This is a genomic window from Paraburkholderia panacisoli (assembly GCF_008369935.1).
Lineage (GTDB): Bacteria > Pseudomonadota > Gammaproteobacteria > Burkholderiales > Burkholderiaceae > Paraburkholderia > Paraburkholderia panacisoli.
This window is the reverse complement of the sequence record NZ_VTUZ01000008.1, coordinates 1-115,343: the sequence shown is the minus strand read 5'-3', so window position 1 is coordinate 115,343 and position 115,343 is coordinate 1. Positions and strand designations below refer to the sequence as shown.

Annotated in this window: 97 protein-coding genes, 1 tRNA gene, 1 rRNA gene and 1 riboswitch; of the genes, 44 read left to right on the top strand and 55 right to left on the bottom strand. The window is 64.1% G+C overall.

Features of this window, described 5'->3' with window-relative positions; translation table 11 throughout:
• Positions 1-95: 95 nt before the first annotated feature.
• Both FVF58_RS14230 and FVF58_RS14225 read right to left on the bottom strand, forming a co-directional pair.
• A complete protein-coding gene (locus FVF58_RS14230; protein ID WP_149670550.1) occupies positions 96-875 on the bottom strand; it encodes an AraC family transcriptional regulator in 780 nt (259 codons plus the stop codon).
• Positions 876-920: 45 nt separating this feature from the next.
• Positions 921-1,262: an FKBP-type peptidyl-prolyl cis-trans isomerase gene (locus tag FVF58_RS14225; RefSeq protein WP_006047612.1), complete on the bottom strand. Its 342-nt coding sequence runs from the start codon at positions 1,260-1,262 to the stop codon at positions 921-923.
• A 186-nt stretch (positions 1,263-1,448) separates the two neighbouring features.
• On the opposite strand from FVF58_RS14225, the gene FVF58_RS14220 reads away from it, so the two are divergent.
• The gene (locus FVF58_RS14220; RefSeq protein ID WP_149670549.1) at positions 1,449-2,255 is read left to right on the top strand and encodes a sensor histidine kinase; all 807 of its coding nucleotides are present in this window, start codon (positions 1,449-1,451) and stop codon (positions 2,253-2,255) included.
• 96 nt (positions 2,256-2,351) lie between these two features.
• Positions 2,352-3,695 carry a hemolysin family protein gene (locus FVF58_RS14215; protein ID WP_149670548.1) on the top strand — a complete coding sequence of 448 codons (1,344 nt, stop codon included), beginning with the start codon at positions 2,352-2,354 and terminating at the stop codon, positions 3,693-3,695.
• 47 nt (positions 3,696-3,742) lie between these two features.
• Here FVF58_RS14215 and treY read toward each other — a convergent pair whose 3' ends face one another.
• From treY to FVF58_RS14175, 8 genes are all read right to left on the bottom strand, one after another.
• Positions 3,743-6,604: a malto-oligosyltrehalose synthase gene (gene treY / locus FVF58_RS14210; RefSeq protein WP_149670547.1), complete on the bottom strand. Its 2,862-nt coding sequence runs from the start codon at positions 6,602-6,604 to the stop codon at positions 3,743-3,745.
• On the bottom strand, positions 6,601-8,814 hold the full coding sequence (malQ, locus tag FVF58_RS14205; RefSeq protein ID WP_149670546.1) for a 4-alpha-glucanotransferase: 2,214 nt from the start codon (positions 8,812-8,814) through the stop codon (positions 6,601-6,603). Before malQ ends, treY begins: the two co-directional genes overlap by 4 nt.
• Positions 8,811-10,733: a malto-oligosyltrehalose trehalohydrolase gene (gene treZ / locus FVF58_RS14200; protein WP_149670545.1), complete on the bottom strand. Its 1,923-nt coding sequence runs from the start codon at positions 10,731-10,733 to the stop codon at positions 8,811-8,813. The genes malQ and treZ overlap by 4 nt, the downstream gene beginning before the upstream one ends.
• A gap of 182 nt (positions 10,734-10,915) precedes the next feature.
• On the bottom strand, positions 10,916-13,135 hold the full coding sequence (gene glgX, locus FVF58_RS14195) for a glycogen debranching protein GlgX (RefSeq protein WP_149670544.1): 2,220 nt from the start codon (positions 13,133-13,135) through the stop codon (positions 10,916-10,918).
• 109 nt (positions 13,136-13,244) lie between these two features.
• Entirely contained in the window at positions 13,245-15,455 is a 2,211-nt protein-coding gene (gene glgB / locus FVF58_RS14190; RefSeq protein ID WP_149670543.1) for a 1,4-alpha-glucan branching protein GlgB, read from the bottom strand.
• Entirely contained in the window at positions 15,448-18,918 is a 3,471-nt protein-coding gene (treS, locus tag FVF58_RS14185) for a maltose alpha-D-glucosyltransferase (RefSeq protein ID WP_149670542.1), read from the bottom strand. Before treS ends, glgB begins: the two co-directional genes overlap by 8 nt.
• On the bottom strand, positions 18,915-22,373 hold the full coding sequence (locus FVF58_RS14180) for a maltotransferase domain-containing protein (RefSeq protein ID WP_149670541.1): 3,459 nt from the start codon (positions 22,371-22,373) through the stop codon (positions 18,915-18,917). The genes treS and FVF58_RS14180 overlap by 4 nt, the downstream gene beginning before the upstream one ends.
• A gap of 441 nt (positions 22,374-22,814) precedes the next feature.
• On the bottom strand, positions 22,815-23,477 hold the full coding sequence (locus FVF58_RS14175) for a DUF1345 domain-containing protein (RefSeq protein WP_149670540.1): 663 nt from the start codon (positions 23,475-23,477) through the stop codon (positions 22,815-22,817).
• A 367-nt stretch (positions 23,478-23,844) separates the two neighbouring features.
• Here FVF58_RS14175 and FVF58_RS14170 point away from each other — a divergent pair, with 367 nt between their 5' ends.
• From FVF58_RS14170 to FVF58_RS14155, 4 genes are all read left to right on the top strand, one after another.
• Positions 23,845-24,471: a sugar dehydrogenase complex small subunit gene (locus FVF58_RS14170; protein ID WP_149670539.1), complete on the top strand. Its 627-nt coding sequence runs from the start codon at positions 23,845-23,847 to the stop codon at positions 24,469-24,471.
• 117 nt (positions 24,472-24,588) lie between these two features.
• A complete protein-coding gene (locus tag FVF58_RS14165; RefSeq protein WP_149670538.1) occupies positions 24,589-26,190 on the top strand; it encodes a GMC family oxidoreductase in 1,602 nt (533 codons plus the stop codon).
• A gap of 20 nt (positions 26,191-26,210) precedes the next feature.
• Positions 26,211-27,632 (top strand): cytochrome c, encoded by a 1,422-nt coding sequence (locus FVF58_RS14160; protein ID WP_149670537.1) that lies wholly within the window; start codon positions 26,211-26,213, stop codon positions 27,630-27,632.
• 162 nt (positions 27,633-27,794) lie between these two features.
• The gene (locus tag FVF58_RS14155) at positions 27,795-28,532 is read left to right on the top strand and encodes a metallophosphoesterase (RefSeq protein ID WP_149670536.1); all 738 of its coding nucleotides are present in this window, start codon (positions 27,795-27,797) and stop codon (positions 28,530-28,532) included.
• Between the two features lie 46 nt (positions 28,533-28,578).
• Here FVF58_RS14155 and FVF58_RS14150 read toward each other — a convergent pair whose 3' ends face one another.
• The gene (locus tag FVF58_RS14150) at positions 28,579-29,280 is read right to left on the bottom strand and encodes an RES family NAD+ phosphorylase (protein WP_149670535.1); all 702 of its coding nucleotides are present in this window, start codon (positions 29,278-29,280) and stop codon (positions 28,579-28,581) included.
• Entirely contained in the window at positions 29,277-29,714 is a 438-nt protein-coding gene (locus FVF58_RS14145; RefSeq protein WP_149670534.1) for an MbcA/ParS/Xre antitoxin family protein, read from the bottom strand. The genes FVF58_RS14150 and FVF58_RS14145 overlap by 4 nt, the downstream gene beginning before the upstream one ends.
• Before the next feature lie 112 nt (positions 29,715-29,826).
• Here FVF58_RS14145 and FVF58_RS14140 point away from each other — a divergent pair, with 112 nt between their 5' ends.
• Complete coding sequence (locus FVF58_RS14140; protein ID WP_149670533.1) at positions 29,827-30,420, top strand: hypothetical protein; 594 nt, start codon at positions 29,827-29,829, stop codon at positions 30,418-30,420.
• Positions 30,421-30,507: 87 nt separating this feature from the next.
• On the opposite strand, the gene FVF58_RS14135 is transcribed toward FVF58_RS14140, so the two are convergent.
• Positions 30,508-31,359 (bottom strand): LysR family transcriptional regulator, encoded by an 852-nt coding sequence (locus tag FVF58_RS14135; RefSeq protein WP_149670532.1) that lies wholly within the window; start codon positions 31,357-31,359, stop codon positions 30,508-30,510.
• A 101-nt stretch (positions 31,360-31,460) separates the two neighbouring features.
• On the opposite strand from FVF58_RS14135, the gene FVF58_RS14130 reads away from it, so the two are divergent.
• The gene (locus tag FVF58_RS14130) at positions 31,461-31,844 is read left to right on the top strand and encodes a tautomerase family protein (protein WP_149670531.1); all 384 of its coding nucleotides are present in this window, start codon (positions 31,461-31,463) and stop codon (positions 31,842-31,844) included.
• A gap of 99 nt (positions 31,845-31,943) precedes the next feature.
• Here the strand turns inward: FVF58_RS14130 and FVF58_RS14125 are convergent, their stop codons facing one another.
• Positions 31,944-32,738 carry an SDR family NAD(P)-dependent oxidoreductase gene (locus FVF58_RS14125; protein WP_149670530.1) on the bottom strand — a complete coding sequence of 265 codons (795 nt, stop codon included), beginning with the start codon at positions 32,736-32,738 and terminating at the stop codon, positions 31,944-31,946.
• A 220-nt stretch (positions 32,739-32,958) separates the two neighbouring features.
• On the opposite strand from FVF58_RS14125, the gene FVF58_RS14120 reads away from it, so the two are divergent.
• On the top strand, positions 32,959-33,795 hold the full coding sequence (locus tag FVF58_RS14120) for a TOBE domain-containing protein (protein WP_149670529.1): 837 nt from the start codon (positions 32,959-32,961) through the stop codon (positions 33,793-33,795).
• 60 nt (positions 33,796-33,855) lie between these two features.
• On the opposite strand, the gene FVF58_RS14115 is transcribed toward FVF58_RS14120, so the two are convergent.
• The 4 genes from FVF58_RS14115 to FVF58_RS14100 all read right to left on the bottom strand — a co-directional run bounded on the left by FVF58_RS14115 (position 33,856) and on the right by FVF58_RS14100 (position 36,875).
• Complete coding sequence (locus tag FVF58_RS14115) at positions 33,856-34,557, bottom strand: ATP-binding cassette domain-containing protein (RefSeq protein WP_149670528.1); 702 nt, start codon at positions 34,555-34,557, stop codon at positions 33,856-33,858.
• Between the two features lies 1 nt (position 34,558).
• Positions 34,559-35,233: a molybdate ABC transporter permease subunit gene (gene modB, locus FVF58_RS14110; protein ID WP_149670527.1), complete on the bottom strand. Its 675-nt coding sequence runs from the start codon at positions 35,231-35,233 to the stop codon at positions 34,559-34,561.
• Between the two features lie 33 nt (positions 35,234-35,266).
• Positions 35,267-36,040 carry a molybdate ABC transporter substrate-binding protein gene (gene modA / locus FVF58_RS14105; protein WP_149670526.1) on the bottom strand — a complete coding sequence of 258 codons (774 nt, stop codon included), beginning with the start codon at positions 36,038-36,040 and terminating at the stop codon, positions 35,267-35,269.
• Between the two features lie 130 nt (positions 36,041-36,170).
• Positions 36,171-36,875: a phosphatase PAP2 family protein gene (locus tag FVF58_RS14100; protein WP_149670525.1), complete on the bottom strand. Its 705-nt coding sequence runs from the start codon at positions 36,873-36,875 to the stop codon at positions 36,171-36,173.
• Between the two features lie 378 nt (positions 36,876-37,253).
• Between FVF58_RS14100 and FVF58_RS14095 the strand changes: the two genes are divergently transcribed.
• A complete protein-coding gene (locus FVF58_RS14095) occupies positions 37,254-38,438 on the top strand; it encodes an extracellular catalytic domain type 1 short-chain-length polyhydroxyalkanoate depolymerase (protein ID WP_149670524.1) in 1,185 nt (394 codons plus the stop codon).
• Positions 38,439-38,556: 118 nt separating this feature from the next.
• Entirely contained in the window at positions 38,557-38,733 is a 177-nt protein-coding gene (locus FVF58_RS14090; RefSeq protein ID WP_149670523.1) for a DUF3563 family protein, read from the top strand.
• A gap of 90 nt (positions 38,734-38,823) precedes the next feature.
• Here the strand turns inward: FVF58_RS14090 and FVF58_RS54165 are convergent, their stop codons facing one another.
• From FVF58_RS54165 to FVF58_RS14055, 8 genes are all read right to left on the bottom strand, one after another.
• Positions 38,824-39,024 (bottom strand): tryptophan-rich sensory protein, encoded by a 201-nt coding sequence (locus FVF58_RS54165; protein WP_281291202.1) that lies wholly within the window; start codon positions 39,022-39,024, stop codon positions 38,824-38,826.
• Positions 39,025-39,100: 76 nt separating this feature from the next.
• A complete protein-coding gene (locus tag FVF58_RS54160; RefSeq protein ID WP_281291201.1) occupies positions 39,101-39,247 on the bottom strand; it encodes a tryptophan-rich sensory protein in 147 nt (48 codons plus the stop codon).
• Positions 39,248-39,335: 88 nt separating this feature from the next.
• A complete protein-coding gene (locus FVF58_RS14080) occupies positions 39,336-40,835 on the bottom strand; it encodes a cryptochrome/photolyase family protein (RefSeq protein ID WP_149670522.1) in 1,500 nt (499 codons plus the stop codon).
• 208 nt (positions 40,836-41,043) lie between these two features.
• Positions 41,044-41,463 carry an organic hydroperoxide resistance protein gene (locus FVF58_RS14075; RefSeq protein WP_149670521.1) on the bottom strand — a complete coding sequence of 140 codons (420 nt, stop codon included), beginning with the start codon at positions 41,461-41,463 and terminating at the stop codon, positions 41,044-41,046.
• Positions 41,464-41,658: 195 nt separating this feature from the next.
• Entirely contained in the window at positions 41,659-42,111 is a 453-nt protein-coding gene (locus FVF58_RS14070; RefSeq protein WP_149670520.1) for a MarR family winged helix-turn-helix transcriptional regulator, read from the bottom strand.
• 168 nt (positions 42,112-42,279) lie between these two features.
• Positions 42,280-43,089: a BPSS1780 family membrane protein gene (locus FVF58_RS14065; RefSeq protein ID WP_149670519.1), complete on the bottom strand. Its 810-nt coding sequence runs from the start codon at positions 43,087-43,089 to the stop codon at positions 42,280-42,282.
• On the bottom strand, positions 43,080-44,075 hold the full coding sequence (locus FVF58_RS14060) for a homoserine kinase (RefSeq protein WP_149670518.1): 996 nt from the start codon (positions 44,073-44,075) through the stop codon (positions 43,080-43,082). The genes FVF58_RS14065 and FVF58_RS14060 overlap by 10 nt, the downstream gene beginning before the upstream one ends.
• Positions 44,076-44,258: 183 nt before the next feature.
• Positions 44,259-44,654: a hypothetical protein gene (locus FVF58_RS14055; protein WP_149670517.1), complete on the bottom strand. Its 396-nt coding sequence runs from the start codon at positions 44,652-44,654 to the stop codon at positions 44,259-44,261.
• Between the two features lie 194 nt (positions 44,655-44,848).
• Here FVF58_RS14055 and FVF58_RS14050 point away from each other — a divergent pair, with 194 nt between their 5' ends.
• Complete coding sequence (locus FVF58_RS14050; RefSeq protein WP_425468947.1) at positions 44,849-46,378, top strand: AMP nucleosidase; 1,530 nt, start codon at positions 44,849-44,851, stop codon at positions 46,376-46,378.
• Positions 46,379-46,509: 131 nt separating this feature from the next.
• On the opposite strand, the gene FVF58_RS14045 is transcribed toward FVF58_RS14050, so the two are convergent.
• The 3 genes from FVF58_RS14045 to FVF58_RS14035 form a co-directional block, all read right to left on the bottom strand.
• Positions 46,510-47,040 (bottom strand): chromate transporter, encoded by a 531-nt coding sequence (locus tag FVF58_RS14045; RefSeq protein WP_149670515.1) that lies wholly within the window; start codon positions 47,038-47,040, stop codon positions 46,510-46,512.
• Positions 47,037-47,606 (bottom strand): chromate transporter, encoded by a 570-nt coding sequence (locus FVF58_RS14040; protein ID WP_149670514.1) that lies wholly within the window; start codon positions 47,604-47,606, stop codon positions 47,037-47,039. Before FVF58_RS14040 ends, FVF58_RS14045 begins: the two co-directional genes overlap by 4 nt.
• Before the next feature lie 228 nt (positions 47,607-47,834).
• Entirely contained in the window at positions 47,835-48,578 is a 744-nt protein-coding gene (locus tag FVF58_RS14035; protein ID WP_073428625.1) for an LOG family protein, read from the bottom strand.
• A 1-nt stretch (position 48,579) separates the two neighbouring features.
• Between FVF58_RS14035 and polA the strand changes: the two genes are divergently transcribed.
• From polA to FVF58_RS14020, 3 genes are all read left to right on the top strand, one after another.
• Positions 48,580-51,321, top strand: a complete 2,742-nt coding sequence (polA, locus tag FVF58_RS14030; RefSeq protein WP_149670513.1) for a DNA polymerase I — start codon at positions 48,580-48,582, stop codon at positions 51,319-51,321.
• A 157-nt stretch (positions 51,322-51,478) separates the two neighbouring features.
• Positions 51,479-52,834 (top strand): NAD(P)/FAD-dependent oxidoreductase, encoded by a 1,356-nt coding sequence (locus FVF58_RS14025; protein WP_149670512.1) that lies wholly within the window; start codon positions 51,479-51,481, stop codon positions 52,832-52,834.
• 82 nt (positions 52,835-52,916) lie between these two features.
• Positions 52,917-53,789 carry a dienelactone hydrolase family protein gene (locus FVF58_RS14020; RefSeq protein WP_149670511.1) on the top strand — a complete coding sequence of 291 codons (873 nt, stop codon included), beginning with the start codon at positions 52,917-52,919 and terminating at the stop codon, positions 53,787-53,789.
• Positions 53,790-53,904: 115 nt separating this feature from the next.
• On the opposite strand, the gene FVF58_RS14015 is transcribed toward FVF58_RS14020, so the two are convergent.
• Positions 53,905-54,774 (bottom strand): sulfurtransferase, encoded by an 870-nt coding sequence (locus tag FVF58_RS14015; RefSeq protein WP_149670510.1) that lies wholly within the window; start codon positions 54,772-54,774, stop codon positions 53,905-53,907.
• 177 nt (positions 54,775-54,951) lie between these two features.
• Complete coding sequence (locus FVF58_RS14010) at positions 54,952-56,058, bottom strand: aromatic ring-hydroxylating oxygenase subunit alpha (protein WP_149670509.1); 1,107 nt, start codon at positions 56,056-56,058, stop codon at positions 54,952-54,954.
• A 286-nt stretch (positions 56,059-56,344) separates the two neighbouring features.
• On the opposite strand from FVF58_RS14010, the gene FVF58_RS14005 reads away from it, so the two are divergent.
• From FVF58_RS14005 to folE2, 4 genes are all read left to right on the top strand, one after another.
• On the top strand, positions 56,345-56,653 hold the full coding sequence (locus tag FVF58_RS14005) for an exodeoxyribonuclease VII small subunit (protein WP_149670508.1): 309 nt from the start codon (positions 56,345-56,347) through the stop codon (positions 56,651-56,653).
• Positions 56,650-57,531, top strand: coding sequence for a polyprenyl synthetase family protein (locus FVF58_RS14000; RefSeq protein WP_149670507.1), 882 nt, complete (start codon positions 56,650-56,652; stop codon positions 57,529-57,531). Before FVF58_RS14005 ends, FVF58_RS14000 begins: the two co-directional genes overlap by 4 nt.
• Before the next feature lie 87 nt (positions 57,532-57,618).
• Positions 57,619-59,526 carry a 1-deoxy-D-xylulose-5-phosphate synthase gene (gene dxs / locus FVF58_RS13995; RefSeq protein ID WP_149670506.1) on the top strand — a complete coding sequence of 636 codons (1,908 nt, stop codon included), beginning with the start codon at positions 57,619-57,621 and terminating at the stop codon, positions 59,524-59,526.
• A gap of 287 nt (positions 59,527-59,813) precedes the next feature.
• A complete protein-coding gene (folE2, locus tag FVF58_RS13990; RefSeq protein ID WP_149670505.1) occupies positions 59,814-60,620 on the top strand; it encodes a GTP cyclohydrolase FolE2 in 807 nt (268 codons plus the stop codon).
• A gap of 94 nt (positions 60,621-60,714) precedes the next feature.
• On the opposite strand, the gene tsaD is transcribed toward folE2, so the two are convergent.
• Positions 60,715-61,743, bottom strand: a complete 1,029-nt coding sequence (gene tsaD / locus FVF58_RS13985) for a tRNA (adenosine(37)-N6)-threonylcarbamoyltransferase complex transferase subunit TsaD (protein ID WP_149670504.1) — start codon at positions 61,741-61,743, stop codon at positions 60,715-60,717.
• Between the two features lie 123 nt (positions 61,744-61,866).
• Between tsaD and FVF58_RS13980 the strand changes: the two genes are divergently transcribed.
• From FVF58_RS13980 to FVF58_RS13945, 8 genes are all read left to right on the top strand, one after another.
• Positions 61,867-63,084, top strand: a complete 1,218-nt coding sequence (locus tag FVF58_RS13980; RefSeq protein ID WP_149670503.1) for a BaiN/RdsA family NAD(P)/FAD-dependent oxidoreductase — start codon at positions 61,867-61,869, stop codon at positions 63,082-63,084.
• 68 nt (positions 63,085-63,152) lie between these two features.
• The gene (rpsU, locus tag FVF58_RS13975; protein ID WP_149670502.1) at positions 63,153-63,365 is read left to right on the top strand and encodes a 30S ribosomal protein S21; all 213 of its coding nucleotides are present in this window, start codon (positions 63,153-63,155) and stop codon (positions 63,363-63,365) included.
• A gap of 224 nt (positions 63,366-63,589) precedes the next feature.
• Positions 63,590-64,036, top strand: coding sequence for a GatB/YqeY domain-containing protein (locus FVF58_RS13970; protein ID WP_149670501.1), 447 nt, complete (start codon positions 63,590-63,592; stop codon positions 64,034-64,036).
• A 79-nt stretch (positions 64,037-64,115) separates the two neighbouring features.
• A complete protein-coding gene (gene dnaG, locus FVF58_RS13965) occupies positions 64,116-65,981 on the top strand; it encodes a DNA primase (RefSeq protein WP_149670500.1) in 1,866 nt (621 codons plus the stop codon).
• Positions 65,982-66,072: 91 nt separating this feature from the next.
• A complete protein-coding gene (gene rpoD / locus FVF58_RS13960) occupies positions 66,073-68,460 on the top strand; it encodes an RNA polymerase sigma factor RpoD (RefSeq protein ID WP_149670499.1) in 2,388 nt (795 codons plus the stop codon).
• 153 nt (positions 68,461-68,613) lie between these two features.
• A tRNA-Ile gene (locus FVF58_RS13955) sits at positions 68,614-68,701 on the top strand.
• Positions 68,702-69,133: 432 nt separating this feature from the next.
• The gene (locus tag FVF58_RS13950) at positions 69,134-69,340 is read left to right on the top strand and encodes a hypothetical protein (RefSeq protein ID WP_149670498.1); all 207 of its coding nucleotides are present in this window, start codon (positions 69,134-69,136) and stop codon (positions 69,338-69,340) included.
• A 985-nt stretch (positions 69,341-70,325) separates the two neighbouring features.
• On the top strand, positions 70,326-71,468 hold the full coding sequence (locus FVF58_RS13945) for a porin (RefSeq protein WP_149670497.1): 1,143 nt from the start codon (positions 70,326-70,328) through the stop codon (positions 71,466-71,468).
• Between the two features lie 123 nt (positions 71,469-71,591).
• Here the strand turns inward: FVF58_RS13945 and FVF58_RS13940 are convergent, their stop codons facing one another.
• A complete protein-coding gene (locus FVF58_RS13940; RefSeq protein WP_188130822.1) occupies positions 71,592-72,674 on the bottom strand; it encodes a porin in 1,083 nt (360 codons plus the stop codon).
• A 332-nt stretch (positions 72,675-73,006) separates the two neighbouring features.
• Between FVF58_RS13940 and FVF58_RS13935 the strand changes: the two genes are divergently transcribed.
• Positions 73,007-73,360: a transposase gene (locus FVF58_RS13935; RefSeq protein WP_149670495.1), complete on the top strand. Its 354-nt coding sequence runs from the start codon at positions 73,007-73,009 to the stop codon at positions 73,358-73,360.
• 87 nt (positions 73,361-73,447) lie between these two features.
• Here FVF58_RS13935 and FVF58_RS13930 read toward each other — a convergent pair whose 3' ends face one another.
• Positions 73,448-74,194 carry a Crp/Fnr family transcriptional regulator gene (locus tag FVF58_RS13930; protein ID WP_149670494.1) on the bottom strand — a complete coding sequence of 249 codons (747 nt, stop codon included), beginning with the start codon at positions 74,192-74,194 and terminating at the stop codon, positions 73,448-73,450.
• Positions 74,195-74,357: 163 nt separating this feature from the next.
• Between FVF58_RS13930 and FVF58_RS13925 the strand changes: the two genes are divergently transcribed.
• The gene (locus FVF58_RS13925; protein WP_149670493.1) at positions 74,358-75,995 is read left to right on the top strand and encodes an acyl-CoA synthetase; all 1,638 of its coding nucleotides are present in this window, start codon (positions 74,358-74,360) and stop codon (positions 75,993-75,995) included.
• Positions 75,996-76,042: 47 nt separating this feature from the next.
• Here the strand turns inward: FVF58_RS13925 and FVF58_RS13920 are convergent, their stop codons facing one another.
• From FVF58_RS13920 to FVF58_RS13910, 3 genes are all read right to left on the bottom strand, one after another.
• The gene (locus tag FVF58_RS13920; protein WP_149670492.1) at positions 76,043-76,267 is read right to left on the bottom strand and encodes a hypothetical protein; all 225 of its coding nucleotides are present in this window, start codon (positions 76,265-76,267) and stop codon (positions 76,043-76,045) included.
• A 290-nt stretch (positions 76,268-76,557) separates the two neighbouring features.
• Positions 76,558-76,761, bottom strand: a complete 204-nt coding sequence (locus FVF58_RS13915; protein WP_090545255.1) for a cold-shock protein — start codon at positions 76,759-76,761, stop codon at positions 76,558-76,560.
• Positions 76,762-77,093: 332 nt separating this feature from the next.
• A complete protein-coding gene (locus FVF58_RS13910; RefSeq protein ID WP_149670491.1) occupies positions 77,094-77,729 on the bottom strand; it encodes a LysE family translocator in 636 nt (211 codons plus the stop codon).
• Positions 77,730-78,163: 434 nt separating this feature from the next.
• Between FVF58_RS13910 and FVF58_RS13905 the strand changes: the two genes are divergently transcribed.
• On the top strand, positions 78,164-78,427 hold the full coding sequence (locus FVF58_RS13905) for an H-NS family nucleoid-associated regulatory protein (RefSeq protein WP_149670490.1): 264 nt from the start codon (positions 78,164-78,166) through the stop codon (positions 78,425-78,427).
• Positions 78,428-78,629: 202 nt separating this feature from the next.
• On the opposite strand, the gene pcaG is transcribed toward FVF58_RS13905, so the two are convergent.
• Together pcaG and pcaH are read right to left on the bottom strand one after the other, a co-directional pair.
• Positions 78,630-79,217, bottom strand: a complete 588-nt coding sequence (gene pcaG / locus FVF58_RS13900) for a protocatechuate 3,4-dioxygenase subunit alpha (protein ID WP_149670489.1) — start codon at positions 79,215-79,217, stop codon at positions 78,630-78,632.
• A gap of 3 nt (positions 79,218-79,220) precedes the next feature.
• A complete protein-coding gene (pcaH, locus tag FVF58_RS13895) occupies positions 79,221-79,925 on the bottom strand; it encodes a protocatechuate 3,4-dioxygenase subunit beta (protein WP_149670488.1) in 705 nt (234 codons plus the stop codon).
• Between the two features lie 107 nt (positions 79,926-80,032).
• On the opposite strand from pcaH, the gene pcaQ reads away from it, so the two are divergent.
• Entirely contained in the window at positions 80,033-81,019 is a 987-nt protein-coding gene (pcaQ, locus tag FVF58_RS13890; protein ID WP_149670487.1) for a pca operon transcription factor PcaQ, read from the top strand.
• Positions 81,020-81,311: 292 nt separating this feature from the next.
• The gene (locus tag FVF58_RS13885) at positions 81,312-82,442 is read left to right on the top strand and encodes a 4-hydroxyphenylpyruvate dioxygenase family protein (RefSeq protein WP_149670486.1); all 1,131 of its coding nucleotides are present in this window, start codon (positions 81,312-81,314) and stop codon (positions 82,440-82,442) included.
• A 31-nt stretch (positions 82,443-82,473) separates the two neighbouring features.
• Here FVF58_RS13885 and FVF58_RS13880 read toward each other — a convergent pair whose 3' ends face one another.
• Positions 82,474-83,406: a LysR substrate-binding domain-containing protein gene (locus FVF58_RS13880; RefSeq protein WP_149670485.1), complete on the bottom strand. Its 933-nt coding sequence runs from the start codon at positions 83,404-83,406 to the stop codon at positions 82,474-82,476.
• 165 nt (positions 83,407-83,571) lie between these two features.
• Between FVF58_RS13880 and FVF58_RS13875 the strand changes: the two genes are divergently transcribed.
• Both FVF58_RS13875 and FVF58_RS13870 read left to right on the top strand, forming a co-directional pair.
• A complete protein-coding gene (locus FVF58_RS13875; protein ID WP_149670484.1) occupies positions 83,572-84,609 on the top strand; it encodes a DUF1338 domain-containing protein in 1,038 nt (345 codons plus the stop codon).
• Between the two features lie 55 nt (positions 84,610-84,664).
• On the top strand, positions 84,665-87,676 hold the full coding sequence (locus tag FVF58_RS13870) for an FAD-binding and (Fe-S)-binding domain-containing protein (RefSeq protein ID WP_149670483.1): 3,012 nt from the start codon (positions 84,665-84,667) through the stop codon (positions 87,674-87,676).
• A 53-nt stretch (positions 87,677-87,729) separates the two neighbouring features.
• On the opposite strand, the gene FVF58_RS13865 is transcribed toward FVF58_RS13870, so the two are convergent.
• From FVF58_RS13865 to FVF58_RS13840, 7 genes are all read right to left on the bottom strand, one after another.
• Positions 87,730-88,362 (bottom strand): helix-turn-helix domain-containing protein, encoded by a 633-nt coding sequence (locus FVF58_RS13865; protein WP_149670482.1) that lies wholly within the window; start codon positions 88,360-88,362, stop codon positions 87,730-87,732.
• A gap of 187 nt (positions 88,363-88,549) precedes the next feature.
• Complete coding sequence (locus FVF58_RS13860; protein ID WP_149670481.1) at positions 88,550-88,945, bottom strand: RidA family protein; 396 nt, start codon at positions 88,943-88,945, stop codon at positions 88,550-88,552.
• Between the two features lie 64 nt (positions 88,946-89,009).
• Positions 89,010-89,834: an isocitrate lyase/PEP mutase family protein gene (locus FVF58_RS13855; RefSeq protein WP_149670480.1), complete on the bottom strand. Its 825-nt coding sequence runs from the start codon at positions 89,832-89,834 to the stop codon at positions 89,010-89,012.
• A 43-nt stretch (positions 89,835-89,877) separates the two neighbouring features.
• A complete protein-coding gene (locus tag FVF58_RS51415) occupies positions 89,878-90,015 on the bottom strand; it encodes a carboxymuconolactone decarboxylase family protein (RefSeq protein ID WP_188130815.1) in 138 nt (45 codons plus the stop codon).
• 473 nt (positions 90,016-90,488) lie between these two features.
• Positions 90,489-90,794: a DUF4148 domain-containing protein gene (locus FVF58_RS13850; protein ID WP_149670479.1), complete on the bottom strand. Its 306-nt coding sequence runs from the start codon at positions 90,792-90,794 to the stop codon at positions 90,489-90,491.
• Positions 90,795-90,954: 160 nt separating this feature from the next.
• Positions 90,955-92,040, bottom strand: a complete 1,086-nt coding sequence (locus FVF58_RS13845) for an aldose epimerase family protein (RefSeq protein ID WP_149670478.1) — start codon at positions 92,038-92,040, stop codon at positions 90,955-90,957.
• A 33-nt stretch (positions 92,041-92,073) separates the two neighbouring features.
• Positions 92,074-93,291, bottom strand: coding sequence for a XylR family transcriptional regulator (locus FVF58_RS13840; protein ID WP_149670477.1), 1,218 nt, complete (start codon positions 93,289-93,291; stop codon positions 92,074-92,076).
• 272 nt (positions 93,292-93,563) lie between these two features.
• Here FVF58_RS13840 and xylA point away from each other — a divergent pair, with 272 nt between their 5' ends.
• The 6 genes from xylA (at position 93,564) to FVF58_RS13810 (ending at position 102,178) form a co-directional block, all read left to right on the top strand.
• On the top strand, positions 93,564-94,886 hold the full coding sequence (gene xylA / locus FVF58_RS13835; protein WP_149670476.1) for a xylose isomerase: 1,323 nt from the start codon (positions 93,564-93,566) through the stop codon (positions 94,884-94,886).
• 326 nt (positions 94,887-95,212) lie between these two features.
• Positions 95,213-96,241 carry a D-xylose ABC transporter substrate-binding protein gene (gene xylF, locus FVF58_RS13830; protein ID WP_149670475.1) on the top strand — a complete coding sequence of 343 codons (1,029 nt, stop codon included), beginning with the start codon at positions 95,213-95,215 and terminating at the stop codon, positions 96,239-96,241.
• 79 nt (positions 96,242-96,320) lie between these two features.
• Positions 96,321-97,880: a D-xylose ABC transporter ATP-binding protein gene (gene xylG / locus FVF58_RS13825; RefSeq protein ID WP_149670474.1), complete on the top strand. Its 1,560-nt coding sequence runs from the start codon at positions 96,321-96,323 to the stop codon at positions 97,878-97,880.
• Positions 97,877-99,076, top strand: coding sequence for a sugar ABC transporter permease (locus FVF58_RS13820; RefSeq protein WP_149670473.1), 1,200 nt, complete (start codon positions 97,877-97,879; stop codon positions 99,074-99,076). Before xylG ends, FVF58_RS13820 begins: the two co-directional genes overlap by 4 nt.
• A 298-nt stretch (positions 99,077-99,374) precedes the next feature.
• Complete coding sequence (locus tag FVF58_RS13815) at positions 99,375-101,645, top strand: xanthine dehydrogenase family protein molybdopterin-binding subunit (protein ID WP_149670472.1); 2,271 nt, start codon at positions 99,375-99,377, stop codon at positions 101,643-101,645.
• A 65-nt stretch (positions 101,646-101,710) separates the two neighbouring features.
• Positions 101,711-102,178, top strand: coding sequence for a (2Fe-2S)-binding protein (locus FVF58_RS13810; RefSeq protein ID WP_149670471.1), 468 nt, complete (start codon positions 101,711-101,713; stop codon positions 102,176-102,178).
• A 230-nt stretch (positions 102,179-102,408) separates the two neighbouring features.
• On the opposite strand, the gene FVF58_RS13805 is transcribed toward FVF58_RS13810, so the two are convergent.
• The 7 genes from FVF58_RS13805 to FVF58_RS13775 all read right to left on the bottom strand — a co-directional run bounded on the left by FVF58_RS13805 (position 102,409) and on the right by FVF58_RS13775 (position 111,329).
• The gene (locus tag FVF58_RS13805; protein ID WP_149670470.1) at positions 102,409-103,971 is read right to left on the bottom strand and encodes an efflux transporter outer membrane subunit; all 1,563 of its coding nucleotides are present in this window, start codon (positions 103,969-103,971) and stop codon (positions 102,409-102,411) included.
• Positions 103,968-105,005 (bottom strand): efflux RND transporter periplasmic adaptor subunit, encoded by a 1,038-nt coding sequence (locus tag FVF58_RS13800; RefSeq protein ID WP_149670469.1) that lies wholly within the window; start codon positions 105,003-105,005, stop codon positions 103,968-103,970. The genes FVF58_RS13805 and FVF58_RS13800 overlap by 4 nt, the downstream gene beginning before the upstream one ends.
• On the bottom strand, positions 105,002-105,211 hold the full coding sequence (locus FVF58_RS13795) for a DUF1656 domain-containing protein (RefSeq protein ID WP_149670468.1): 210 nt from the start codon (positions 105,209-105,211) through the stop codon (positions 105,002-105,004). Before FVF58_RS13795 ends, FVF58_RS13800 begins: the two co-directional genes overlap by 4 nt.
• Positions 105,212-105,256: 45 nt before the next feature.
• Entirely contained in the window at positions 105,257-107,362 is a 2,106-nt protein-coding gene (locus tag FVF58_RS13790) for an FUSC family protein (RefSeq protein ID WP_149670467.1), read from the bottom strand.
• A gap of 6 nt (positions 107,363-107,368) precedes the next feature.
• The gene (locus FVF58_RS13785; protein ID WP_149670466.1) at positions 107,369-107,941 is read right to left on the bottom strand and encodes a MarR family winged helix-turn-helix transcriptional regulator; all 573 of its coding nucleotides are present in this window, start codon (positions 107,939-107,941) and stop codon (positions 107,369-107,371) included.
• A gap of 207 nt (positions 107,942-108,148) precedes the next feature.
• Positions 108,149-109,807: an ATP-binding protein gene (locus FVF58_RS13780; protein WP_149670465.1), complete on the bottom strand. Its 1,659-nt coding sequence runs from the start codon at positions 109,805-109,807 to the stop codon at positions 108,149-108,151.
• Positions 109,808-109,811: 4 nt separating this feature from the next.
• Positions 109,812-111,329 carry an ATPase domain-containing protein gene (locus FVF58_RS13775; RefSeq protein ID WP_149670464.1) on the bottom strand — a complete coding sequence of 506 codons (1,518 nt, stop codon included), beginning with the start codon at positions 111,327-111,329 and terminating at the stop codon, positions 109,812-109,814.
• 288 nt (positions 111,330-111,617) lie between these two features.
• Between FVF58_RS13775 and FVF58_RS13770 the strand changes: the two genes are divergently transcribed.
• The gene (locus FVF58_RS13770) at positions 111,618-112,061 is read left to right on the top strand and encodes a hypothetical protein (RefSeq protein ID WP_149670463.1); all 444 of its coding nucleotides are present in this window, start codon (positions 111,618-111,620) and stop codon (positions 112,059-112,061) included.
• Positions 112,062-112,090: 29 nt separating this feature from the next.
• Here FVF58_RS13770 and FVF58_RS13765 read toward each other — a convergent pair whose 3' ends face one another.
• Positions 112,091-112,705, bottom strand: coding sequence for a histidine phosphatase family protein (locus FVF58_RS13765; RefSeq protein ID WP_149670462.1), 615 nt, complete (start codon positions 112,703-112,705; stop codon positions 112,091-112,093).
• A gap of 108 nt (positions 112,706-112,813) precedes the next feature.
• Positions 112,814-112,900, top strand: a riboswitch (adenosylcobalamin (AdoCbl) riboswitch).
• Positions 112,901-112,952: 52 nt separating this feature from the next.
• Between FVF58_RS13765 and FVF58_RS13760 the strand changes: the two genes are divergently transcribed.
• The 3 genes from FVF58_RS13760 to FVF58_RS13750 form a co-directional block, all read left to right on the top strand.
• Positions 112,953-113,174 (top strand): CbtB domain-containing protein, encoded by a 222-nt coding sequence (locus FVF58_RS13760; RefSeq protein ID WP_149670461.1) that lies wholly within the window; start codon positions 112,953-112,955, stop codon positions 113,172-113,174.
• An 11-nt stretch (positions 113,175-113,185) separates the two neighbouring features.
• On the top strand, positions 113,186-113,926 hold the full coding sequence (locus FVF58_RS13755; RefSeq protein ID WP_149670460.1) for a CbtA family protein: 741 nt from the start codon (positions 113,186-113,188) through the stop codon (positions 113,924-113,926).
• A gap of 1,112 nt (positions 113,927-115,038) precedes the next feature.
• A 16S ribosomal RNA gene (locus FVF58_RS13750) occupies positions 115,039-115,343 on the top strand; the annotation flags it as partial.

Below are 115,343 nucleotides of genomic sequence, written 5' to 3'. Positions count from 1 at the left end.
GTGACTGATGCTGCAAGGGCACCGGCTTGGGCGGCACTCCCGGCAGCGAAAAGCGGGCCGCCGCGTCAGGCGGTTCGCGCAATGAACTGAGCGGGTCAGTGGCGCAGCGCGCGCCACTGACCGGGCGCAAGCCCGAAGCGTCGCGTGAACGCGTGCGTGTACGCGCTCTGATCGCCGAAGCCGATTTCCAGCGCGATATCGGTCAATGAAAGACGTGGGTCCGCGAGCAACGTGATCGACGTATCGAGCCGCAGCCGCTGCAAATAGCGATGCGGCGTTTCGCCGAACGCGTCGATAAAAAGCTGGTGAAAGCGCCGCATGCCGAAACCGCAATGTGCGGCGAGATCGGCGATACGCAACGGCTCCGACAAATGCGCGCGCAGCCAGCGGTCGATGCGCGCGAAATCCAGACCGCCGACGCCGGCCAGCGCGCCGGCCGTCGTGCCGGTGTCGGCCACGAGCGCGGCGCCCAGCCGCGCGGCGGCGTCCCAATGGAAACGCCGGCTGTCCAGATCGTCGCCTAGCGCGCCACCCGTGGCGTGCGCCGCGATCCGGTGCACGAGCTGCGTGAGCGACGCATCGACGGTCACGGCGCGCGCGCGGTCGAACAAACGTTCCGGCACGGCCAGCGAAGCGGCCGGCAAATCCAGCACCAACTGCCGGTTCTCGCCGACCCCGGCGTAATCGTGCCGCGCACCGGCGGGAATGAGCCACGCGGAGCCGGCGTCGATCTGTTGCGCGACACCGTCGACCGCCATCACCATCGCGCCGTCGAGCCCGAGCACGACCTGGTGGAAGTCGTGCACGTCCGACGCTTCGATCGCGCCGTAGCGGCGCAACGAAACGCTAGGTGCGGTGACGGCGGCGTGGCTCATGGCTGTGACCGATCGACGATGCGCAATAACAAAGCGGCGAACCGCTTAAACGTCGAGCAATTCGACTTCGAACACGAGCGTCGCATTCGGCGGAATCACGCCGCCCGCGCCGCGCACGCCGTAGCCGAGTTGCGGCGGAATGGTCAGCTTGCGCGTGCCGCCGACCTTCATGCCCTGCACGCCTTCGTCCCAGCCCTTGATGACCATACCGCCGCCCAGCACGAACGCGAACGGGTCGTTGCGGTCCTTGCTCGAATCGAACTTCTGGCCGTCGGTCAGCCAGCCGGTGTAATGCACGCTGACGGTTTTGCCTGCCACCGCTTCGGCGCCGGTGCCTTCGACGATGTCCTCGTACTTCAGGCCGGATTCGGTAGTCACAGTCGACATAAGTCGCTCCTCAATGAAATCGTAAAAACCGACATTGTAGGCGTGTTGACGCCGCATCGCCGAGGAATGCCGCGTGGCACGCGGATTGCGTCCGCGTTGGCTGTCCGGCCACGCTGGCCGCGCCGGACAGCTTGCCTATAATGGGGCTTCTTTCAACTATCCAGCGCTGCGTGAGAGGGCTCGATCGTGACAACGTCTTCAAGCGGGACTGGTGGTGCACAGCCGGTTCCTTCCGGCTTCGCCGTTTCCGAACGCACTGCGCATCTGCGTGCTGAAACCGCGCTGTTCATGCGCGATCATGTGCTGTCGCTGGTGTCGCACGATCTGCGTGGTCCGCTGAACGCCATTCATAGCTGGGCGTACGTGCTCGAGCGCAAGCTCGATGCGAACGACCCGAACGCGCAGCGCGCCGTCACCGGCATTCGCAGCGGCGTCGATCAGCAGGTCAAGCTGCTGGAAACGATCGTCGATGCGACGCGCGCCGAAACCAGGTCGCTGGCGCTCGCGTATGCGCCGTTTCCGCTGCATCCGCTACTCGACGAAACCACCGAGGAAGTCCGCTCCGGTCTCGCCCGCTCGCGCAGCGTGAACATCGCGGTCGACTCGCAACTGGCCACCGAGCAGCTCAACGGCGACCGCGAGCGTCTCGCCGCCGCGCTGTGGGTGATGCTCGCGTTCGCCGTCGAAGCGAGCGCCGAAGGCGCGGCGGTCACCTTGGCGGCGCGCGCCGACTCGGGCACGTGGCACGCCGCCGTCACGTACCAGTCGAACGAAACCGCATTGAACGACCCGGCCTTGCCTCATGTGCTGGAGCCATTTGCCCGCAAGCAGGCCGGCGAGCCGCGTGAAGCGAAGCGGATCGCGTGGGTGTTCGCGCTGTGCAAGCGCGTCGCGGAAGCGCACGGCGGCAGCTTCGAACAAAGCGACGCCAGCGGCGACGACGCCGCCACGCTCGCGTTGCGTGTGCCGTTGAGCGCGACGGCGCCGAAGTGAGCGCTTCAGCTTCATCCCAGCGACTTCAGCCTGATTCACTTTTCATCGAGCTTTCAACCTCTATACTGACAACTTTTGTCGCCGGAGCCCCTCGCTTTGATTCAGCTCGTCGCCCTTATCGGTGCGTTGCTTCTCGTTGCCCTCAATGGTTTTTTCGTCGCCGCCGAATTCGGTCTGGTCAAACTGCGGCAGACCCGCGTGCAAAGCCTCGCCGCGCGGCACGGCCTGCGCGGACGTTTGCTCGCCAAGGTGCACGGCCGGCTCGACGCGTATCTGTCCGCCTGTCAGCTCGGTATCACACTCGCGTCGCTCGGGCTTGGCTGGATCGGCGAGCCCGCGTTCGCGCAACTGCTCGCGCCGCTCCTCAACCTGATCGGCGTGCAATCGGAGCAGCTGATCCACGCCATTTCGCTGTTCTTCGCGTTCTCGTGCATTTCGTTCCTGCATATCGTGGTGGGCGAACTCGCGCCGAAATCGCTGGCGATCCGCGAGGCGGAAAAAGTCTCGCTGTGGGCCGCCATGCCGCTGTACGCCTTTTATTGGGCGATGTATCCGGCGATCTGGGTGCTCAATTCGAGCGCCAACGCAGTGCTGAAACTCACGGGACTCGACGCCGACCACGGCCACGACTCGCATTACTCGACCGACGAACTCAAGCTGATCCTGCGCGGCCGCCGCACCAATCTCGCGAGCGAGCTGGGCGCGCCTGACGGCGCCTACAGCCAGGACGAGTGGAACACGATCGCGCACTCGCTCGACTTCTCACGCATGACCGTGTCGGACCTGATGCGTCCGGCCTATGAAATGATCGGCTTGCGGCGCGACCTGCCGTTGCGCGAAAACATGCAGATGGTCGCGCAGCACCGCTTCAGCCGCTATCCGCTGTTCGAGGACGCGTCAGGCGAGCGCGTGGCCGGCATGATCCATTTGAAGGACCTGCTGCTGGCGCGCCAGGCGGGCAGCACGCTCGACGACTTGTCGCGCTATGCGCGCCCCGTGCAGTACGTGAAGCCGGAAATGCCGGCGCTCGAACTGTTTCGCCGCTTCCGCAAAGGTGCGCCGCATTTCGCGCTGGTCGGCCACAAGAACTCGAAGCCGATCGGCTTCCTCACGCTCGACAATCTGCTCGGCGCGCTGGTCGGCCAGATTCACGACGAATTCCGTCAAGGCGACGCCGACTGGACGCGCATGGACGACGGCACGCTGATGGGCAAGGGCAGCTTGCCGGTGGTTTCGCTGGAGCGCGCGTTGGGGATCGATATCGACGAGGGCAAAGCGGAATCGGTTGGCGGCCTCGTGATCCAGGCGCTGAACGATCTGCCCAGCGAAGGGCAGCGTGTGGAATTCGACCGCTTCGACGTGGTGGTCAAGAAGATGAAGGGGCCGCGCATCGTGCTCGTGCGCGTGTACCCGAAGATTTTCGACGACGAAGGCGGCTGAGCCGCAGGCCCAACCGCCTGCGGCCAGGTCAAGCAAACGGCGCGCCATCAACTGCGCGGCACGCCATCCTCGACCAGCACCGCGATCGGCATGGCCGCCAACGCATCGCGCAGATACAGCAGGCCGTTTTCATCGACCTTCGGCGCCGCCGGACTCAGCCAGTCGAACAATGCTCGTGCGGACAGATCGGACGGCATTTCCAGCGCCGTGTCCGCCCACTTCTCTGGATCGACCCGCGGCATGTCGCCGCCGTCGTCGAGCAGCCCGGCCGCGAGCCGGCTTGCCACCACCACGGCCCATGCATTGCCATGCCGCCGCGCAAACGCAATCACATTCGACGCGTGCGCACCCCGCACCGTGAGCGGCAGATACGTGCTCTGACTCAGCAATTCCGGCAAATGCGCGCGCAGCGCCAGCACACGCTGTACCACCGCGAGTTTTACGCGTCCGTCGCGCCAGTGAGGCAGGAATTCCGACGGCGGCGCTTCCGCAAGACACGCTGCGCGTTTGCCGAAATCGACGGGCCGGCGATTGTCCGGATCGACCAGGCTGAAGTCCCACAACTCGGTGCCTTGATAAAGATCGGGAATCCCAGGCGATGCCAGCCGCAACACGGTCTGCTGCAAGCTGTTCAGTGCGCCGGCGCGGCTGATCCGCGCGACGAACGCGGACAGCTCCTTGAGAAAGCCGTCGCGCCGCTGTGGCGAGAGGATGTCGAGCAGGAAGTCGCGGCAACCGGTTTCGTAGGCTTCGTCCGGGGCGAGCCAGTTGGTTTGCAGCTTCGCTTCGCGCAGTGCCTTCAATTGCCATTGCGCGACGCGTTCGGCCAGTTCCTTGACGCCTGCTTCGTCGTCGGGCTGCAAATGGGGGGGGCAGCAGCCCACCAGCGTCTGATACAGCATCGCTTCGGCGGCGGGGCCGGGCGCCCATGCGTCGCTCTTGTCCCGGCCGACGCTGCTGATCGGCTTGCCGTCGAGCGCACGGCGATGCGGTGCGTTCAACGTGGACCACGCGCGCAGCGTCGCGCCCCATTCGTCGGCGATCTCACTGAGCACCGCGAGCCGCGCGCGCACGTCCTCGCCGCGTTTGTGATCGTGCGTGGCCGTGGCGAGCAGCGTGTGCGGAAAGCGTTGCGAGCGCTCCAGATTGCCCGCGTGAAAGCGCTCGACCGACAACGCGAATTCGCCAGGGTCCGAGCCGACTTCGTTGCGCGACAGCAGGCGGCCATAGCGATAGCACGCCGTATCCTCGATCGCCTTCGCGGCGACCGGCGCGGTGAGTTGCGAGAACAGCGTCTGCGCGGCGCGGCGCGCGGAGCCTGCGTGAGTGGGCGGTATGCCATTCTGAGCTTGCGACTGCTGCGGCGCGCTCGGCCGCGCCGCGGGCGCCTCTTCGGCGCTGCCGCCGAGCCACGCATTCACGCGATCGAGCACCCCGTGGTCCGCGCGCGACAGCGCCGCTCTCGCGCCGGCCAGCGCCTGCTCGAAATAGACGTTGTCGGCGGCGCTGCGCAAACCGTTCTGCGGATAGATCCGATACACCGGGAAATGCACGACCAGTTCGGTCAGCACGCGGTGCAGCGTCGTGAACGTGAAGTCGCGCGTGGTCAGCGAATCGCGCGCGATGCGATGCAAGGCACGCGCCGCGCGGTCCAGTTCCGCCGCGAGGTTCTCCGCGAGAATCTTGCGGCGCGCAGCCAGCGCTTCGTCGGCGAAAGACGGGCTGCGGCCGGTGAGTTCGGTCCACGTTCGCGCGAGCGGTTCGGCGCCGGCCGGATCATGCAGCAGCGCGCCCACGTCGTTCATGAAATCGTAGCCGGTCGTGCCGTCCACCGGCCAGTCGTCGCGTAGCGGTTCGCCGCGCCCGAGAATCTTTTCGACCACCACGTACGGCGCGCTATCGCGTAGTTCCGTGAGCCGCTGCCGCAACCGCTGGCAATATTCGCGCGGCTCGGCGAGACCGTCGATATGGTCGATCCGCAAACCGTCCACCACGCCTTCCTGATACAGACGGAAGACCAGCGCATGCACGCTCTCGAACACTTCGGGCCGCTCCACGCGTACGCCGGCCAGCGTCGAGATGTCGAAGAAGCGCCGCCAGTTCACTTCATCCGACGCGGTGCGCCACCACGCGAGGCGAAAGTGCTGCCGCTCGATCAGCCGATGCAGCCGGTCGCGCGTGACCGGATCGTCGGGCGCATACGCCTGCAACACGAATTCGAGCGCCGAAGCGCCGTTTTGCGCGACGAATTCGCGCAACGCGTCGCGTGCTTCGGCGGCGCGCGGCTGGTCGGTGGGCTGAGTCGTCAGTCCCTGGAAACGCTCGGCGAGCGCGCTGAGATCGGCGCGCTCGGCGCTTTGCAGGATCGCCGCGTAATCGATCGGGCACACGGGAAAAACGTGCGGACCGTAGCCGATATAAAAACGCCCGCTGTCGGCCGCGAAATGCAGCGCGATGCGGCCCGCCGCGAGTTCTTCGCCGTAGGACACGCCGAGCGTCGGCAGCAGCACCTTGCCGCGCAGGGCAGGATCGGGCGAATGCCAGTCGACGTCGAAATGGCGCGCGTACGCGCTATGGCGGCCCCATTCGAGAATGTCGAGCCACCACGCATTGCTCGATCCGCCGACGCCCATATGGTTCGGCACCATGTCGACGATCAGCGCCATGCCGTGCGCGCGCAGCTTGTCGACGAGACGCTTGAGGGCCGCCTCGCCGCCGCATTCGGCGCTGACCTGCGTGTAGTCGACGGTGTCGTAGCCGTGCAGCGAGCCCGGCTCGGCGGTCGTGACCGGCGACGCGTACAGGTGGCTGATGCCGAGCGCGGCGAAATAGTCGACGTGCTTCGCGGCGTCGTCGAACGTGAAGCCTCGATGAAACTGGAGGCGCAGCGTGGAGCGCGGGACGGTCATGGCGTATCAGGCTCCGAAGAAGCGTTGGAAGGAGCGGCAGGGGCAACGGAAGCGGCCGCCGCGCGGCGCGCGCGATCGACCGCCAGCAGACGGTCACTGAAGTTCTCGTCGTCAAACAATTCCTCGATCGGCAAGCTCAGGCGGCGGCGCCAGTTTGGATGCTCGTCGATCGAACCGGGCAGATTCGGCTGCTCGTCGAGCGCCAGCAGATCTTCGAGCGGAAACGTGACGAGCGGTCCGGGCGTGGCCGCGACAAAGGCGAGCGCTTCGTCGACGGGCGCGCTTTCGGGCGGCGGCGCGGCCACCTCCGGCGCGGCCACGCCGGCTTGCTGGAACGCGCGCCACAACGCGGCGCGATCGCTCGCGCGCTGCTCCTGCGCGGCTTCCTCGGGGTCGCGGCCGTCGGCGCGCGCGCTCGTCTGGCCGATCCGGTTGCGCCACGCAATGTCGCTGCCGCGCCACCAGCCGGCTACGGTCGGCAGATCGTGCGTGGTGGTGGTGCCGACAGCATTGCGATCCCACTGCTGCGGCGGCTTGAAACCGTCGCCATCATGCGCGCCTTCGAACCACAGCACGCGAATCCCGGCGATGCCGTGCTCATCGAGGCGCTCGCGAAAACCGGGCGGCACGGTGCCGAGATCCTCGCCGATCACGATCGCGCGATGCCGCCACGATTCGAGCGCGATCAGCCGCAGCAGGTCTTCGAGCGGATAGCGCAGATACGCGCCGTTGCGCGCGCTTTCGCCTTCGGGCACGAGCCACAGGCGGCGCAAGCCGAGAATGTGATCGATGCGGATGCCGCCCGCATGCGCGAACGCGGCGCGCAGCATGTCGATAAACGCGGAGAAGCCCTGCGTGCGCATCGCGCGCGGCGAGAAGGTGGTGAGGCCCCATGCCTGCCCGGCCTGGTTGAACAGGTCCGGCGGCGCGCCGACCGACACGTGTTGCAGCATGTCGTCGCGATACGACCACGCATGACTGCCGGCGCTGTCGCAACCCACCGCGAGATCGGCGATCAGGCCGACGGCCATGCCGGCTTCCTGTGCCGCGTGCTGCGCGTGCGACAGACCCTTCGCGGCGAGCCATTGCAGAAACAGATGGAAGGTGACCTCGTGACGATGGGCGTTGGCGAAGGCCTCCACTTCCGGGCTGCGCGGATCGCGCAACGCGTCGGGCCAGTCGCGCCAATGTCCTTTGCCGCCTTGCGCGAGTTGCGCGGCTTGCAGCGCTTCGAAGCGCGCGTGATCTTCGAGCGCGCGGCCGGCGCGCTCGCAGAAACCGTGGAATTCGAGCGCGCGCGGCGTGTCCTGGCCCCGTTCGTGCGCGCTGAACTGCTCGTAGAGCGCGCGCAGGACCTTCAGCTTCAGCTTGACCGCGTTCGGCCAATCGATCAGCGGTAAGGCTTCCAATGCCGACCACGCGCCGGTGGCCTGCGCGGCTTCGAGTGCGGCGCGTGCCGCGTCCGTGCCGAACACCGCGGCGGGATCGATATGCGTGACATTCAGCCACAAACGCGACGACGGCGAATACGGGCTGAAGCGATTCGGCTCCGCGCTGAACATTGCGTGCGTCGGACTGACGGCGAGCGCATGCGCGCCGCGCCGCGCGCTTTCGACAGCGATTCGCGCGAGCGCCGAGTAGTCGCCGATGCCGCCGTCGCCGCTGCGCCGCAAGCCGTACAGTTGCGCGGCGATGCCCCACAGCGGCGGCCTCGGCGCGGGGTTGTCGTCGTCGCGATGCAGCGTGCGCCAAGCGTCGTCGACGGTGTAGCAGCGCGCCGGCGCGACGGCCAGCGTCACGCGCTGATCGTTGATGACGAGCGCGTGATAGCCGGCCTCGTCGATCGGCGCGAGCAACGCCTCTTCGCCCTTGGGCGCCGTAAAGCGGCCATCGATGATTGAGCCGCTTTCGAGTTCGATCCGGTAGTGGCTGCCGGACTTGACCGCCGCGACGGACAGCGCGATGCCGCGCCCGATCTCGGCGGTCATCAGCGGTGGCATTTTGCGGCCCGACAGTTCGGCCTCCAGAACAGCGGTGCTGTGGCGGATCTGCGTGGCGTTGCCGCACGGCAGACCCATTTGTTCGAGCAGCATCGCGAGCGTGTTCTCCGGCACGTGCTGGGTCGTGTGGTGCGCGTCCTGCCACTCCACTTCGAAGCCGGCGCGGCGGGCGAGCGTGGCGATCGTGTCGCCGGGGCGTCGGGTAGTCACGCGTGGCGCTCCTGTTGGCCCGCGATGCGGGCGTTGTGGCTGATCGCGTAGTCGCTGACGTCGCCGGTCAGCCACGCGACGAACGCGTTCGGCGGCAGCGTTCCGGCGTCGATCTGCTCGCGCACGCGCGGCGGCGTTTCGAAAATCACCTTGCCGGCGGGGACGTTGTCGAACGCGACGCTTTGCTTCGACAGGTTCAGCGCGATCGACAGCGTTTCGCCGTCGCAAAGCTTCCAGCGGGCGACCAGCGCGTTTGCATCGCCGCCGCCGGCCGCGCCCAGCACGCTCGCGCCGAGCGCCTTGCTATGTTGCAGACGCGGCGTGACCAGCTTGGCGCGCACGGCGAGCGCTGACTTGTAGAAATGCATCCAGTCGAGCCGGTCTTGCGCGTCGGCGTTGTGTTGCGCCGACGCCTGATCCGGTGCCGGCGGCGACGAAGCGGCGAACGTCTTCACGTCGTTCGGATCGGGAATCTGCGCACGGCGCTTCTCATCGCTGAACGACGAAAAGCGCGCGAATTCGCGACGCCGTCCTTCGCGTACGGCGTCGGCGAGTTCGCCGGTGTAGTCGGTGAAGAACAGGAACGGCTGCGTCGAGCCGTATTCCTCGTCCATGAACAGCAACGGGATTTGCGGCGACAGCAGGAGCAGGCCCGTGGCGGCGCGTAACGCGTCGTCCGAGGTCAGCTTGCGAAGCCGCTCGCCGAACGCGCGGTTGCCGATCTGATCGTGGTTCTGCAAAAACATCACGAACGAAGTGGGCGGCAGATGCCCGCTCGATTCGCCGCGCGGCTTGCCGTCGTGAATCGGCGACGGATCGCCCTGATACGTGAAACCCTCCGACAGCACGCGCGCGAGACGGCGGATCGGCTGGTCCTCGTACGCGTGGTAGTAGCCTTCCGTTTCGCCGGTCAGCAGCACGTGCAGCGTGTTGTGCGCGTCGTCGTTCCATTGCGCGTCGAAATGCGTTTCCAGCAGGCTCGCGGTGTTGTGCTCGTTTTCCAGCACCAGATGCACATGCCGGCCGTGCTGCACTTTCGCGCGGATGTGGTCGGACAGCTCGCGCAGCCACGCGTGATCGTCGATCGCATGCACCGCATCGAAACGCAGCCCGTCGATGCGATATTCGTTGATCCAATAGATGGCGTTGTCCGTGAAGAAGTCGCTCACTTCACTGCGGCTGAAGTCGATGGCCGGACCCCACGGCGTATGCGTGCCTTCGCGGAAAAACGAGCGGGCATACGCGTGCAGATAATTGCCGTCCGGGCCGAAGTGGTTGTAGACCACGTCGAGAAACACCATCAGGCCGAGACCGTGCGCGGCGTCGATCAGCGCCTTCAGTTCGTCGGGGCGGCCATAAGCGGAGTCGGGCGCATAGGGCAGCACGCCGTCATAGCCCCAGTTGTGCTGGCCGGGAAAATCGTTCAGCGGCATCAATTCGATTGCAGTGACGCCGAGCGCGGCGAGCGCCGCCAAGCGCTTCTGCACGCCCGCGTAGCCGCCCATCGCACCCACGTGCAGTTCGTACAGCACCGTCTCTTCCCACGGCCGGCCATGCCAGTTCGTGTGTTCCCAACGGTACGCGCGCGGGTCGATGACTTCGCTCGGCCCGTGCACGTCCTGGGGCTGAAAGCGCGACGCCGGATCGGGCACCAACTGCTCGCCGTCGAGCCGGAAGCGGTACAGCGTGCCCGCGCCGCCATCCACGGTTGCTTCGAACCAGCCGTTGCCGGCGGGCGTCATGTCGTGCATGCCTTGCGCCGGCCCGTTTTCGATCGCGACTTGCACCGTCTTGCACGAAGGCGCCCAGAAACGGAACCGCGTGCGCGGTTTCGTGCCCGCGGCGCCGAGCAGTTGCGCGCTGAACGGCAGGCAATGCGCGTGATGATGCGCGTGAGGGTCAATCGGACTTTCGGACATGATTCTTCACCATTCGAATGTGCTGTCGAGCCGCGGTCTGCGTTCTGCGTGCGAAGCGCGTTTGGCGCAAGCGCACGCGTGAGAACCCGGCCGCCGTGCATGTGTGTTCGTGCTGCAATCCGACTGCCAGGCTGCCATCGCGCCGTTGCCTCGCGGCGACTTCGCGCTTACGTCACTTACGCCTACGTGCTGGGCGACAAGTCGCTGCCCGGCGATTGCGCTCCCGGATCGGGCGGCAGCGCCGTCAGCAGCCGCGGCCCGTGCTGCGCGCCGGCCTTCCAGCCCGCCTGCCAGTCCGCTTCGCCCACCGGCTGCGCGGCCAGCATCACGAGACCGTGCGCGGCCACCTCGACCTCGGGCACCGCCAGGCGATGCGGCGCGCTGTCCGGTTCAGCAGTGTCTAACAGCACATGCCATTCCAGGTGCGGGGCGGGCGGTGTAAAGCGCAGTGTTTCCTCGTTTGCGTTGAGCATCATCAACAATACTTCTGTTTCGCCATTCAAGCCTGGTCCCGCGCGACGCAAGGTGAACGCGCGGCCTTCGGGGTCCTGCCAGGCTTCGATGGTGAGCGGGTCGCCGTGCTCGTCGAACCAGCCGACATCGAACAGGCCCGGCAGCACTTCACGGTCGCCGAATAGAAAACGCGTTTCGCGCAGCAGCGGGTGATGTTTGCGCAGCGCGATCACGCGCGCGACGAAGGCGATCATCTGCTGGCCGTCCGTAGAGGTTGCACGCTCCCAATCGAGCCAGGATATTTCGTTGTCCTGGCAATACGCATTGTTGTTGCCGTTCTGGGTGCGCAGCATTTCGTCGCCGGCCAGCACCATCGGCGTGCCGAGCGCGATCAGCAGCGTCGTGATCAGCGAACGGGCCACACGTTTGCGCGTGTCGAGAATCGCGGGATCGTCAGTCGGACCTTCTGCGCCCCAGTTGCGGCTGCAGTTCTCGTTGTGACCGTCGTTGTTGTCCTCGCGATTCGCTTCGTTGTGCTTCTGCTCGTAAGCCGTGACATCGGCCAACGTAAAGCCGTCGTGTGACGTGATGAAGTTGATCGACGCCCACGGCTTCCTGAAGCGCCGGTTGAACAGATCGGCCGAGCCGGTCAGGCGCGCGGCGAGGTCGGGCCGCAAGCCGGCGTCGCCGCGCCAGAAACGGCGCACCGTGTCGCGGAAACGGTCGTTCCATTCGGCGAAGCCCGGCGGATGGTTGCCCAGCTGATAGCCGCCGGGGCCGATGTCCCATGGTTCGGAGATCAGCTTGCGTTGCGACAGGATCGGGTCCTGGCGCAATGCGTCGAAGAAACCCGAGCCCGGATCGAAGCCGTGCTGCTCGCGGCCGAGCGTCACGCCGAGATCGAAGCGGAAGCCGTCGATATTGAACGCCGTCGACCAGTAGCGCAGCGAATCCATCACCATCTGCAGCACGCGCGGATGCGGCAGGTTCAGCGTATCGCCGCAGCCGGTGTCGTTGATGTGGTGGCGCTCGTCGCCGGGGACCAGGCGGTAGTAGCTCGCATTGTCGAGACCGCGCCACGAGACGGTCGGGCCCATCTCGTTGCCTTCGCAGGTGTGGTTGTAGACCACGTCGAGAAAGACCTCGATGCCGGCCGCGTGCAACTGGCGCACGGCGATGCGCATTTCGTCGAGCCGGTGCGTGCTCAGATACGACGGCTCGGGCGCGAAGAACGCGGCGCTGTTGTAGCCCCAGTAGTTGCGCAGACCGCGCTCCACCAGGAAGCGGTCGTTGAGAAACGCATGGACCGGCAGCAACTCGACCGCGGTCACGCCGAGCTTCAGCAAATGCTCGATGAACTCCGGCGACGCCAGCGCGGCAAACGTGCCGCGTTCGTGCTGGCGCAAATCGGCGCGCAGCATCGACGCCCCGCGCACGTGCGTTTCGAAGATGATGGTCTCGCCCCACGGCACGTTCGGGCGCTTGTCGTGCGACCAGTCGAACGCTTCGTCGATCACCACGCACTTCGGCATGGCCGGCGCTGAATCACGGCGGTCGATGGAAAGATCGGCGCGATTCGAATGCACCCGATAGCCGAACAGCGCATCCGACCAGCGAAACTGCCCGACCAGTTTGCGCGCGTACGGATCGAGCAACAGCTTGTGCGGATTGAAGCGATGCCCCTGATGCGGCTGATACGGCCCATGCGCGCGAAAGCCGTAAGCGGTGCCCGGATGCGCGTTCGGCAAGTAGCCATGCCAGACCTCGTCGGTGCATTCGGGCAGCGTGAAGCGGCGCAATTCCTTGCGCCCGGTGGGATCGAACAGGCAAAGCTCGATTTTTTGCGCATTCGCCGAGAACACCGCAAAGTTGACGCCGAGGCCGTCCCAGCTGGCGCCGAGCGGATACGGCGAACCGGGCAGAAGCCGGTCGGGCATTGCATGCGACATGATTCCCCTTCCCAGTTCTGATTTATTGAATGCCAGCTTGGGTCTTCATGCAACGAGCGCGCGGCGCCAATACCCCGCTGCGCCGCGCGCTCGCGTTACAGCATGTCAATCATTCCGCACGCAACACGATGGTCGCGAGCGGCGGCAATACCAGTGAAGCGGAATGCGGCCAGCCGTGGCTAGGGGTCGCGTCGGTATGAATCAGGCCGCCGTTGCCCATGTTCGAGCCGCCGTACACGCCGGCGTCCGTGTTCAGCACTTCCTCCCAGCGGCCGCTCGCCGGCATGCCGATCCGATAACCGACGCGCGGTACCGGCGTCATGTTGCAGACCACGACGAGCTCACGGCCAGCGCCGTCGGTGCGCCGATACGCGAACACGCTGTTGGCGCTGTCGTCGCCGATCAGCCATCCGAAGCCGCCCGGCTCGCTGTCGAGCAGATACAGCGCAGGCTCCTTGCAATACAGATGGTTCAGGTCGCGCACCAGTAACTGCACGCCGTGATGATGCGGATCGTCGAGCAGATGCCAATGCGGCGAAGTGTCGTGATCGAATTCCGCCATCTGCCCGAATTCACCGCCCATGAACATCAGCTTCTTGCCCGGATGCGTCCACATGAAGCCGAAGTACGCGCGCAGATTGGCGAACTTCTGCCACCGGTCGCCGGGCATCTTGCCGAGCAGCGAGCCTTTGCCGTGCACCACTTCGTCGTGCGACAGCGGCAGCACGAAGCGCTCCGAGTACGCATACACCATGCCGAACGTCATGTTGTGGTGATGGTACTGGCGATAAACTGGGTCTTCCTCCATGTAGTGCAGCGTGTCGTGCATCCAGCCCATGTTCCATTTGAACTGGAAGCCGAGACCGCCGTCTTCGACGCGTGCGGTCACGCCCGGCCACGCGGTCGATTCCTCGGCGATCGTGATTGCACCAGGCACGCCCGGCACGTAACCGACTTCGTGATTGAGGCGCTTCAGAAACGCAATCGATTCGAGGTTCTCGCGGCCGCCGTAAATGTTCGGCACCCACTGATCGGCGGCGCGCGAATAGTCGCGATACAGCATCGACGCGACCGCATCGACGCGCAAGGCGTCGACGTGATAGCGCTTTAGCCACGCGAGGCCCGATGCGACCAGGAACGCACTCACCTCATTGCGGCCGAGGTTGTAGATCATCGTGTTCCAGTCCTGGTGATAGCCTTCGCGCGGGTCGGCGTGCTCGTAGAGCGGCGTGCCGTCGAAGTCGACGAGACCATGCGCGTCGTTCGGAAAGTGCGCGGGCACCCAGTCCAGTATCACGCCGAGCCCGGCTTCGTGCGCGCGATCGACGAAGCGCGCGAACTGTTCCGGCTTGCCGAAGCGCGCGGACGGCGCGAACTGCCCGAGCGGCTGATAACCCCACGAGCCGCCGAACGGATGTTCCGCGATCGGCATGAACTCGACGTGCGTGAAACCCATGCTCTTCACGTACGGCAGCAGGCGTTCGGCGAGTTCTTCCCAGTCGAGGCCGCGCTGACCTTCTTCGGCGATGCGCAGCCACGATTCGGCATGCACTTCGTAGATCGAGATCGGCGCGCGCGCGGTCTGCCTGGCGGCGCGCGACTGAATCCAGTCGTGATCGGTCCACGGAAACTGCTCGATCTCGTCGACATGCGCGACCACCGACGCGGTGCCCGGCGGCTTTTCCGTTTGCATCGCGCAAGGATCGGCCTTCAGCGGCAGCGGATGGCCGTCGCGCGACAGTAGTTCGTATTTGTACCGCGTGCCCGGCCCCACGCGCGGCACGAACAGCTCCCACACGCCGGCCTGATGACGCAGCCGCATCAGATGACGGCGGCCGTCCCACGCGTTGAAGTCGCCGACCACCGACACGCGTCGCGCATTCGGCGCCCACACCGCGAAGCGCACGCCGGGCACGCCATCCATTTCCACCGGATGCGCGCCGAGACATTCGAGCACCGCGTACGGATCGCCATGCGCGAGGCGGCCGAGTGGTTCGTCGCCGAGCACCGGGCCGAACGAATAGGTGTCCTCGATTTCCTGCACCACGCCATGCCAATCGATCCGCAAGCGATACGGCGCCCCCGACGTGACGCGGCCGGCGAACAGCCCAGGGCGCAACTGTTCGAGTTCACCGACCGTGGCGCCGTCGGCGCGTGCAATCACGGTGACGTGCGCGGCGTTCGGCAACAGCGCGCGCACCACCGGACCCGCGTCCGTCCAGTGCAGCCCAAGCTGCGAGAAGGGATCGGGGTGGCGCGCTTCGACGAGCGCGTCGATATCGACCGGTTGGAGGCCAGCGGCCGGATCATGCTCACTCATAGTCGCCCTCGGCCGGATTAGGCGGGGTGGCGGCGCCTGGCGCCTGGGTTGACGAATCGGCAGCATGCGCCGGGGTGCCGGTGTCGCCCAGCAAGCGGCTCGTGAGCGCGGCGAGGCCGCGCACCGGCAAGCTGAGCCATGTCGGACGGTTGGCCGCTTCGTAGCGGATCTCGTAAGCGGCCTTTTCGATCAGGAACAGATCGAGCAGCGCCTGCTCCGCCTCGGGCGCCACCAGCGGCGCCGGTGCGTCAGCGACCGCTGCGCGGTATTGAGCGAGGAAAGCTTCGGTGGCATGCGCGCGGAACCGGTCGAACAACGCACGCTTGCGATCGGCGGTCTGCTGCGGCGCGCTTTCCATCGTGGATTGCGCGGCCGCGCTCGCATACGACAACGAACGCATCAACCCGGCCACATCACGCAGCGGGCTCGATTTCCGCCGACGCTCTTCGAGCGAACGCGCCGGCTCGCCTTCGAAGTCGATCAGATACGCGTCGCCTTGCGCGACCAGCACCTGGCCCAGGTGGAAGTCGCCGTGGATACGGATGCGCAACGCGCCTGCATCGGCGGAGACCAATTTCTCGACCGTGGCGACGAGCGCCGCGCGCCGGTCGATCAGGCTTTGCGCCAACGCTTTGGTGTCCGGATCGCTCATCTGTTCGATGCGCGGCGCGAGCAGATCGAGCGCGGCGGCGAGCATCGACTGCGTGCCGTCGACCCACGCTTTCACCTGGGCGGCGTCGGCGGGTTCCGGCGCGAACGCCGGGTCCTCGGTCGGCGACGCGAGCGCCAGGTGCAGTTCGCCCAGCCGCCTGCCGATGATGCCGGCCAGCTCGCCGTAGCCTTCCATCAAAATCGCTTCGTTGTCGCGGTCCGGCGTCGTTGACGTTTCCGGATCGACGGCAATCGCGAGCTCGTCCACCGAGCGGCGCAGATAGTCGAGCGACCAGTTCCACGCGTCGCCCTGGTTGTCGACAAAGCCTTGCAGGATCGCAAGCGTATGCGGCACGCCTTCGGGATCGACGCGCACCACTTCGCCATACAACGGCGCGGTGTTCGCGTAGCCGAGCTGGGTCAGGTAGCGGCTGATTTCCGCTTCCGGATGAATGCCGCTGACGAGCCGGCGCACCAGCTTCAGCACAGCGGCATCGGCGATGATCAGCGAACTGTTGCTCTGCTCGGCCGCGAGCCAGCGAATCTCCGGCCGATCGCCGAGGTTGTCCAGTTCGGCGAAACGCTCGGTGGGCAGGAACTTGATTTCGCTCTTCTGCACGGTCGGCACCACCGCGCGTTCGCGCAGCTTGCGCAATACGTTATGCGCGAAGATCGGCAGCGCGAACGCGTCCGTCAGATGACCGACGTTGCGGCCGCGCCGCACACGCGCCAACGCGAGTTGCATGAAGAGCGGCGTGGTGGTTTCGCCACCCCACGTGATCGCGATCGGCACCACGTAGCGTTCGGTGTGGTTGCCCACGTCCGCTTCGATCTCCGTGAACGCGAAGCCGCCGTTCGGGATCGTGGTCAACGCGGCGAGGCGCACCGCATGCATCTTCTGGTCCTTCGACGCAAACCAGCGGCGCCGGCTCAACCAGGAAGGCAGCACTTCCGATTCGAGCAGACGCACGTTCTCCGGCGTCGGGCCCACTTGCCCTTCGCGGATCACGATCGTGACGAATTCCGGCAACGGCTCCGAATGCGCCTGCGCCCAGGTGGGACGCTGACCGCCCTCGCACAGCATGAACCACAGGAAGCCGTAGGGCGGGAACGTCAGCAGATAGGTCAGTTGACCGATCGCGGGGAACACGGAGTCGGCGGTCATTTCGATCGGCACCGCGCCGTTGAACTCGGACAGATCGAGTTCGACCGCTTGCGGCGCGCGCGACAGATTCGCCACGCAGAGGATCGGCGGCTGGTCCGGCATTTCCCGCAGATACGCGAGAATCTTGCGGTTCTCCGGTTTCAGGAAGCGAATCGTGCCGCGCCCGAAGGTCTGCTTCGCGCGGCGCGTGGAGAGCATGCGCCGGGTCCAGTTCAGCAGCGAATGCGGATCGCGGCTTTGCGCTTCGACATTGACCGCGTCGAAGCCGTAGAGCGAACCCATCACCGGCGGCAGCACCAGCTGCTCGGGATCGGCGCGCGAGAAACCGCCGTTGCGGTCCGACGACCACTGCATCGGCGTGCGCACGCCGTCGCGGTCGCCGAGGTGGATGTTGTCGCCCATGCCGAGTTCGTCGCCGTAATAGATCACGGGCGTGCCGGGCATGGACAGCAGCAGCGAATTGATCAATTCGATGCGGCGGCGATCGCGCTCCATCAACGGTGCCAGCCGGCGGCGGATGCCGAGATTCAGGCGCGCGCGGCGATCGCTCGCATAGGTGTTCCACAAATAGTCGCGCTCGGAATCCGTGACCATCTCCAGCGTCAGTTCGTCGTGATTGCGCAGGAAAATCGCCCACTGGTTCGACTCGGGAAGGTCCGGCGTCTGCTTCATGATGTCGGTGATCGGAAAGCGGTCCTCGCTCGCGATCGACATGTAGATGCGCGGCATCAGCGGGAAGTGGAACGCCATGTGGCATTCGTCTTCGTCGCCGAAATACTCCTTCACGTCTTCCGGCCACTGGTTCGCTTCGGCGAGCAGCATCCGGTTCGGATACTCGGCGTCGATGGTCGCGCGGATCTTCTTCAGCACCGCGTGCGTTTCCGGCAGGTTCTCGTTGTTGGTGCCTTCACGTTCGACCAGATACGGCACGGCATCCAGACGCAACCCGTCGATACCCATGTCGAGCCAGAAGCGCATCACCTGCAGCACTTCTTTTATCACCGCCGGGTTGTCGAAGTTCAGGTCGGGCTGGTGCGAGTAGAAGCGATGCCAGTAGTACGCGCCCGCCACCGGATCATGCGTCCAGTTCGACGGCTCTGAGTCGATGAAGATGATCCGCGTTTCCGGGTACTTCTTATCGGTATCGGACCACACGTAGTAGTTGCGATGATTCGAACCTGGCTTCGCGCGGCGCGCCCGTTGAAACCACGGGTGCTGATCCGACGTGTGGTTGATGACCAGTTCGCTGATCACGCGGATGCCGCGCGCGTGCGCTTCCTGGATGAAGCGTTTCACATCCGCAATCTGGCCGTAGTCGGGATGCACGCTGCGGTAGTCGGCGATGTCGTAGCCATCGTCGCGCCGTGGCGACGGATAGAACGGCAGCAGCCAGATCGCGTTCACACCGAGTTCGGCGATGTAGTCGAGCTTCGCAATCAGGCCCGGGAAGTCGCCTACGCCATCGTTGTTCGCATCGAAGAACGACTTGATGTGCACCTGGTAGATGATCGCGTCTTTGTACCAGAGCGGATCGTCGCTCAAGGCCGCCGGCTTGCCGCGCCGCTGCGAACGTGCTTTGGCCGCGCTGCCCGAGGCTGCGCCCGTCTGCCCCGACGACGTGGTTTGGGCTGGATCGTCACGCTTCATGTCGCACCTTCCGTTGGGGTTGGGTTGCCAGCGTCCGCGTGATAGGCGCTGTCGGAATCGCTGTCGGCTTCATCCGGGCGCTCGGCGGGCAGGCCGCCGAGCGGCGCGATGCGCCAGATCGAGAAGGGCTGGCCCGACCCGAGTTGCACATGCTGCCAGCGGCCGTGCCATTCGAAGCGCGCGCCGGTCATCTGGTCGGTCACTTCCAGCGCGCCATGATCGTGCAGATGCCAGCGCTGGAACGTGTCCCACGACAGTTCGATATCCGCGCCCTGTTCGTTGAACGGATCGAGGTTGATCGCGACGACGATCACGTTGTCGCGCGCTTCGGTCGCTTTCTCGAACAGCAGGATGTGATCATTGTGCGCGCTGAGGAAGGTCAGGCCGAGATGCGTCTGCAGCGCCGGGTTCGAGCGGCGAATCCGGTTCAGCGCCGTGATCTCGCCGACGATGTTGCCAGGCCGGTTCCAGTCCCACGCGCGCAACTGGTACTTCTCGGAGTTCAGATATTCCTCGCTGTTGGGCAGCGCGGCGGCCTCGCACAGTTCGAAACCGCTGTACACGCCCCACAATCCCGCCAGCGTCGACGCGAGCGCCGCGCGAATCAGAAAGCCCGTGCGTCCCTGCGCTTGCAGATGGCGCGGGTTGATGTCTGGCGTGTTGACGAAGAAGTTCGGCCGGTAGAAATCACGCGCGCCGGTTTGCGTGAGTTCGCTCAAGTACTCGATGAAATCGCGCTTCGACTCGCGCCACGTGAAGTACGTGTACGACTGTGAGAAGCCGATCTTGCCGAGCCGGTTCATCATGCGCGGACGCGTGAAGGCTTCGGCGAGGAAGATCGTGTCGGGATAGCGCGCGCGCACGTCGGCCATCATCCATTCCCAGAACGGCAGCGGCTTGGTGTGCGGATTGTCGACGCGGAAAATGTGCACGCCCGCTTCGATCCAGAACAGGATCACGTCGCGCAGCGCGAGCCACAGGTCGGGCTTGGCGTCGTGCGCGTAGAAGTCGGGATTGACGATGTCCTGGTACTTCTTCGGCGGATTCTCCGCGTAACGCAAGGTGCCGTCCGGGCGCCACGCGAACCACGTCGGATGCTCCCTGAGCCACGGATGATCCGGCGAGCACTGGATCGCGAAGTCGAGCGCGATTTCGAGGCCGTGCGCATGCGCGGCGGCGAGCATCGCCTTGAAGTCGTCGAGCGTGCCCAGTTGCGGATGCACGGCGGTGTGGCCGCCTTCGGCCGCACCGATCGCGTACGGACTGCCCACATCGCCGGGCTGTGCGTTCAGCGTGTTGTTGCGGCCTTTGCGATTCGCGAGGCCGATCGGATGGATCGGCGGGAAATACAGCACGTCGAAACCCATGTCGCGGATGCGCGGCAGTTTCGTCGTCACGTCCGCGAAGGTGCCGTGGCGCGCTTCGTCGTCGCTCATCGAACGCGGGAAGATCTCATACCAGCTCGCGAAACGCGCGGCGGTGCGGTCCGCGTCGATCTTGTAGATCACCGGATCGCGGCTCAGGAACGGCCGGTGGCGCGCGGCGGTCATCGCCTTCGCGGTGGTCGACGCGAGGATCAGCGCGAGCCTGGTGGCGGCGTCGGACTTCGTGAAGAGCTTGACGATCTGTTCGAGCGGCTCCTTTACCGCGCCTTCCGTCGTCTCCACTTCGGCGAGCACCAGCGCGAACAGATGCGAGGCTTCCTCGAGTTCGAGTTCGAGTTCGACGGTCTGGCCCGCCTTCAGCTTCTTCTCGACGTGCTCGACGAGCGACGCGAAGTCGTCGCGCCACGCGATCACGCTGAACTCGTGACGGCCGAGCCGTTCGAGTGGAATGCGCGCTTGCCAGATGTCGAGTCCGGCGGGCTGCGCGGGACTCATCAACACTTCGTGCCAGGCGGTTTCGTCGGCGGCGCGCCAGATCACGGCGGCGGCGATCTTGTCGTGACCTTCGGCGAAAATCGCGGCGCTGATTTCGACGCGCTCGCCCACCGTGCGCTTGGCCGCGAAGCGGCCGTTGTCGACCGTGGGCATCACGCTTTCGATCGCCACGCGCGGCGCGTCGAGCGCCTCCAGCACGGTCTTGCGGCCGCTGCGCTTGCTGTTGGCCTTGTCGATGGGCGGCGCGAGGCGGATCGGCTTCTCCGTCACCGCGCGCAACAGGCGCACCGCGCCAGGCGCGAGCGTGAACGGCGTCAGTCCGGATGGCGCGGCATGGCCCGGCGCATCCAGCGGCACGAAGCGTGTGAAGTTGCCCGGCGCGCTCGCGAGAAAGCGCGCGGGATCAACGCGCACGGGCGCGCCGAGTTCGGGATTGATGGCGATCAGCACCGCTTCTTCGGCGTCGCGCAGGTCCGGCTGATCGGCGCGCAACAGGACGGCGGCGGGAGCGCCGGGCCCGCTCAACGGGCGCAATTCACCGTTGCCGTGCAGCGTCCTCGAATTGCGCGCGACCTCGTTGGCATGGGTGATCCGTTCCGTGAGATCGAATTTCTTTGCCTGGACAGCGAGCGCGAATTGCGACGCGTCGCCGCGCGTTTGCGACATGGGTTCGGCGATGCCGTATTCGAAGCCCATCGGCATCATCCAGCCGGTGCCGAGCGCAGCCGATGTGAACAGCGCGCGCCGGTAAGCCCGTTCGACGATGGCGGCGTCGTGGGCGTCGCCGAACTCGGCGGCGAGACGCGTGCCGTAGGGCGCTTCAGGAAAGGTGATCGGCGCGCCGATGCGCGCGAGCGCGGCGTGCTCCTCGACCATCCAGCTCGCGCGGAAGTCCCACCAGCGCACCGACGAGAACACGCTGTCGAAGCCCGCGCTGTCCAGCCCGGGCAGATCGTCGCGCGCGAGACCGGGGGTTGCGGCGAGCAAGCGCACGTCGGGATGCTTCGCGCGCAGCGCGCCGCCGAGTTGGCGCCAGACGGCGGCCGGCACGCGATGCGGCGAATCGAAGCGGAAGCCGCCCACGCCCGCATCGGCCAGCGCCAATAGCTGTTGCGTCCACCAGCCGGTGAGCGCGTCGCGGCTGCCGGCGTCGTTGAAGTTCGCATACGCGACGTTGTCCTCGCGATGCACATGGCGCGGATCGAGCCGCGCCTCTTCGGACTCGAACGGATGGAACCAGTCCGCATGCCCGGCGTATAGCTCGCCGTCGGCGGCCATCCGGTCGATCACCAGATCGGCCAGCAAGGTGAGACCGTTCTGGCGGGCGGCGTCCGCAAGCGTGCGGAGCGCGTCGAGCGCGGGTTGCCGCGCCTCGAACACCGGATGCAGCCGGGCGTGGTTGCCGACCACCTGTCCGTGACCCGCCTGCCCCGGCTCGAAGAGGCCGCCGATCAGCGCGTGATCGAAGCCCAGCGCGGCCGCATGAGCGAACTGCGCTGGCCACGCATCGAGCGGCCCCACCAGGAGTGAATGAAAAAAGTAAATGCGCGGCGCATACCCGTTTGGAGGTTCCATCGGTGGTTTCCAGATTCGTCCTGCTGCGGTGTGGATGCAGTTGGCATGCGATCGCAGCGCTCATTGGGCTTCCAGAGCCGGCTACCGCGCGTTGCATCAGCGAAGGCGCGTACTGGTCAATGTAGTGCAAAGATCGTCACGCCGCTGGCCAGTCGAGGGTGCTTTGACGCCAGACTTCGCCTGTTTGGGCCGGGCGAAGCTATTCGGGAGCAGCAGCAAGCGTTGTGCCAGTCGGTGGCTGGAGGGGCTCGATGGGAGCGCGGGCGGGTGCCCTGAAGGCAAGCGGGCCGGGGATCGACGAGAAGATTTCGGCATGATCACGCCGCTCTCATGTGTAAAACGGGGGGCGGGCGTCGTGCGGGTTTTACAACGGGCGCGGGCGAGGCGGCGTGATGACCGCAAAAGGCGAACTGGCGAGCGGCCCTGTGCGGGCTGGTAGCGCTATGACCCCAGCAGGCCCGCGGCGATGTTCACGCACAAGCCCAGGACGGCGACGTTGAAATAAAACGACAGGATGGACTGCGCGAGCGCGGCACGGCGAATCGAACGCGAGCGCAATACCACATCCGAGGTTTGCGAAGCCACCGCGATGGTGAACGAGAAATACAGGAAGTCCCAGTAGTTCGGCTGGAGCTTGTGATCGGGAAACAGCAGGGCGGTCTCTGCGGCGTCGGCATCGTAGTGGAGCCGCGCGTAGTGCAGCGTGAAGATGGTCGGAATCAGAAACCAGGCGCCGATCATCGTGAAACCAGTCAGCAGATAATGCCCTGCACTCGACGCCCCAGCGGTCCCTTTCGCCGATGCCAGTTCCAGCACGATCGCCGCAATGCTCGCAATGGTCGCGACACAGATCACGAAGAGCACGACGCCCGCGTTTTCATCGTCACGTAGCGCGTATTCGCGGACCCGATGTTCGTCGGCGAGGGCCATGTGCACCCAGATCATCAACAGGTAGCTCCAGACGGCGGCGTCCCAGCCGATTAGCGCGCGCGCTATCGTGCTGACATGCCAAGGCACCAGCAGCGTGACCACGCTGCCGACAACGAGGCCAAGCATCGTGCGCGGCCGATTGCGAAGAACCTGCGGATAGTATTTCGTGAGCATGGAACCGGGAGTGAGCGTGGAGTGAGCGACATGGGTGTCACGGATTCTACTTGCGCTTCGGTGAGCATTTGTCGAATCGGCGGATCACAAGCTATAGTCTTGCGCAGCGGCCTTGCGCGCCGCTTTCAGTTGAAAGGCGATTGGCAGGCGACGGGCCGCATCGCTCTATGAAGGCCATCGCAAGGCAGTGATGGGCAAGCTGTAATGCGTCTCGCATCGGCAGCAGGCGCACACCGCGCATTGCGCACGTAAGACCGCTCGAGCGGCGTCAGACCAGGTTTGGGGAAGAGCAATCGAAGCAGCGCGCGAACAGCGTCACGCCGGCGCGGCGCTGCTAGTTGAGAATGACTCACCATCTGGAGTCCCCATGACAGATGTTCCAGAGGACCGCGATGCGCACCATGCAGTGACGCATCCGGCCGGATTGTCGTCATCCGCTTCGCCTTCATCGCTGTTTTCACGTTCCGCCGCGTTGTCCGCTTCGCGCAGAGCATGGGTGCTCGGTGCATGCGCCGCCGCCGCGGCGCTAGCGTTTGCCGGCGCTGGCCGTCCGCTCTCGTGGATCGCCTCGGCCTTCGCCGACGCGCCGCCCGCAGGCGGTGGACTCGACGCCTTCCTCGCGCTCTCGCAGCGTCTCACCGGCCGCAGCGGCTTCGACACCGTACTCGGCAAACGCGTGTACGACGCCCTCGCCAAATCCGACAGCCAGTTCACGCAGAACGTGGCCGCGCTCAACACGTGGCTGCAAGGTCACGGCGGCGTGCCGTCCGATACCGTCACGCAGGCTTTGCAGGCCGAGCAGCCGGCGCTCGCGAAAGCCGTGAGCGCGATCATGCGCGCGTGGTATCTCGGCCTCGTCGGCGACATGCCGCATGTGGACGTGGTCGCGTATGAAAAAGCGTTGATGTTCGAACCCGTCAAGGACGTGCTGACCGTTCCGTCCTATTGCCGCGACGTGCCGTTCTACTGGACGCACAAGCCGTTGAGCGCCTGAACGACGTTCCTCTCGCGTGCCGTATCGTCCGAGGGAGCCGTTCGATGACGCGCCGCCACGCGATACAGCAAGCAACGATAAGCCGGCACAACCATCGTGTATGGGAAGAGGGCAGCCATGGCAAACACAAATTCGGCCGATGTCGTGGTGGTCGGCTCGGGCGTCGCGGGCGGACTGGTCGCGCATCAGCTGGCGCTGGCCGGTGCGTCGGTGATCCTGCTCGAAGCCGGGCCGCGTATCCCGCGCTGGCAGATCGTCGAGAACTTCCGGAACTCGCCGGCCAAGGCGGACTTCGCGACACCGTATCCGTCGACGCCTTATGCGCCGCATCCCGAGTACGCGCCCGCCAACAACTATCTGATCCAGAAGGGCGACTATCCGTACAACTCGCAATATGTGCGGCTCGTGGGCGGCACGACCTGGCACTGGGCCGCCGCCGCGTGGCGGCTGCTGCCGACGGACTTCCAGTTGCACAAGCTGTATGGCGTGGGGCGCGACTGGCCGTATCCGTATGAGACGCTGGAGCCGTGGTATTCGGCGGCCGAAGTGCAACTCGGCGTGTCCGGGCCGGACAGCTCCATCGATCTCGGTTCGCCGCGCTCGAAGCCTTATCCGATGAGCCAGCTGCCGCTGTCGTACATGGATCAGCGCTTCAGCGATGTGCTCAACGCACAGGGCTTCAAGGTCGTGCCGGAGCCTGTGGCGCGCAACAGCCGTCCCTACGATGCGCGGCCCACCTGCTGCGGCAACAACAATTGCATGCCGATCTGTCCGATCGCCGCTATGTACAACGGCGTCGTGCATGCGGAGAAGGCCGAGCAGGCTGGCGCGAAGCTGATCCCCGAAGCGGTGGTGTACCGCGTCGAAGCGGACAACAAAGGGCTCATCACGGCGGTCCATTACAAGGATCCGAGCGGCAATAGCACGCGCGTGAGCGGCAAGCTGTTTGTGCTCGCCGCCAACGGCATCGAAACGCCGAAGCTGATGCTGATGTCGACCTCCGATAAATTCCCGCACGGCGTCGGCAATAGCTCCGATCAGGTGGGCCGCAATCTGATGGATCATCCCGGCACGGGCGTCGCATTCCTCGCCAACGAGCCGCTGTGGCCGGGCCGCGGGCCGATGGAGATGACGTCGATCGTCAACTTCCGCGACGGCGCGTTCCGTTCCGACTACGCGGCGAAGAAGCTGCATCTGTCAAATGGCGTGCCAACCATGAGCGTGACCGCTGATCTGCTGAAAAAAGGCCTCACCGGCGCAGAGCTCGACCGGCAGATTCGCGATCGCGCATCGCGCACGCTGAACATCAACAGCTTCCACGAGCATCTGGCGGAGCCGCACAATCGCGTGGTGCCGTCGGCGGATCACAAGGACGCGCTCGGCATTCCACAACCCGAGATCTATTACTCGATCAACGACTATGTGAAGAAAAGCGCCGCCGATACGCACGAACTGTATGCGCGCATCGCGGCGCTGTTCGGCGGCACGGAGATCTCGTTCGACGACACCTTCGCGCCCAACAACCACATCATGGGCACCACGATCATGGGCGGCGACCCGGCGGATTCGGTGGTGGATGCGGACTGCCGCACACACGATCATTCGAATCTGTTCATCGCCAGCAGCGGCGTGATGCCGACGGCGGCCTCGGTGAATTGCACGCTGACGATCGCGGCCTTGTCGCTGAAACTGGCCGACAAGCTCAAGCGCGAAATCTGAGCCCCGATCGGAGAGCCACCATGAAGAAGAACACCTCTCGCGTGCCGCCGGATATCGCGCTCGTGCCGACCACGCGCCGCCGCCGCATCGGGGTAGCGGCGCTGGCGGCGGCGTTCTCGCTGGCCGCGCTGTATGTCGCCTGGCATGAGGCGAACGGCCCGGACGCTCGCCCGACCGACGAACTACCGATCACGCAAGCCCGCGCCGACGCCGCGTCACAACCGGCCGGCGCCGCGGCAATGCCAGCCGGCGCGAACCGCAGCGCTCTGGTCAAGCGCGGCGAATACCTCGCACGAGTCGGCGATTGCGCCGCCTGCCACACGGCGGACAAGTCGCGTCCGTTCGCGGGCGGGCTGCCGATCGACACGCCGTTCGGCACCATCGTGACGCCAAACATCACGCCCGATCCGGACACCGGCATCGGCCAATGGAGCGACGCCGATTTTCTGCGCGCGATGCACGAGGGCATCGGCAAAGGCGGCGAGCGGCTCTACCCGGCCTTTCCGTACGCCGAGTACACGCGCGTCACCGAGCAGGACGTGCTCGCCATTCGCGCGTACCTGAACACGCTCACGCCGATCCATTACACGCCGCCGGCCAATAGCCTGAAGTTCCCGTTCAATCAGCGCTGGCTGATGGCGCTGTGGAACCTGTTCAATTTCACCGAAGCCCGCTTCGTTCCCGATCCAAAGCAAAGCGCCGAGTGGAATCGCGGCGCGTATCTGGTAACGGGACTTGCGCATTGCGAGGAGTGCCATACGCCGCGCAATTTCATGCAGGGGTTGAAATCGAGCGCGCGTTTCTCCGGCGCGGTGCAGGCCGGCTGGCATGCGTTCAACATCACGCCGGACAAGATCAGCGGCGTGGGCGACTGGAGCAATGACGAGCTTGCCACGTATCTGGCGACCGGCGCGGCGGCGGGCCGCGCGAATGCGGCCGGCCCGATGGGCGAAGTGGTCGCCGACAGCACGCAGTACATGACCCCGTTCGATCTGCGTTCGATCGTCACGTATCTGCGCACGGTGCCGCCGGTGAGCGGCGGCGAGTCGCGCCCGCGCCATCAGTGGGGCAATCCCGCCGACGACGTCACCGCGTTGCGCGGCACCGCGATCCACGGGGTGAACGGCGCGCAGCTCTTCGTGGCCAATTGCGCGACCTGCCATAGCTGGACGGGCCAGGGCGTGGGCGCGAGTGCGCCGGGCGCGTATCCGTCGCTGATCCACAACTCGACGGTCGGCGCGAGCGACGCCAGCAATCTGGCGCTGGTAATTCTGCACGGCGTAAGCCGCACGACCGCGCATGCGGACGTGCTGATGCCTGCATTCGGCAGCCAGCTCACCGACGAACAGGTGGCCGCCATCACCAACTATGTGACCCGGCAGTTCGGTAATCCGCAGTCGACGGTGACGGCCGAGCAGGTCGGCAAGCTGCGCACGCCGTAGCCCACGCAGCAATAGTCATCGCGAAGGCGGTGTGTTTCCGGTAAAGGCACCCCCGAAACACACCCGTTTTGCGTAGTTTCGCGTCGTTTTTGCTTTGCAAGAAGCCAGGATACGATAGGCACCCCGCATACGCACCCGCGGGCGCAGCATTATCATGACAAGATGGCTTCCGTACTCGTCAACCCCGTCCAACATCATGCCGCCAATGCGATCGGCCGCGACTTTGTGGTCGGTGATCTGCACGGCTGCGTCGATGCATTGCGCTATCTGCTGCGCCTGATCGCGTTCGATCCGGCGTGCGACCGACTTTTTTCGGTCGGCGATCTGGTCGATCGCGGCGAGCATTCCGAGCAGGCGCTGACGCTGCTCGACAAGCCGTGGTTCTTCCCCGTGCTCGGCAATCACGAAGACACGCTGTGCGCGGTCGTCGACGGACGTTTGCGGCGTGAGTGGTGGATTGGGATTGGCGGCGCATGGGCCGTGAACGTGCCCAACGAACGCTTGCGGCAGTACGCGGCACGTCTGCAGACATTGCCGCTCGCGCGCGTGGTCGGTAGTGGGAAGGAGCGCTTCAACATTCTGCATGCCGAATTTTTCGGCACCGACGCCGATCTCGACGCCGGCAATTTCTCGGCGGAAACCCGTGAGCGGATGCTCTGGGGACGCGACCTGGCGGTGGGCAACTCCGATCCGGCGCGGCAACGCGGGCTTTCGCTGACCTATTGCGGCCATACGCCGATGCGCGACATCAAGCAGATCGGTTCGCAGGTCTTCATCGACACCGGCGCGTTCGGCCCCGGCGGCAAGCTGACGATCGTGCAGCCCCAGGCGTTGCTGCGCTGGTCGATTTCGGTCGACGAGGCGCGTGCCGAAGGGGCGGCGGCGCTGGCTTTACCCTGAGCGCGTCCTTCGGCGCACCCATTGCCGTGCTCGTTCATCCTGTTCATCAGCCGACCTGGCTGAGTTCGAACACGATGTCCACCTTCGTGCCATTCCAGTTGTATTCCAGATACGCCGCGTGGTGGCAGTCGCGCAGCAACGTGGTGCGGAACGCCGCCAGACACTCGCCTCCGGCATCGCGCACCGACGGATACGCGATGCCCGGCGCACCCGCCTCGCGCACCGCGCGGCCGAGCGATTGACCCGCCAGATAATCGTCCGGCGACAGCACCGCGAGATCGAGCGAAGGGTCGTCACGCAGATCGACCACGTTGCCTTGCGCGGCCACCGTGTAGAGACGCATTTGCTGGCGCATCGGCGGCTCGGCGGTCGCTGCCAGAAATTTCCCGGTGTGATAGCGCGTCTCGGCAATCGCGGTGGCGCGCGAGCGGGCGCAATAGAACACGCCGTAAGCGCCATCGGAAAAGCGGCTGCCGAGCGGATTCAGATGCGTCAGCGCGGCCATGATCGGTCCATAGCCGGGGCCGAAGCGGCGCTCTTCGCGCGGCACCAGATCGAGTTCGCCGATTTCGGTGCGCAGCCGGTCGTTGGTCATCGCTTCTAGCGCGTATAGCGCATCGAAGTCTTCGGGCGAGGCGACCCGGTCGAACAGATTGACGGCCGGAAAGCGCGTAGGAATCACACGATACGCGGGCGACCAGTCGAGCTGCGTGGTGGGCCAGCGGTCCTGCCAATGCGGTTGTGTCACGCCCATCCGCCTCGCATCGCGTCGAGATACTGGCGCACGGCCACGAGATCGCTGATGTTGCCCGCCAGCATGCGGTCCAGTGCGCGGCGGCCGCCGAACGGCGGCGCGCTGTTGGGGCGCTTGATCCAGGTATCGGCGGCGTTGGGCTGCGGCAACAGAATTTGCAACGCTTTGTAAATGCCGAGCAGCAGCGACAAGCGCTCGAGCGTGTCACGCCCGAGGCGGGCCGTTTCAGGCGTCTTCTTCCAGTTGAAGAAGGTGGAACGGCCCGGTGAGCCGAGCAGCTTGATCTGCTCGTCGGCGTTCAGGTCCCAGTCTTCCGCGATGTTGAAGAACGCGCGCAATCCCGCCGCCGACATTTCCGAAAACGTAGGTTCCGAAATCGGCCGGCGAATCGGCGCTTCGGGTGGGTTGAGGCGGGCAGCGTGAGCCATGACGGATAAGTCCCTATGTGTACTTGAAAGTGATATTAGTCTAAATGTGGATTATTGCAAGGGAATATAATCCCCGGCTCGTTATGCAGGCGAAGATCAGGAGAAGCAGGAGATGGGGATTCGAGTAATGGCAGCGGCGCTCGCCGTGTGGTGTGTGTCGGAAGCGGCGATGGCGGCGGGCTATGCGGAAGTCTGGAATCCGCCCGAGGCGAGCGGCCATGTGGCGAAGCATGCAACGAAGAAGCCGGGCGCGGGTGTCAAGGCCGGGTCGAAGGCGGCGTCGAAGCATGGGGCAAACGCTGGGCACGGGGCGCCGCGAATGGCGGCGGCGGGAGCGGGGCATGGCAGCAAATTGGCGGCTCATGGCGGCGTGAAGAAGGTCGCGGCGAAGGGCGGAGCGACGCGCGGCGCCAAGGCGCCCGCTACGGCGAACAAGCCCAAGGCGAAAGCCGCCGTGATGGCGCAGACCGGAAAGCCGCATGCGCAGCTTGTCCGGAGCAAGCCCGGGCAGGGCAAGGTCGTGCACGCTGATCTCGCCCAGTCGCGCGCCGCTCACTCGCACGTGACCAAGGTCGCGGCGAAACCTGCTACGGTGCGTAGCGCGAATGCGTCGGCCATGTCCGCAAACGTTAGCGCCGGTTCGGCCGACGCAGCCACGAATCCGGCCACTGCCAGCAGCGGTTCGCTGCCGCCGATCATCCACTGAACCTGGCTCGTGCAGCGAGTTGGCCTCAGGGCTTGCTGCGCGGCGGCGCACTAGAGGCCGCGTGGGCTGGCTTCACTTCCGACAGCTTCAGGCGCTTGCCAACCCATTCGCCACCAACCGCAAGGTCTCCATCGAGCGCGGGTCCCTCACCCGCGAATGCAACGTGACACGCGACTCCGGTAGCGCCGGCAAGCCCAGCCGCGCGCCGACATCGAGCAAGCCGCGCGGCGCGACCCTGCGCGCCAGCGGTGACACGGCCAGCCCCGCCGCGACCGCCGCGCCGACCGCCGCCACGCCACCGCCGACGAACACCTCCTGCCACGCAATCCCCGCTTCAGTCAGCGTGCGCAGCGCAATGTCGCGTACGTTGCACGGCGGACTCAGCAGCGCCAGCGCCAGCGGCTCGCCGACCCTCGGCAACCACGCCGGCGTCGCCAGCCAGCCGAGCGGTTCGCTGAACAGTACTCGCGCGTCGTCGCGCGGCGGTTCGTCGGCGCCATAGCGGATGATCACCGCGTCGAACCGGCGCTCGTCGAATTGCGCCAGCAGCGCCGCCGACGTCCCCATGTGCAATTCGACCACCAGACCCGGATCGTGCGCGTTGAGCCGGCCGAGCAGCTGCGGCAAATCAGGCCCCGCGACATGCTCGCTGAGCCCCAGCACGAGGCGCCGCCGCTCCAGCGACAGCGAACCCAGCGCGCGTTCGTGCGCGTTCAGCAACTCGCGCGCGGCGCCGAGAAACGCATTGCCGTCGACGGAAAGACGCACGACGCGCGGCGTGCGCTCCAGCAACTGCTTGCCCAGATGCGCTTCCAGCCGCTTGAGTTTCAGGCTGACGGCCGATTGCGTGGTATCGAGCGCGTCCGCGGCGCGCGTGAAACTGCGCAGGTCGGCGACCAGCACGAAGGCCCGCACCGCATCGAGATCGAGAACTTTCATTTCATTTGAATATAGATGAAATATCGGGTGATATCTGTTTATTATGAATGAGCGCGCCTATGCTGTGGTTGTCTCATCACCCGCAACCAAGGAGTTTCATCATGCCGCTCACCCGAATCGCATTGCGCGCCGGCAAGCCGGCCGAATACCTGAAGGCGTTGACCGATGGCATCCAGCGCTCGCTGGTGGACACGTTCAACGTGCCGAAGGACGACCAGTTCGTGCTGATCACCGAACACGAGGCCGGCAATCTGATCTACAACAGGCAGTATCTGGACATCGAGCGCAGCGACGATTTCGTCGTGATCCAGCTCACGGTGAGCAATACGCGCACGATCGACCAGAAGAAGGCGCTGTATCGGCGGATCGTCGACGAGCTGGCGGAGTCGCCGGGGCTGCGACGAGAGGATGTGTTCATCAATCTCGTCGAGGTGGAGAAGGAGAACTGGTCATTCGGCAACGGGATTGCGCAGTACGCGGTGTGAACGCCGCGAGGGTAGCGTGTTCTGCTAACGAAACGGCGGGGCGAGCATCGACAATGGTCGCGCCCGCCGCCCTCAGTTCCTCAGAAAAGCGCCCACCCGTCACGCAATCGTATCGACCACTCCGCCGTCCACGCGCAGCGCCGCGCCCGTGGTCGCCGAGGCCTGCGGCGAGCAGACGTACACGACCATGTTCGCCACTTCCTCAGTGGTGGCCGCCCGCTGGATGATCGAACTGCTGCGATGTTCCCGCACGAATTCAGTGGCGACCTGTTCGACGGTTTTGCCCTGCTCCTTCGCGGTGTCCTCGACCATCGCGCGCAAGCCGTCCGACAGTGTCGGTCCGGGCAGCACGGCATTCACCGTCACACCGCTGCCTGCCGCCTGCTTGGCGATGCCGCGCGCGATGCTCAACTGCGCCGTCTTCGAGAAACCGTACGCGAGCATGTCCGCCGGAATATTCAACCCCGACTCCGACGAGATGAACACGACGCGCCCCCACTTGCGCTCCATCATCCCCTTCAGGTAGTGGCGCGTGAGCCGCACGCCCGACATCACGTTAATCCGGAAGTAGCGCTCCCAGTCATCGTCCCCGGTGGAGAAAAGGTCGCCGGGTCCGAAAACGCCGAGGTTGTTCACGAGGATGTCCGCTTGCGGCACGGCTTGCGCCAGCGCGTCGCAGCCCTCGCGCGTGCCGAGGTCGCCGGCGAATCCCTGCAAGCTCGCCTGCGGCGCTGACTGGCGGATGGTTTCGATGGCGCGGTCCACCGCCTCCTGTTTGCGTCCGTTGACGATGGTCCGCGCGCCCGCTGCGGCAATGCCGGTGGCGATCGCCAGTCCGATGCCCGCCGTGGATGCGCTGACGATGGCGGTATTGCCCGATAGATCGATGTTCACTGTGCTGCTCCTTGTTGAAGTTGCGGCGAACCTGCCGCGGCCGGTCGTGCCGAAAAATGCAAAGGGCGAAGTGTTCGAAGCGTCGAGCTGAAAGTATCCCATCTATCCGTTTATCGGTTTTCGCAGCCGGCGACGCGCGGCGGGCGAGCGCGCGGTAGCTCGCGTTCGCGTCGTTATAATGATTCGCTGTCCTTTGCTGGATCTTCGAGCGCTTCTTGCCATGACATCCGACCACACCGATCCTCACAACGAATCCCTCGAACTCGGCGGCTCCGTCTGGTTTCAGGCCGGCGCGCGGACGCTCGGCGGCGCGTCGCGGATCGCGCTGCTCGCGGCGATCCGCGAGACCGGCTCGATCACCAGCGCGGCGAAAGCGGTCGGCATGAGCTACAAAGGCGCGTGGGACGCCGTCGACACGATGAACAACCTCGCCGGCGAGCCGCTCGTCGTGCGTCTGACCGGCGGCAAAGGCGGTGGCGGCACCACGCTCACGCCGCGCGCGGAGAAGTTGATCGAGACGTTTCGCGCGGTCGAGCGCGAGCATCGGCGTTTTCTCGAACGTGCGGGCGCGGCAATCGAAGGTTTCGCGACGGATTGGGATCTGATCGGCCGCATCGGCGTAAAGACCAGCGCGCGCAACCAGTTCTACGGCAAGGTGTCGACGATCACGCGCGGCACGGTCAACGACGAAGTCTCGCTGACGCTGCCCGGCGGCCACACGATCGTCGCCGTGCTCACGCATGAAAGCACCGAGACGCTGGGGCTCGTCGAAGGCGCGGCGGCATTCGCGTTGATCAAGGCGTCGTGGGTCGTGCTGCTCATCGAGGACGCAAGCGGCGCGCCGCTCAGGCTGTCGGCGCGCAACCAGTTGCGCGGCACCGTGCAGAGCGTGAAGCGCGGCGCTGTGAATGCCGAGGTATCGCTGGCGCTCGCAGGCGGCGCGGTCGTGACCGCGGTCGTCACCAATGAGAGTGTCGATGCGCTCGGTCTCGCGGAAGGCTCGAACGCTGTCGCCGCGTTCAAGGCGTCGAGCGTGATACTCGGGGTGAAGGACTGAGCGCTGGACAGACGCGGGCGGCATAAGCGGACGCCGACCAGCGCCGCGCGCCCGTCCAGGTCAGGGCGCGCTCGGCGCGTAGCCGGCGAACGGCTGATTCTCGCGCACGCAGCCATCGCTGACTTGCACGACCTGATCGCCGAACGCGGCGACATCCTCGGGATCGTGCGTGATCAACACCATCGGGATATCGAGCCGCGTTTGCAGCTCCGACAGCTCGTTGCGCATGCGCTGGCGCAATGCGCTGTCGAGTGCGGAAAAGGGTTCGTCCAGCAACAGCAGGCGGGGTTGCGCGACGAGCGCCCGCGCCAGCGCCACGCGCTGCTTCTGTCCGCCCGACAACTGCACCGGATGATTGCCCGCGACGCTCTTCAGTTCCAGCGCGTCGAGCCAGTAGTCGACTTGCGGATGCGCATGCCGCGTGCGCGGATTGAGCCAGCCTCGCTGCAAGCCAAAGCCGATGTTTTGCCGCACGTTCAGATGCGGAAACAGCGCGTAGTCCTGGAACAGGTAGGCGATCTTGCGCGCCTGCGGTTTCAGATCGACGCCGCGCACGCTGTCGAACAGCGCGTCGCCATGCAGCGTGATCGCGCCTTCGTCGGGGCGCAAGAGGCCGGCAATCGCCTGCAAGGTCAGGCTCTTGCCCGCGCCGGACGGCCCGAACAGCACGACGCGTTGCGTGGTCGCTCTGAACGAGACGTCGAGCGTGAAGCGGCGCTCGGCGCTCTCGAAGGTCTTGCGGATGTCGACGGCGAGCGGCATGTCAGCGCGAACTCAACAGCGTGTGCTGCGGCACCAGACGGCCCGCGAGCAGCAGGATCACGACGCACGTCACCGAGGTCACGAGCACGAGGAAATTCGCGGTGCTGTCGTCGCCGGCCTGCACGGCCGAATAGACCGCCACCGAGAGCGTCTGCGTACGGCCCGGCAGATTGCCCGCGATCATCAGCGTCGCGCCGAATTCGCCGAGCGCGCGCGCGAACGCCAGCAGGCCGCCGGCGAGAATGCCGCGCGTGGCGAGCGGCAGGGTCACGCGAAAGAACACCGCTGTTTCACTGACGCCGAGCGTGCGTGCGGCCCGCTCGAGTTGCGGATCGACGGATTCGAAGGCGGCGCGCGCCGATTTCAGCACCAAAGGAAACGCCACCACCGTCGACGCGATCACCGCGCCCTGCCACGTGAACACCAACTGGATATCGAAGCGGTCGAGCCACGCGCCGATCACGCCGCGCCGCCCGAGCAGCACGAGTAGGTAGTAGCCGAGCACCGTGGGCGGCAGCACGAGCGGCAGCATCAGCAGCGAATCGATTACGTCGCGCGCGCCGGAGCGCCAGCGCGACAAACCGAAGCCCGCCGCGACCCCGAACACCAGATTGAGCGCAGTGGCCCAGCCCGCCACTTTCAACGACAGAAGGAGCGGAATCCAGGCCTGTTGCATGAGCGTGCGCGATCCCGGTGACGTCAATGCGCGTTAGTGCGCGGGCTTGAAGCCGTAATTCGCGAGCACCGCCTGGCCAGCCGGCGAAAGCACGAAGTTCATGAACGCCTGGGCGTCGGCGGCGTGACGGCTGCCTTCGACCTGGGCGATCGGATACGTAATCGGCGTTTGCGTCGGCACGTTCAGCGCGACCTTGACCTTGTCCGGCATGACTGCGGCGTCGGTGCTGAACACGAAGCCGGCGTCGACCTCGCCGCGCGCCACGTAGTCGAGGCTCTGACGCACGTTCGACGCCAGCACGGCCTTCGCGCTCACCGCGTCCCACACGCCGGCGGCCTGCAGCGCGCCCTGCGTATAGCGGCCGACCGGCACCGAAGCCGGATCGCCGAACGCGACCCGTTTCACGTTCGCCGACGTCAGATCGCTCAGTCCAGCCGGTGCGAAATGGCTGTCGGCCGGTACGATCAGCACCAGCGAATTGGCGGCGAAGTCGCGGCGCGAGGCCGGCACGATTACCTTTTCGGCGGCGGCTTTGTCCATCGCCTTCTGATCCGCGGACGCGAATACATCGGCGGGCGCGCCTTTGACGATTTGCTGCATCAGCACGTCGGAGGCGCCGAAATTCAGCAGCACCTTGGTGCCCGGATGCTGCTGCTCGAAGACTTCGCTGGCCGCCTTGAACGCGTTGGTCAGGCTGGCGGCGGCGGAGACCACGAGTTCGTCGGCACGCGCATTCACGCTGAGGGCGACGGACAGCGCACTGGCGACGCACAGCGCGCTTTTAAGAAGGCGGCGGGAAAGGGTCATGAGGGCCTGGAAGGCCGGCATGGACCGGCGCGGCGGGTTAAAACGCCTATCGTAATATATGAAAGGATATAACGATACTCATGATGATTCAGCTACGCTAATGAAGCGTTCGTGAAGCAGCGCAAACGCGTCAGACTTTGGACGTTTGCGGCGGCGCGAGCGTATTGAGCGTCTGCGAGAGGGGCTCGATCGCGGCCGGGCGGACATCGCGCACCGCCTTCCATTTAGCGCGGATGAACGGCCTGTCGTGACCGGACACCTTCAGCGCGAGGTGCGTGACCCAGCGCTGGGTCGGCACGTGCACGCCGTGCATCAACACGGCAAGAACCAGCATGCTGACGGCGACGGGTAACGCCGACAGACGGCCCGGCTCGGTATTCCACGCCATGCGCACGAACAGCAATGCGGCCAGCGCACCGGTCAAGCAACCGGTGACGGCCTCGGACGGCGAGTGAGCGCTCAAAACGACGCGCGACAAACCCACGGCGATACCCGCAGCCAGCCCGAGCAAAACGCCGAGCAGACGAATCGGCGGACGCGCCGGCAGCAGCATCAGGAACAAAGCGACCGGATAGACGGCGGTAGACAGCATGGCATGGCCGCTGACGCCGGTGAAATCCAGCTCGCGCACGCCGACACCCCAGCCGAGAAACGCCAGCTTGGTCACGGTGACGATCCCGATGGCCGCGCCGAGCAGCAGCAGCCAGCCCGCCGCCATGCGCCACGAGTAGCCGAGCGCCAGCCAGAGGGCGATGGCGAACGCGAGCGGCAGCGTCATGCCGGCTCCGCCGAGACTCGTGATCGAATACCAGAGATGAAGAGGTAAATCGGGCATGGCAGGAGTAAATGCGACCCCAGGTCGCGTAGCATCAGGTTGGTGAAGAAATCAACGCGCGCACGGCGCGAAGCGTCGACTGCGTAGGCCCGCGCATCCATTGATTCAACCGCCAGTATAGACGGGTGTGGCACTGCGGTCTCGCCGCGCGCGACGCAATTTGGCCGCCGAGCCGGCCAGCAGACATTGGCTCGCGAACGGGCTTGCAGCCGTTTGACGTCACGGCAGCCTCGAGGCTCGCCCAGCGGAAATTTAGATTTGGGTGCCTTTCCAGGACGCCAGCATCGCATGCGGATTGATGTTATTGTGCATTGCACAAGAAACATCGCTGCGTATTTTATCGAACAACCCTGTCCCTTTTTGCGAGGTCATTCGCCGATGGCAAAAAGTCTATCGAAAATCTGGCTGCGCGGTCTGAAGCGCCTGCTCGCCATTCAAACCGAGCACGCCCAAAAAACCACCAAGCGCATCACGGCGCGGCCGCCGCGAGCCGCCACCATCAAGCCGTCCGCCAAGGTCCATCCGGTCAAGCCGGCGGCTGCGCTGCGCACCCCTGTGAAGCGCGAGGTGCCGCGCACCGCCGCCCGCGAGTCGCGGGTGCGCCCGCGCGCGTCGGCGTGGACCAACGGTTCGTGGACCCGCTCGTTCCATTCCGCGCCGGCAGCGCCGGGGCGGCTCGTCAATCATCTTCAATACGGTTTGTATGTCCCGTCGGGTCATGCGCTCGAGGCGATGCCGCTGGTCGTGATGCTCCACGGCTGCACGCAATCGATCGACGAATTTGCCGAAGGCACGCGGATGAACGTGCTGGCGGATCGCTACGGTTTTGCGGTGGTTTATCCGGAGCAGTCGAAACACGCGCACTCGCACCGCTGCTGGCACTGGTACGACGCGGGTGAAACCGCCGGCGGGGCCGAGGCGCTCGCGGTGGTGTCGCTGGTCGATGCGCTGGTGGCGGAGCACGGATTCGATCCCGAGCGCGTGTATGTCGCCGGAATTTCCGCCGGGGCGGGTCTGACGGGGCTTCTGGCCGTCAAATATCCGGGACATTTCGCCGCAGTCGCGCTGCATTCCGGCCCTGCTCTCGGCGAAGCCCGCTCGGGCATTACCGCGATGGACGTGATGCGACGCGGCGCTCGCCGCGAGCCGGTCGCGCTCGCCGACGAGGTGGTCGACGTGGCCAACTACCCCGGCATGCCGGCGCTCATCATCCACGGCGACGCCGATCACGTGGTCGCGCCGGTCAATGCGGACCAGTTGGCGGTGCAATTTCTCCGCCTGAATCGGATCGTCGACGCTAAGGGCGCCCGTAAATCCGGCGAAGTGCGGGAAGAACGCAAGGGCGGGGTGGTGACGCGCGATCACGTGCGCAGCGGGCGGCGCGTGGTGCGTCTGTGCCGCGTGCAGGGGCTCGCCCATGCCTGGAGCGGCGGCGACGACGCCGTGCCGTTTCACTCCGCCAAAGGTCCGGACGCCAGTGCGATGGTGTGGGAATTCTTCAAGCATCAACGCCGCACAGGCGCCAGCCGGACCGCTGAAAGCGCCGCCGCTGCGGCTTCTTGAGGCTGACGGCGAGATTGGAGCAACACTTCGAAATGAACAGTGGCGTGATACTAGGGTTTTCCCTATAATGCGGGTTATCCCTAGGCGTTAGCGCCTACATTCATTGCCGAGGTTCACCATGTACCTGCTTAGCCGCCTGTTTCTGCTTCTGACCAAGTCGCCCGACCAACTCGCGAAAGAACGCGCTGACGCCTACCTGGCCGAGGCTACCGATCTGTACGATCTCGAATTCCGCATGCGCAAGCTGGACCGTGACGTCAATGTCCGCCAACCGTCGTGGATGAGCCAGCACTAAGCTGAGCAAGCTAAGACATCGGCGCGTAGTGAAACGCCGGTGTTCGGGGCGATGCGCCCAAGCTGTCATCGAGAAGTGTTCACGCTGGCTTCAGAAAGCCGGATTCAATTGCCACAGGGCGTGTTTCAGCACTGCGGCGAACGCCACCCAAGCGACATAGGGCACCAGCAGTGCGCCTGCCCAGCGGTCCCGTCGCCAGAATGCAAACGTCAGCGCGACGATCAAAACCAGCTGGATGACGATATCGGCCGGCGCCACGCCAAGCCGATGCAGGCCGAAAAACAGCCACATCCCACGCTGCGTTGAACAGCAACTGAACGACCCACAAGACGATCGCGGCGCTCAGGCCTTTTCGTTTCCACACGCGCTACGCGGAAATCGCCATCAGCTCATAGAGCACTGCCCAAGCCGGGGAAAACACCCAGTTCGGCGGTTGAACGCGCGCTTTTGCAGGCGCCGTGTACCAGACATCTGGCAGAAAGGGGCTCGCGGCGAACGCGGCCGGCAGCGTCAAAAACAGAACACCAGCGGCGACGGCAAGCGGCGCCTTTTCATGTCTTCATTTCCTCTGACGTTTCCGATCAAATGAGGTAAGCGAGCGCTCACTTTCCGAAACGGGCCAGCGTGCGTGCGCGCGCTTCGGCGTGATCGACAATTGGCTCTGGATAGTCCTTACCCAACTCCACATCGAATTCCGCGAGCCGCTCGGCGCCGGCCAGCCACGGCGCGTGAATCCATTTGGCCGGCAGCTTCGCAAGTTCGGGCAAATAGCGTTTGATGAAGCGACCCTCGGGATCGAATTTCTCGGATTGCTTGATCGGGTTGAAGATCCGGAAATACGGCTGCGCGTCGCATCCCGTCGACGCCGCCCACTGCCAGCCACCGTTATTCGCCGAAAAGTCGAAGTCATTCAGTTGTTCGGCGAAGTAGCGCTCGCCGAGCCGCCAGTCCACGCCCAGATCCTTCACCAGAAAGCTCGCCGTCACCATCCGCAGACGGTTGTGCATATAGCCAGTGCGGTTCAGTTGCAGCATCGCGGCATCGACGAGCGGGTAGCCGGTGCGGCCATCGCACCACGCGGCGAATGCCTCGTCGGCCTCCGGGCCTCGTTCCCAGCGCAGCCGGTCGTACTCTTCCTTGAACGACGCGCCGCTCGCCAGGCGCGGATGGTGCGCGAGGATCATGAAGTAGAAATCCCGCCAGATGAGTTCCGACAGCCAGATGGCCGCACCATGTCCGTCGGGCTGCAACGACATCTCGTGGGCGAGGCGCGCGAGCGTGCGGATCGAAACCGTGCCAAAGCGCAGATGCATCGACAGATAGCTCGGGCCCCTGGCGGCGGGGAAGTCGCGCCGCTCCGCGTAGCTCTCGATGCGGGTGGTGAAGTCGTCGAGCAGACGTTGCGCGCCGCTCATGCCCGTGGGCATCTCCAACTCCGCGAGGTTGCTCGGCGCGAAGCCGAGTTGATCGAGCGTCGGCAACTGGCGGTTCAGCTTCGGCGGCGGAGCTTCCAGGTGCTTCGCGTAGGTTTCCACCGGATACGGCTTCAGATCGAAAGCTGTCACCTGCTTGAGCCACGCGTTCTTGTACGGGGTGAACACGGTGAACGGCTTGCCTTGGCCGGTCAATATTTCGTTGCGCTCGAAAATCACCTGATCTTTGAACGTCAGCCACTGGCGCCCGGCTTCGGCGAGCCGCTGATGCACTGTCTCGTCGCGCTCGATCGCGACCGGCTCGTAATCGTGATTCGCGAATACCGCTTCGACGCCGAGTTCATCGGCGAGCTTGGGCACGAGGTCGGCTGGATCGCCGTACAGCACGATCAGGCCGCCGCCGTTTGCGCGCAATGCGTCATCCAGTTCGCGCAGCGCCGCGAGAATGAATTCGATGCGGCGGTCCCGCACCTGGGTGTCCGGATGGCGGGCCTGCCAGGCGTCGACGAGCGGTTGCAGGATCGTCGTATCGAACACGAACGTGCACCAGACGCGCTCGCAATGTTTGAGCGCGTAGTAGAGCGCGGCGTGGTCCGTGCTGCGCAGGTCGCGGCGAAACCAGACCAGGCCGGTGTCGAAGGTGTCGTTCAGGCGTCGGACGCGTGTCATCGAGGGGGGCGGTGGGGTGAGGGGTTTGCCGCCGCAGGTTGCAGGATGCAAGCGATGGCGGTGCGGACCGGTGTCGCAGATTGCGTGCCGCGTCCACAAATGGACCAGCGCCCGCCCCTATTGTGCAGGGTCCGGGCGCTGGTCGCGGCGGGCGGCGGTTCTGCCGCGCCGCTGCGGCGATTCATCGGTGCTTCATCGACACTGCCGCTTACGCAACTTGCAGACGCACCGCGACGTTGTTGCGAGTCGCGTTCGAATACGGGCACACCTGATGCGCCGCGTCGACCAGTTCCTTGGCCGCGTCAGCGGGCAGGCCCGGCAGCGAGATGCGCAGGTCGATGTCGAGCGCGAAGCCGCCGTTGTCGTTCGGACCGATGCCCACGTCCGCGGTCACTTGGGTGTCGACCGGCAAAGTCTGCTTTTTCTGGCCGGCGACGAATTTCATCGCGCTCAGGAAACACGCCGAGTAGCCAGCCGCGAACAGCTGTTCCGGATTGGTGCCCGCTGCGCCGTTGCCGCCCAGTTCACGCGGTGCGGCCAGCTTGACGTCCAACGCATTGTCCGACGATACGGCGCGGCCGTCGCGGCCACCGGTGCTCGTTGCGCTTGCTTTGTAGAGGATGTTCATGGTGTTGCTCCTTGTCTGGGTTGTCCTGGATCGACTGCGGTTGTCAGGGTCTGCATGCTTGCCGCCGTTTGCTTGCCGCCGTTCTGGCGGTGCGCTATAGGAGCGGCATGTCGTTAAGATAGTACACAAATCATTTGTGTGCAAACTAATTTTTGTATCGGCACGATAGCTTGCTTTTTGCGGCAGGCCGGCCGGCTAGTGATCCATGTAGTCGTTGAGCGTGCCGCGCAGGCGGGTCAGGTCGTCGCGCAGACGCAGCAGGAATTCCGGCGTCTGCTGGGTTGCGCAGAGGATTTCCGCGGGCACTTCGCGCGCTTGGCGCTTGAGTGCCGTACCGGCCTTGGTGAGCCGGATATAGACGAGCCGCTCATCGTCGACGCCACGTACGCGCTCCAGCAGGCCTTGCGTTTCGAGGCGCTTGAGCAGCGGCGTGACCGTCGCCGAGTCGAGATTCAGGCGCGCGGCCATGTCCTTGACGGTGACGTCGTCGCCCTCCCACAGCACCAGCATCGTCAGATATTGCGGATACGTGAGGCCCAGTTTCTCGAGCAACGGCTTGTACGCTTTCGTCATGGCAAGCGAGGTCGAATAGAGGGCGAAACAGAGTTGCTCGTCGAGCGTGAAGGGCAAAGCGGGGCGCTGGGTCATGGTGCTTCTCGCATAAAAGAGCGTGCAAATGGATTGCGCACAAACCATTGTGCCGCAATTCACGGCGGCTTGACGAGCGCTAATGGGGATCGGGCGAAACGCGGACGGCGAGCGCCGTGCGTGAAAACGAGGGCGGGCGCCAGAAAGGCGCCCGCGCCTGAACAGCATTCAAGCAGCCGGCGTGGTCGGCAGATCCGGTGCCGTGGGCGTTTGTACGCCGAAGCAGCCGCGATAAGTCGCGTAGAACGAGCAGTACAGCATGGTCGTGACGATCATCGTGGCGGGCATCAGGATCGCGAACGCGAAGTCGGCCGCGCCTAGCGCCTGCATCAGCGCCGACAGGCCGATCGATACCGTTACCGCAACGGCGAACCACAGCGCGCCGAACACGACGAACGCGCCACGATTGCGCCAGCAACTGACGACGCTGAAGAACATCGCCTTCACGGGCGGTACTTCATGCCACGCGACGAGAATCGGCGAGAACCAGAAGATCATGGCCACCGGAATGTAGATCACGAGGGCCGTGATCACTGCGAGCGGAATATTGCTGTTGGCAATCGCCTCCTGATCCATCGCGCCGCCGCCGCCGAGCATCACCTTCAGCAGCATGCCGCCGTCGGCGAGCGCCGAGCCGGCCAGCACGAGCCCCATCGCGACCACATACAGCACGCCGAGCACCAGCAGCCGCCTCGCGACCACAGGGCCGTACGAGTGAAAGCCGTCCACCAGAATGGTCGGGAACACCGGCTTGCCGGCGATCGTGTTGCGGCACGCCGCCATAAAGCCGACTGCGACGCCCGGAATGAACGCCAGCGGCAGCACGCCGCCGATCACCGGAATCTGCGACACGAGCGTCATGACCAGCAGATAGGTGAAGAACAGCGTGAGGAATGCGAGCGGGTTCTTGCGGAACAGCCAGATACCCTGCCGGAACCACACGTAGCCGGTTTTCGCGGGGACTTCGATCAGTTGCATGGGGTATGGATGCCTGGATGTGCAACGCCGGACAGGCGTTCGCGCAGAATGCGCTCGAAATGGCCGGGGTCGTGCGGCTTGAGCAACTCGGCCGCGCGTGGCAAATGAAAATCATACAGGCGCGAGACCCAGAAGCGGTACGCGCCCGCTCGCAGCATATCGCCCCAATGGCGGTTCTCTTCGGGGGTGAACGGGCGCATGGTCTGATAGGCGCGCAGCATGGCCTCGGTGCGCGCATCGTCCAGCTTGCCGGTGGCGAGGTCGACACACCAGTCGTTGACCGTCACCGCGACGTCGAACAGCCACTTGTCGCAACCGGCGAAATAGAAGTCGAAGAATCCGCCGAGGCGCACCTCATGGCCGGTGTCCGGCGCGGCGTGCGCGAACATCGCGTTGTCGCGAAACAGATCGGCATGGCAGGGGCCCTCGGGCAGCGCGGCGTAATCGGCGGACGCGAAGAAGGCCTCCTGATGCGCAAGTTCGGACGACAGCAGGTCGCGCTGCGCGCCTTCCAGAAACGGCAGGATGGTCGGCACGGTTTCCTGCCACCACGGCAGGCTGCGCAGATTCGGCTGATAGCCCGTGTAGTCGCGCCCGGCGAGGTGCATGCGCGCCAGCATCTGCCCGACTTCGATGCAGTGCTCGACGCCGGGCGACAACTCCGGCGCGCCTTCCAGCTTGGTCACGATGGCCGCGGGCTTGCCGAGCAGCATGCCGAACAGCGCGCCGTCCTCGCGCGGCATCGGGTCCGGCACCGGCACGCGGTGCGCGGCCAGGTGGCGCATGAGGTTGAGGTAAAACGGCAGTTGCCCGGCAGTCAGCTTTTCGAAAATCGTCAGGACGTATTCGCCGCGCGTCGTCGTCAGAAAGAAGTTGCTGTTTTCAATGCCGGACGAGATGCCACGAAACTCGACGACATCGCCGAGATCGTAGTGACGCATCCATTCTGCTAGTTGGGGTTCGTTGACAGCGGTGAAGACAGCCATGCGGGAAACGTCGGATCAGGTTGGTCGGGCTGGCGCGATGCGGCCAGTGCGATATGTGGCAAATGCGGCGCTGAAAAACGGTGTTGAGCGCTGACGCTCAAGGCCGCGCAGCGAACGCGGCAGGGCGGGGCCGCATCGGGTGTGAAGCGCGGCGGCCACACCGGGCCGCCAACTCGACAGGCATCAATAGTGCAGATTCACCGACGGATAGCGCGTGCTTGGGTGACCGTTGTCGCGCACGGTGGGCGACGTGTCGAGCGGCGCGCTCATCTGGTAGCGCGTGCCGAGATTCGAATGCACGTTGATTTCAACCGGCTTGCCCTTGTCGCGGTATTCGGTGATTTCAGTGCCGTTGCCGCTGCGCTCGTAAAAGCTCGGCGTGCGCGGCACGTTGATTTCGACCTTCGAGCTGACCTGGGCGGCCGGACGATTGATCTTCTCCAGGTCGGGCAGACCGGCCCGTTCATTGGCGGACTGGGGCGCGTCGGCAGGCGGAGCGTCATCGACAGGCTGGGCAGCCATCGCGGCGTTGCCAAAGGCGAGGGCCAGTGCAACGGCGACGGGAAGGAGCGGCTTCATGGTGATTCTCCAATATGGTGCCCCGATTCTAGCAAATCCAGCCTGGTGATCGGGCGCGGCGGCCTTATTTTGCGCCGCTTTCACGCGAAGCGCCCGCAATCTTGCGAACAGTGTGGCGGCATGTGTTGCAGGCAACGCCAGGTGATTTGGCGAACCCGTGTTCCGTGGTAATGTCGTCTCATCAATAGGGGCGAATGACGATGAACGATACCAATCAACGCGCGGTGCAGACTCCCGCCAACAGCTTCCCAACCGAATCGTTCGACGACGCGACCGAGGCCGTCACCCGCCTCTCGGCGATCTACGAAGCGAACACCTCGTTTCTGCGCGATGCGTTTGCGCGCTATCGCCGCAACGAAAAGTTCGAGCGCCGCGTGCGCGCCTGCTATCCGTTCGTGCGCGTGTGCACCGAAGTCAACACGCATGTCGACTCACGCCGCTCCTACGGTTTCGTCGCGGGTCCGGGGGTGTTCGAGACGACCGTGACGCGGCCCGATCTGTTCGGCGACTACTATCGCGAGCAATTGCGTCTGCTGGCGAAGAACCATCATGTGCAAATCGAGGTCGGCGTGTCGGACCAGCCGATCCCGATTCATTTCGCGTTCGCCGAGGGCATTCATCTCGAAGGCGATCTGGACCGCGAGCGCCTGTTCCTGATGCGCGATGTGTTCGACACACCGGACCTCGCACTGCTCGACGACCGCATTGTCAACGGCACGTATGAGCCGGCGGCGGGCGAGCCGCATCCGCTCGCGCTGTTCACGGCGGCGCGGGTCGATTTCTCGCTGCATCGGCTGAAGCACTACACGGCTACTTCGCCCACGCATTGCCAGAATTACGTGCTGTACACGAACTACCAGTTCTATATCGACGAGTTCGTCAAACTCGGCCGCACGATGATGGCTCATACCGACGACGCCGAACTGCGCGCCTATCGCAGCGAGTACACGTCGTTCGTCGAGCCCGGCGACGTGGTCACGTACAACGAGAATCTCGGCGAACAGTCGCAGGAAGGCACGGCGCCGCCGCGTCTGCCGCAGATGCCCGCCTATCACCTGAAGCGCGCGGACGGCAGCGGCATCACGATGATCAACATCGGCGTCGGGCCGTCGAATGCGAAGACCATCACCGATCACATCGCCGTGCTGCGTCCGCATGCGTGGATCATGCTCGGCCACTGCGCGGGTCTGCGCAATACGCAGCGCCTGGGCGACTACGTGCTCGCGCACGGCTATGTGCGCGAGGACCACGTGCTCGATGCTGACCTGCCGCTGTGGGTGCCGATTCCGGCGCTCGCCGAAGTGCAGGTGGCGCTGGAGCGCGCGGTCGCGCAGGTCACGCGGCTGGACGGTGTCGAGTTGAAGCGCGTGATGCGCACGGGTACGGTGGCGAGCGTGGACAACCGCAACTGGGAGTTGCGCGATCATCGCGAGCCGGTGCAGCGGCTGTCACAAAGCCGCGCGGTCGCACTCGACATGGAAAGCGCGACGATCGCCGCGAACGGTTTTCGCTTCCGGGTGCCTTACGGCACCTTGCTATGCGTGTCGGACAAGCCTCTGCATGGCGAACTGAAGCTGCCGGGCATGGCGGATCAGTTCTATCGCGCGCAGGTCGATCAGCATCTGCAGATCGGCGTGAAGGCGATGGAGATATTGCGCACGAACGGGTTGCATCGGTTGCATAGCCGTAAGCTGCGCAGCTTCGCTGAAGTGGCGTTTCAGTAAGCGCGGCTTGGGCGGGCTGGCAAGGGCGAACGAAAGTTCGTTCGTGCCAGCCAAGGCGTTTGCGGACGGTCTTGCTTTGTCCGCCACGTTTTTGCCGCCGCGCTTCAGCGGCGTTGCATTGGACCTTCGCGTTAGAACTGCCCGAACCCCGTGAGCCCGATCAAACTGCCGGCAGCCAGCAGCCACAACGGATGAACCCGCGTCTTCAACGCCATGACGGCGGTGAACACGGTGATGGCCCACGCAATCGCGGTGGGGTTCGACGCCTCGGCGATCAACGCCGCGCTCGCCGCGACGATGCCGGCCGTCACCGGCATCAATCTCAATTGCGCGTAGCGTCGCCACGGACGGTCCTTGAAGCGGTCCCACGCATGCAGCGCGAAGATCGTCACGAGCGATGACGGTCCGAACTTGGCCACCGACGTCACCAGCATTCCCGCCCAGCCGGCCACATGCCAGCCGATCAGCGTGACGATCATCAGGTTCGGGCCGGGCGCGGCTTGCGCGAGCGCGAATAGCGCGCTGAATTCGCTGGCGGGCATCCAGTGATGCACGTCCACCACCTGACGTTGCATCTCCGGAAGAATCGTATTGCCGCCGCCGAACGCGAGCAGCGAAAGCTGACTGAAGATCGCGGCGAGCGAAACGAGCGTGTCGTTCATCGTGCGCTCCTCGCCGCGAGGTAGATGCTGAGCGGCGTCAGCACCAGCATGGTCGGCAGAAGCGGCAGCCGCAGGATTGCAATCGCGACGAAGCCGAGCGCGGCGATGAGTGCGGCGAGCGGCCTGTTGCGCAACGGCAGCACGATCCTGACGGCCATCGAGATCAACAGACCGGCCGCCGCCGCGGCGAGACCGGCGAACAGATGGCGCACGTGCGGGTCGTTTTGCGTGTGTTCGTATAGCACGCCAAGGCCGATCACCACCAGCGACGGCCCCGCGATCAACCCAAGCAAGCCGGCCAGCGCGCCGGGCACGCCGCGAAAGCGCATGCCCATCGCGACTGAAAGATTGATTACGTTGCCTCCCGGCAGGAATTGGCACAGGCCGAGCAGGTCGGTGAATTCCTCGGCGCTCAGCCAGCGGCGCTGTTCGACCAGCGTGCGACGCGCGAGCGGCAATGCGCCGCCGAATGAGATCAGCCCAAGGCCGAGAAAGCCGCCGAAGATTTCCCGCAGCGTCGGTGTGGGCGCGAGTGAGGCGTCGGAGGATGAAAGATTGTGGTCCATGTCGCTAACTAGCTTCCAGTTCAAGCTCAGGAGGTTAGCGCCGAACCGGCGGCGAGCAAAACGGTTTTTGAGCATGACCGCAAGCGCCATGCGAAAGGGCCGGTGAAGCGGATCGCTGAAGCGAATGCGGGCAGCCCGAAGGCTGCCCGCCAGAATCAACGCACCGGGTTTAGTGCATTGCGCGTACTCGCTTCGCGCCAGCGCGCGGAGCGAGCACGCAGCATCACATCACAGGTAGAACATCCGGTCCTCATCCGACTTGGCCGGATGCGGCTCGGCTTCTTCACGGTCTTCGTAGAACTTCAGCACCGCTTCGAGCACCTGGTCCGGATCGTCGATCACCTGCATCAGGTCCATGTCGGTCGGATTGATCAGGCCCATCGGCGTGAGCGAGTTCTTGAACCATGCAAGCAGGCCTTCCCAGAACTCCGCGCCGACCAGGATGATCGGCACGTGGCGCGACTTCTTGGTCTGGATCAGCGTGAGCACTTCGGCGAGTTCGTCCAGCGTGCCGAAGCCGCCCGGCATCACGATCACCGCGTCCGAGTTCTTCACGAACGTGACCTTGCGCGTGAAGAAGTGGCGAAAGCGCAGCGAGATGTCCTGCCACTGGTTGCCCGATTGCTCGTGCGGCAGTTCGATGTTCAGGCCGACCGAAGGCGCCTTGCCCGCATGCGCGCCCTTGTTGGCCGCTTCCATGATGCCGGGGCCGCCGCCGGAGATCACCGCGAAGCCCGCGTCCGACAGCTTGCGCGCAATTTGTGTGGCGAGTTTGTAGTACGGCGAGTTAGGTTTCAGGCGCGCCGAACCATAGATGCTGACAGCCGGGCGAATCTCCGAGAGGTACTCGGTCGCCTCGATAAACTCTGCCATAATCGTGAACATCTGCCACGATGCGCGGGCCTTCTTGGCCGTTGCGCGCTCTTGATCTGCGAGTGATCGCAGACTCGGAATCACTTTTCTCTTAGTCATAATGCCTGAAGAACGAAGCCTTGAAGGTAAGACCCTGCTATTGGTCGACGGTTCGAGTTATCTGTACCGGGCCTACCATGCGATGCCTGATCTGCGCGGCCCCGGGGGCGGTCCGACGGGTGCGCTCTACGGGATGATCAACATGCTGCGGCGCATGCGCAAGGAAGTCACAGCAGAGTATAGCGCGTGCGTGTTCGACGCCAAGGGCAAAACATTTCGCGACGACTGGTATCCCGACTACAAGGCGAATCGTCCGTCGATGCCGGACGACCTGTCGCGCCAGATCGAGCCGATTCATGTGGCCGTGCGCGCGCTCGGCTGGCCGCTTCTGATGATCGAAGGCGTCGAGGCCGATGACGTGATCGGCACGCTCAGCACCGCGGCGGAACAGCGCGGCATGAACGTGATCGTGTCGACTGGGGACAAGGATCTGGCGCAGCTCGTGTCGGATCATGTCACCCTCATCAATACGATGACCAACGAAAAGCTCGACCGCGCCGGCGTGATCGCCAAGTTCGGCGTGCCGCCGGAGCGCATCATCGACTACCTGTCGCTGATCGGCGATACCGTCGACAACGTGCCGGGCGTCGAGAAATGCGGGCCGAAAACCGCGCTCAAATGGCTGACGCAATTCGACTCGCTGGATGGCATCGTCGCACATGCGGACGAGATTAAAGGTGCGGTAGGAGACAATTTGCGGCGTGCGCTCGATTTCCTGCCGATGGCGCGCAAGCTCGTCACCGTCGAGCGCAATTGCGATCTGACCGACCATATCGTGTCGATCGAGGAAAGCCTGCCGAGCCGGCCCGAATCGCGCGAGGAACTGCGCGACGTGTTTACGCGCCATGGCTTTAAGACCTGGCTGCGCGAAGTGGAAATCGCGGACGCGGTGGAAGGCCCGGAAACCGACGTGCCGCCGGCACTGGCGGTGGATCACGAGCGGCACTACGACACCGTGCAGACGTGGGAGCAGTTCGACGCATGGCTCGAAAAAATCAACGCGGCTGAACTGACCTCGTTCGATACCGAGACCACCGCGCTCGATCCGATGACGGCGCAGATCGTGGGCCTTTCGTTGTCGGTGGAAGCCGGCCGCGCCGCTTATGTGCCGCTCGCGCATCGCGGCCCGGACGCCCCCGTGCAACTGCCGCGCGACGAAGTGCTCGCGAAGCTCAAGCCGTGGCTGGAAAGCGCCGCGCACAAGAAGGTCGGGCAGCATCTGAAGTACGACGAACAGGTGCTGGCGAACTACGGCATCGAAATGCGCGGTATCGAACACGACACGCTGCTGCAATCGTACGTGCTCGAATCGCATCGCACGCACGACATGGACAGCCTCGCGCTGCGTCATCTCGGCATCAAGACGATCAAGTACGAAGAGGTCGCGGGCAAGGGCGCGCAGCAGATCGGCTTCGACGAAGTGGCGTTGGACAAAGCCGCCGAATACGCGGCGGAAGACGCCGACATCACGTTGCGTTTGCATCAGGCCTTGTATCCGCAGGTGGCTGCGGAGAAGACGCTCGACTACGTCTACCGCGGGATCGAAGTGCCGACCTCGCGTGTGTTGCGCAAGATGGAGCGTACGGGCGTGCTGATCGATGCGGAAAAGCTGCGTCAGCAAAGCAGTGAAATCGCCACGCGTTTGATCCAGCTCGAGGGCGAGGCGTACACGCTGGCCGGCGGCGAATTCAATCTGGGCTCGCCCAAGCAGATCGGCCAGATTTTCTTCGAGAAGCTGGAGCTGCCGGTGGTGAAGAAGACCCCGAGCGGCGCGCCGTCCACCGACGAAGAAGTGCTGCAGAAGCTCGCCGAAGATTATCCGCTGCCGAAGATCCTGCTCGAGCACCGAGGTTTGTCGAAGCTGAAGTCGACCTATACGGACAAGCTGCCGCGCATGGTCAACGCGCAAACGGGCCGCGTGCATACGAACTACGCGCAGGCCGTCGCGGTGACTGGGCGTCTCGCGTCGAACGATCCGAACCTGCAGAACATTCCCGTGCGCACCGGCGAGGGCCGCCGGATTCGTGAAGCGTTCATTGCGCCGCCGGGGCACAAGCTCGTTTCGGCCGACTACTCGCAGATCGAATTGCGCATCATGGCGCACATTTCCGGCGACGAATCGTTGCTGCGCGCGTTCTCGCAAGGGGAAGACATCCACCGCGCGACGGCGGCGGAAATCTTCAGCGTGACACCACTCGAAGTGTCAAACGATCAACGGCGCGTGGCCAAGGTCATCAACTTCGGGCTGATCTACGGGATGAGCGCGTTCGGTCTCGCGTCGAATCTCGGCATTACGCGCGACGCGGCCAAGATGTATATCGACCGCTACTTCGCGCGTTACCCGGGTGTCGCGCGCTATATGGACGAAACGCGGCTGAGCGCGAAGGCGAAGGGCTACGTCGAAACGGTGTTCGGGCGCCGCCTGTGGCTGCCGGAGATCAACGGCGGCAACGGGCCGCGCCGCCAGGGCGCCGAGCGCGCCGCGATCAACGCGCCGATGCAAGGCACCGCCGCCGACCTCATCAAACTGTCGATGATCGCGGTGCAGAAGTGGATCGAAGACTCGAAGATCGGCACGCGCATGATCATGCAGGTGCACGACGAACTGATTCTCGAAGTGCCGGACGCCGAATTGTCCGATGTACGCAAGCGCCTGCCCGAGTTGATGTGCGGTGTCGCCGACCTGAAGGTGCCGCTGGTCGCCGAAGTGGGCGCCGGCCTGAACTGGGAGGAAGCGCATTGACACCCTGGTGACAACGCGCGATATCGTCGTGCGCATGTCACACATGCGAATTGATGGCTTGTGACAACCCGTGCTGCTCGCGGACAATCGCTGAATCACGGCGCGCTTGCTGCGCGCCGTTGCGACGCATAATTCATCGGCAAACACGGAGAGTGCAATGCATCGATTTATCGTCGTTGGCGGGGGCGCGGGAGGATTGGAACTGGCGACACGTCTGGGTGACCGCTATGGAGCCGAGAAAAAGAAGAGCGGCGCGCGGGCGCAGATCACGCTCGTCGACCGTTATCCCACGCATATCTGGAAGCCGCTGTTGCATGAAGTGGCGGCCGGCAGCATGGACCCGTTCACGCAGGAACTCGAATACGCGGCCCAAGCGCGCTGGCATGGCTTCGAGTTTCAGCAGGGCGAGCTGACCGGGCTCGATCGCACGAACCGGCGCCTGACGCTCGGCCCCGTGCTCGACGACGACGGCGCCGAACTGCTGCCCGAACGCGAGCTCGAATACGACACGCTGGTCATCGCAATCGGCAGCACCACGGCGTTCTTCGGTGTGAAAGGCGCAGCGGAATTCTCCCTTGCACTCGACACGGTCGGCCAGGCCGAGCGGTTCCGCAAGCGCCTGATCGCGGCCTGCATGCGCGCCGAGCATCAGGTGCATGAGCCTGTCGAATCGAGACCCGGACCCGGCACGTCGACATCCAGCGAGCCGCGCATCCAGGTGGCGATTGTCGGCGGCGGCGCTACGGGCGTCGAACTGTCGGCGGAATTGCGCAACACCGCGCAGGTGCTGTCTGCCTATGGCCTGCATAAGCTCGATCCCCGGCATGACGTCGGCATCGTGTTGATCGAAGCGGGGCCGCGTATTTTGCCGGCCTTGCAGGAGCGCGTCTCGACTGCTACCGCCGAGCTGCTCACCAAGCTCGGCGTGAAGCTGATGATCGGCGAAACGGTGGCCGAGGTCGCGCCGGGCATCATCCGCACCGCGAGCGGGCATACCGTGCGCGCGGATCTGACGGTGTGGGCGGCCGGCATCAAGGCGCCGCCCATCTTGGGCCAGCTCGACGGCCTGACGGTCAACCGGCTGGGCCAGCTCAACGTGCGCCGCACGCTGCAAACCGAAATCGACGACAACATCTTCGCGCTCGGCGATTGCGCCGCGTGTCCGTGGCCGGGCAACGAGCGCAACGTGCCGCCGCGCGCGCAGGCGGCGCATCAGCAGGCGAGCTTCTTGCTGAAAGCATTGGCGGCGCGCCTCGACAACAAGCCGCTGCCGGAATTCACCTACCGCGACTTCGGCTCGCTGGTGTCGCTCGGGCACTTCAGCGCGGTCGGCAATCTGATGGGCGGGGTGATCGGCGGCAACATGCTGATCGAGGGGCTGTTCGCGCGTTTCATGTACATGTCGCTGTACCGGCTGCATATCGCGGCGCTGCACGGCTACGCCCGCATGGTGCTCGATACCTTCGCGCACTGGCTGCGCCGCTCCACGCTGCCGCGCGTCAAGCTGCACTGACGGCGCAGGCGGCGGTTGATTCTGCAACAGGATGCGCGTCAGGCGTATCCTGTTGCCTCTAACAATCAACCGAGGAGCGCGCATGCTGAAACCCGAAATCGATAGCCTGGTTCCCCACGTTCCCTTCAATCGGCGCACCTTCATCAAGGCCGCGCTCGGCTCCGGTTTTGCGGCGGCCGTGCTGCCGGTCTCGGCGCAAACCATCCATACCGATAGCGACGGCCTCGAAGCCGGTGAAATTGCCGTGCGTTCAGGCGGCACGCTGGTGCCGGCGTATCGCGCGCAGCCCAAGGGCAAGACGCATCTGCCGGTGATCATCGTGATCCATGAGGCGTTCGGTGTGCACGAGCATATCGCCGACGTATGCCGTCGTTTTGCGAAGCTCGGCTATCTGGCGATTGCGCCGGATCTGTTTGTCCGCGAAGGCGATCCGATGGTGCTCCCGACCATCCAGCAGATCAGCACGCAGATCCTCGACAAGGTGCCTGACGAGCAGGCGCTGGCCGACCTCGACGCGACCGTCGCATGGGCGGGCGAGAATGGCGGCGATCTGAACCGGCTCGGCGTGAACGGTTTCTGTTGGGGCGGCCGCATCGCCTGGCTGTATGCGGAGCACAACCCGCGACTCAAGGCGGCGGTCGCATGGTACGGGCGCGTGGGCGGAGACCATACCGCGACCACGCCGGCGAATCCGCTCGATCGGGTTGGCGATCTGCATGCGCCGGTGCTGGGGCTCTACGGCTTGCAGGATCAGGGCATCCCGCAGGCCACCCTCGAGCAGATGAAACAGGCCATCGCGCAAGGTCCGCAGGCGGGCCGTGGCTCGCAGTTCGTCGTGTACGACGATGCCGGCCACGCGTTTTTCGCGGACTACCGGCCCAGCTATAAGAAGGCCGATGCCGAAGATGGCTGGCGCCGTACGTTGGTGTGGTTCAAGCAGCATGGGGTAGTTTGAGGCTGACAAACCTCAGCCCGATCGCTTGACGTTCGCGCAATAAAAAAGGCCGTTGCCGCCCGCGGGCGGCAACGGCCTTTTTTGCTTGGTCGCTTGCGAGGACCTCAGCCTGTGCTCAAGGATTCGGGCCCGTCGCAACCGGCCGCTTTGGATCGGAACTCCATTCGCTCCATGAGCCCGCATACAACGCCGCGCCGTGCAGGCCCGCAATCTCCATGGCCAGAACGTTCACGCACGCCGTCACGCCCGAGCCGCATTGCAGCACCACATGCTCCGGCGGTGTATCGCCCAGCAGCGCATGAAAATCCTCGCGCAGCGTATGAGCCGGCTTGAAGCGTTCATCGGCGGTGAAGTTGTCCTTGAAGTAGCGGTTGAGCGCGCCCGGGATGTGGCCGCCGACGCGATCGAGCGTCTCGTTCTCGCCGCGATAGCGGTCGGCTGCGCGTGCGTCGACCACCACGCGCTCCTTCGAGCCGAGATTGCGCTCGACCGTCTGCGCGTCCACCGTGACGGAGAGCGGCGCGCCGGCCTTGAAGTCGCCGGTATTCTGGGCCGGCACGTCTTGCGTCAACGGCTGACCGGCGGCTTGCCATGCGGGCAGGCCGCCGTCGAGCAGCGCCACGGCGTCGTGTCCGAGCCAGCGCAGCAGCCACCAAACGCGAGCGGCGTACATGCCGCCTTGCGCGTCATAAGCGACCACTTGCTGGCCCTGCTTCAGGCCGCGCGACTCCAGCGTCTCGACGAGGCGCGCACGATCCGGCAGCGGATGCCGGCCGTTCGCACCGTTCTTCGGGCCGGACAGATCGCGATCGAGATGCAGGTAATGCGCGCCCGGCAAATGCCCGGCCAGATAGGCTTTTTCGCCCGCTTCCGTGTCCGTCAGATCGAAGCGGCAATCGATCACGAACACGCTGCCCGGCGCGGCGGCGAGCCGTTCGGCGAGATTGGTCGCGGAGATCAGGGTGGTGTAGTGAGTGTGGGGCATGGTGTCTCCTCGATACGAGCGATGGCGGCTCCGTTCGGGCCTGTGATGCCGCGAACGGATGGCCGGGCTATCTTGTAAGTCTAAACAAAAAAAGACGGGCCGAAGCCCGTCTTTCCATGCGTCCATACAGCTTGTGCGAGAGTCGGGCCAGTGTCCGGCCGAGCGGATCGAGCGCGCTCAGATCGCGCCGAGCTCGCGCCGCAAAAACTCATGGAAGTGCTGCATGCCGTCTTCCATCGGGCTCTGATACGGGCCGACTTGCGATTCGCCGCGTTCCATCAGCGCACGGCGGCCGGCGTCCATACGCTCGGCGATCTCGTCGTCTTCGCGGGCCGTTTCCATATAGGCGGCGCGCTCGGCTTCGACGAAATCCCGCTCGAATAGCGCGATTTCCTCAGGGTAATAAAACTCGACCACGTTGGTGGTCTTCTGCGCGCCGCGCGGAATCAGCCACGACACCACCAGCACATGCGGATACCACTCGATCATGATGCCGGGGTAATACACCATCCAGATCGCGCCGAAGTCGGGCGGATTGCCGCCGCGGAAACGCAGCACCTCGTCGTGCCACTTGCGGTAGGTCGGGCTGCCCGGCTGCTCCAGATCCTTGTGCACGCCAACCGTCTGGACGCTGTACCACTCGCCGAACTCCCACGTCAGGTCGTCGCAATTGACGAAGCTGCCGAGGCCCGGATGGAACGGCGCGACGTGATAGTCCTCCAGATAGACCTCGATGAAGGTCTTCCAGTTGTAGTTGCACTCGTGCACTTCGACGTGATCGAACATGAAGCCCGAAAAATCGAAGTGTTTCCTGGTGCCGAGGCGCGCCAGATCGCGTGCGACGTCGCGGCCCTGCGCTTCGAACAGCAGACCTTGCCAGTTCTGCAGCGGCGTGGCGCCGAGATTCAGGCAGGGGTTGTCCGCGAAATGCGGTGCGCCGAGTAGCTGGCCGTTCAGATCGTACGTCCAGCGGTGCAGGGGGCAGACGATGTTCTCCGCCTGGCCGCGACCGTTGAGCATGATGGCTTGCCGGTGGCGGCACACGTTCGACAGCAGTTCGACTTGCGACTGCTGGTTACGGACGAGCACGCGCCCCTCGCTTTCGCTGGGCAAGGCAAAATAATCCCCCGCTTCGGGCACCATGAGATCGTGGCCGATGTAACGAGGACCTTTCTTGAAAAGGGTTTCGATTTCGCGCGTTAAAAGCGCTTCGTCAAAGTAAGCCGTGACTGGCAGCTGGCTGTGGATAGACCGCAACTGCAATGCATTGCTCAGATTGGACATTCCCACTCCCGTGAAGACGTGAAAGCAGTGAACAACCCAACCATCGAAGATTCGATTTAGGGAGCCCGCGATTATACCCGTTTCCCCTGTGTCGGGGCGCTTAAGTCCCTGATTCGGGTCAAAAATGTCAGGAAAGTTCGGGATTTTCGCCGCAGACCGTTCGTTTTTTTTCTGCGAGACTTCAGGGGCGGCGCGCGATGCGCACGTGCGACGCAGACCGGCGAGCGGATCGGAAATGTCGCTTTTGCCGTAGAATGTCCGACTTGTTTTAATTTTGCGACTATTCATGGCGAAGACCGCGTCAAAAGATCCTGCTGCCGCGCCAGCCGAAGGCGTCGATACCACGCCGCTGCCGGAGAACTACGAAGCCGCGCAGGCCGAGCTGGAAGGGCTGGTGGCACGCATGGAAGGCGGCAGCCTCAGTCTCGAGGAGTCGCTGACCGCGTACCGGCGCGGCGCGGCTCTGGTGGCGTTTTGCCAGCAACAGCTCGAAAAGGTCGAGCAGCAGGTGCGCGTGCTCGACGGCGAGACGCTCAAGCCGCTGCCCATGAATACCGCAGGCACAGCCGCTACTGAAAGCGGGGACGACCTATGACATTCGAACAATGGACGCGTGCGGTGCTCGAACGCGTCGAAGCGGCACTGGAACATTACCTGCCGGGCGCGGCCACCGAGCCCGCCAAACTGCATGAGGCGATGCGTTACGCGGTGCTGGGCGGCGGCAAGCGGGTCCGCCCGTTGCTGTGCCACGCCGCCGGCGAGCTGACCGGCGCGCGCGCCGAATGCCTCGACGCGGCAGCGGCGGCGCTGGAAATGATCCACGTGTACTCGCTCGTGCACGACGACATGCCGTGCATGGACGACGACGCATTGCGTCGCGGCAAGCCCACGGTGCACGTCCAATACGACGAAGCCACGGCGCTGCTGGTCGGCGACGCGCTGCAGTCGCAGGCTTTCGTCGCGCTGACTTCCGACGTGCTGGCCGCGCCACAACAAGCTTCGCTCGTGCGCGAGCTGGCGCTTGCAAGCGGCTCGATTGGCATGTGCGGCGGCCAGGCCATCGATCTGGCGAGCGTCGGCCACACGCTGACGCGCACGCAACTCGAAACGATGCACCGGATGAAAACCGGCGCGTTGTTGCGCGCCGCGGTGCGCATGGGCGCGCTGGCGGGCGAAGCGCCGGACGCGGACGCGATGCGTTCGCTCGACGCGTATGCGGGCGCTGTCGGTCTCGCGTTTCAGGTCGTCGACGACATACTCGACGTCACGACCGACTCTGCGACGCTCGGCAAGACCGCGGGTAAAGACGCGAAGGACGGCAAGCCGACCTATGTGTCGATTATCGGGCTCGACGCGTCGCGTGCGCTCGCGGCCCAGCTGCGCAGCGACGCTCACGCGGCGCTTGCGCCGTTCGGCGCGCGTGCGCAGCGTCTGGCCGAATTGGCCGACCTGGTGGTGAACCGGGTTAGCTGAACGCGAAAGCCCGCCGCCGCGCATCCTTTATCCCCGGGGTGCATGTATGAAGTGCGGGCGCGTAAGTTTTCCTACAATGGAACGACGATGTACGACTTGCTGAAAACCATCGACGACCCGGCAGCCTTGCGCCGCCTCGATCGCCGCCAATTGCAACCGCTTGCCGACGAGTTGCGTGCCTTCGTGCTCGACAGCGTATCGCAGACGGGCGGCCATCTTTCGTCCAACCTCGGCACGGTCGAGTTGACCATTGCTCTGCACTATGTGTTCGACACGCCGCATGACCGGATCGTCTGGGATGTCGGCCATCAAACCTATCCGCACAAGATCCTGACGGGCCGCCGCGACCAGATGCACACGCTGCGTCAACTGGGCGGCATCTCGGGCTTCCCGAAGCGTGACGAGTCCGAATACGACACCTTCGGCACCGCGCACTCCAGCACGTCGATCTCCGCTGCGCTCGGCATGGCGGTCGCGAGCAAGCTGCACGGCGACAACCGCATGGGCATCGCGGTGATCGGCGACGGCGCGATGACGGCCGGCATGGCCTTCGAGGCGATGAACAACGCCGGCGTCGAAGACGACGTGCCGCTGCTGGTGATCCTGAACGACAACGACATGTCGATTTCGCCGCCGGTCGGCGCGCTCAATCGCCATCTCGCGCGCCTGATGTCGGGCCGCTTCTATGCCGCCGCGCGCGCGGGTGTCGAACGCGTGCTGCGCGTCGCGCCGCCGATGCTCGACCTGGCTCGCAAGCTCGAAGAGCACGCGAAGGGCATGATCGTGCCGGCCACGCTGTTCGAGGAGTTCGGCTTCAACTACATCGGCCCGATCGACGGTCACGATCTCGATTCGCTGATCCCGACGCTGCAGAACATCAAGGAACTGCGCGGTCCGCAGTTCCTGCACGTCGTGACGAAGAAAGGCCAGGGCTACAAGCTTGCCGAAGCCGATCCGGTGCTGTACCACGGCCCGGGCAAGTTCAATCCGGCTGAAGGCATCAAGCCGGCCACCACGCCGTCGAAGAAGACCTACACGCAGGTGTTCGGCGAATGGCTGTGCGACGCCGCCGAACTCGACTCGCGCGTGATCGGCATCACGCCGGCCATGCGCGAAGGCTCGGGCATGGTCGAGTTCGAGAAGCGCTTCCCGGACCGTTATTTCGATGTCGGCATTGCCGAGCAGCACGCGGTGACGTTCGCCGGCGGCCTGGCCGCGGACGGCATGAAGCCGGTGGTGGCGATCTACTCGACCTTCCTGCAACGCGCGTACGATCAATTGATTCACGACGTCGCGCTGCAAAACCTGCCGGTGGTGTTCGCGATCGACCGCGCGGGTCTGGTCGGCGCGGATGGCGCAACGCACGCGGGTGCTTACGACCTCGCGTTCATGCGCTGCATCCCGAACATGACGGTGATGGCCCCGTCCGACGAAAACGAATGCCGGCAGATGCTGTACACCGCGCTGCAGCAGCCGAACCCGACGGCGGTGCGTTATCCGCGCGGCGCCGGCACGGGTGTCGCAACCGTCAAGCAAATGGCCGCCTTGCCGATCGGCAAGGGCGAGGTGCGTCGCGAAACGTCGCAGCCCGCGGGCAAGCGCATTGCGATTCTCGCGTTCGGTACGATGGTCGCGCCGTCGCTGGCGGCGGCCGAGCAACTGGACGCCACGGTCGCGAACATGCGCTTCGTGAAGCCGCTGGACGCCGCGCTGGTCCGTGAGCTCGCGGAGACGCACGACGCCATCGTCACGGTCGAAGAAGGCTGTGTGATGGGTGGCGCGGGCTCGGCATGCGTCGAAGCACTGCTCGAGGCCGGAATCATGCGACCCGTGTTGCAACTGGGCCTGCCCGACCGGTTCATCGATCATGGCGACCCGGCCAAACTGCTTGCCGCGTGCGGCCTCGACGCCACGGGCATCGTCAAGTCGATTCGCGAACGCTTTCTGGCAAATGGCGTGGTCGGCGGTCAATCGTCGGTGAAGCGCGTCGCGTAAGGCTTTGCTGTCCGTCATGCCGCCGTGATGCGATGGCGGCGGCCAGCACCATCCCCCACTTGAAGCGATGGGCCTTCGGGCCCGTCTTCCAACGCCGGCAGGGGCCGGCGTTCGCCGTTGCGTGCACTGATCCGCACGGCCGCCGCTGAGAGCTCCCAAAACCTGTCGCTGCGCGACAGCCCCCAAGGGGCAACTCCCCAATCCCCAAGGGACTTCCTTCGGGGCGGGGGCTTCCTTGGGAGCGGAAAACTTGGGACAGCCCGGCGTTTTCTTGAAAGGACAAAAAGATGAATCAAATGAATCCCGCCTTTGTGATGCCCGACGTGCAAAGCACGCCCGACACGCGTCAGATCCCGATCCAGCGGGTTGGCGTCAAGGGCGTGCGTCATCCGTTGACGGTGCGCACGCAAAGCGGCGAGGCGCAGCCGACGGTCGGCACGTGGAATCTCGACGTGCATCTGCCGGCTGAGCAGAAGGGCACGCACATGTCGCGTTTCGTCGCGCTGCTCGAAGAGAACAAGGCGCCCCTCGAAGTGGCCACGTTCCGCACCATGCTCGCCGCGATGCTCGAAAAGCTCGAAGCCGAGGCGGGCCGCATCGAGGTATCGTTCCCGTACTTCGTGAACAAGACCGCGCCGGTCTCGGGCGTGCAAAGCCTGCTCGACTACGAGGTCACGTTGACGGGCGACACCCGCAACGGGATGACGCGCCTGTTCCTGAAGGTGCTGGTGCCGGTCACGAGCCTGTGCCCGTGCTCGAAGAAGATCTCGCAGTACGGCGCGCACAACCAGCGTTCGCACGTGACAATCAACGTCGAGCTGGCTGGCGACGTGGCGGTGGAAGAACTGGTTCGGATCGCTGAGGAAGAAGCGTCGTGCGAGCTGTGGGGCTTGCTCAAGCGCCCGGACGAGAAGTTCGTCACCGAGCGTGCGTATGAGAATCCGAAGTTCGTCGAAGACCTCGTGCGCGACGTCGCGCAGCGTCTGAATGCGGACGAGCGGATCGCCGCGTATGTGCTCGAAGCCGAGAACTTCGAGTCGATTCACAATCACAGCGCGTATGCGGTGATCGAGCGGGATAAGCGCGCGGGTTGATACGCGCGCGCGTCGCCGGTCCGGTTCCGGTGATTGACGCCAATGAAAAGCCGCTTCGATAAGCGGCTTTTTTTACGGCTTCGGAATTTTCAGTTCAGCGCGCGAGAGAGGTTAGATCCCAGCGTGGCTTCACCGTGAAAGCGTAGTCCTTACCCGATTGCTCGGGCCAGCGCTGCAATCGCAACGCGCCGGCCAGCGCGATCATCGCGCCGTTGTCCGTGCAGAGCGACAAGTCCGGGTAGTGCACGTAGAAATTGCGCTTCTTCGCCGCGGCGGACAGCGCGTCGCGCAACTGCCGGTTCGCACCCACACCGCCGGCGACGACCAGCCGGTTGAGCTTGGTCCGCTTGAGCGCGGCCAGCGATTTCGCCGCCAGCACTTCCACCGCGGCGTCGACGAACCCGCGCGCCAGATCGGCTTTCGCCTGCTCGCAGATATTGGCGCCGCCGAGTTTTTTCGCGTGCGTGAGGACTGCGGTCTTCAGGCCGCTGAAGCTGAAATCGAGGTCGCCGGAATGCAGCATCGGGCGCGGCAGCAGCACCGCGCCGGGCGTGCCGAATTCCGCCATGCGCGAGACTTCCGGGCCGCCCGGATAGCCGAGGCCGAGCAGCTTGGCGGTTTTGTCGAACGCTTCGCCGGCGGCGTCGTCCAGCGTTTCGCCGAGTGTTTCGTAGACGCCCACGTCGGTCACGCGCATCAGTTGCGTGTGACCGCCGGACACCAGCAGCGCGACGAACGGAAACGGCGGCGGCTCATCCACCAGCAGCGGCGACAGCAAGTGCCCTTCGAGGTGATGGATGCCAATGGTCGGCTTGTCCCACGCCATCGCCAGCGAATTGGCGACGCTCGCGCCGACCAGCAGCGCGCCCGCGAGCCCCGGCCCTTGCGTGTAGGCAATAGCATCGATGTCGCTGCGCGCCGCGCTGGCGCGCTCCATCACCTCTTCGAGCAGCGGCAGCGCGCGCCGGATGTGGTCGCGCGACGCCAGCTCCGGCACGACCCCGCCGTACTCCCGATGCATCGCGATTTGCGAATGCAGCGCGTGTGCGAGCAGCCCGCGCTCAGTGTCGTAGAGAGCGAGACCGGTTTCGTCGCAGGAGCTTTCGATGCCGAGTACGAGCATGATGGGTGGGTTCGAGCGGACGCGCGAGTGACAGGCACTGCGGCGCCCCAAAATGAAAAGGCCAGCCTGAAAGTATAGCAGTGCGGGCAACGCGCCGCAGTCGCGCGGGTACAATGCGGCCCCATGGAATCCTTCGATATCGCGGTGATCGGCGCAGGCGCGGCCGGCATGATGTGCGCGGCGGTGGCCGGGCAGCTCGGCCGTCGCGTGGTGCTGATCGACCACTCGCAGCGTCTCGCGGAAAAGATCCGCATTTCCGGCGGCGGCCGTTGCAACTTCACGAACCTGTATGCGGGGCCGGCCAACTACCTGTCGGCGAATCCGCATTTCTGCCGCTCGGCGCTGGCGCGCTATACGCCGCGCGACTTCATGGCGCTGCTCAAGCGCCACCATGTGACGTGGCACGAGAAGCACAAGGGGCAGCTGTTCTGCGACCAGTCGAGCGATGCGGTCATCAATGTGCTGAAGCACGAGTGCGACGCTGGCCGCGTGGTCTGGCGCACGCCGCTGTCGGTCGAGGCGGTGCGTCAGGACGCGCAAGGCCGCTTCACGCTGGACACGCTGTCGGGTCCGATCACCACGCGCGCGCTCGTGATCGCCACGGGCGGGCTGTCGATTCCCAAGATCGGCGCCACGGATTTCGCCTACCGTCTTGCCAAGCAGTTCGGCCATAAGCTGATCGTCACCCGTCCCGCGCTGGTGCCGCTGACCTTCGCGCCGGCCGACTGGGCACCGTTCGCGGCGCTCTCCGGCGCGTCGCTCGAAGTGCAACTGGCAACCGGCAACAAGAAGACCGGTGCCGAATTCAACGAGGATCTGCTGCTCACGCACCGCGGCCTGTCGGGCCCGGGCGTGCTGCAGATCTCGACCTACTGGCAACCCGGCGAACCAATTCACATCAACCTGCTGCCGGAGCGCGACGCGACAGACGCGCTGCTGGCAGCGAAGACCGGCACGAAGCGCCAGATCGCCAATCTATTGTCCGAATGGGTGCCGCAACGGCTTGCCCACGTCTGGCTGGAGACCCACCAGATTCCCGCCGAAGCCCGCGTAGCCGATCTGCCGGACAAAACGCTGCGGCGCGTCGGCGAGGCGCTGTCGCGCTGGACCCTCACGCCGAACGGCACCGAAGGCTATCGCAAGGCCGAGGTGACGCGCGGTGGGGTGGATACGCGCGACCTGTCGTCGTCGACGATGATGAGCGCGCGCGCCCCGGGGCTGTATTTCATCGGCGAAGCGGTCGACGTGACCGGTTGGCTCGGCGGCTACAATTTCCAGTGGGCGTGGGCCTCGGGTGTGGCGGCCGGACAGGCGTCCGCGGAGTATGTCCAAGGGGCTTGACGGCGCAGTAGCTTTGTGAGAAAGCTCTGCTATACTCCTGAACCTTTACAAAGTCCCGTTATTGAAAAATGACGACCATCCGCGTAAAAGACAACGAGCCGTTTGAAGTTGCCATGCGCCGTTTCAAGCGCACCATGGAGAAAGCCGGCCTGCTGACCGAACTTCGCGCTCGCGAGTTTTACGAAAAGCCTACGGCCGAGCGCAAGCGCAAGAAGGCCGCTGCGGTGAAGCGTCATTTCAAGCGTCTGCGTGGCCAGATGCTGCCGAAGAAGTTCTATTGATTCTGGCGTTGCCGCGGTTCCGGTCGATCGGAGCGGCGACATCCAACCGGTGACGGCACGCGAGGTGCCATCACGGAAAACACGGCCCTTCGGGCCAGCCGGCAGGGTCGCATCCACTACGCACATTGCGCCAACCCGCTTGAGGAAGCAGTCCCCAAGCGGGTATTCGTGTTGACGCTGTCGACCCGGCCGCTTTTTCAACTTTCAACGCATTCAGGTGAGTGATGAGTCTCAAGGACCGGATCAACGACGATATGAAAGCCGCCATGCGGGCGCGCGAGACCGAGCGTCTCGGCACGATCCGCCTGCTGCTCGCCGCCATCAAGCAACGCGAAGTCGACGAGCGCGTGACCCTCGACGACACCGCGATCACCACGGTCGTCGACAAGATGATCAAGCAGCGCAAGGACTCGATCAGCCAGTTCGAAGCCGCCGGCCGCACGGATCTGGCCGACAAGGAAAAGGCCGAGCTAGCAATCCTGTCCGGTTACATGCCGGAACAGATGTCCGAAGCGGAAATCGTTGCCGAAGTCCAGGCAGCGGTTGCACAAACCGGCGCGGCCGGCCCGCAGGACATGGGTAAAGTGATGGGCGTGCTGAAGCCGAAGCTGGCTGGCCGTGCCGACATGACCGCGGTGTCGGCGCAAGTCAAAGCCGCGCTCGCGAAGTAATTTTCGTTTTGTCCGGCCTGCGCGCGCCGTCGCTCGACCGCGCGCGCAGCGTTGAGCTTTTTAGGTAGCGTCATTTACTGTGATTCCACCGTCATTCCTGCAGGACTTGCTCAACCGCGTCGATATCGTCGACGTGGTCGGCCGGTATGTGCAGCTGAAAAAGGGCGGCGCGAACTTCATGGGGCTGTGCCCGTTTCACAACGAGAAGAGCCCTTCGTTTACGGTTAGTCCGACTAAACAGTTTTACCACTGCTTCGGCTGCGGCGCGCATGGGACGGCGATCGGATTTTTGATGGAGCACGTGGGCTCGTCGTTTCCGGAGGCGGTCAATGAACTGGCGCAATCGGTAGGTTTGACTGTGCCCAACGAGCCGTCGCCGGGATACGGCGGTGGTTCCGGCGGCTATGCGCCGGCGGCTTCCAAGGCCGTCACCACGGCGCTTTCCGATGTGATGCAGACCGCCTGCGACTTTTACCGCAAGCAGTTGCGCTGTGCGCCGGCCGCGATCCAGTATCTGAAGAAGCGCGGCTTGACCGGCGAGATTGCGGCCCGTTTCGGCCTGGGTTATGCCCCGGACGGCTGGCAGAACCTCGAGGCGGCCTTTCCAAATTATCGCGACGATGCGCTGGTTGAGTCGGGTCTCGTAATCGTCAGCGAAAAGTCCGATGCGCAGGGGCAGAACCGCCGCTATGACCGCTTCCGCGAGCGGATCATGTTCCCGATACGCAACGTGAAGGGGCAGGTGATCGGCTTCGGCGGCCGCGTGCTGGACGGCGGCGAACCGAAATATTTGAATTCGCCCGAAACGCCTCTATTTAACAAGGGCAGCGAACTGTACGGGCTGTTCGAAGCGCGTCTGGCGATTCGCGAACAGCACTACGTGCTGGTGGTGGAAGGCTACATGGACGTGGTCGCGCTGGCCCAATTGGGGTTTCAGAACGCGGTCGCCACGCTCGGCACGGCCTGCACGCCGGTTCATGTGCAGAAACTGATGCGCCAGACCGACACGGTCATCTTCAGTTTCGACGGCGATTCGGCAGGCCGGCGCGCCGCGCGCCGCGCGCTGGATGCCTGCCTGCCGCACGCGGCGGACAACCGGACCATCCGCTTCCTGTTTTTGCCGTCCGAGCATGACCCGGACAGCTACGTGCGCGAGTTCGGCACCGAGGCGTTCGCCGAACAGGTCGAACGGGCGATGCCGCTGTCGCAGTTCATGCTCAACGAGGTGCTGACCGGCAAAGAGCTGGATCAGCCGGAAGGCAAGGCCCGCGCGCTGTTCGACGCCAAGCCGCTGCTGCAGGCGCTGCCGGCCAATGCGCTGCGCGCGCAGATCATGCATATGTTTGCCGACCGGCTCGATGTGCCGTTCGAAGAGGTCGCCGCGCTCTGCGAGGTGGATTCGCGCATCGCGGCCGCGGCGCGTCTCGCGCCGGCCCGCAAGGACCGCCGCAGCGTGACGGGGATCGAAGAAAAGACGTTGCGCAATCTTGTGATGTATCCGCGCACGGTGGCGGTGCTCGATGAGGACGCCGAACAGGCGCTGCTGAGCGTGACCCGCCACGGCGAGTTATTCGAAGAAGTGACGACGCACGCACGGGCGCTGGGCGATTCGGCGGAGTTTCAGTTGCTCTCCGACCTATTGCGAAACGGCGCAAACGCCCCAACTTTCGAGGAAATCTTTCGCAAAATTCTAGACTATGATGAAAATGTCCGGGATTTGCTGCTGAAAGACCCGGAGGACGCGGTCGTCATCGAGGAGCGGCGCGAGCAGGAACGGATCGTCGGCGAGGAATTGAAGGCCGCAATCCTCAAGATGCGGTACGACGCTTATTGCGATCGGCTTGAGCAGCTTTCGCGGCAATCCCGGCACACGCCGGAAGAGTTTGCGGAGCTTTCGGAATTGAATCGGAAACGGGCTGACATGAAGCGTCAGCTAGGTCTGTAAGGGAGAGGCCAGAAACCTGGGTGGTATAATAAAAGGTTTCTAGCGGTTTGTTTTTTAAGGGTTTTCCTAGCAAAGGCGAAAAGGCGATGCGATGGCAAAGACTACAGGCGGAAATCAGGCAACCGGCACACGCTCCAAGGAGCCGACCAGAAAGGTCACCGAGGCCAGGTTAGCTTCTTCCGCCCGAAAATCGTCTGCTGTCAGTGTTGCACCGATCGCCGGGAAGAAATCTTCGACCACTTCGGCGGTGAAAGAGGATTCGGTCGGGGCGGCGAAAGCCGTGTCGCCGGTTGCGAAGCGGTCAAGTGTCAGTAGCGCAAGGGAAGCGGCTGCCGCGCAGGACGATGCGGTAGTGCGCGAGACTCCAGTATCCACGGTTCTGCCGGCTGTTGTCCACCAGCCGCGAGTCGAGACTACAGCCGGTACGGCGAACTCCATGACGAAAAAGCTGAACGAAGTACCCGTCGATGACGATGCAACCCAGGCCGAAGACACTCCCGCCGCTGCACCGGGCAAAGTGGAAAAGGTCAAGGCTCGCGACCGTCGTGCAAAGGAAAAAGCGCTGCTGAAAGATGCGTTCGCGTCTTCGCAGCCGGGCACGGTGGAGGAACTCGAAGAGCGCCGCTCCAAACTGCGCGCGCTGATCAAGCTCGGCAAGGAGCGCGGCTTCCTCACGTACGCTGAAATCAACGACCACCTCCCGGACAATTTCACCGAGACCGAGGCGATCGAAGGCATCATCAGCACGTTCAACGACATGGGCGTGGCCGTCTACGAGCAGGCCCCCGACGCCGAAACGCTGCTGCTGAACGACAACGCGCCCGCCGCTTCGTCCGACGACGAAGTGGAAGAGGAAGCAGAAGTTGCGCTTTCCACGGTCGACTCCGAATTCGGTCGCACCACCGACCCGGTCCGCATGTACATGCGTGAAATGGGCACGGTCGAGCTGCTCACGCGCGAAGGCGAGATTGAAATCGCCAAGCGGATCGAAGACGGCCTGAAGCACATGGTGATGGCCATCTCCGCGTGTCCGACCACGATCGCCGACATCCTCGCGATGGCCGAGCGCGTCGCGAACGAGGAAATCCGCATCGACGAACTGGTCGACGGTCTGATCGACGCCAACGCGGAAGACGCGGACGGCTTCTCCGCGCAAGAGGCGGAAGCGATCGAGAGCGAGGACGAGGAAGTCGAGGAAGAGGACGAAGACGACGAGGAAGACGACGACGGCACCGCGCAAGCCACGGCCAACGCCGCGCAGATGGAAGCGCTCAAGCGCGCGTCGCTCGAAAAATTCGCGATGATCAGCGAATGGTTCGACAAGATGCGTCGCGCGTTCGAGAAGGAAGGCTACAAGTCCAAGTCGTACCTCAAGGCGCAGGAAACGATCCAGAACGAGCTGATGACGATTCGCTTCACCGCGCGTACGGTCGAGCGTCTGTGCGATACGCTGCGCGCGCAAGTGGACGAAGTGCGTCAGGTCGAGCGTCAGATCCTGCATACGGTGGTCGACAAGTGCGGCATGCCGCGTGCGGAATTCATCGCGCGTTTCCCGGGCAGCGAAACGGATCTCGAGTGGGCCGACAAGATCGTCGGTGAAGGACACGCGTATAGCGCGATCCTCACGCGCAACATTCCGGCGATCCGCGAACAGCAGCAACGTCTGCTGGATCTGCAAGCGCGTGTCGTGCTGCCGCTGAAGGACCTGAAGGAAACCAACCGCCAGATGGCGGCCGGCGAACTGAAGGCGCGCCAGGCGAAGCGCGAAATGACCGAGGCGAATTTGCGTCTCGTGATCTCGATCGCGAAGAAGTACACGAACCGCGGTCTGCAGTTCCTCGACCTGATTCAGGAAGGCAATATCGGCCTGATGAAGGCGGTGGACAAGTTCGAATATCGTCGCGGCTACAAGTTCTCCACGTATGCGACGTGGTGGATTCGCCAGGCCATTACGCGTTCGATCGCCGACCAGGCGCGCACGATCCGGATTCCGGTTCACATGATCGAAACGATCAACAAGATGAACCGCATCTCGCGGCAGATCCTGCAGGAAACCGGCCTCGAGCCGGATCCGGCAACGCTGGCCGAGAAGATGGAAATGCCGGAAGACAAGATCCGCAAGATCATGAAGATCGCGAAGGAGCCGATCTCGATGGAAACGCCGATCGGTGACGACGACGATTCGCATCTGGGCGACTTCATCGAAGACACGAACACCGTCGCTCCGGCCGACGCCGCGCTGCATGCCAGCATGCGAGATGTCGTGAAGGACGTGCTCGACTCGCTGACGCCGCGCGAAGCGAAAGTGCTGCGCATGCGCTTCGGCATCGAGATGAGCACCGACCATACGCTCGAAGAAGTCGGTAAGCAGTTCGACGTGACGCGTGAGCGGATTCGTCAGATCGAGGCCAAGGCGCTGCGCAAGCTGCGTCACCCGAGCCGGTCGGATAAGCTGAAGTCGTTCCTCGAAGGGAATTGATCGAGGCCAGGTCGTTCGTTGAGGATGATGTTGCGGTCGAAGGGGCTTCCCAGTTGTTTCGCGCAAGCGAAGCGGTTGCGGAGGTCCCTTTTTCGTGTAGTATGTCGGCCAACCAACGAATGGGCCCGGCCTTCACGACCGGGTCTTTTTCTTGGGCCGGACGCCGTGTTGGTTGCAGGCAGCGGACTCATAATCCGCCTCCGAAAGGACATCGTGGGTTCGAATCCCACCCGGCCCACCAAGGCTTGAAGAAAAGGGTTCCGAATATCCGGAACCCTTTTTGTTTGGCGTGAAGCCGTGTGGTTAATCTGTTTTGCCGAATTCAGATTGCGGCTATGTGAAGCGTATTCGTCATTGGATTGGCCGGGTTCAAAAGCGCGCCATCGTCATCTTCGCGGCGCAAACAGGTTTGTTAATCCAGCTGTCTCGCGCTCGACCCATATCGCGCTTTATTGTCTCGCCACGCCGCTAAAAATCTCCGCGATTTTAATCTTTTGTCTGCGGACATTTTCGCGGACAGTCCGGTACTTCCGCTTGTCCTTCGCGGTCGGTCGCACAGATCGCCGCCACGATGCGCGACTAAGCTCACCTGCAGTTGATCCGAACTTCGAGTCGCGGCAGTGGCACGTCGTTTGCGAAAGGCTGGCACGCCACATCAATAACGAGAACCATCATGCGATCCGACCATACCGCTACCGAGTTGGCCACGCCTCAACCACCGCTAGCCTCTCCGCTCGACGACGCTGGCGAGAGCGTGTCACATAGGGAAATCCGCGCATTGGCGCGGGTCACCTTCTGCTTTGCGTGGCTATTCGGACTGGAGCCGTTCCTGACCGGGACGGCCGACGATGTGCCGCGCTCGAAGTCCTGCCACCATTGACGCTTTCTCGCATCGCGCACCCGGCGAGGCGTAGCGGGGGACGTTGAAGGTTTTGTCGCGGAACGAAAGCAGTTTCTACAGTCGGGTGCCGCACGGCGAGATTGTCCAGCGCTGAGCGAGGAAACTGCCCCGACGCTCATGAAAATGGAAACCAGGGGAAACTCCGTGTAAAAAGGGGGCCGGCTGCGCCGTTAATTGGATACGGAAGGCAGTTCTGATGTTAGCCGTCCACTTTCAGCATGGGCTTTCGTCACGCGGCGGCTGGCGGCGCAGTTCACCTCCGGGCAATGCCTGCGCTGAAAGCATCCCCGTTCTACGAACGCGCGTCGCAAACGCTACGACCCGCCCAGGCGCATATCCGGGCAAGAATCCAAGCGGCCTGCAGACAGGTTGGGGCACAAAGCCCCGCCGCCACACGACCCGTGCGCCATATTCGCGAACAGGTAATTCAATACGGCAGCGAATTGAGTTAATCAGAATCTCAATATCAATCGCGGTCGCGCCGGAAACGGGAAGACCGCATTAACTCAATTAAGTTCCCAGTTTTCCAAAATAAATTTACTGCGCGTCCAGATAACGCCCGGTGCAATTGCCTTATTTCGAGCAATCAGCCGGCTTTCAGTCCCTAGTCGTTCCGACCCGATTACGGCATGCGTATTAAAACCTGTTGCATACGCACAACTTTATTATTGAAACGTTGCAAATATTTAATGGCGAGAGCAGGCGCGCAGCATCCTGAATGTTGCGATAAACGCCCGAAAAACAACGACTTAACGCCTTCGCAGCAAACATTGTTGCGGATTCCAAAAAAGCCTGTTGCGCAAATTGCGGACGCCGCTATTAGGGTGTCCCCCTACACTCACGCTTCGTTTGAAGGGTGCCCGGCTGTCCGAAACGGTTCGGCCAAAGGGCGGCAGCACGTGCGATGCATGCGCTGTCGAGGCAGTCCCGCTCCCCGTGTAAATTTATCGAACTGGAGTCCCACATGAAGAAGAGTCTCATCGTCGTTGCGGTCGCCGCATCGTTCGCATCCGTCGCTCACGCACAAAGCAGCGTGACCCTGTATGGTCTGTTGGACGCGGGCCTGACTTACACCAGCAACGTCAACCACAACTCCAAGTGGGCAGCAGGCAGCGGCGGCATCAACCAGAGCATGTTCGGTCTGCGCGGTTCGGAAGACCTGGGCGGTGGCCTGAAGGCAATCTTCACGTTGGAAAGCGGCTTCAACGTCAACAACGGCAAGTTCGCTAACAACAACGGCATGTTCAACCGTCAAGCGTTCGTCGGTCTGTCGAGCGCGCAATTCGGTACGGTCACGCTGGGCCGTCAATACGACGCAGCTCAAGACTACCTGGCACCGCTGACCGCAACGGGCAGCTGGGGCGGTACGTATTTCGCGCACCCGTTCAACAACGACAACCTGAACACGAACGGCGGCCTGTCGGTCAACAACTCGGTCAAGTACTCGAGCGCTAACTACGCTGGCTTCACGTTCGGCGGCACGTACGGCTTCTCGAACCAGGCTGGCGCATTCGCCAACAACCGCCAGTACAGCGTCGGTGCCGCATACCAGTGGCAAGGCCTGCACCTGGGCGCTGCTTACGCACAGCAGAACAACCCGGCTGCAAACACCAGCGGTGCTTCGGACGGCGTTCTCGCGAACACGTCGGGCATCATGACCGGCAACTTCCGTCAGCGTGAGTTCGGCGCAGCTGCTTCGTACTCGTTCGGCCCGGCTACTGTCGGTGCGGCATGGACGCAATCGCGTGTGGACAACCTGGTTGGCGCAGCGCCCGGCCAACGTCAAGGTCATTCGAACAACTACGAAGTCAACGGCAAGTACAACGTGACCCCGGCTCTGGGCCTGGGCGTCGCTTACACGTTCACGGATGCACATGGCTACGGTGTCAACGCTGACGGCAACGACATGAAGACCCGTTACCACCAGATCGGCCTGCAAGCTGACTACTCGCTGTCGCGTCGTACGGACGTCTACGCTCAAGCCGTGTACCAGCACGCAATGGGCGATGGCGGTGTCGCTTCGATCTACAGCGGCGACAACACGCAACTGCCGTCGTCGTCGAAGAACCAGACGGCTGCTACGGTCGGTCTGCGTCACCGCTTCTAAGCTTCAGCAGAAGCTGCCTGTAGTGCAAAAAGGTGCCGTTCGCGGCACCTTTTTTTATGGGCGCGGCAATTCGAATGCCGCGCGCGCTGGCGGGGCCCTCGCGGACCCCGCTCGCCATGCGATTTAGAAAATCGTACGCAGACCGAGTGCAACACCGGTCTGATTGTTGCGGCCCGGCAATTCGACCGAAGCGGCGCCCGACACCTTGTCGAAATCGACCGTGCCGTACACTTCGGTGCGCTTCGACAACGCGTATTCAGCCAGCGCCATGAACGTATAGCGATAGCCGCTACCCAGCTGACCGTTGCCGATCGCCGCGTTGGACATGTGGTCGTAGTACGCTGCGCCAGTCAGCGTGAGCGCGGGCGTGGCCTGCCAGGTGACGCCGGCAAACGGACCGTTGTCGACGCGGCCCGAGCCCTTCACGATATCGACGCCCGGCACGAGCGTTTGCTGTGCCAGTGCGCTATCGACGAAACCGGTGTCGTCCTTCGAATGCAGATAGCCGACATACACCTTCGTCGAACTGAAGACGTAGACCGCGTTCGCGTTGAAGATGGTCTGCTTGTGATTGCTGTTGTCGCTGTTCTGCTGCACGCCGGCCGCAACGCTCAACGGGCCGGCCACGTACGACAACGTAAAGCCGTACATATTGCCCGCACCGAGATGGCCTGGCACCTGCCCCGAGAAGCCATCCTCGCCGGTCGATTCCGAGTTCGTGCCGAACGAATACATCGCGGCGAGGGTCAAGCCTTTATACGTGCCCGTGTACTTCACGGCGTTGTCCGCGTAGAGCCCCGCGCCGAGCGCGCCCGGCAACCAGGAGTTCTCGGCGTAATCGCCGACTGTGAGCGGGTCGTAGGTGTCGCCGAGCAGGTCGAACAAAGGCGTCTTCTGACGGCCGAGCGTGACCGTGCCATACGGGCTGCTCAAGCCCACATACGCATTGCGGTTGAAGATGCGCTGGATGTCCGACGCCGAACCGTTCTGCAGGTTGATGCCGCTTTCCAGATCGAAGATCGCCTTCAGGCCGTTGCCGAGATCCTCCGAGCCGCGCAGCCCCCAGCGGCTATTGGTGATCGCGCCATTCGTCATGTACAGGCGGCCGTCGTTGTTCGCGTTCGAGTTCGCCAGATAGCGCACGCTTACGTCGGCGATGCCATACAGCGTGATCGAGCTTTGCGCGCAAGCCTGCTCCGAAGTCATGGCGAGGGCGGCGCCGCCCACGAATGGGGTGGTCTTGAGGAGTCTTATTTGTCTCACTGGAATTCCTGCGTGTGGAGTGGTGAATTTCTCTTTCGAGCGCGGCGTGCGCAGACGGGCCGCGCCGGGCGCGCCGATGATAGACCACGGCTTTCGTCACGCCATTAATCCGTTGTTGCAATAAGGCATTGCGCTTTTTGTCGATTGTGCTCGTCCGTTTGACAAGAATTGACTTTCGCGAATGCGAGCTTCGGTTAATCTCAAAAACACCGATCCAGAGACCTTAACTTCGCGGCGACGCCAGCACACGTGCTGCATGTGCGCGTTTTTACTGCATGAATACTTCCCCAGCCAACGCACCGGCTCATCGTCCGGCTATTCAGGATCTGACCGACGAGCAATGGCAGAACGTCGTGCCGCTGCTGCCGGAAATGCTGAGTCACGGAACTCGTCGCGGCCGTCCCAACATCGACATTCGTTGGGTGCTGGATAGTGTGATGTGGGTGCTGCATACACGCGAGCCCTGGAGCGCGATGCCCGCGCGCTATGTGCCGTATCAAACGGCGCATCGCTATTACTTGCGCTGGAAGAGATCGGGCGTGCTGGTCGAGATCACGCTGGCGCTGTTCAAGACCGATGAGATCCTGGAGCGGCGCGTCACCCGCAAGAGCGGTACGCGCGGGGGATAAGTCGTTAGAGAGCGCTGCTTTTCTTCGCGGCCACGGCTACATCCACGATCAAGGCCCACTTCGAAGCGCGCCACGCCGCCTGCTCCGCTAGATCTGCTCCCGCCCGTACGCGCCTAGGCGTTCGAGATCGAGCACCTCGATCTGGTTATACGAGAGGCGCAAGATCTCCAGTCTTTCGAGGTTTTGCAGCGCCTGGTTGATCCGCTGGCGCGACACGCCCGCCAGCAGTCCGACTTCTTCCTGCGAAATGGCAAGCGTGCGGCCTGTGTCCGGGTAGAGGTCCGGGTTGAACAACTGCGCGAGCGACTGCGCGACGCGCGCATCCACGTCCAGCAGCCGGCTATTCTGAATCGACGCGATGAACTCGCCCATGCGGTTGTTCAGTTGCCGGATCACGAAGCCAGTGAATGGCAGGCTGGACTCCAGCAGCGCATGGAAGGTCGACGACGGCACGAACATCACGAGCGAAGGCTGAATCGCGGCCACGTCGTATTTGCGCAATTCGCGCTTGATCACGCTGCCTTCGCCGAACCAGCCGCCGGGCGGCACGCCGGACAGCGTGCAACTGCGTCCCGAGGCGTTGTAGATGGCGAGCTTGATCAGCCCCGCATGCACGCCGATCCAATAGTCCGACGGTTCCTGGCGGCGCGCGATCCACGCTCCGCCTTCCAGATGCTGCGCGTGCGCGGTGGCAAGGACCAGCGCCTGATGCTCGGCGGTGAGCGCCCGAAACCACGCGCAGGTTGCGAATAGCCGCGCCAGCTCGGCGCGCGCGACCCGCTCCGGCCGCTCCGGGCGGGCGCCTGCGATGGAAGTGGAGGTGGCGTCGTTCATAAGTGGCCTGGGAGCGTGTCCGGCTAAAGTTTGAGCCCGATGCGCCACGGACGCACTACTCTGTCATTTGAATGACAGACAGTTCACCATGACCATTGCTAGGCTAGCTCATCAATCAATCAGAACAATCGACGGCGCGGTCCGCGCCTCAGGAGACGATCCCATGAAGCACATGTTCGACGAAGGTCTTGAGCGGCGCGAGGCCAACTATGTCCCGCTTACGCCGATCGACTTCATCGTGCGCGCAGCCGAAGTCTACGGTGACCGGCCGGCGGTCGTCCATGGGGAGATTCGCCGTAGCTGGCGCGAGACCTACGAGCGCGCGCTGCGCCTCGCCAGCGCGCTGCGGCAGGCGGGTATCGAACGCGGCGACACGGTGGCGGCGTTGCTGCCCAACATCCCGGCGATGGTGGAAGCGCACTTCGGCGTGCCGATGGCCGGCGCCGTGCTCAACACGCTCAATACGCGGCTCGACGTGTCGTCGCTGTTGTTCATGCTGCGCCACGGCGGGGCAAAGGCGCTGATCGTCGATACGGAATACGGTGAATTCGCGCATCGCGCCGCGCTGGAATTCCCCGGTTTGCGCGTGATCAGCGTAGCCGACGCGATGCCGGCCGACCCCGCGCAATTCATCCGCGCGACGGACTACGAAGCGTTCCTGCAGTCCGGCGACCCGGCCTTCGCATGGACACAGCCGGCCGACGAGTGGGACGCGATCGCGCTGAACTACACATCGGGCACGACCGGCGACCCGAAGGGCGTGGTCTACCATCATCGTGGCGCGCATCTGAATGCGCTCAGCAATATTCTCGAATGGGACATGCCGAAGCACGCGGTCTACCTGTGGACCCTGCCGATGTTCCACTGCAACGGCTGGTGTTTTCCGTGGACCGTTGCCGCGCGCGCGGGCGTCAACGTCTGCTTGCGCAAGTTCGACGCCAGGACGGTGTTCGAGCTGATTCGCCGCGAGGGCGTCACGCACTATTGCGGCGCGCCGATCGTGCAGAGCGCGCTCGCCAATGCGCCGGCTGAATGGCGCGAAGGCATCGCGCATCGCGTGTCGACGATGGTGGCGGGAGCGGCGCCCGCACCGGCGGTAATTGCGAAGATGAAGGAGATCGGCTTCGATCTGACGCACGTGTACGGGCTGACCGAAACCTACGGTCCCGCCGCGGTCTGCGCGAAACAGCAGGCGTGGGATGCGCTCGACGACAGCGCACGAGCCGAACTGAACGCGCGCCAAGGCGTGCGCTATCACCTGCAGGCGGCGGTGACCGTGCTCGATCCGGACACGCTCGCGCCAGTGCCCGACGACGGAGAAACGATCGGCGAGATCATGTTTCGCGGCAACATCTGCATGAAAGGCTATCTGAAGAACGAGCGCGCGACTGAAGCCACCTTCGGCGGCGGCTGGTTCCATACCGGCGATCTCGGCGTGCGGATGCCCGACGGCTATATCCGCATTCGCGATCGCAGCAAGGACATCATCATTTCAGGCGGCGAGAACATTTCGAGCATCGAGGTCGAGGACACGCTCTATCGTCACCCGGCGGTGTCGGTTGCGGCCGTGGTGGCGATGGCCGATCCGAAGTGGGGCGAGGTGCCCTGCGCGTTCGTCGAACTCAAGGAAGGCGCTCAGGTGACCGAAGCGGAAATCATCGCGCACTGTCGGCTGTTTCTTGCGGGCTATAAGTTGCCGAAGGCGGTACGCTTCGGCGAACTGCCCAAAACGTCGACTGGAAAGATTCAGAAGTTCGAACTGCGCGCGCGGATCAAGAGAGAGGAAAGTGACTCGCAATAGCGCGTGATCGCCATGGCACGCGGTTCGCCTGGCATGGCGGGCCGTGCTTAGCCGCGCGTGTCGACCCAGTGGTGCGCCCAGCGTGCCGAGTGCTGCAGCGCCTGCTCTTCGTTCGTGAAGTAGTCGAGCGAATAGAACTGGTAGCGGCCTTCGCTGCGTGCGCTGTCGGCGCGTTCGAGCAACAGGTTGGATGAAAAGCTGCCGTCGGGCAAACGATGTGCCGAGGGCTTGACGGCATAGCCGTTGTAATGATGAATATGTTTGTTTTGCATTTTATATTTTAATAATGTTCGAGTGCGCCCCGGCCGTATGAACCCGTTATACGGGTTGCACGGACGAGCTGATTCAAAGCCATTGCGAGCCGAATCCTGACGCAGTCGGGAAGCGAAAAAAATGGGCGTTGAAGCCGGAGGGGAGAATGAGGTGCAACGAGGCGTTTGGCGCTTGGGCAAGCTGCTCAATCAATGCAGCTAAAAGCGATCGCGCCAACTGTGGGAGACGAAGCTCCGCGAGGATGTCGCTGCAGCCCGATGTCCGTTGCCGGACACCGAGCCCTTCAAACTTACAGCGGCGTGATGTTAGCCGCTTGCAGACCCTTCGGGCCTTGCTTCGTTTCGAAGCTCACCTTCTGATTCTCAGCCAGCGTCTTGAAGCCGTCGCTGCGAATTTCAGAGAAGTGCGCGAACAGGTCGTCGCCGCCCTTGTCCGGGGTGATGAAGCCAAAGCCTTTGCTGTCGTTGAACCACTTAACGGTACCGGTATCCATGAAGAATCCTTGAGGAAAAAAATAAATGAAATTGCTCTAGAGGAGCGCTTGAAGCGTCAAGGAGGGAGAGGACAACGAATACCGCTGATGAGCGAGACATTGATGAACAGCAATCGAACTTCTTGAACTTCGGGTGCAACAGTAACCGTCGGGCATGCCAGCGTCAACATATAACTTGTAACTGTTTTGCCGGACGCGGCAAATCGTGGTCGATACGCGCGTTGCGATGGGGCCCTGGTTTGGTCATGCCGCGCTCGCTACGCGCGATGCGGCATGACGTTCAAGCGGTTTGTACCGTGCAGCAGGAAGTGAGGCGCACAGTGACGCATCCTTCAGATGCCCACTTTATGTGCGGTCAGAATCAGGCGCAATCCGAGCGCGGCCACCGCGCTCGCGGCAACGCGATCGATCCACGCTTTCCACTGCAGATAAATCTCGCGCGGCCGTTTGCTCGAGAAGCACAGCGCGACGATCGTGTACCAGCCGGCCTCGATCGCGAAGATTGCAGGCGGCAGCGCGAAGTAGCACCACACTGGCGGATGCTGCGGCAGCAGCGCCGCGAAAATACTGCCGTAATAGACGGCCGTTTTCGGATTGCTGAGTTGCGTGCTCAAGCCGATCCAGAAAGATTTCCGCGGATTGCCGAAAGCGCCCTGCGCCGCGTCGAACGCAAGCGGTTTGGCGGCGCCGCGCCAGATTTTCGACGCGAGGTAAATCAGATAGACGCCGCCGGCGACCTTCAGGCCGACATACAGCCATTCGACCGTTGCCAGCAGCGTGTAGAGTCCGAGCAGCGCGATGCCGCTGAAGAACACGCCGCCAATGCCCATGCCGAGCGCGGTGGCGAGACCGTCGCCGCGCGACAGTCCGATCGCATTACGAGCGACGATGACGAAGCTCGGTCCCGGGCTCATGGCGCCTAGCAGCAGCGCGGCCAGGATAGTGAGGATGGCGGTTGAGGCGGGCATCGTCGTGTCTCCAGTGCACAGAAGTTAATCGATGAAACATAACATGACGGCGCGAGTTGGAGGCTTTCGGCGGCCTTGAATCTTTTGCAGACGGCATTGACACAAGAATAAGCAATGAAAAAAGCTCGCGAAGCCAATAGGTACCCTTTGCGGGAAGCACAAGAAATTGAATGCTAGAATTGCCGCCCACACGCTGAAGCTCCCCGGAACACTGGTGCAAACCTCGGACGCAGCTCAAGCCGTGGGCTCACGAATTCTCTTTTGATCTCGTCTTTGACAGACATGTTTTCCAGATGCGGGTTTTGCGCATCGGGACAGACATCGTGAACTCGAATTGCACTCGATCCATTTGAATCACGCATGAACCTTCACGTTGTCTAGTGGGGTCTTTGTTTGTCTAACGCGAGCATGATTGGCTGAAACATCGGTACGCTATGAAAGAGCGAGAAGAACAACGGTTGTTCGACCCAGACGGGAATGCGCGTGAGCGCCTGATCGTGTGGATCCGCCGACGCATGGACGAATACGACATCACGATGGAAGCGCTCGCCGACTCGCTCGAAGCCGACGCGAACGCCGTCCGTGCAGTGATGTATCGCGACGCCTACGGCAATACGTGGGACGGTCACGGCGATAAACCCGACTGGCTCGCGCGCGCAATTTACGCCGGACAGAACATCGATCACTTCCGCTGTTAGTGTGTCGTTTGGCCGCGCGCAATACGAAGGGGCCGCGCTACGCAACCCGAAGCGCGGCATCCATCTGCATCACGAAGTAAGCGAAAGCCGAAAAAAAAGCCCGCACAAGGCGGGCTCAACTACTCGGAGTATCGCGATCCAGTCGCTGGACGGATCACGCTCAGTGTATGTGAAAGCTGTATGAAAGTGTTAAACATACACTTCACAGGTCGAAGAACACGGTTTCCTTGTCGCCCTGCATGTGGATGTCGAAGCGGTACACATTGGCGGTGTTCGGCTCGCGGCGCGCGATCAGCGTGCCGCGCCGGTCGGCCGGAACCGCTGCCAGCACCGGATCCTTTTCGTTCGCCTGCGCTTCGTCCTCGAAATAGATGCGCGTGAACGTGTGCAGCAGCATGCCGCGCATCGTCAGGATCACATTGACGTGCGGCGCCTGATCCGCGCTGACGCGGCCGGGCTTCACCGTTTCCACGTAAAAGCGCTTGTGCGGGTCCGTACCCGTGCCGACGCGCGCAAAGCCGTGAAAACCGGTCTTCAGGATTTCCTCACGCGACTCCGGATACTGGCCGGTCGAGTCCACTTGCGACATTTCGACCATCGCGTCGCCGATCACGTTGCCGTCGCCGTCGAACACCTGGCCGATGATCGTGATGTGCTCGCCGGCCGCTTCACGGTCGGCCAGAACGTGCGTGAACAGGCTCTTGTAGTCGAAGTCGTATTGCTGCGGGCAAAGACCGTAGGCGAAGTAGGGGCCAACGGTTTGCGACGGCGTTTGCTTGAGAGTGGTCATGGCTTAGCGCTCCATCGGGGTTTCGTTCGGGCCGCGCAACACGATGTCGAAATCGTAGCCGAGCGCGTAGGCCTCCTGCGTGGTGTCGAGCGAGAAGCTCGAGATCATGCGTTCGCGGGCATTCGCCGGCGTGCCTTGGTAAATCGGGTCGAAGGCCAGCAGCGGGTCGCCGGGAAAATACATCTGCGTCACGAGACGCGAGCCGAAGTGGTCGCCGAAGAGCGAGAAGTGGATGTGCTGGGGACGCCACGCGTTCGGGTGATTGCCCCACGGATAGGCGCCCGGCTTGATCGTCATGAAGCGATAGCGGCCTTCGGTGTCGGTGATGCAGCGGCCCGCGCCGAGGAAGTTGGGGTCGAGCGGCGCATCGTGCTGGTCGGCCTTGTGCACATAACGGCCGGCTGCATTGGCTTGCCAGATTTCGACCAGCGTATTGCGCACCGGGCGGCCGCCTTCGTCGAGCACACGGCCCGTCACGATGATGCGTTCGCCGAGCGGCTCGCCGTTGCGCACCGCGTTGCGCGTCAGGTCGTTGTCGAGCGGATCGAGGTCGTCCGTGCCGTAGACCGGTACGCGCTGATCGCGCAGTCTTTCCTTCAACGGAATCAGCGCACGCGTCGGGCCGCGTTTGACCGACGAACCGTAGCTCGGATAGATGTAGTCGGGGTGGGACGCGAAGTCACGCGGGGTAAGAAAGGAATCTTCCATCAGTGTCTCCTTGGGGAATTGTGGGGTGCGACGATATGAAGCGACTTTATCTAACCCAAGCGGTTATGCAAAATGACGTTTTCGCCCTTTTCGTATAACCTTCCGTTATGCAACGCAGTCTCGCGGACAGCCGCGTCAAATTCCGCCATCTCCAGTGCTTTCTGGCCGTCGCCCAGTTCGGCAGCGTCCAGCGGGCCGCCGACAGCCTGTCAATCACCCAGCCCGCGGTCTCCAAGACAGTCGCCGAACTCGAAGAGATTCTCGGCGTGAAGCTGTTCGAGCGCGGCCGTCACGGGGCCGTGCCGACCCGCGAGGGGCAACTGTTCATGCCCCACGCGAGCGCGTGCGTCAGCGCGCTGCGCCAGGGCGTCGACCTGCTGGCGCGCGCGGAAGGGGCCGCGGCGGCAACGCTGGAAGTCGGCATCCTGCCGACCGTCGCGGCGGCATTGATCCCGCCGGTGCTCAAACGGTTCGCGGCGCTTTGGCCGCGCGTGATCGTGCGTCTTGCAACCGGCGCCAACCCGGAATTGCTCGAGCGTCTGAAAGCGGGCACGATCGAATTCGCGATTGGACGTCTGGCCGATCCGGAGCGGATGGTCGGCCTCAGTTTCGAGCAGTTGTTCAGCGAGCCGCTGATCGCGGTGGTGCGCGCCGGGCATCCGTTGGCGCAAGGGCCGGGTTTGCCCGCTACGTCGCTGAACGATTTTCCGGTGGTGCTGCCGCCGTTCGGCACGTTGATCCGGCAATCGGCCGACAGTCTGTTAAATGCCTGGGGCGTGCAGCCGCTGTCGGCGTTCGTCGAAGTGTTGTCGGTATCGACGGGCCGCGCATTGACGCTGGAGAACGGCGCGGTGTGGTTCGTGCCGCTGAGCGCGGTGGACTACGAGCTGGCGCACGGCATGCTGGTGCGTCTGCCGCTGCCGTTCGCGGGCACCGGCGAGCCGGTCGGTTTGATCCGGCGCTCGGACACGCAGCCGTCGCCGGTGGGGCGCGCGTTTATCGAGGCGGTGCGCGAGGTCGCGCAACAACGCATGGCGGCCGCTGCGGATAAGCCTGTGCGCAAACGCAGCAGAAGCAAGGCATCGACGAGTTGATACGGGCTGCATGAGTCGTCGCGCAGGCGCGCCGGGTTGGCCGGAGCAGTGAGCGTAGTGACGGTAGCGGGAAGCAGGCAGTGCGTCGCTCCCGCCGATATGAACCATCCAGTACAAAATGAAGGTTGCGGACGCCCCGCTACCCGGTGTACAAACACGGTGCAAAAGCCGTGGTGGGCCGCGTTTGCTGTGGCACATCATGCTGCCGGCGCCACCGGCGGGCCGTCGACGGTTGCATCGAACATCGGACACACCCGGACCCAGCGCCGAAAGACTGTACAAGGAGATTGCCATGCCCAGCGACCTGCCCACTCCAGACGCCGCGCTGCGCGCCGTGTCGACGCCTGAGCACAATCCGCTCGGCACCGCCGGCCTCGAATTCGTGGAGTTCGCCGCACGCGACCCGCAGGCGCTCGGCGACACGTTCGCGAAGCTCGGCTTCAAAGCGGTCGCGCGACATATCAGCAAGGACGTCACGCTGTATCGACAGGGTGAGATGCAATTCCTGATCAACGCGGAGCCGGATTCGTTCGCCGCGCGCTACGCCGAGGAATACGGCGCGGGCATCTGCGCGATCGGCATTCGTGTGGCCGATGCGCAGCGCGCTTTCGACCGGGCGATCGAACTCGGCGCGTGGGCGTTCGAAGGCGAGAAAATCGGCGTCGGCGAACTGCTGATTCCGGCGATTCAGGGCATCGGCGATTCGCACATCTATTTCGTCGACCGCTGGCGCGGACGCGGCGGGCAGCGCGGCGGCCTCGGCGATATCTCGATCTTCGACATCGACTTCCGGCCGATCGAAATCGACACGGCCCACGCCGACCTCAGCCATGAGGGGATCGGCCTCGTCGCGGTCGACCATCTGACGCAAACCGTCGGCGAGGGGCGGATGCAGGAATGGCTCGATTTCTATCGGGACCTGCTCAACTTCCGCGAGATTCATGAACTGCACGCGAACTGGCATGTGTCGGCGGAGTCGCGCGTGATGGTGTCGCCGTGCGGCGCGATCCGCGTGCCGCTGTATGAAGAAGGCACGCGCCGCACCGACCTGATGCACGAGTACCTGCCGGACCATCCGGGCGAAGGCGTGCAGCATATCGCGCTCGCCACCGACGATATCTTCGCGTGCGTCGAGCGCCTGCTCGCGAACGGCGTCGAATTCGTCGAGCCGCCGCCGCGCTATTACGATCAGCTCGACGCGCGTCTGCCGGGCCACGGGCTCGATGTCGAGCGGCTCAAGCGCACGCACGTTCTGGTGGACGGCGAGATCGGCGCTGACGGCCTGCCGCAACTGTTTTTCCAGACCTTCGTGAGCCGTCGCACCGGCGAGATTTTCTTCGAGATCGTGCAGCGCCAGGGGCATCACGGTTTCGGCGAAGGCAATCTCGCCGCGCTCGCGCAGGCACGCGAGGCCGGCGTCTGATCGCTGTGGGCGAGCCTATTCGAATGCTCCGTCAATCGCGATCGGGCGTACCGGCCAGTTCGGGATAGACCGTGCGGTAGGCCGTAGCTTCCTGCAACAGCCATTCGCGGAAACTCGCGAGCGGCTTGCCGTGGCTCAGCTCAGTGGGATAGACGAGGTAGTACGCCGAATCGGCGACCGCCGGCGTGTCGAGCGGGATCACGAGCCCAAGCTGTTCGAGCTGCGTATCGACGAAAAAGCGCGGCACCAGCGCGATGCCGAGCCCAGCCGCCGCGGCGCTGATCAACATCGTGTGGAGTTCATAACGCACGCCCTGCATGGTCCGGTTATCGTCGACATCCAGGTTCGCGAACCATGCGGCCCAGCCGTCGGGCCGAGTGGTCGAGTGCAGCAGCGGATAGTCGAGCAGATCGGCTGCATGCTTCACGCGCCGCTTCAGCAGACTCGCGGCGCACACCGGCACCACCTCCTCGCAAAACAGAAAATCCGCCGACGTGCCAGGCCAGGTCGGCTTGCCGTAGTGAATCGCCGCTTCGAAATGGGTATCGGCGAACGGGAACGTACCGGTGCGCACTCCCATGTTTACGCGCACGTCCGGGTACTGCGCATTGAATGCCGCGAGCCGCGGAATCAGCCATTGCGATGCGAACGTCGGCAGCACGGCCAGCTCGAGATAACCGCCGCCGCTGCCATGCGCGATGATCGACAGCGTGTCGCGGTCGAGGTGTTCCAGCGAGCGCCGCACCTGCGCGCTATAGACCTTGCCCGCCTTCGTCAGCACCACGCGCTGTTTGACGCGCACGAATAGCCGCACGCCGAGGTTGCTTTCCAGCGTATTGATCTGCCGCGATACCGCGCTCTCGGTCAGGAACAGCTCACGCGCCGCATGCGTGAAGCTTTCGTGTCGCGCGGCAGCTTCGAAAGCGAGCAGCGCGCCCATGTTGGGGATCTTGAACTTTCGCATGTTGATTCCGAAAACGCATCAAGTGGCGAGTTTATCTCGCTTTACGGCGGCCTTGCGGATTCTGAATAATCTCGCCTTCAAGATGAGGCGCCGCCTTTGCGTGCACGCCTGCTGGTCACATCGAGCGCATCGGCAAGCGCTCGATGCGCTACGTGGAGAACCGATATGCGAAAGATCAAGAATGCGAATGTCGAACAACTGCTGCTGAAATTGCTGGGCGCCGACAAAACCGCGCGCCTGTTTGCGACGCTGAACCATCCGCGTGTGCTGAACGAATGGGAAGACGGCAGCGTCACACGCGCGGAACTCGCGCAGGCGATGAATATGGCGCTCTTCGAAGACCTGCTCGCGCGCTCAGCGCATGGCCGCCAGTACACCGAGGAGACAATCGCCGCCGGTGGCAGCGTGTACTTCGACCACGGCGCGCTGCGCACGGTGCGCTGGCCACACGGCGGCGCGCTGCCGCCTGGCGAAGCCGCGTTCGCGCGCATTCTGCGGCCGCTTGGCTTCAGCATCAACGGCCGCTATCCGCTCGACCGCCTCGGCATGACCGGCCGCGCGTGGGCGCATGACGATGCACCCGATGAGATCGCGCAATTCTTCGTCAGCGAGTTGCATCCGGAAAGGTTCTCTGTGGCGTTTCAACAGGCTGTGACGAATGTGATCGGCGCGTCGCGCGATCCGCTGACGCCGCGCGCGGCCGGCCGGTTGTGGGAGCTCGAACGCGACGGCGTGCTGCCGCTCGACGTGGCCCATGAATTGCTGCCGGTGATCGTCGGCGCGTTCGCGCGACAGCACGGCACGCCATGCGAAGCCGATTACGACATATTGTCGACGGAGTCGGCGGAAATGGCGTGGATCGCGACCGAAGGCAACGCGTTCAATCACGCCACCGATCGCGTCGAAGACGTATTCAAGCTGTCCGACGACGAGAAAGCCAAAGGCCGTCCGATGAAACCGGAAGTCGAACGCTCGCGCTCGGGCCGCGTGTTCCAGACCGCGTATCGCGCGGACACCGTGCGGCGCGAATTCCGCGCGGCCGACGGCAGCATCGTGACGCGCGAGGTGCCGGGGTCGTTCTACGAGTTCATCACCCGCAAGCGCAGTTTCGATCAGGACGCGCGCCGCTGGGAAACGGACCTGCGTTTCGACGCGGGCAATGCGCAGGGCATCTTCAAGATGACCGCAAGCCAGGCGGCCTGAGCGGAAGAGGCCGACGTAGAGGGACAGGTAGGCGGCATCGGAGACGAGGGGCGCAGTGGAAACGTCATTGGATGAAGAGCAGGGCGCGAGCGTGAATGCGTTGGACCACGGCGTGCCGCGCAAGTCGAACGAGCCGCGCCGCGCCACGCCTTTCGCGGGCACCACCGCCGTGATGCGGGCGCTCGAAAGCGATTTGCGCCGGCATGTGCGGGGCGAAGTGCGCTTCGATCAGGGTTCCAAAGCATTGTATGCGTCGGATGCGTCGAACTATCGGCAAGTCCCGCTCGCCGTCGTCGTGCCTGCGGATGTGGACGATCTGCTCGCCGCGCTCGGCGTCTGCCGCCGCAACGACGTGCCGTTTCTCGCACGCGGCGGCGGCACGTCGCAGAACGGCCAATGCGTGAACGTCGCGGTCGTGGCCGACGCGAGCAAGTATGTGAACCGCGTGGTGTCGGTCGATCCGGTTGCGCGTGTGGCGATCGTCGAACCGGGTGTGGTTTGCGACACGTTGCGCGACGCCGCCGAGCAACACGGTCTCACGTTCGCACCCGATCCGGCGACGCACAGCCGCTGCACCCTCGGCGGCATGATCGCCAACAATTCGTGCGGCGCGCATTCGGTGATGGCCGGCAAAACGGTTGAAAACGTCGAGGCGCTGGAGATCGCGACCTTCGACGGCGCGCGTTTCTGGGTCGGCCCCACGTCCGACGACGAACTCGCACGCATCATCGCCACAGGCGGCCGCCAGGGCGAAATCTACGCAGCGCTCAAGCAGCTGCGCGATACCTACGCCGATCAGATTCGCGCGAAATTCCCGCGCATCAAGCGGCGCGTGTCCGGCTTCAACCTCGATCAACTGCTGCCGGAAAACGGCTTTAACGTCGCGCGTGCGCTGGTCGGCACCGAAGGCACGTGCGCGCTGACGTTGCAGGCGAAAGTGCGTCTCGTGAAGAGTCCTGCCAAACGCGTGATCGTCGTGCTCGGCTTCACGGACATCTACACCGCGGCGGATGCCGTGCCGCATTTCATGCGCTGCGGTCCGATCGCGATCGAAGGACTCGACCGCGCGATCATTCGCGGCTTGCAGGCGCGCGGCTTGAAGAAGGACGAGATCGCGCTGCTGCCCGAAGGCGATGCGTGGGTCGTGCTCGAATTCGGCGCGGATACGCAAGACGCGGTGCTTCGCGACGCGCAGGCCGCGGCCGCGTATTTCTCGTCGGGCGAAGCGGGGCCGAACGTGTCGGCGACGCTCGTCGAAGACCGTGCGTTGCAGGCGAAGGTGTGGTCGATCCGCGAGACGGGAGCGTCGGCGGTGGCGTTGTCCGTCGAGTCGGGCAAGCCCGATCCGGTGGTCGGCTGGGAAGATGCGGCGGTCGATCCGCTGCGCCTCGGCGACTATCTGCGCGCGTTCCAGGCGCTGGTGGATCGCTATGGCTACGAGACGTGCCTGTACGGCCATTTCGGCGACGGCTGCGTGCACGCGCGCATCACCTTCGATCTGCGCAGCGCGCAAGGCGTGTCGACGTGGCGCAAGTTTCTGCGCGAGGCGGCGGAGCTGGTGGTCCAATTCGGCGGCTCGCTGTCGGGCGAACATGGCGACGGCCAGGCCAAGGCCGAGTTTCTGCCGATCATGTACGGCCCCGAACTGATGCGGGCGATGGAACAGTTCAAGGCGATCTGGGACCCGGCTAATCGACTGAATCCGGGCAAGGTGGTGCACGCGTATCGCGCCGACGAAAACCTGCGGATGGGCCCGGCCTACAAGCCGGTGACGCTGCAAACGAAACTCACGTTCGCGAGTCGCGAAGGCGACGGTTTCCAGCGCGAGATCGAGCGATGCATCGGCATGGGCAAGTGCCGCTCGCTTGCGGGCGGCACGATGTGCCCGAGTTATCGCGCGACGCGTGAAGAGAAGCATTCGACGCGCGGCCGCGCGCATCTGTTCTGGGAAATGCTGCAGGGCGACGTGATCGCCGATGGGTGGCAAAGCCGCGAGGTGAAAGCGGCGCTCGATACCTGCCTCGCGTGCAAGGGCTGCAAGTCCGATTGCCCGACGCATACGGATATGGCCTCATACAAGGCGGAATTTCTTTCGCATTACTACGAGACTCATCGCCGGCCGCGTCAGGCGCTGTTCATGGGGCGGATCGGCGAATGGGCGCCGTGGGCGGCGCGCTTTGCGCGCGTCGCCAATTTCATGACGACCGCGCCGGGGCTGGCTACGGTCGGCAAATGGATCGCCGGTGTGGCGCAAGCGCGCGCATTGCCGAAGTTCGCCGGGGCCACATACCGGCAGATCGCGCGGCGTTCGCCGCAAACGGCGCATGACGCTCGCAATGGCGACCGCGTGAAGAAAGTCATCCTGTGGGTGGATACCTTCAACGATCATTTCACGCCCGAGATCGCGCAAGCCGCCGCCGATGTGCTCGCGCAACTGGGTTGGCACGTCGTGCTGCCGAAGAACCGCTTGTGTTGCGGTCGTCCGCTGTATGACTACGGTTTGCTCGAACGTGCGCGCGAACTGCTCAAGCAGATTCTCGACGACCTCGCCGACGATATCGCCGCCGGCGTGGCGCTGGTCGGTCTGGAACCCGGTTGTTTGTCCGTGTTCAAGGACGAACTGCTGAAGCAACTGCCGGATCATCCGCTAGCGAAGCAGCTGTCCGCGCAAACGTTCCTGTTCTCCGACTTCGTCGCGCGTCAGCCGTTCGAGTGGCCTACGCTTGCCGCCGATGTGATCGTCCACGGGCATTGTCATCAGAAGGCGCTGTTCGGCATGCAAGGCGACAGCGCGCTGCTGAACAAGCTCGGCGTGAAGTGGAAACTGCTCGATACCGGATGTTGCGGGATGGCGGGATCGTTCGGCTTCAACGCGGAGCATCACGCGCTGTCGCTGAAAATCGGTGAAGACAAGCTGTTTCCGGCGGTACGTGAAGCGACCGCGGCGAACGCGGAGACGATCGTGCTGACGAACGGCTTCAGTTGCCGCGAGCAGATCGAGCAAGGGACGGGGCATCATGCGATGCATATCGCGCAACTGGCGCAGCGGGCGTTGGCGCGGAGATAAGGTCGGTCGCCAACACGCGCAGGCTCGCACCGACGCCCGGCGCGTCCGCTGCGTTATTTCTTCGCCGATTCGCCGTTTGCAGGCGCTTGCGGAAGGTCCGCGCTCGTCGCCATCCACAACACTTCCGCGTCTTCTTCGCTAGTGGAGACCGCGGCGTGGCCGGTGCGGCTGTCGAAGTACAGACTGTCGCCGGCGTTCAGATGCGTCGGCGCATACAACTCGGAATACAGGCAGACGCTGCCGCTGATCACGTACAAGAATTCTTCGCCTTCGTGGCGGCCCCAGTCGTCGAACGCGTCGAGCGTATGCGCGGAGATGCGGATGCGAAACGGCAGCATCGCCTTGTGCGCGAGGTCGGTGGCGAGCAACTCCATCTGATAGCCGCGATACGCGTGACGTTGGCCTTCGTTTTTGCGGGTCAGCGCGCGGCGCCCGCTCGCACTCACCTTCGGCGTGGAGCCGAACAGTTCGCCGATTTCGATCTTCAGCCCGAGGACGATTTTTTGCAGCACGTCGAAAGTAGGGGACATCAAGCCGTTTTCGACTTTGGATAGCGTCGAGCGTGAGACGCCGCACAGGCGGCTTGCGGTTTCGAGCGTCAGGTCCTGCGCCTGACGGGCGGCGCGCACGCGGCGGCCGAGGTCGGTGGTTGACGGGTCGGCGGGTTTGCTGAGATGGGTGTCCATGGGGTTTGCTGCTTTTTCGGGTACGCGCTTTATGGTGGCGAGTTGTGTTTCCGATAATAACATTTGGCGCGACGGCCGGATTTGCAGCAGCGGATGAGGCGAACAGCATGGGGCAGAGAAAGCGGCGGGAATGCCCGCGCGCTTTTCTCATCGGAAACCCCGGCATGGGGCAAGACCTTGCTAACCGCTATCCGACAGCCGCAACGCAATCGATCTCGATGTCGAAATGACCAGGCCACGCGGGCACGTTCACGAAGATCCGCACCGGTGGATCGACTGGAAAATAACGTTTGTAGACCGCGTTGACTGCGGCGAACTTCTCGACCGACGTGCAGTAGACATTGCACTTGAGCACCTGCTCCAGCGATGAACCGGCCGTTTCCAGGCACAGCTTCATCTGCTCCAGAACCAGTTCGGTCTGACGCTCGATCGGCGCGTCGATAATTTCGCCCGTCGCGGGATCGAAGGGCGGAAAGCCTGAAACATAGACGGTATCGCCGTGACGCGTCACCGCCGAAGTGGGCGCTTTCCAGTTGTCGAGGTAAGTCGACAGCGGTTCCACGCGAATGATTTCACGAGCCATGCTTATCTCCATCCAAACCGTCTAAACCGTCTAAAGGGGACGTGCGCGGGTGGGTCATCGGTTTTCACGCGCCGTTGCGGAACAACTCGTTGAGTTGCCCGCCGGAAGCCGCGCCCGCAAAGCCGTCGAAGCGCCCCTCGGTCAGCCCCTGCGCGGCCTGCATGAAGCCGCCCCATGCCGCGCGGGCCAGCGCACCGCCGACGCTGATGCGCCGCACGCCGAGCCCGGCAACATCCTGCAGCGTGAGAGTGGACGTGGAGCCGATCAACAGGTTGACGGGCTTCGGCGCCACGGCGGCGACCACGGCCTCGATCTGCTCGCGCGTCTGAATGCCCGGCGCGTACAGGCAATCGGCGCCGGCCGCGGCATAGGCTTTCAGGCGCGCGATCGCGTCATCGAGATCGGGCTTGCCGGCAAAGAAGTTCTCCGCCCGGCCGATCAGCAGCGTCTCGCCACCGGTTTCGTCGATCGCCCGGCGTGCTGCGCTAATCCTTTGCACGGCGACATCGATCGGAAACAGCGCGCCCGCGGGGTCGCCCGTGGCGTCTTCGATCGACAGGCCGGCAACACCGGTTGCGACGGCCAGCTTCACGCTTTCGGCGACGCCTGCCGGATCGTCGCCGAAGCCGTTCTCGAAGTCAGCGTTCACCGGCAGATCGGTCGCTTCGACGATATCGCGCAGGTGCGCGAGGATCGCCTCGCGAGGCAGCGTGTTGTCGGCGTGGCCGGTTGACCACGCAAAACCCGAACTCGTGGTGGCGAGAGCCTGGAAGCCGAGGGTTTGCAGATAGCGGGCGCTGCCCGCATCCCACGGATTGGGCAGCACGAAACAGCCGGACGTGTGCAGCGCGCGGAAGGCGGCGCGTTTTTCAGCGATGGTGCGGGGCATGGCGTGTCTCCTGGAAATGAGGGAGCCGAGACTCCCATGTTGATCAGGCAACTTCGGGATCGACCACTGGAAAGTCTATTTCCGTATCGGACGCATTGTTGACGAAATTCGTCAGCATGTACTGTGCGCTCAACGCGATGATTTCGACGATGTTCGCATCGTTGAATCCCGCCGCGCGCACTTTTCCAGATCGGCTTCGGAAATCTTGCCGCGCGTTTCCATCAGCGCACGCGCAAACGCGACCGCTGCGGCGGTTCGCGGATTGTCCGCTTGTCCGAGCCGGTTGCGGCGTATTTCGCCATCCGGGATATGCGCGAAGTTGCCGGCTATATACGTGGGAGCGGACAACGAGTTGCGAAGGCTCAATGAAAAGCGGCGCCTTGCGCCGGCATGAATCTGTCGATGCAAGGCGCCGATGAAAAGCGCGCTGGGAGTGTTAGACCGATCGTGCGAGGCGCGAGTAGCGAAAAACGTATTGCAGGATCGAGGGATTGCGAAAGCAGGGAGGGATTACTGCTACGGTAAGCGCGCCGTGAGTTTCGTCAAACGACTTTCCGACGCGCGAAGCGCTATCGTTCTACACCGCTCAATACACAAAAAAGAGCACATGCGTCGCCACGCATGTGCTCGCCCACACCACGTAACAACGGCCAGCTATTGCCCTGTATTCGCCCCAGCCGCACTGCCACCCGTTTGCGACGACCCCGTTGCCGTCGTCCCATATCCGGTGGTATCGGCCTGAGCAGTCGCGTTCTGTGCGGCGACGCGCGCTTCGGCAGCCTGGATGTCAGCGGGGTAAGTGGAGTCGCTCGACTTGGCCGGGTTATAGCCCGCCTGCTCGATCTGCTTCAATTGAGCCTTGACCTCCGCACGCGTGAGCGGCTGCTCGGTTTGTGCGAACGAAGCCACCGGCGCAACAAGAACAACGGCCAGTGCCACTGCTTTGATGAGTGATTTCATGATGCTTCCCTCCGAGATTGTCGTTTCCGGCACCGCAATCTCCGGCACCCATTGAAGGAGTCTAGGAAGCGATCAATCCAGGGGAAACCACCCGGACGTTAATTCAGTATTGCTGCAAATAATAAGTCGGCGTCATGTAATGTCGTTTGCAAGGAGGGTGTCAAACACCCTTGCGCACGTCGACCCGATAAGCCGTGACTTGCCGGTATGTATCGCCGGGTCGCAAGATGACCTCGTCCTGCCCGGCCATATTGACCTGGTTCGGAAAGCCGCCTGCTTCCAGACACAAACCCGCATAGCGTTGATACCTGATCCCGCCGCGTCCCGAGTCGCCATTCAGGAAGTTGCCGGTATAGAACTGTAAGCCGCGCTGATCGGTCGACACGGTCAATTCGCGTCCACTGCCGGGGTCGTACGCGCAGGCCACCTGGCGCAGCGGCTGCACGCTTTCGCTCGCGCCGGCGCCGGCTGCCTCGCGCAGCACGTAGCAATGATCGAAACCGCCAGCCCGCGCCAGTTGCGTGTGCGGCCAGTCCAGCCGCGCGCCGATCGGTGCGCTCTGGCGGAAGTCGAACGCATTGCCCGCCACCTCGGCCAGCTCGCACGGAATCATCGCGCCGTCGACTTCGAAGAACTGCTCGGCGTCTATCGACAGCATATGGCCGCGAATGTCGGTGGCCGCCCGGCCCGTCAGATTGAAGTACGGATGGCTCGTCAGATTGAGCGGCGTTGCCGCATCGGTGATCGCCTCGTACTCGATGGTCAACGTGCCGTCGTCGTCGAGCGAATAGCGCACTTGCGTGGTCACGTTGCCCGGAAAACCGGCGTCTCCCTCGGGCGACTCCAGACGCATCAGCAACGCGCCGTTGTCCTCGCTCACGTCCCACAGCGCGCGATGAAAACCCACGGTGCCGCCGTGCAGGAGGTTCGCGCCTTCGTTGCGGTCGAGCGTGTACTCGATACCGTCGAGCGTAAAGCGCGCATCGGCGATGCGGTTCGCCCAGCGGCCGATCAGGCCGCCCATGTAGGTGGTGGCCGCGACGTAGTCGGCGGGCGTGTCGTGGCCGAGCAGGATGTCGCCGAGGCGTCCGGCACGATCCGGAGCGTGCCACGAGACCAGCGTCGCGCCGAGGTCGCTGATGGCGACCTTCATGCCGTGCGCGTTGCGCAACGTATAGAGCCGGACGCGATCGCCACCGTGCAGTGTGCCCCACGCCTCAGAAGAAAGTTGTGCGATGCTGATCATGTAGTCAGTGGAAGGAAAAATGAAAAGGCATGTTCAGCCGGGCGTTGTCGTCGGATTCGCGCGCGCCTGGTATTCGCGCGGCGTACAGCCGAGTTCACGGCGAAACACCGCGTACATGTATTGCAACGACGTGAAGCCGCAACGAATCGCCACTTCCGCGCTCGACGCATCGCGTTTGGCGAGCAGCGCCTTCGCGACATCGAGTTTATGGCGCAGGATTTCCTGGTGCACGGTGCACTGCCGTTCGCGCCGGAAGTATTCTTCGAGCGACGAGCGCGACACGCCCACATAGTCGGCCACCTGCTCGGTGCGAATCCCCTGGCACGCGTACTGACGGATGAAGTGCCGCGCGCGCATCACATACGGACTCGCGAGCGGTTGATGCCGGGTCGATTCGAGCACATTGATACCGACCGGCGGCACGAGAATGCGCCGCCCCGGAAAACGGGCACCGTGCAGCATCTGATGCAAAACGTGCGCGGCGGTACGACCCATTTCCTCAGTGCCCTGAATCACCGAAGAAAGCGGAATACGCGTCAACGTGCGCGTCAGCGGGTCGTTGTCGATACCGATGATCGCGACTTCCTCGGGCACCGGAATGCCCGCGATCAGACACGCCTGCAGCAGATGCCGCGCCCGCGCATCGGTCACGGCGATGATGCCGACCGGCTTCGGCAGTTGCCGCAGCCACGCGGTGAGCTGCTCGGTCGCCTGGTTCCATGACGGCGCGCTGGTCGACAGGCCGCGATAGATCTCGCTGTCGAGTTGCGCGTCACTGCGTCCATCGGCGCGGCGCAAATGGGCGAACGCGAGTTCGCGCTGCTGCGCCCAACGGTTTTCCTGCGCCTGCGGCAGGCTATACAACGCGAAGTGTTCGAGGCCCGCGCCGATCAGATGCGTGTAGGCGAGCGACACGAGCTTGCTGTTGTCGGTCGCGATATAGGGTAAGTCCGGAGGGTAGTGCGCCGGGTCTTCGAACGACGACCCGACCGCGACCACCGGCAACGGACAGTCGCGCAGCGCTTCACCGACGGCGGGGTCGTCGAAGTCTGCGATGATGCCGTCGCCGTCGAAGCGCTCGATGCCGGTCAGCCGGCAGCGGAAATCTTCTTCGAGGAAGAGATCCCACGCGACTCGGGTTGACAGCAGGTAATTGCCGATGCCGGTGATGATCTCGCGGTCGTAAACCTTGTTCGCATTGAACAGCAGTGCGATCCGATGGGTCGTCTGGGGTGTTTGCGGACGGGGCATGACGGTGAGCGGCGTGCGGATCGTCGGACCCGCCGCGCCGTTGTCTCCTGTTTAGTGGCCGCTTGGTGCAGCGCCATTTTTAAGTGTCTGGTTATTCTAGGCCCCGAATCGGGCGCGGGTGCGAAACAAACACGCGGGCGGTAAGAAACATTAAGCGAGCTGCGCAATTTCGCAATTGCCGATGCTTCCCGCAAGCGGCAGCATGGCGTCACCTTGTAGACCGGCGTGACGAAGCGGCGCGAGTTGCGGTGCAACATACACAGGAGACGCTGATGTCTTACTTCGAACACATTCCCGAGATCCGCTATGAAGGTCCGCAATCGGAGAACCCGCTTGCGTACCGCCATTACGACAAAAGCAAGCGGGTACTCGGCAAGACACTCGAAGAACATCTGCGTATCGCGGTGTGCTACTGGCATACCTTCGTCTGGCCGGGCGTGGACATTTTCGGGCAAGGAACCTTCAAGCGTCCGTGGCAGCAAACCGGCGACGCGATGGAACGAGCGCTGCAAAAAGCCGATGCCGCATTCGAGTTCTTCTCGAAGCTCGGCACGCCGTACTACACGTTTCACGACACCGACGTCGCGCCCGAAGGCGCGAGCCTGAAGGAATACAGCGAGAACTTCTTGCGCGTCGCCGACTATCTGGCGCGCAAGCAGCAGGATAGCGGCATCAAACTGCTATGGGGCACGGCCAATCTGTTCTCGCATCCGCGTTACGCGGCGGGCGCCGCGACCAGCCCCGATCCGGAGATCTTCGCGTTTGCCGCGACCCAGGTGCGCCACGCGCTCGATGCGACGCAACGGCTCGGCGGCGAGAACTATGTGCTGTGGGGCGGCCGCGAAGGTTACGACACGCTGCTCAACACCGACCTCGTGCGCGAACGCGAACAACTCGCGCGCTTCCTGCACATGGTGGTCGATCACGCGCACAAGATCGGCTTCAAGGGCTCGCTGCTGATCGAGCCGAAGCCGCAGGAGCCGACCAAACATCAATACGACTACGACGTCGCGACCGTGCACGGCTTCCTGCGCCAATTCGGGCTGGAGAAAGAAATTCGCGTGAACATCGAGGCCAACCACGCGACGCTTGCGGGTCACTCGTTTCATCACGAGATCGCGACAGCCTACGCGCTGGGGATCTTCGGCAGCGTCGACGCGAATCGCGGCGACCCGCAAAACGGTTGGGATACCGATCAGTTTCCGAATAGCGTCGAAGAACTGACGCTGGCCTTCTACGAGATTCTCAGGCACGGCGGCTTCACGACGGGCGGCATGAACTTCGATTCGAAAGTGCGGCGCCAAAGCGTCGATCCCGAAGATCTGTTCTACGGCCACATCGGCGCAATCGACAATCTCGCGCTTGCCGTCGAGCGCGCGGCAGTGCTGGTCGAAAGCGATCGTCTCGAACAGTTCAAGCGTCAGCGCTACGCGGGCTGGAACGCGGAGTTCGGCCGCAAGATTCTTTCCGGCGACTATTCGCTGTCGGCCCTCGCGACGGATGCACTGGCGCGAGGCCTCAATCCGCAGCATGCGAGCGGTCAGCAGGAGAGGATGGAGAACATCGTCAATCAGGCGATTTATAGCGGACGCTGAAAGGCATCCGGGGTATGCAATAGAAACAGAGAGCATCACATAAGGATCGCGCGGCCACGTCGACCGCGCGAAGGGGAAGCTTTGGGTTGTCGCATGACCGGTTCTGGCGCTCGCAGCGCAGGCCGACCAATCCGGTATTCCGGCTAATACAAATAAACCATCTTTCATGGGACCGGAGTAAGTGCTGAAGCACTAACTAGTACAACGAAACCATATTTCATGGAACCGGAGTAAGTGCTGAAGCACTAACTAGTACAACGAAACCATATTTCATGGGACCGGAGTAAGTGCTGAAGCACTAACTCCGGTCGACAAAGGAGACAGACATGCAATTCAAAACGCGTCGTAACGTACTGAGTTCCCTCGTGTGCGGAGCGGTACTCGCCAGCCTTTCGCTTGCCGCGCCGCTCGCGCATGCCAGCAAGGATCACCCGGAAATCGGCTTCTGTATCGACGATCTGCGCGTCGAGCGCTGGTCGCGCGATCGTGACTATTTCGTCGCCGCAGCGGAAAAGCTCGGCGCGAAGGTGTCGGTGCAATCGGCCGACGCGAGCGAGGAGCGGCAAATCTCGCAGATCGAAAACCTGATCTCGCGCGGCGTGGATGTGATCGTGATCGTGCCGTTCAATTCGAAGACGCTCGGCAACGTGGTCGCCGAAGCGAAGAAGGCGGGCATCAAGGTGGTCTCGTATGACCGCCTGATTCTCGACGCCGACGTCGACGGCTATATCTCGTTCGACAACGAGAAGGTCGGCGAACTGCAGGCGCAAGGCGTCTATAACGCGCAGCCGAAGGGCAACTACTTCCTGCTCGGCGGCGCCCCGACCGACAACAACGCGAAGATGTTGCGCGAAGGCCAGCTCAAGGTACTGAAGCCCGCAATGGACAAGGGCGACATCAAGGTGGTCGGCCAGCAGTGGGTGCCTGAGTGGAGCGCTTCGACGGCGCTGCGCATCGTCGAAGATGCGCTGACCGCGAACAACAACAAGATCGACGCGATCGTCGCATCGAACGACGGCACCGCGGGCGGCGCGATTCAGGCGCTCGCCGCGCAGCACATGGCGGGCAAGGTGCCGGTGTCGGGCCAGGACGCGGACCTTGCGGCGGTCAAGCGTGTGATCGCCGGTACGCAGACCATGACCGTGTACAAGCCGCTGAAGCTGATTGCGGGCGAAGCGGCAAAACTCTCGGTCGCGCTGGCCAAGGGTGAGAAGCCCGCGTACAACGCGCAGTACGACAACGGCAAGAAGAAGGTCGACACGGTGCTGCTGCAACCCACGTTGCTCACCAAGAGCAATGTCGATGTGGTCGTCAAGGACGGCTTCTATACCCAGGCCCAGCTCGCGAGCCAATGAGCGTAACGCGCGCGCGGCGGACTCCGGTGCGTGCGATGCGCATCGAGGCCGCCGCGCGCCTTGCAGCGAGGCAGAGCGAATGACGCAACCTCTACTGACGATGCGCGGCATCGTCAAGGCGTTTTCTGGCGTGAAGGCACTCGACGGCATCGACCTGAAGGTCGCGCCGGGCGAGTGCGTCGGCTTGTGCGGCGAGAACGGCGCGGGCAAATCGACACTGATGAAAGTGCTCTCAGGTGTGTATCCGCACGGTACCTGGGAGGGCGAAATAAACTGGGAAGGCGCGCCGCTGAAGGCCGCCAACGTGCGCGACACCGAACGCGCCGGCATCATCATCATTCACCAGGAGTTGATGCTGGTGCCGGAGTTGTCGGTGGCGGAGAACATCTTTCTCGGCAACGAGATCACGCTGCCCGGCGGCCGCATGAACTACGCCGCGATGTACCAGCGCGCCGACGAATTGCTGCGCGAACTCGGCATCAGCGGCATCAATGCCGCGCAGCCGGTGATGAACTACGGCGGCGGCCATCAGCAGTTGATCGAGATCGCCAAGGCGCTGAACAAGCGTGCGAAGCTGCTGATTCTCGACGAGCCTTCGTCGTCGCTGACCACATCGGAAATCAGCATCCTGCTCGACATCGTGCGCGATCTGAAGCGGCGTGGTATTGCCTGCGTGTACATCTCGCACAAGCTCGACGAGGTGGCGGCGGTATGCGACACGATCAGCGTGATTCGCGACGGCCGTCATGTCGCGACGGAGCCGATGCACGCGCTCACCACCGACCGCATCATCGCGCTGATGGTGGGCCGCGAGATCAAGAACCTGTTTCCGCGCGAGCCGCATCCGATCGGCGACGTGATCTTCGAAGCGCGTAATGTCACCTGTTTCGACGTCACCAACCCGCGCCGCAAGCGCGTGAACGACGTGTCGTTCGCGTTGCGGCATGGCGAGATTCTCGGCGTGGCCGGACTGGTGGGCGCGGGCCGCACGGAGTTGATGCAGGCGATCTTCGGCGCGTATCCCGGTGTGAGCGAAGCGACCGTGCTGATGAACGGCAAGCCGCTGAAGATTCGCGCACCCATCGACGCGATTCGCGCGGGCATCGCGATGGTGCCGGAGGATCGCAAGCGCCACGGCATCGTGCCGGGCATGAGTGTCGGTCACAACATCACGCTCGCGGTGCTGGAGCGTTTCGCATCGGGCGGACGGATCGACTCGGCCGGCGAACTCGACACGATCCACACGGAGATGAAACGGCTTTCGGTGCGCGCCGCGCATCCGATGCTGTCGATCGCGAGCCTGTCCGGCGGCAATCAGCAGAAGGCGGTGCTCACGCGCATGCTGCTGACCGATCCGAAGGTGCTGATCCTCGACGAACCGACGCGCGGCGTCGACGTCGGCGCGAAGTACGAAATCTACAAGCTGATCTTCCAACTGGCGCAGCGCGGCATGTCGATCGTGATGGTGTCGTCGGAATTGCCCGAGGTGCTCGGCATCAGCGATCGCGTGCTGGTGATCGGCGAAGGCGAGCTGCGCGGCGACTTCGTCAACGACGGCCTCACGCAGGAGGACATCCTCAGCGCCGCGATCCGTCCCGTGCAGCGATTAACGAACCCTACCGCAGCGAGTGCAGCATGACGCCCGACGTTACTTCCCAACGCGCCGACAACACCGTGCCGCGAGGCGCGTTCGGCGGTCCGCAGCGTATTCAGCAACTGTTCGCGCGCTACAAGATTCTCGCGTTGCTGATCGCCGTGGCCGCGATCTGGATTTTCTTCTCCTTGCTCACGCATGGCGCGTTCGTCACGCCGCGCAATCTGTCGAACCTGCTGCGGCAAATGTCGATCACCGGCATGCTCGCATGCGGGATGGTGTTCGTGATCATCGCCGGTGAAATCGATCTGTCGGTCGGTTCGCTGCTCGGTTTGCTCGGCGGCGTGGCGGCGATACTCGACGTCAACCGGCACTGGCCGATCGGCGTCACCGTGCCGGTGGTGATGCTGCTCGGCTTGCTCGTCGGCATGTTCAACGGCTGGTGGTCGACCTACCGGCGCGTGCCTTCGTTCATCGTCGGCCTGGGCGGCATGCTCGCGTATCGCGGCATTCTGCTCGGCGTGACCGGCGGTTCGACGATCGCGCCGGTGTCGGACAGTTTCGTGTTCGTCGGCCAGGGGTATCTGCCGCGACTCGCGGGCGACACGCTCGCGGTCGTGCTGTTCCTGCTGCTCGCGTTTCTGACGATCCGGCAACGCGCGAATCGTCAGCGTTATCAGTTGCGGGTGGTGCCGTTCTGGCAGGACGTGGCGAAGGTGGTCGGCGCGGGCGCGATTCTGGCGGGCTTCGTCGCCACGCTGGATCGTTACGGCGGCATTCCGGTCCCGGTTCTGCTGCTGCTCGCGCTGCTCGGCATCTTCACGTGGATCGCGACACAAACCGTGTTCGGGCGGCGCATTTATGCAGTCGGTTCGAACCTCGAGGCGACGCGGCTCTCCGGCGTCAATACCAACCGCGTGAAGCTGGCGATCTTCGCGCTGATGGGGCTGATGTGCGCGTTCGCAGGGATCGTCAACACGGCGCGGCTCGCGGCCGGCTCGCCGTCGGCGGGCTCGATGGGCGAACTCGATGCGATCGCCGCGTGCTTTATCGGCGGCACGTCGATGCGCGGCGGCTCCGGCACCGTGTACGGCGCACTGATCGGCGCGCTGGTGATGGCGAGCCTGGATAACGGCATGTCGATGCTCGATGTCGATGCCTACTGGCAGATGATCGTGAAGGGCAGCATTCTCGTGCTGGCGGTGTGGATCGATGTCGTGTCGGGATCGAACCGGCGATGAGGTGAGACGCTAGTCCATTTATCGATATGCGGTCGCGCCGGGCCTGTCGCCCGGTTGCACCGCAACGCAGCGCAGGGCACCGCGCTTTTCCATGTATTTAATGAAACACCCCACGATTAACCCCGCCTCGTAGCAATCGCCTTATTCCCCGCCCCACGCCCGCCTGACTCGAGCAGACGAATTTAAGTCTCCCGTCCGCTCCTCCGTCTTATTACTATTCCGCAACAACACGTCAGGCGCCCCACGCGCTTTCGCAGCTTCCTTTGGTTATCATCGTGCAAGCTGATCGAGCCATGTCATGTTAAAGCGCAGAACCTTCCTGCTCGGCGGCGCCAGCGCGGTGGGCGCGTTGCTGGTCGGCTGGTCGGTGTTGCCGCCGCGTCAGCGCCTGACTACATCGACCCCGCTGCCGGCGGAAGGCTCGCAAGTCGCGCTCAACGGATGGGTCAAGATCGCCGCCGACAACAGCGTGACGATCATCATGTGCAAGGCGGAGATGGGCCAGGGCATCCACACCGGCCTTGCGATGGTGCTCGCCGAGGAACTCGACGCCGACTGGTCGCACGTGCGGGTGGAAGAAGGGCCGATCGACAAGATCTACAACAGCGTGCAGAACATCATCGACGACTTGCCGTTTCGCCCCGACGACGACAGCGTCGTGAAACGCACCACAGTCTGGTTCACGCGCAAGCTGGTGCGCGAGGGCGGCACGATGATGACGGGTGGTTCATCGAGCATCAACGATCTGTGGACGCCGATGCGCGAAGCCGGCGCCTCGGCGCGCGCGATGCTGATCGGCGCGGCGGCTTCGCAATGGAACGTGCCGCCCGGCGAATGCCGCGTTGAAAGCGGCCACGTGCTGCACGCGTCGGGCCATAAGGCGAGCTTCGGCGAACTGTCGTCGCTGGCCGCACGGCAGGCGCTGCCGCGCAAGGTGACGCTGAAAAATCCCGCCGAGTTCAAACTGATCGGCCAACCGGTGCGGCGTATCGAAGCCGCGTCGAAGATCAACGGCACGGCGCGCTTTGGCATTGACGCGCTTCCCGATGGCCTGCTGTACGCCAGCGTCGTGATGTGTCCGACGCTCGGCGGCACGGTCGCGCATTTCGACGCGACGCCCGCGCAAAAAATGCCGGGCTTCATCAAGGCGTTCGCGGTCGCGCCGTATGCCGGCGGCACCGGCGGCGTCGCCGTGATCGCGGAGAATCCGTTTCGCGCGATGAACGCGGCCAGCGCGATCGACGTGACCTGGCAGGACGGCGACGCCGCGACGCTGTCGAGCGAGGACACGCAGGCGCGGCTCGCGCGCGCGCTCGATGACAGCGACGGTTACGCGTACTTTAGTCGCGGCAATGTCGACGCCGCGATGAGCGTCGCGAAGCAGACCGTCAGCGCTGAGTATCACGCGCCGTATCTCGCGCATGGCGCGGTCGAGCCGGTCAACTGCACTGTGCAGGTCGCGGACGGCGCGGCCACTGTGTGGGTCTCCACGCAGATGCCCGCACTCGCGCGGGCGCACGTCGCAAAAGTGCTGGACCTCGACGCCGACAAGGTCGACGTACAGACGCAATTGCTCGGCGGCGCGTTCGGGCGGCGGCTCGAACTCGACTTCATCGCGCAGGCCGCGGCAATTGCGCGCGAGGGCGGCGGGCGTCCTGTGCAAACCATCTGGTCGCGCGCGGAGGACTTCACGCACGACTTCTATCGGCCGGCGTGCGTGTCGCGGCTGAAGGCCGGCCTCGACGCGCACGGCAAGCTGGTCGCATGGCACAGCATGTCGGCGGGTCAGGCGATCGTGCCGGACTCGCTCAAGCGCTACTACGGCGTGCCGCGCATTCCGCTCGACAAGACCACTTGCGAAGGCGCGTTCGATCAACCGTACGAATGGCCTGCCGCGCGCGTCGCGCACAAGGTCGTCGACTTGCCGGTGCCGGTCGGCTTCTGGCGCTCGGTCGGCCATTCGCATCAGGCGTTCTTCACCGAGAGTTTCACCGACGAAGTCGCCGCCGCCGCCGGCCAGGACCCGATCGCGTTTCGCGCCGCGCTGCTCGTAGAGCATCCGCGCCATCTGGCGGTGCTAAAGCGCGTCGCCGTGTTGTCGGATTGGGGGCATCCGTTGAAGCGTGCCGCCGACGGCGCGCCGTGCGCGCGCGGTGTCGCGCTGCATGAGGCGTTCGGTAGTGTCGTCGCGCAGGTGGCCGAAGTGTCGATTGGGCCGAAGCGGCAGATTCGCGTGCATCGGGTGGTGTGCGTGATCGATTGCGGCTTGCCGGTGAACCCGAACCTGATCCGTCAGCAGATGGAAGGCGGGATCGTGTTCGGTTTGTCGGCCGCGTTGCAGGATGAGATCACGATCAAGAAGGGCCAGGTGCAGCAGAAGAACTTTGTCGATTTCCCGGTCGTGCGGATCGACGATTGTCCGGTGATCGAAACCGACATCATGCCGAGCCAGATGCATCCGCAAGGCGTCGGCGAACCGGGCGTGCCGCCGATTGCGCCCGCAGTGGCGAATGCGGTGTTCGCGCTAACCGGCGCGCGTCTGCGCACGTTGCCGTTGCGGCTGGCGTGACGCACGGCGCTACGGAACCTGATGCACGGCGACGCCAGAACGCGGCGACTCGGAGGCAAGCAAGCATGGGATCACTGAACATCAACGGCCGTGCGATAGCGGTGCAGGCGGAACCGGATATGCCGCTGCTGTGGGTGCTGCGCTGCGAACTCGGCATGACGGGCACCAAGTTCGGCTGCGGCGTGGGCATTTGCGGCGCGTGCACGATTCATCTGGACGGCGCGGCGTGCCTTGCGTGTCAGACGCCGATGTCGAGCCTGCACACGCAGAAGATCACGACCATCGAAGGCGTGCAAGGCGCTGAAGCGCAAGCGTTGAAGGCGGCGTGGATCGATCTCGACGTGGTGCAGTGCGGCTATTGTCAAAGCGCGCAACTGATGGCGGCCTGCGCGCTGCTCAAACACAAGCCCGATCCGACTGACGCCGATATCGACGCGGCGATGTCGAACATTGTGTGTCGTTGCGGTACGTATCCGCGCGTGCGGGCGGCGATTCATCAGGCGGCGAAGCGCCCGGGGGCCTTGAAGCCGTAGCGGCGCTTGTTCGGCAAAGCCAGGCCCGTGCTGTCAAACGCCGCAGGGCCTTAGTTCGCCAGCATCTCCACGACGGTGACCACCACCGTGAAAATGCCGATGCATCCGCCCAATGTGACTACGCCTTGCATGAATGGCGACATACGTGACCCCGTAACGTGTGGTTGGTGTCGCCTATTTAACCGGAAATGAAAGGTAAAAGAAAGCTTGTCAAAAATAAATCGTAAGCATCAGGGGGTTTTTGCGGCGGTCGCCGTTGCCGCGGTCGGCACGGCCTTCGCCGCGCTCGGTGCGATCTTTGCGGGTGCCCCGGCATGCGGCGCGGCAGCCCCACCCGTGCCAGGCGCGCTCTGCGCATCGGTTTCCCAACCGCCGCCTAGCGCGAGGAACAGGTTGACCTGATCGATCGCCACCTGGCCTTCCGCTGCCGCCACCTGGGACTTCGTCGACGTCAGCGTGCGCGTTGCATCCAGATCGGAGATGAACGACTCGCGCCCGCCTCGATACAGCCGATGCGTTTCATCCGCCGACTCGGTCGCCGACTTCAACGCGGCGCGCAACGAGTCCGCGCGCGCGTAATCCGATGCATAAGTCGCGAGATTGGTTTCGGTCTCGCGCAGCGCGGTCAGCACCACGCCGTCGAACTTGGCGAGCGCCACCTGGCTCGACGCCTGCGCTTCGCGCACGCGGCCACGCGCGCCGTTGGTCGGGAAGGTCCAGCTGATCAGCGGACCGAAGCCCCAACGCTGCGTGGGCGCCGTGCCGAGGTCTTCGAGGACCCCGGTCAGGCCCGCCGATGCCCCGATGCTCACCGTCGGATACAGCGCGCCGGTAGCGACGCCGATGCGCGCGGTCGAAGCCGCCAACTGACGCTCGGCCTCGCGCACGTCCGGGCGGCGCTTGAGCAGCGCGGCGCCGTCGCCGACCGGAATCGGCTGGCGGATTTGCGGCAGCCGGTCGCAGGCCAGCACAGCCGGCGGCAGGTCGGACGGCGCGCGCGCGAGCAGCGCCGCGAGCCGGTACTGCGCGATCTTGCGGCGCCCCGTGTAGCGCGGAATATCCGCCGACAACGTATCCACCTGGGTCTGCCCGCGCGTCACGTCGGTCTGATTGCCGCGGCCCGCGTCGCGTAGACGGCGTGACACGTCCACCCGCTGCTTTTGCAACGCCAGCGATTGCTGCGCGATCCTGAGTTCTTCGGCGGCCGAACATTGCTCGACATAGGAGCGCACCACGTCCGCCACCACGGTGATCCGCGCGAGATCGCCGGCGGCCTCGACCGACTCGGTGTCCGCTTGCGCCGCTTCGACGCCGCGCCGCAGCTTGCCGAACAGATCGAGTTCATACGCGATGCTGATGCCGATGTCGCCTTCATTGACGACCGGTATTTTCTCCGTGAGCAGAAACTGCTCGGCCGATTCCTGGGCGCGCTCGACCGTCGCCGAGGCTTTGCCGGAGAAGCCGCCCTGCGCCTGGGCGACGCCCAGCGCTTCACGCGAGCGCGCGAGATTCGCCGCGGCGACGCGCAAGTCGGAGTTCGATTGCAGCGCCTCGTCGACGAGACCGTTGAGCACCGGATCGTCGTACAGCTTCCACCACACGGCGGGCACGTTGCCGGTCGAGGTCAACGCGGGGTCGGCGCCTTCGATCGGCGCGTTGGCGAGCGGTGCGTTGACGAGCGCCTGCTGCGGCAGCGAGTAGTTGGGGCCGACATTCATGCAGCCGTCGAGCGCGAGGGCAAGCGGCAACAAAGGCAACAGCGGCAGGAAGGGCAGGGTCCGCGACAGCTTCATTGCGAGGCGCCCGACGAAACCGCGACCGACGCCGGCTGTGCAGCCGACGCATTCTGAGCCGCCGACACCGCCGCAGCGGAAGCCGGAGCCGAAGCGGACGGAGAGGCCGAAGCCGCCGACGCAGCAACAGCGCCCGATGCCCCCGCCGCCTGACGCCTTCTCACCGGCGACAGATCACGCACCGACACCGTCGCGGTGCGCCCGGCGATCATGCGGAAGTCGGCGGGCACTTCGTCGAGCGCGACGCGCACCGGAATGCGCTGCGCGAGCCGCACCCAGCTGAACGCCGGATTGACGTTTGGCAGCAGGTTCGAGCCTTGTGTGCGGTCGCGGTCCTCAATGCCGGCGACGATGCTTTGCACGTGGCCGCGCAGCGGAGTCGCCTCGCCCATCACCGTGATGTCGACTGGCTGGCCGATGTCGATCCCGCCCAGCTTGGTTTCCTCGAAATAGCCGTCGACGCGGAACGAGTGCATGTCGACCACCGCGAGCACCGGCCGCCCCGCCGTGACGAATTCGCCGGCGCGCGGCGCGCGATCGTTCAGATAACCATCGACCGGGCTCATGATCGTCGCGCGTTGCAGGTTCAGCCTCGCGGTGTCGATCGCCACGTTCGCATCGGCCAGCGCGGCTTCGCCCGCCTCGACGCGCGAGCGGCTTTCTTCCGCGACTTCGGCGGCGACCAGGTTGCCGAGCTTGCGGTTGCGCGCATCTTCGCGGCGCGCCTGATCGAGCGTCGCGCGGCGTTGCAGCGCGGTCGCCTGCGCCTGGCGCAGCGCGAGCGTGTAGCGGGCCTGATCGATCACGAACAGGACCTGGCCTTGCTTGACCTGCTGGTTGTCCACCACCTCGACCGACGACACCAGCCCCGAGATATCCGGCGCGACCTGGATCACGTCGGCGCGCACATGTCCGTCGCGGGTCCACGGCGCGAACATGTAATAGGCGACCAGCTTCCACAGCACGAACGCTGCAATCACGACGACGATCAGGGTCAGCAGGATTTGACCGACGGAGAACCAGGTTTTTTTCACGTTATTAGCTTGTGCGAAACGACAACGACAAGGCCCAGCACTAGCACGTAGATGCCGAGATCGAAGATGGAGCGATGCCAGACGAGGCGGTAGAAGCCCACGCGTGCGAGAACCGTGCGGATGACCAGGTTGATCAGATACGCGACCAGCATCAGCACGAGCACGGCCGGCACGAACACGCCGAAGATGTCTATTTCACCGATCATCGCGGGAAGTCAGAAAGAGGGAGGACGGGGTGCGGGACGGGCGCATCAGGCGGCGGCCTCCGGTTCGGGCGGCGTCGGTGTCATCAGCGTCGCCGGAAACAGCGAAAGACGCAAGCCGACCAGCGCGTGCAGCGCGTCGCGCAACTGGCGCGCCGAGGTTTGCGAAGTGGGGCTGGGCGCGCTGGCGTTGGCGAGCCCGAGCGCGATCACGCGCGCGACGGCGGCGTCGATCGACGTCATCAGGCTCTCCGGCACCGGCCCGCGCTTGCGGTGGTCGACGCACTCCTCGTAGTAAGTGCGTACTCCGTCGAGAACATGGTTGATCGCGGCCGGCGCTTCGCCGGCGAGCTTGTGGGTCAGGCGGCGCAGGTCGAGCGCATTGAACGCGATGCGCAGATCACGGAAGCTTTCGATCGACGGATGACGGTGATCGTCGGTGGCGGCCAGGCGCGGGATCAGCTGCATCAGGCGGTCGAGCATGCGCGCGGCGAGGTTGCGCTGGTCCTCGATCGGCCGTGCGGTCGTGGCGGTGAGCGCGACATCGGCCCAGCTCGAACGCAGCAGGCGCGACGCCGCGAGTTCGGCGCCGAACGGGCGTGTCACGCGGGTCCACAGATACGCGTAGAGCAGACCGGAGAGGCCCGCGAGATTGCTGTTCAGGAACGTGAGGAAGTTGGCGTCGTACGCGTCCTGGATGCTGATGAAGGTGGCCGTGTTCACCGCGACCAGCACCGTCGCCATGTTGAACTGCGGACGCGGGATCAGCGTGCCGACGAAGATGAACGGCACCGCGAACAGGATGACCAGCATCGGGAAGTCGTGCACGTGCGGCAGCACCGCGAACAGATAGATGCCCGCCGCCACCACGCTGACGCCGGTCGCCAGGAAGAAGCGGAACACCATCGGCGCGGGTTCGTCGAGCGCGGCGAAGAAGCAGCAGGCCACTGCCGCCAGCGTCACCGCGCTGGCGCCGTCGTTCCAGCCCGAACTGATCCACAGGCTGCACGCGAGAACGACCGCCGCGGCCGCCGAGGTGGTGGAGAACAGCATGATGCCGCGATCGTAGAAGCGCTCGGTGCCGCCCAGGCGCCAGTGGCGAAAGCGCGGCCGCCACGCGCCTTCTTCGCGCGTGATGATGATGCGCAGCGAGCGGCAGTCCTGCCAAACGTCGATGACCTGCTTCATCCGCCACAGCACGTTCGACAGCAGCGCGCCGTCCCAGTTGGCGAGCGCGGCGGCCGGCGGGCGCATAGCCGCGATGCGCTCGCGCAGCGCGTTGGCGGTCGGGTCGGGGTGATAGCCCTCGCTCACGGCGGGCAGCGGCTCCTCGAACCACTTGATGACATCGGCGAGCAGCGCTTCGAGACCCTCGGGCCAGCTCTGACGGCCGCTGTTATAGAGCGCGATCAGCGGATCGGCGAGCGCCGAGATGATCGGCAGCAGCAGTTGCATGCGTCCGCGCAGTTCATGCGCGCGCGCCACCAGGTCCGGCCGCGTGTGATCGTAGGCGAGCTGGCTCAGCAGCAATTCCAGACCGTTGATGGTGGCCGCGAGCCGCTGCCGCGCGCTCGAGATCGCCGAGCCGGCAATCCGTCCGGACAGCGTTTCCGTCGCATAGAACGCGGCGTCGCGAAACCACGCGTCGGTGCGCTCGATGATGGTGGGCGCGAGCCGGCTCGGAAACAGCGCCCCGCCGACGATGCTCGCACAGACGATGCCGAGCGTGATTTCCTCGGTGCGGCTGACCGCCAGATCGAACACGCCGGCCGGATTGGTCACCGAGGGCAGCGCGATGATCGGCATCGTATAGCCGGCCAGCATGAACACGTAGCTGCGCGCGGTGCGGTCGGACACGGCGAGGTACAGCAGTATGCCTGTCCATAACGCGACGATCACGCTGAACAGATACGGCGACTCGACGAATGGCGGCACCAGCAGCACCGCGCCTGCCGCGCCGAGCGCGGTGCCCAGCGCCCGGTACAGCGCCTTCGAGCGGGTCGCGCCGACGAACGGATTCGACACGATGTAGACGGTGGCCATCGCCCAGTACGGCCGCGGCAGTTCGAACGCGAGACCGATGTACAGGGCGAGCATCGCGGCGGCAAAGGTCTTGACCGAGAACAGCCAGTCGCGCAGGGTGGGATAGACCATAAAGCGTTATGCCGGATCGCCGGTGTGATGCGGCGCCGCTGCTTTTGCTTCGCCCTTGTTGGAGCTGGGCGCCTTGGCGGCTTTACGGGTCTTGCCAGTGGCCGGCGCGGCCTCGGCGGGTTCGGCGCCGCTTTGCTCGGCGCGCCCGGCGGCGTCCGCCGTGAAGGCGTTCAGCACGCGCAAGGCCGCTTCGAGATCGCTGCGCGATACGCCTTTGAGCGCCTGGGCCCGCAGCGTGACCAGTTCTTCTTCCATTTTCGCGGTGACGGCGCGGCCTTCGTCGGTGAGCGCCACGGTTTTCGCGCGGCGGTCTTCGGGATCTTCTTCGCGGCGCATCAGGCCCGCGGCGCACAGTTGATCGAGCAGCCGCACGAGCGACGGCCCCTCGATGCCGACGTGATCGGCCAGCGTGACCTGGCGCACCGCCGAGCCGAGCCGGCTGGCAGTCAGCAGCGGCGTGGCGCACGCCTCGGAGACGTTGAAGGCCGCCAGCACGCCATGGCTCGTGCGCCGCCACTTTCTGGCAGCGACAACCAGGGTGCTGCTGACGGTGCGGCGCAGGGCATCGAGATTTGGCATGGCCGGTATTGTATTTCCAAAATATTCGTTAGCAAACTATTGAATTGGAAATTGTTGCCGGGCCGGGACAGTCTGCGGGAGGAATGTGACAACGGTTCTACGGCCGGCGGGCTTGGGTGGCGGCGGCGCGCGGCTGGTCATTGGCCTCGCCGTTCGGCTGGCCGGTGATGATGGGTTAAGCGATGCGAGCCTGAAAGGCTGGGCGCGTCAAGCCGCCAGCCCTAGCCGCACAGTGCGCGCCAGATCGTCGAACTGAAAGGGTTTGCGCAGGATCGTGCAGCGCTTCACCGCCAATCCGGAGATGTCCACGTCCGCGTAACCGGTCGCGAGAATCACCGGCAAATCCTCGCGCAGCTTGCGCGCCTCGGCAATCACGTCGATCCCGTTCATGCCCGGCATCGCGAAGTCGACCATCAGCAGGTCCGGCTTGTCGTCCTGCAAGCGGTTCAGGCCGGCTTGTCCGTCGGCCGCTTCGGTCACGGTGTAGCCGAGCATGCGCAGCGACTCGACCAGCATCGCCCGCACCTCGCCATCGTCCTCCACCACCAGCACGCGTTTTTCGCCGACCGCGTTCGCTTCCGCATCGGACGCGGTTTCGGTCTGCGGGACCGCGCTTTCGCGCAACGGCAGCCAGATCTCCACGGTGGTGCCCGCGCCTTCTTCGCTGAAAAGCCGCGCGGTGCCCCCCGCCTGGGTCGCGATGCCGTAGACCTGGCTCAGCCCGAGGCCGGTGCCCTTGCCGATCGGCTTGGTGGTGAAGAACGGGTCGAACACGCGCGACACGACTTCGGGCGGCACGCCCGAACCGGTATCGGCGACTTCGACCACCACGTAACGCCCGTCCTTGAGCAACTGATCGGGCGCCGCGCGCTCCTTCACCCGAATACCGAGCTGTCCGCCGGCCGGCATCGCGTCGCGGGCGTTGATCGCGAGATTGAGGATGGCCAGTTCGAGCTGGTTGGCGTCCGCTCGGGTCCACATCTCGGTGCGGTCGAACTCGTTGGTGTAGCGGATGCTCGAGCCGAGCGACACCGTAATGATGTCGCGCATGCCTTGCAGCAACGCGACCACGTCTATCGCTTTCAGATCGAGGTTGCTGTTGCGCGAGAAGGTCAGCAACTGGCCGGTCAGTTTCGCGCCGCGTTCGGTTGCGCGTTTGACGGTGGCGGCCATGCCGCAAATGCGTTCGTCGCCGCTGACCCGCCCGATCAGCTCGGCGTTGACCATGATCACGTTCAGCAGGTTGTTGAAGTCGTGCGCGATGCCGCCGGTGAGCTGACCGAGCGCTTCCATCTTCTGCGATTGCACCAGCACCGCCTGCACCTTGGCGCGCTCGTGAATCTCCATCATCAGGCGGTTGTTCGCGGACGCGAGCTCCTGCGTGCGTGCGGCGATGCGGCTTTCCAGCGAGTCGTTCAATTGCACGAGGGCGGCCTGCGCCTCGATCCGGTCCGCCAGATGGCGGCGCGATTCGTATTGCCGCGCGCGCGCCCGCAGCGACGACGCCACCGCGCGGCGCAGCGTTTCCGAGTTCAGCGGACGTTCGAGCACGACCACGTTGCCGAGCCGTTCGAGCACTTCGAGGCTACGCGCCGAGCGCTGCCCGACGCGCGACGCGGCGAGCAGAATGAACGGAAAATCGGACCATGCGGGCTGCTTTTCGAGCCACGCGAACAGACGCGACGCATGCTCGCCCGCGAGCGCCTCCTCGGCGATCAGCGCGGCGCCCGCGCCGGCGTCGAGCGCGGCGGAAAGCGCATCGGCGTCGCGAAACGCCACGCACGCGCGCTCGTCCTTATGCAGGACTTCGGCGATCACATCGGCGTCGCGGCCGAACGGCGCGAGAATCAGGACGCGTTGCTCCATGACCTTACTGCCCGGGCGTGGCGATGATGCGGTCGGTCGCGCCGAGCAGGGCAGTGCTGCCGCGATAGGACGGCAGGCCGGACAGCACACCCTCGAAGTCGCGCAGCGCTTCACCCACTTCGACGCCGCCGCTGCCGAGCCGGAACTGGCGGATCGAGCGCTCGTGGGCATTCGCGCGGCTCTTCACGGCGGTCACCGCGGTCAGCACTTCGCCGTGATGCTCGAAGTAGCGGAACAGCACGACGACGTCGCTCAGATAACTGATGTCGATATCGTTCTGCACCTCGCCGATGATGCCGTGCTGGCCCAGCACCAGCATCGTGATGATGCCTTGCTGGTTCAGATAGCCGAGCAGCTCGTGCATTTGCAGCAGCAGGTAGCGCTCGCCGGGCATCGCCTGGAGATAGGCGTTCAGACTGTCGATCGCGACATAGCGCACGCCCTTCGTCTCGACCGAGTTGCGCACGTCGCTCGCGAATTCGCCCGGCGAGATTTCCGCCGGGTCGATCTGGCGCAGCGTCAGCAGACCGCTCTCGACGTGCGGCGCGAGATGGATGCCGAGCGTGGCGCAGCGGATCATCAGCGTGGTGAGGGTTTCATCGAACACGTAGTACACGCAGCGCTCGCCGCGCGAGAGCGCCGCGAGCAGACACGAGACCACGGTGGTGGTCTTGCCGACGCCCGATGGTCCGATCATCAGTGCATTGGTGCCGGGGATCAGGCCGCCGCCGAGCAGTGCGTCCAGACCCGGCGTGCCGGTGCTGACCACTTGCGCGTCGAATTGCGTGTGATGCTCGGCCGCGACGAGGCGGGGATACACATGGATGCCGCCCGTGTCGAGGGTGAAGTCGTGATAGCCCTCGCGGAACTTGATGCCGCGCATCTTCGTGACGCGCGCGCGGCGGCGGTTGCCGCCGTAGTCGTGCGTGAGGTTGGAGAGGCTGATCACGCCGTGCGCGATGCTGTGCAGCTGCACGTCGCCGGGCTCGGACGAGTTGTCGTCGAGCAGCAACACCGTGCATTCGCGGGTCGCGAAAAAGCGTTTGAGCGCGAGAATCTGCCGCCGGTAGCGCAACGGGTTCTGCGACAGCAGGCGCAACTCGGAGAGACTGTCGAGCACGATGCGCGCGGGTTTGAGCTCGTCGACCCGTTTGATTACGTCGCGCACGGTCTCACCCAGTTCGACTTCGGCGGGATGCAGCACCGACTGCTCGTATTGCGGGTCGAGGCCTTCGTCGGAGAGCAGCTCGAGGATCGCGAAGCGGCTCACGTCCCAGCCATGGCTCTCGCCGACCGCGAGCAATTCGTCGCGGGTTTCGGACAGCGTGATGTACAGGCCGACCTGTCCTTCCTCAACGCCCTTGAGTAGGAATTGCAAGGCCAGGGTGGTTTTACCTGTACCCGGTGCGCCTTCCACGAGGTACATGCGACGAGGCGTGAGGCCGCCGCCCAGGATGTCGTCGATTCCTTCGATTCCGGAAGACAGGCGCTTCGGCGCGTCTGCGGCAGGTGTGTTTGGCATGGTGTAGCGTTGCGCATCGAATTGAGTGGCGGCCGATCGCTCAGCCGGTACGGCGCAAGTGCAATTTGTGTGCCACTGGGTTGTTCAGGGGTGCGGGTTCACGCGGGGATGACGCGCGTGGGAGCGCTGAGGAGTTGATGCAGTGCTTTGGGCAGAGGCACGGGGCGGGTGTCGGCGAGCGACGTGGCAATGCCTTGGCATGGAGCGTGCTGTCACGGCAAAGCCACGCTGGTTGCGCCGGTTGGTGCCAATGCCACCCGTTGGCTTCTGCGAAGGACCACGCCCGAAATGAACAAGACCCGACTACTCGCCACCGCACTTGCCGTTGCAACGCTCGGTGCGCTGCTGCCGTGCAGCGCCGCCTATGCCGACGATGCAGCCAGCCCGTGCGCGTCGCTCAAACGGATCGTGGCGGCAGCGCCGGACGGCCTCGCCTCGTTGAACCCGGACGACGGCAAAGGCGTCGCGCAACCGTATGGCGACGACGCGCAATGTTCCGCGAGCCATCGCAGCTTTCAATGCATGTGGACGCCGCATCACGATGTCGGCTCGACTGAGGACGCGCTGCAAGCGGTGGCGGCAGACATCGCGTCGTGTTTGCCGGACGCGACGCACGATCAGAACGCGCCGGGCCGGCAGCATTTTTATCTAGGCGGGAAGGGCCGGCGCACCGGTATCACGCTGACGCCCGCAGGGTCGAACAGGTTGCGGTTGGTGGTGTCGGGCCAGTGAGGCGGGAGGCGGCCACGGGTGCGCATCATTCAGATCGATGCAGGTGATGCCGGCCACCATGTCCAGCCGCGTTGTGAATGACGCAATTCGATCACCGACAACGGGCCGATCTCGATACGGGGAAACACCGCAGGCGATGCCCCGAGCGCATGCACGACCGCTGCCCGCAGCAGCGTCGCGTGTGTGATGGCGACGACGTGCGGTGCGCGGTTCGTGTTCGAAAGGCTGCTCGCCGTGCCCATGATCGCAGCGTGCCGCGCGTCGAGCCATGTCCCCATGCGCTTCACTAATTGACTGAACGACTCGCCGCCGTGCGGCGCCGCGTCAGGATCGCGCGTCCATGCGGCTAGCGCCTCTGGCGCCTCAGCGACGAGATCGGCGAGGCGCCGGCCTTGCCAGCTACCGTAGTTCAGATCCGCCAGAGTATCGTCGATCGTCGCGGCGAGGCCGAGTGCCAAGGCAGTTTCGCGCGCGCAAGCGGCCGGGCTGACGAAGACCGCCGCGTCGTCGGGAAGCGCGACGCGCGTGCGTGCGGCCTCAGCTTCCGCGTGGCCGCGGGCGTCGAGCGGATCGTCGGCGGGAAAGCGGCCGGCGCGTTGCGCGGCTGTCGATGCGTGGCTGACCAGTAAGAGTCGCGCGTCCATTCTGTTTGTTTCCATTGATGCCACGTCGGTGCCTATCGCGTGGATACGCCGGCTTTGCGTGCCTTCGCATTCACGAAGGCCGAAGTTTAGCGCGTAGAATAGCGGGACTGCGAAGCACGGAAGCCGGTGAGAGCCCGGCGCGGTCGCGCCACTGTAATCGGCACCTAGAGCCGAAAGCCAGACCTGAGCTTCGCACCATTCCTCTGCAATCTGCTTTCGGGGCGCGCTACCCCAGGAGATGTCCATCATGACTGACGCTGTCTTCGATCACGCTTCCCAGCCCGTTGCTCAACCCGCGCCGATTCCGCTGCGCGAATTGCTGCCCTGGGTCGTGTTCGGCGGGTTGCTGCTGTTGCTCGCGCTTTACTTCGTTGGGGCGGAACAGGGCGCCACGTCGCTGGTGCCCGGCATGTACGTGCATGAGTTCGTGCACGACGGCCGCCATCTGCTCGGCTTTCCCTGCCACTAACGGAGTCCAACATGGTTGGTAAATTGTTGGTACGCGGGATGCTTGCAGGCATCGCCGCGGGATTGCTCACGTTCGGCTTCGCCAGATTGGTGGGCGAGCCGCAGGTCGATCAGGCGATCTCATTGGAAGAGAAGGCCGACTCCGCTAAAGGCGAGGCGCCCGAGCCCGAACTGGTAAGCCGCGAGACGCAAGCGGGCCTGGGATTGCTGACTGGCGTGGTGACTTATGGCGCGGCATTCGGCGGTTTGTTCTCGCTGGTGTTCGCTTACGCGTATGGACGGGTGGGAGCGCTGAGTGTGCGCACGCTGTCCGCCTGGCTCGCGCTCGGGGCATTCATCGCGCTGGTGATCGTGCCGAACATCAAGTATCCGGCGAATCCGCCTTCGGTCGGCGATCCTGAAACGATCGGCACGCGCACCGGGCTGTTCTTTCTGATGATCGCGATTTCGCTGGCCGCGATGGTGTTTTCGCTGAAGGTGCGGCGCCGGGCGGTGATGAAGCTCGGTGCATGGAACGGCTCGATCGTGGCGGGGATGGTGTTCGTCGCGATTATCGCGGCAGTGCAGTTGTCGATGCCGGCCGTCAACGAAGTGCCGGCGGCTTTCCCGGCGGTGCTGCTTTGGAAATTCCGCGTCGCGGCGATCGGCATGCAGGCGATCATGTGGACGACGATCGGGCTGCTGTTCGGCGCGCTGGTCGAGCGGAGTGCTTTCGTGCATTCGAATGGGCGCGGGGTGGTGAAGTCCGCGTGAGGTTTGTCTGGAGCTGGCTTGGCCGCGCAACCGCGCAGGCGGTCGTGCGGCGCGTGCAAAGCCCGACATCGTATTTGTATCAAGGACTTGGACGTGTTGTGGAACGGTTGTCCACAAGCTTGTGCCCAAAAATTGGGGATAACCTTGACGGAGCGCGAAGTCGGAATGGGTGCGAGTTCTGAATTGGAACGCCCGCTAGAGGCTGTCGGGGAGCGGGTGCAGTCAGGATAGCGAGAGACGGCCCCGATATTTTGCTTGTCCTTTACTGGACTCATTTGCGGCTCTTCGCCCGAAGTAGCGGCGCGTTGCCCACTATTGGTTGCGGCAAGCGAACCTCGCTATAGCGCATTCGATTCAAATTCCCGATCGACTCTACCAGGCCTTTCTCGGCCATTAGCCTGACACGCCGCGCGTAGAGCACGTCGATGAAGTCGGGATAGGAACTTCCGCCAGAACCCATGGCAAGTGAAACGATCGTGGCAACCTTCCGGAAGTCTTGGCTCTAGTAGTGAATCATTTGGCTAACAGTGTAAGCACGCGCTCTTGTCGCATCCTGGGAAACATCTGACGGTGTTCCTCAGGAATCAAAACGCGTCACATCGGGCTCGAATGAATGCGCCAGGTTTGAGAGTGTCGAGCTCTTGGCGCGAGCGTGTATATCCCCAGTCTTCCAGAAATCGATAGCCAATCGTCAAAGGTGGCGATCCGAAAAATACGACGTCTCACGAAACGTACAGTTATATCGGATGCCTAACTAGTTCGGGATCGTCGCTACAGTGCTCAATTTTTAATCTTCTCAACTTTCTGAAAATAATTGCGCGAAGGGGGTTGACGGGGTGCGGGCTGCATCGCATAATTCGCCTCCCGTTTGATGACGGACGCGAAGAAAGCAGAGCTTCTGAGCGAGTGATCTTTAAAAACTAACAGCCGATAAGTGTGGGCGCTTGATGCGAGATGCGAGGCGGGTTCTTAGGAATCTGCCATAAAGCAAAAGTATCAAGTCTCACACAGTAATGAAAGGAAGGTTTGGCCGTTGAAAGATGGTTGAACACTTCGTCAGTACGTTGAGTGAGCGACCGGTCTCGAAAGAGACCGAAAACAGTAACAGGTTTGAACTGAAGAGTTTGATCCTGGCTCAGATTGAACGCTGGCGGCATGCCTTACACATGCAAGTCGAACGGCAGCACGGACTTCGGTCTGGTGGCGAGTGGCGAACGGGTGAGTAATACATCGGAACGTGTCCTGGAGTGGGGGATAGCCCGGCGAAAGCCGGATTAATACCGCATACGCTCTATGGAGGAAAGCGGGGGATCGCAAGACCTCGCGCTCAAGGGGCGGCCGATGGCAGATTAGCTAGTTGGTGGGGTAAAGGCCTACCAAGGCGACGATCTGTAGCTGGTCTGAGAGGACGACCAGC

Bases quoted from the DNA above. Each gene is read 5' to 3' on its own strand.
- FVF58_RS14230 (WP_149670550.1), bottom strand. From the start codon at position 875: ATGAGCCACGCCGCCGTCACCGCACCTAGCGTTTCGTTGCGCCGCTAC.
- FVF58_RS14225 (WP_006047612.1), bottom strand. From the start codon at position 1,262: ATGTCGACTGTGACTACCGAATCCGGCCTGAAGTACGAGGACATCGTC.
- treY (WP_149670547.1), bottom strand. From the start codon at position 6,604: ATGACCGTCCCGCGCTCCACGCTGCGCCTCCAGTTTCATCGAGGCTTC.
- treZ (WP_149670545.1), bottom strand. From the start codon at position 10,733: ATGTCCGAAAGTCCGATTGACCCTCACGCGCATCATCACGCGCATTGC.
- glgX (WP_149670544.1), bottom strand. From the start codon at position 13,135: ATGTCGCATGCAATGCCCGACCGGCTTCTGCCCGGTTCGCCGTATCCG.
- glgB (WP_149670543.1), bottom strand. From the start codon at position 15,455: ATGAGTGAGCATGATCCGGCCGCTGGCCTCCAACCGGTCGATATCGAC.
- treS (WP_149670542.1), bottom strand. From the start codon at position 18,918: ATGAAGCGTGACGATCCAGCCCAAACCACGTCGTCGGGGCAGACGGGC.
- FVF58_RS14180 (WP_149670541.1), bottom strand. From the start codon at position 22,373: ATGGAACCTCCAAACGGGTATGCGCCGCGCATTTACTTTTTTCATTCA.
- FVF58_RS14175 (WP_149670540.1), bottom strand. From the start codon at position 23,477: ATGCTCACGAAATACTATCCGCAGGTTCTTCGCAATCGGCCGCGCACG.
- FVF58_RS14170 (WP_149670539.1), top strand. From the start codon at position 23,845: ATGACAGATGTTCCAGAGGACCGCGATGCGCACCATGCAGTGACGCAT.
- FVF58_RS14165 (WP_149670538.1), top strand. From the start codon at position 24,589: ATGGCAAACACAAATTCGGCCGATGTCGTGGTGGTCGGCTCGGGCGTC.
- FVF58_RS14160 (WP_149670537.1), top strand. From the start codon at position 26,211: ATGAAGAAGAACACCTCTCGCGTGCCGCCGGATATCGCGCTCGTGCCG.
- FVF58_RS14155 (WP_149670536.1), top strand. From the start codon at position 27,795: ATGGCTTCCGTACTCGTCAACCCCGTCCAACATCATGCCGCCAATGCG.
- FVF58_RS14145 (WP_149670534.1), bottom strand. From the start codon at position 29,714: ATGGCTCACGCTGCCCGCCTCAACCCACCCGAAGCGCCGATTCGCCGG.
- FVF58_RS14140 (WP_149670533.1), top strand. From the start codon at position 29,827: ATGGGGATTCGAGTAATGGCAGCGGCGCTCGCCGTGTGGTGTGTGTCG.
- FVF58_RS14135 (WP_149670532.1), bottom strand. From the start codon at position 31,359: ATGAAAGTTCTCGATCTCGATGCGGTGCGGGCCTTCGTGCTGGTCGCC.
- FVF58_RS14130 (WP_149670531.1), top strand. From the start codon at position 31,461: ATGCCGCTCACCCGAATCGCATTGCGCGCCGGCAAGCCGGCCGAATAC.
- FVF58_RS14120 (WP_149670529.1), top strand. From the start codon at position 32,959: ATGACATCCGACCACACCGATCCTCACAACGAATCCCTCGAACTCGGC.
- FVF58_RS14115 (WP_149670528.1), bottom strand. From the start codon at position 34,557: ATGCCGCTCGCCGTCGACATCCGCAAGACCTTCGAGAGCGCCGAGCGC.
- modB (WP_149670527.1), bottom strand. From the start codon at position 35,233: ATGCAACAGGCCTGGATTCCGCTCCTTCTGTCGTTGAAAGTGGCGGGC.
- modA (WP_149670526.1), bottom strand. From the start codon at position 36,040: ATGACCCTTTCCCGCCGCCTTCTTAAAAGCGCGCTGTGCGTCGCCAGT.
- FVF58_RS14100 (WP_149670525.1), bottom strand. From the start codon at position 36,875: ATGCCCGATTTACCTCTTCATCTCTGGTATTCGATCACGAGTCTCGGC.
- FVF58_RS14095 (WP_149670524.1), top strand. From the start codon at position 37,254: ATGGCAAAAAGTCTATCGAAAATCTGGCTGCGCGGTCTGAAGCGCCTG.
- FVF58_RS14090 (WP_149670523.1), top strand. From the start codon at position 38,557: ATGTACCTGCTTAGCCGCCTGTTTCTGCTTCTGACCAAGTCGCCCGAC.
- FVF58_RS54165 (WP_281291202.1), bottom strand. From the start codon at position 39,024: ATGTGGCTGTTTTTCGGCCTGCATCGGCTTGGCGTGGCGCCGGCCGAT.
- FVF58_RS14080 (WP_149670522.1), bottom strand. From the start codon at position 40,835: ATGACACGCGTCCGACGCCTGAACGACACCTTCGACACCGGCCTGGTC.
- FVF58_RS14075 (WP_149670521.1), bottom strand. From the start codon at position 41,463: ATGAACATCCTCTACAAAGCAAGCGCAACGAGCACCGGTGGCCGCGAC.
- FVF58_RS14070 (WP_149670520.1), bottom strand. From the start codon at position 42,111: ATGACCCAGCGCCCCGCTTTGCCCTTCACGCTCGACGAGCAACTCTGT.
- FVF58_RS14065 (WP_149670519.1), bottom strand. From the start codon at position 43,089: ATGCAACTGATCGAAGTCCCCGCGAAAACCGGCTACGTGTGGTTCCGG.
- FVF58_RS14060 (WP_149670518.1), bottom strand. From the start codon at position 44,075: ATGGCTGTCTTCACCGCTGTCAACGAACCCCAACTAGCAGAATGGATG.
- FVF58_RS14055 (WP_149670517.1), bottom strand. From the start codon at position 44,654: ATGAAGCCGCTCCTTCCCGTCGCCGTTGCACTGGCCCTCGCCTTTGGC.
- FVF58_RS14050 (WP_425468947.1), top strand. From the start codon at position 44,849: ATGACGATGAACGATACCAATCAACGCGCGGTGCAGACTCCCGCCAAC.
- FVF58_RS14045 (WP_149670515.1), bottom strand. From the start codon at position 47,040: ATGAACGACACGCTCGTTTCGCTCGCCGCGATCTTCAGTCAGCTTTCG.
- FVF58_RS14040 (WP_149670514.1), bottom strand. From the start codon at position 47,606: ATGGACCACAATCTTTCATCCTCCGACGCCTCACTCGCGCCCACACCG.
- FVF58_RS14035 (WP_073428625.1), bottom strand. From the start codon at position 48,578: ATGACTAAGAGAAAAGTGATTCCGAGTCTGCGATCACTCGCAGATCAA.
- polA (WP_149670513.1), top strand. From the start codon at position 48,580: ATGCCTGAAGAACGAAGCCTTGAAGGTAAGACCCTGCTATTGGTCGAC.
- FVF58_RS14025 (WP_149670512.1), top strand. From the start codon at position 51,479: ATGCATCGATTTATCGTCGTTGGCGGGGGCGCGGGAGGATTGGAACTG.
- FVF58_RS14020 (WP_149670511.1), top strand. From the start codon at position 52,917: ATGCTGAAACCCGAAATCGATAGCCTGGTTCCCCACGTTCCCTTCAAT.
- FVF58_RS14015 (WP_149670510.1), bottom strand. From the start codon at position 54,774: ATGCCCCACACTCACTACACCACCCTGATCTCCGCGACCAATCTCGCC.
- FVF58_RS14010 (WP_149670509.1), bottom strand. From the start codon at position 56,058: ATGTCCAATCTGAGCAATGCATTGCAGTTGCGGTCTATCCACAGCCAG.
- FVF58_RS14005 (WP_149670508.1), top strand. From the start codon at position 56,345: ATGGCGAAGACCGCGTCAAAAGATCCTGCTGCCGCGCCAGCCGAAGGC.
- FVF58_RS14000 (WP_149670507.1), top strand. From the start codon at position 56,650: ATGACATTCGAACAATGGACGCGTGCGGTGCTCGAACGCGTCGAAGCG.
- dxs (WP_149670506.1), top strand. From the start codon at position 57,619: ATGTACGACTTGCTGAAAACCATCGACGACCCGGCAGCCTTGCGCCGC.
- folE2 (WP_149670505.1), top strand. From the start codon at position 59,814: ATGAATCAAATGAATCCCGCCTTTGTGATGCCCGACGTGCAAAGCACG.
- tsaD (WP_149670504.1), bottom strand. From the start codon at position 61,743: ATGCTCGTACTCGGCATCGAAAGCTCCTGCGACGAAACCGGTCTCGCT.
- FVF58_RS13980 (WP_149670503.1), top strand. From the start codon at position 61,867: ATGGAATCCTTCGATATCGCGGTGATCGGCGCAGGCGCGGCCGGCATG.
- rpsU (WP_149670502.1), top strand. From the start codon at position 63,153: ATGACGACCATCCGCGTAAAAGACAACGAGCCGTTTGAAGTTGCCATG.
- FVF58_RS13970 (WP_149670501.1), top strand. From the start codon at position 63,590: ATGAGTCTCAAGGACCGGATCAACGACGATATGAAAGCCGCCATGCGG.
- rpoD (WP_149670499.1), top strand. From the start codon at position 66,073: ATGGCAAAGACTACAGGCGGAAATCAGGCAACCGGCACACGCTCCAAG.
- FVF58_RS13950 (WP_149670498.1), top strand. From the start codon at position 69,134: ATGCGATCCGACCATACCGCTACCGAGTTGGCCACGCCTCAACCACCG.
- FVF58_RS13945 (WP_149670497.1), top strand. From the start codon at position 70,326: ATGAAGAAGAGTCTCATCGTCGTTGCGGTCGCCGCATCGTTCGCATCC.
- FVF58_RS13940 (WP_188130822.1), bottom strand. From the start codon at position 72,674: ATGACTTCGGAGCAGGCTTGCGCGCAAAGCTCGATCACGCTGTATGGC.
- FVF58_RS13935 (WP_149670495.1), top strand. From the start codon at position 73,007: ATGAATACTTCCCCAGCCAACGCACCGGCTCATCGTCCGGCTATTCAG.
- FVF58_RS13930 (WP_149670494.1), bottom strand. From the start codon at position 74,194: ATGAACGACGCCACCTCCACTTCCATCGCAGGCGCCCGCCCGGAGCGG.
- FVF58_RS13925 (WP_149670493.1), top strand. From the start codon at position 74,358: ATGAAGCACATGTTCGACGAAGGTCTTGAGCGGCGCGAGGCCAACTAT.
- FVF58_RS13920 (WP_149670492.1), bottom strand. From the start codon at position 76,267: ATGCAAAACAAACATATTCATCATTACAACGGCTATGCCGTCAAGCCC.
- FVF58_RS13915 (WP_090545255.1), bottom strand. From the start codon at position 76,761: ATGGATACCGGTACCGTTAAGTGGTTCAACGACAGCAAAGGCTTTGGC.
- FVF58_RS13910 (WP_149670491.1), bottom strand. From the start codon at position 77,729: ATGCCCGCCTCAACCGCCATCCTCACTATCCTGGCCGCGCTGCTGCTA.
- FVF58_RS13905 (WP_149670490.1), top strand. From the start codon at position 78,164: ATGAAAGAGCGAGAAGAACAACGGTTGTTCGACCCAGACGGGAATGCG.
- pcaG (WP_149670489.1), bottom strand. From the start codon at position 79,217: ATGACCACTCTCAAGCAAACGCCGTCGCAAACCGTTGGCCCCTACTTC.
- pcaH (WP_149670488.1), bottom strand. From the start codon at position 79,925: ATGGAAGATTCCTTTCTTACCCCGCGTGACTTCGCGTCCCACCCCGAC.
- pcaQ (WP_149670487.1), top strand. From the start codon at position 80,033: ATGCAACGCAGTCTCGCGGACAGCCGCGTCAAATTCCGCCATCTCCAG.
- FVF58_RS13885 (WP_149670486.1), top strand. From the start codon at position 81,312: ATGCCCAGCGACCTGCCCACTCCAGACGCCGCGCTGCGCGCCGTGTCG.
- FVF58_RS13880 (WP_149670485.1), bottom strand. From the start codon at position 83,406: ATGCGAAAGTTCAAGATCCCCAACATGGGCGCGCTGCTCGCTTTCGAA.
- FVF58_RS13875 (WP_149670484.1), top strand. From the start codon at position 83,572: ATGCGAAAGATCAAGAATGCGAATGTCGAACAACTGCTGCTGAAATTG.
- FVF58_RS13865 (WP_149670482.1), bottom strand. From the start codon at position 88,362: ATGGACACCCATCTCAGCAAACCCGCCGACCCGTCAACCACCGACCTC.
- FVF58_RS13860 (WP_149670481.1), bottom strand. From the start codon at position 88,945: ATGGCTCGTGAAATCATTCGCGTGGAACCGCTGTCGACTTACCTCGAC.
- FVF58_RS13855 (WP_149670480.1), bottom strand. From the start codon at position 89,834: ATGCCCCGCACCATCGCTGAAAAACGCGCCGCCTTCCGCGCGCTGCAC.
- FVF58_RS13850 (WP_149670479.1), bottom strand. From the start codon at position 90,794: ATGAAATCACTCATCAAAGCAGTGGCACTGGCCGTTGTTCTTGTTGCG.
- FVF58_RS13845 (WP_149670478.1), bottom strand. From the start codon at position 92,040: ATGATCAGCATCGCACAACTTTCTTCTGAGGCGTGGGGCACACTGCAC.
- FVF58_RS13840 (WP_149670477.1), bottom strand. From the start codon at position 93,291: ATGCCCCGTCCGCAAACACCCCAGACGACCCATCGGATCGCACTGCTG.
- xylA (WP_149670476.1), top strand. From the start codon at position 93,564: ATGTCTTACTTCGAACACATTCCCGAGATCCGCTATGAAGGTCCGCAA.
- xylF (WP_149670475.1), top strand. From the start codon at position 95,213: ATGCAATTCAAAACGCGTCGTAACGTACTGAGTTCCCTCGTGTGCGGA.
- xylG (WP_149670474.1), top strand. From the start codon at position 96,321: ATGACGCAACCTCTACTGACGATGCGCGGCATCGTCAAGGCGTTTTCT.
- FVF58_RS13820 (WP_149670473.1), top strand. From the start codon at position 97,877: ATGACGCCCGACGTTACTTCCCAACGCGCCGACAACACCGTGCCGCGA.
- FVF58_RS13815 (WP_149670472.1), top strand. From the start codon at position 99,375: ATGTTAAAGCGCAGAACCTTCCTGCTCGGCGGCGCCAGCGCGGTGGGC.
- FVF58_RS13810 (WP_149670471.1), top strand. From the start codon at position 101,711: ATGGGATCACTGAACATCAACGGCCGTGCGATAGCGGTGCAGGCGGAA.
- FVF58_RS13805 (WP_149670470.1), bottom strand. From the start codon at position 103,971: ATGAAGCTGTCGCGGACCCTGCCCTTCCTGCCGCTGTTGCCTTTGTTG.
- FVF58_RS13795 (WP_149670468.1), bottom strand. From the start codon at position 105,211: ATGATCGGTGAAATAGACATCTTCGGCGTGTTCGTGCCGGCCGTGCTC.
- FVF58_RS13790 (WP_149670467.1), bottom strand. From the start codon at position 107,362: ATGGTCTATCCCACCCTGCGCGACTGGCTGTTCTCGGTCAAGACCTTT.
- FVF58_RS13785 (WP_149670466.1), bottom strand. From the start codon at position 107,941: ATGCCAAATCTCGATGCCCTGCGCCGCACCGTCAGCAGCACCCTGGTT.
- FVF58_RS13780 (WP_149670465.1), bottom strand. From the start codon at position 109,807: ATGGAGCAACGCGTCCTGATTCTCGCGCCGTTCGGCCGCGACGCCGAT.
- FVF58_RS13775 (WP_149670464.1), bottom strand. From the start codon at position 111,329: ATGCCAAACACACCTGCCGCAGACGCGCCGAAGCGCCTGTCTTCCGGA.
- FVF58_RS13770 (WP_149670463.1), top strand. From the start codon at position 111,618: ATGAACAAGACCCGACTACTCGCCACCGCACTTGCCGTTGCAACGCTC.
- FVF58_RS13765 (WP_149670462.1), bottom strand. From the start codon at position 112,705: ATGGACGCGCGACTCTTACTGGTCAGCCACGCATCGACAGCCGCGCAA.
- FVF58_RS13760 (WP_149670461.1), top strand. From the start codon at position 112,953: ATGACTGACGCTGTCTTCGATCACGCTTCCCAGCCCGTTGCTCAACCC.
- FVF58_RS13755 (WP_149670460.1), top strand. From the start codon at position 113,186: ATGGTTGGTAAATTGTTGGTACGCGGGATGCTTGCAGGCATCGCCGCG.